Source organism: Pseudomonas sp. F3-2, from assembly GCF_038804275.1.
In the GTDB taxonomy this organism is placed as follows: domain Bacteria; phylum Pseudomonadota; class Gammaproteobacteria; order Pseudomonadales; family Pseudomonadaceae; genus Aquipseudomonas.
In genome coordinates, this window is sequence record NZ_CP152388.1 from 460,537 (window position 1) to 573,515 (window position 112,979).

The 112,979-nt window shown below is 58.1% G+C and carries 108 protein-coding genes, 7 tRNA genes, 3 rRNA genes and 1 pseudogene (1 of these 119 running past the window's edge); 79 read left to right on the forward strand and 40 right to left on the reverse strand.

The window, feature by feature from the left end; all coding sequences use genetic code 11:
• Positions 1–8 precede the first annotated feature (8 nt).
• Complete coding sequence (locus tag AAGQ88_RS02030) at positions 9–170, forward strand: YqaE/Pmp3 family membrane protein (protein WP_081564967.1); 162 nt, start codon at positions 9–11, stop codon at positions 168–170.
• A gap of 92 nt (positions 171–262) precedes the next feature.
• On the opposite strand, the gene AAGQ88_RS02035 is transcribed toward AAGQ88_RS02030, so the two are convergent.
• The 12 genes from AAGQ88_RS02035 to AAGQ88_RS02090 all read right to left on the reverse strand — a co-directional run bounded on the left by AAGQ88_RS02035 (position 263) and on the right by AAGQ88_RS02090 (position 13,211).
• Entirely contained in the window at positions 263–2,089 is a 1,827-nt protein-coding gene (locus AAGQ88_RS02035) for a S9 family peptidase (RefSeq protein ID WP_342654323.1), read from the reverse strand.
• A complete protein-coding gene (gene pqqE / locus AAGQ88_RS02040) occupies positions 2,055–3,242 on the reverse strand; it encodes a pyrroloquinoline quinone biosynthesis protein PqqE (RefSeq protein WP_285426380.1) in 1,188 nt (395 codons plus the stop codon). The genes AAGQ88_RS02035 and pqqE overlap by 35 nt, the downstream gene beginning before the upstream one ends.
• Positions 3,214–3,489, reverse strand: a complete 276-nt coding sequence (gene pqqD, locus AAGQ88_RS02045; protein ID WP_093468613.1) for a pyrroloquinoline quinone biosynthesis peptide chaperone PqqD — start codon at positions 3,487–3,489, stop codon at positions 3,214–3,216. Before pqqD ends, pqqE begins: the two co-directional genes overlap by 29 nt.
• Complete coding sequence (gene pqqC / locus AAGQ88_RS02050; RefSeq protein ID WP_285426379.1) at positions 3,486–4,241, reverse strand: pyrroloquinoline-quinone synthase PqqC; 756 nt, start codon at positions 4,239–4,241, stop codon at positions 3,486–3,488. Before pqqC ends, pqqD begins: the two co-directional genes overlap by 4 nt.
• A 184-nt stretch (positions 4,242–4,425) precedes the next feature.
• Positions 4,426–5,337, reverse strand: a complete 912-nt coding sequence (pqqB, locus tag AAGQ88_RS02055) for a pyrroloquinoline quinone biosynthesis protein PqqB (protein ID WP_285426378.1) — start codon at positions 5,335–5,337, stop codon at positions 4,426–4,428.
• A 94-nt stretch (positions 5,338–5,431) separates the two neighbouring features.
• Entirely contained in the window at positions 5,432–5,503 is a 72-nt protein-coding gene (gene pqqA, locus AAGQ88_RS02060) for a pyrroloquinoline quinone precursor peptide PqqA (RefSeq protein WP_008365141.1), read from the reverse strand.
• Between the two features lie 172 nt (positions 5,504–5,675).
• The gene (pqqF, locus tag AAGQ88_RS02065) at positions 5,676–8,087 is read right to left on the reverse strand and encodes a pyrroloquinoline quinone biosynthesis protein PqqF (protein ID WP_342654324.1); all 2,412 of its coding nucleotides are present in this window, start codon (positions 8,085–8,087) and stop codon (positions 5,676–5,678) included.
• Positions 8,088–8,220: 133 nt separating this feature from the next.
• Positions 8,221–9,021 carry a carbon-nitrogen hydrolase family protein gene (locus AAGQ88_RS02070; protein WP_342654325.1) on the reverse strand — a complete coding sequence of 267 codons (801 nt, stop codon included), beginning with the start codon at positions 9,019–9,021 and terminating at the stop codon, positions 8,221–8,223.
• A gap of 10 nt (positions 9,022–9,031) precedes the next feature.
• Positions 9,032–10,726 (reverse strand): NAD(P)/FAD-dependent oxidoreductase, encoded by a 1,695-nt coding sequence (locus AAGQ88_RS02075; RefSeq protein ID WP_093468628.1) that lies wholly within the window; start codon positions 10,724–10,726, stop codon positions 9,032–9,034.
• A 138-nt stretch (positions 10,727–10,864) separates the two neighbouring features.
• Positions 10,865–11,326 carry an Lrp/AsnC family transcriptional regulator gene (locus AAGQ88_RS02080; protein WP_093468630.1) on the reverse strand — a complete coding sequence of 154 codons (462 nt, stop codon included), beginning with the start codon at positions 11,324–11,326 and terminating at the stop codon, positions 10,865–10,867.
• A gap of 47 nt (positions 11,327–11,373) precedes the next feature.
• Entirely contained in the window at positions 11,374–12,141 is a 768-nt protein-coding gene (locus tag AAGQ88_RS02085; RefSeq protein WP_285426375.1) for a class II aldolase/adducin family protein, read from the reverse strand.
• Between the two features lie 32 nt (positions 12,142–12,173).
• On the reverse strand, positions 12,174–13,211 hold the full coding sequence (locus AAGQ88_RS02090; protein WP_342654326.1) for an ABC transporter substrate-binding protein: 1,038 nt from the start codon (positions 13,209–13,211) through the stop codon (positions 12,174–12,176).
• A gap of 423 nt (positions 13,212–13,634) precedes the next feature.
• On the opposite strand from AAGQ88_RS02090, the gene AAGQ88_RS02095 reads away from it, so the two are divergent.
• Together AAGQ88_RS02095 and ppk2 are read left to right on the forward strand one after the other, a co-directional pair.
• The gene (locus tag AAGQ88_RS02095) at positions 13,635–14,213 is read left to right on the forward strand and encodes a cupin domain-containing protein (RefSeq protein ID WP_342654327.1); all 579 of its coding nucleotides are present in this window, start codon (positions 13,635–13,637) and stop codon (positions 14,211–14,213) included.
• Positions 14,214–14,363: 150 nt separating this feature from the next.
• Entirely contained in the window at positions 14,364–15,275 is a 912-nt protein-coding gene (ppk2, locus tag AAGQ88_RS02100) for a polyphosphate kinase 2 (protein WP_093468642.1), read from the forward strand.
• A gap of 18 nt (positions 15,276–15,293) precedes the next feature.
• Here the strand turns inward: ppk2 and AAGQ88_RS02105 are convergent, their stop codons facing one another.
• The 7 genes and pseudogenes from AAGQ88_RS02105 to rpsU all read right to left on the reverse strand — a co-directional run bounded on the left by AAGQ88_RS02105 (position 15,294) and on the right by rpsU (position 24,883).
• Positions 15,294–16,340: an FUSC family protein gene (locus AAGQ88_RS02105; protein WP_285426372.1), complete on the reverse strand. Its 1,047-nt coding sequence runs from the start codon at positions 16,338–16,340 to the stop codon at positions 15,294–15,296.
• Between the two features lie 34 nt (positions 16,341–16,374).
• Complete coding sequence (locus AAGQ88_RS02110) at positions 16,375–17,070, reverse strand: YniB family protein (protein WP_342654328.1); 696 nt, start codon at positions 17,068–17,070, stop codon at positions 16,375–16,377.
• Positions 17,059–17,135, reverse strand: a tRNA-Ile gene (locus AAGQ88_RS02115). Before AAGQ88_RS02115 ends, AAGQ88_RS02110 begins: the two co-directional genes overlap by 12 nt.
• Before the next feature lie 16 nt (positions 17,136–17,151).
• A pseudogene (locus AAGQ88_RS02120) lies at positions 17,152–20,094 on the reverse strand (EAL domain-containing protein); the annotation flags it as partial.
• 438 nt (positions 20,095–20,532) lie between these two features.
• On the reverse strand, positions 20,533–22,380 hold the full coding sequence (gene rpoD, locus AAGQ88_RS02125) for an RNA polymerase sigma factor RpoD (RefSeq protein WP_342654329.1): 1,848 nt from the start codon (positions 22,378–22,380) through the stop codon (positions 20,533–20,535).
• A gap of 67 nt (positions 22,381–22,447) precedes the next feature.
• Positions 22,448–24,421: a DNA primase gene (gene dnaG, locus AAGQ88_RS02130; protein ID WP_342654330.1), complete on the reverse strand. Its 1,974-nt coding sequence runs from the start codon at positions 24,419–24,421 to the stop codon at positions 22,448–22,450.
• Positions 24,422–24,667: 246 nt separating this feature from the next.
• A complete protein-coding gene (rpsU, locus tag AAGQ88_RS02135) occupies positions 24,668–24,883 on the reverse strand; it encodes a 30S ribosomal protein S21 (protein WP_002551877.1) in 216 nt (71 codons plus the stop codon).
• 196 nt (positions 24,884–25,079) lie between these two features.
• Between rpsU and tsaD the strand changes: the two genes are divergently transcribed.
• The gene (gene tsaD / locus AAGQ88_RS02140; protein WP_342654331.1) at positions 25,080–26,105 is read left to right on the forward strand and encodes a tRNA (adenosine(37)-N6)-threonylcarbamoyltransferase complex transferase subunit TsaD; all 1,026 of its coding nucleotides are present in this window, start codon (positions 25,080–25,082) and stop codon (positions 26,103–26,105) included.
• A 55-nt stretch (positions 26,106–26,160) separates the two neighbouring features.
• On the opposite strand, the gene plsY is transcribed toward tsaD, so the two are convergent.
• Positions 26,161–26,730, reverse strand: coding sequence for a glycerol-3-phosphate 1-O-acyltransferase PlsY (gene plsY / locus AAGQ88_RS02145; protein WP_285426367.1), 570 nt, complete (start codon positions 26,728–26,730; stop codon positions 26,161–26,163).
• Positions 26,731–26,804: 74 nt separating this feature from the next.
• On the opposite strand from plsY, the gene folB reads away from it, so the two are divergent.
• Positions 26,805–27,158, forward strand: coding sequence for a dihydroneopterin aldolase (folB, locus tag AAGQ88_RS02150; protein WP_342654332.1), 354 nt, complete (start codon positions 26,805–26,807; stop codon positions 27,156–27,158).
• Positions 27,149–27,682 carry a 2-amino-4-hydroxy-6-hydroxymethyldihydropteridine diphosphokinase gene (gene folK, locus AAGQ88_RS02155; protein ID WP_342654333.1) on the forward strand — a complete coding sequence of 178 codons (534 nt, stop codon included), beginning with the start codon at positions 27,149–27,151 and terminating at the stop codon, positions 27,680–27,682. Before folB ends, folK begins: the two co-directional genes overlap by 10 nt.
• Positions 27,683–27,772: 90 nt before the next feature.
• On the opposite strand, the gene AAGQ88_RS02160 is transcribed toward folK, so the two are convergent.
• The 11 genes from AAGQ88_RS02160 to AAGQ88_RS02210 all read right to left on the reverse strand — a co-directional run bounded on the left by AAGQ88_RS02160 (position 27,773) and on the right by AAGQ88_RS02210 (position 41,887).
• Positions 27,773–29,002, reverse strand: coding sequence for a multifunctional CCA addition/repair protein (locus AAGQ88_RS02160; RefSeq protein WP_342654334.1), 1,230 nt, complete (start codon positions 29,000–29,002; stop codon positions 27,773–27,775).
• Positions 29,003–29,072: 70 nt separating this feature from the next.
• A complete protein-coding gene (locus tag AAGQ88_RS02165; RefSeq protein WP_093468669.1) occupies positions 29,073–30,635 on the reverse strand; it encodes a SpoVR family protein in 1,563 nt (520 codons plus the stop codon).
• Positions 30,632–31,903: a YeaH/YhbH family protein gene (locus AAGQ88_RS02170; protein WP_093468671.1), complete on the reverse strand. Its 1,272-nt coding sequence runs from the start codon at positions 31,901–31,903 to the stop codon at positions 30,632–30,634. The genes AAGQ88_RS02165 and AAGQ88_RS02170 overlap by 4 nt, the downstream gene beginning before the upstream one ends.
• Before the next feature lie 117 nt (positions 31,904–32,020).
• Entirely contained in the window at positions 32,021–33,943 is a 1,923-nt protein-coding gene (locus AAGQ88_RS02175; RefSeq protein ID WP_342654335.1) for a PrkA family serine protein kinase, read from the reverse strand.
• 288 nt (positions 33,944–34,231) lie between these two features.
• On the reverse strand, positions 34,232–34,552 hold the full coding sequence (gene glpE, locus AAGQ88_RS02180; protein ID WP_342654336.1) for a thiosulfate sulfurtransferase GlpE: 321 nt from the start codon (positions 34,550–34,552) through the stop codon (positions 34,232–34,234).
• Between the two features lie 55 nt (positions 34,553–34,607).
• Positions 34,608–35,489, reverse strand: a complete 882-nt coding sequence (locus AAGQ88_RS02185; protein ID WP_285426363.1) for a symmetrical bis(5'-nucleosyl)-tetraphosphatase — start codon at positions 35,487–35,489, stop codon at positions 34,608–34,610.
• Entirely contained in the window at positions 35,489–35,869 is a 381-nt protein-coding gene (gene apaG / locus AAGQ88_RS02190; protein WP_093468680.1) for a Co2+/Mg2+ efflux protein ApaG, read from the reverse strand. Before apaG ends, AAGQ88_RS02185 begins: the two co-directional genes overlap by 1 nt.
• 118 nt (positions 35,870–35,987) lie before the next feature.
• Positions 35,988–36,794, reverse strand: coding sequence for a 16S rRNA (adenine(1518)-N(6)/adenine(1519)-N(6))-dimethyltransferase RsmA (rsmA, locus tag AAGQ88_RS02195; RefSeq protein ID WP_093468683.1), 807 nt, complete (start codon positions 36,792–36,794; stop codon positions 35,988–35,990).
• Positions 36,791–37,780 carry a 4-hydroxythreonine-4-phosphate dehydrogenase PdxA gene (gene pdxA, locus AAGQ88_RS02200; protein ID WP_342654337.1) on the reverse strand — a complete coding sequence of 330 codons (990 nt, stop codon included), beginning with the start codon at positions 37,778–37,780 and terminating at the stop codon, positions 36,791–36,793. Before pdxA ends, rsmA begins: the two co-directional genes overlap by 4 nt.
• Positions 37,777–39,099, reverse strand: coding sequence for a peptidylprolyl isomerase (locus tag AAGQ88_RS02205; protein WP_342654338.1), 1,323 nt, complete (start codon positions 39,097–39,099; stop codon positions 37,777–37,779). Before AAGQ88_RS02205 ends, pdxA begins: the two co-directional genes overlap by 4 nt.
• Complete coding sequence (locus tag AAGQ88_RS02210) at positions 39,080–41,887, reverse strand: LPS-assembly protein LptD (protein WP_342654339.1); 2,808 nt, start codon at positions 41,885–41,887, stop codon at positions 39,080–39,082. Before AAGQ88_RS02210 ends, AAGQ88_RS02205 begins: the two co-directional genes overlap by 20 nt.
• Positions 41,888–42,016: 129 nt before the next feature.
• Here AAGQ88_RS02210 and AAGQ88_RS02215 point away from each other — a divergent pair, with 129 nt between their 5' ends.
• The 3 genes from AAGQ88_RS02215 to AAGQ88_RS02225 are packed head-to-tail and all read left to right on the forward strand — an operon-like array spanning position 42,017 to position 44,545.
• On the forward strand, positions 42,017–43,045 hold the full coding sequence (locus tag AAGQ88_RS02215) for a phosphotransferase (protein WP_342654340.1): 1,029 nt from the start codon (positions 42,017–42,019) through the stop codon (positions 43,043–43,045).
• Positions 43,046–43,090: 45 nt separating this feature from the next.
• Complete coding sequence (gene murU / locus AAGQ88_RS02220; RefSeq protein ID WP_342654341.1) at positions 43,091–43,774, forward strand: N-acetylmuramate alpha-1-phosphate uridylyltransferase MurU; 684 nt, start codon at positions 43,091–43,093, stop codon at positions 43,772–43,774.
• Positions 43,775–44,545 (forward strand): DnaJ domain-containing protein, encoded by a 771-nt coding sequence (locus AAGQ88_RS02225; protein WP_093468698.1) that lies wholly within the window; start codon positions 43,775–43,777, stop codon positions 44,543–44,545.
• A 14-nt stretch (positions 44,546–44,559) separates the two neighbouring features.
• On the opposite strand, the gene AAGQ88_RS02230 is transcribed toward AAGQ88_RS02225, so the two are convergent.
• Positions 44,560–45,540: an alpha/beta hydrolase family protein gene (locus tag AAGQ88_RS02230; RefSeq protein ID WP_342654342.1), complete on the reverse strand. Its 981-nt coding sequence runs from the start codon at positions 45,538–45,540 to the stop codon at positions 44,560–44,562.
• 193 nt (positions 45,541–45,733) lie between these two features.
• Between AAGQ88_RS02230 and AAGQ88_RS02235 the strand changes: the two genes are divergently transcribed.
• From AAGQ88_RS02235 to AAGQ88_RS02310, 16 genes are all read left to right on the forward strand, one after another.
• The gene (locus tag AAGQ88_RS02235; protein ID WP_342654343.1) at positions 45,734–47,749 is read left to right on the forward strand and encodes a transporter substrate-binding domain-containing protein; all 2,016 of its coding nucleotides are present in this window, start codon (positions 45,734–45,736) and stop codon (positions 47,747–47,749) included.
• Positions 47,746–48,375: a response regulator transcription factor gene (locus tag AAGQ88_RS02240; protein WP_093468707.1), complete on the forward strand. Its 630-nt coding sequence runs from the start codon at positions 47,746–47,748 to the stop codon at positions 48,373–48,375. Before AAGQ88_RS02235 ends, AAGQ88_RS02240 begins: the two co-directional genes overlap by 4 nt.
• A 295-nt stretch (positions 48,376–48,670) precedes the next feature.
• A complete protein-coding gene (locus AAGQ88_RS02245; RefSeq protein WP_285426355.1) occupies positions 48,671–49,795 on the forward strand; it encodes an ABC transporter ATP-binding protein in 1,125 nt (374 codons plus the stop codon).
• Positions 49,796–49,884: 89 nt separating this feature from the next.
• Positions 49,885–50,916 (forward strand): polyamine ABC transporter substrate-binding protein, encoded by a 1,032-nt coding sequence (locus tag AAGQ88_RS02250; protein ID WP_342654344.1) that lies wholly within the window; start codon positions 49,885–49,887, stop codon positions 50,914–50,916.
• Between the two features lie 122 nt (positions 50,917–51,038).
• Complete coding sequence (locus AAGQ88_RS02255) at positions 51,039–52,286, forward strand: ABC transporter permease (RefSeq protein ID WP_285426353.1); 1,248 nt, start codon at positions 51,039–51,041, stop codon at positions 52,284–52,286.
• Between the two features lie 10 nt (positions 52,287–52,296).
• Complete coding sequence (locus AAGQ88_RS02260; protein ID WP_342654345.1) at positions 52,297–53,124, forward strand: ABC transporter permease; 828 nt, start codon at positions 52,297–52,299, stop codon at positions 53,122–53,124.
• 151 nt (positions 53,125–53,275) lie between these two features.
• Complete coding sequence (locus tag AAGQ88_RS02265; protein ID WP_342654346.1) at positions 53,276–54,649, forward strand: sigma 54-interacting transcriptional regulator; 1,374 nt, start codon at positions 53,276–53,278, stop codon at positions 54,647–54,649.
• 183 nt (positions 54,650–54,832) lie between these two features.
• On the forward strand, positions 54,833–55,996 hold the full coding sequence (locus AAGQ88_RS02270; protein WP_342654347.1) for an iron-containing alcohol dehydrogenase: 1,164 nt from the start codon (positions 54,833–54,835) through the stop codon (positions 55,994–55,996).
• A gap of 88 nt (positions 55,997–56,084) precedes the next feature.
• The gene (locus AAGQ88_RS02275) at positions 56,085–57,509 is read left to right on the forward strand and encodes a hypothetical protein (protein WP_342654348.1); all 1,425 of its coding nucleotides are present in this window, start codon (positions 56,085–56,087) and stop codon (positions 57,507–57,509) included.
• A gap of 366 nt (positions 57,510–57,875) precedes the next feature.
• Positions 57,876–58,547, forward strand: coding sequence for a ribulose-phosphate 3-epimerase (gene rpe, locus AAGQ88_RS02280; protein WP_342654349.1), 672 nt, complete (start codon positions 57,876–57,878; stop codon positions 58,545–58,547).
• A complete protein-coding gene (locus AAGQ88_RS02285; protein WP_342654350.1) occupies positions 58,547–59,365 on the forward strand; it encodes a phosphoglycolate phosphatase in 819 nt (272 codons plus the stop codon). The genes rpe and AAGQ88_RS02285 overlap by 1 nt, the downstream gene beginning before the upstream one ends.
• Before the next feature lie 70 nt (positions 59,366–59,435).
• Complete coding sequence (trpE, locus tag AAGQ88_RS02290; RefSeq protein WP_342654351.1) at positions 59,436–60,917, forward strand: anthranilate synthase component I; 1,482 nt, start codon at positions 59,436–59,438, stop codon at positions 60,915–60,917.
• A gap of 429 nt (positions 60,918–61,346) precedes the next feature.
• The gene (locus AAGQ88_RS02295) at positions 61,347–61,946 is read left to right on the forward strand and encodes an aminodeoxychorismate/anthranilate synthase component II (protein ID WP_342654352.1); all 600 of its coding nucleotides are present in this window, start codon (positions 61,347–61,349) and stop codon (positions 61,944–61,946) included.
• Between the two features lie 18 nt (positions 61,947–61,964).
• Positions 61,965–63,014: an anthranilate phosphoribosyltransferase gene (gene trpD, locus AAGQ88_RS02300; RefSeq protein ID WP_285426446.1), complete on the forward strand. Its 1,050-nt coding sequence runs from the start codon at positions 61,965–61,967 to the stop codon at positions 63,012–63,014.
• Positions 63,011–63,847, forward strand: a complete 837-nt coding sequence (trpC, locus tag AAGQ88_RS02305) for an indole-3-glycerol phosphate synthase TrpC (RefSeq protein ID WP_342654353.1) — start codon at positions 63,011–63,013, stop codon at positions 63,845–63,847. The genes trpD and trpC overlap by 4 nt, the downstream gene beginning before the upstream one ends.
• Positions 63,848–63,991: 144 nt before the next feature.
• Complete coding sequence (locus AAGQ88_RS02310) at positions 63,992–64,687, forward strand: lipoate--protein ligase family protein (RefSeq protein ID WP_342654354.1); 696 nt, start codon at positions 63,992–63,994, stop codon at positions 64,685–64,687.
• Between the two features lie 24 nt (positions 64,688–64,711).
• On the opposite strand, the gene crp is transcribed toward AAGQ88_RS02310, so the two are convergent.
• Positions 64,712–65,356: a cAMP-activated global transcriptional regulator CRP gene (crp, locus tag AAGQ88_RS02315; RefSeq protein WP_342655726.1), complete on the reverse strand. Its 645-nt coding sequence runs from the start codon at positions 65,354–65,356 to the stop codon at positions 64,712–64,714.
• Positions 65,357–65,563: 207 nt separating this feature from the next.
• Here crp and AAGQ88_RS02320 point away from each other — a divergent pair, with 207 nt between their 5' ends.
• Positions 65,564–65,986, forward strand: a complete 423-nt coding sequence (locus AAGQ88_RS02320) for an OsmC family protein (RefSeq protein ID WP_342654355.1) — start codon at positions 65,564–65,566, stop codon at positions 65,984–65,986.
• A gap of 238 nt (positions 65,987–66,224) precedes the next feature.
• Positions 66,225–67,019, forward strand: a complete 795-nt coding sequence (gene speD, locus AAGQ88_RS02325) for an adenosylmethionine decarboxylase (protein ID WP_285426342.1) — start codon at positions 66,225–66,227, stop codon at positions 67,017–67,019.
• Between the two features lie 74 nt (positions 67,020–67,093).
• On the opposite strand, the gene coq7 is transcribed toward speD, so the two are convergent.
• The 5 genes from coq7 to hemJ form a co-directional block, all read right to left on the reverse strand.
• Positions 67,094–67,741, reverse strand: coding sequence for a 2-polyprenyl-3-methyl-6-methoxy-1,4-benzoquinone monooxygenase (coq7, locus tag AAGQ88_RS02330; protein WP_285426045.1), 648 nt, complete (start codon positions 67,739–67,741; stop codon positions 67,094–67,096).
• A gap of 124 nt (positions 67,742–67,865) precedes the next feature.
• Complete coding sequence (locus AAGQ88_RS02335) at positions 67,866–68,204, reverse strand: histidine triad nucleotide-binding protein (protein WP_074752196.1); 339 nt, start codon at positions 68,202–68,204, stop codon at positions 67,866–67,868.
• A gap of 85 nt (positions 68,205–68,289) precedes the next feature.
• A complete protein-coding gene (locus AAGQ88_RS02340) occupies positions 68,290–69,075 on the reverse strand; it encodes an SDR family oxidoreductase (RefSeq protein ID WP_342654356.1) in 786 nt (261 codons plus the stop codon).
• A 57-nt stretch (positions 69,076–69,132) separates the two neighbouring features.
• On the reverse strand, positions 69,133–70,050 hold the full coding sequence (locus tag AAGQ88_RS02345; RefSeq protein WP_342654357.1) for a DUF805 domain-containing protein: 918 nt from the start codon (positions 70,048–70,050) through the stop codon (positions 69,133–69,135).
• Positions 70,051–70,096: 46 nt separating this feature from the next.
• A complete protein-coding gene (gene hemJ, locus AAGQ88_RS02350) occupies positions 70,097–70,522 on the reverse strand; it encodes a protoporphyrinogen oxidase HemJ (protein ID WP_093468767.1) in 426 nt (141 codons plus the stop codon).
• Positions 70,523–70,656: 134 nt separating this feature from the next.
• Here hemJ and argC point away from each other — a divergent pair, with 134 nt between their 5' ends.
• Complete coding sequence (gene argC, locus AAGQ88_RS02355; protein ID WP_285426048.1) at positions 70,657–71,691, forward strand: N-acetyl-gamma-glutamyl-phosphate reductase; 1,035 nt, start codon at positions 70,657–70,659, stop codon at positions 71,689–71,691.
• A gap of 178 nt (positions 71,692–71,869) precedes the next feature.
• The gene (erpA, locus tag AAGQ88_RS02360) at positions 71,870–72,220 is read left to right on the forward strand and encodes an iron-sulfur cluster insertion protein ErpA (protein ID WP_093468773.1); all 351 of its coding nucleotides are present in this window, start codon (positions 71,870–71,872) and stop codon (positions 72,218–72,220) included.
• Positions 72,221–72,289: 69 nt separating this feature from the next.
• Here the strand turns inward: erpA and AAGQ88_RS02365 are convergent, their stop codons facing one another.
• Both AAGQ88_RS02365 and AAGQ88_RS02370 read right to left on the reverse strand, forming a co-directional pair.
• Entirely contained in the window at positions 72,290–73,381 is a 1,092-nt protein-coding gene (locus AAGQ88_RS02365; protein WP_285426049.1) for an anhydro-N-acetylmuramic acid kinase, read from the reverse strand.
• Positions 73,382–73,384: 3 nt separating this feature from the next.
• Positions 73,385–74,821: a peptidoglycan DD-metalloendopeptidase family protein gene (locus AAGQ88_RS02370; RefSeq protein ID WP_342654358.1), complete on the reverse strand. Its 1,437-nt coding sequence runs from the start codon at positions 74,819–74,821 to the stop codon at positions 73,385–73,387.
• A gap of 211 nt (positions 74,822–75,032) precedes the next feature.
• Between AAGQ88_RS02370 and tyrS the strand changes: the two genes are divergently transcribed.
• From tyrS to rpsD, 50 genes are all read left to right on the forward strand, one after another.
• Positions 75,033–76,232 (forward strand): tyrosine--tRNA ligase, encoded by a 1,200-nt coding sequence (tyrS, locus tag AAGQ88_RS02375; protein WP_285426051.1) that lies wholly within the window; start codon positions 75,033–75,035, stop codon positions 76,230–76,232.
• A gap of 511 nt (positions 76,233–76,743) precedes the next feature.
• A 16S ribosomal RNA gene (locus AAGQ88_RS02380) occupies positions 76,744–78,280 on the forward strand.
• 64 nt (positions 78,281–78,344) lie between these two features.
• A tRNA-Ile gene (locus AAGQ88_RS02385) sits at positions 78,345–78,421 on the forward strand.
• Between the two features lie 26 nt (positions 78,422–78,447).
• Positions 78,448–78,523, forward strand: a tRNA-Ala gene (locus tag AAGQ88_RS02390).
• 256 nt (positions 78,524–78,779) lie between these two features.
• Positions 78,780–81,672 (forward strand): 23S ribosomal RNA (locus tag AAGQ88_RS02395).
• Positions 81,673–81,829: 157 nt separating this feature from the next.
• Positions 81,830–81,945, forward strand: a 5S ribosomal RNA gene (gene rrf / locus AAGQ88_RS02400).
• Together the 16S, 23S and 5S rRNA genes with 2 tRNA genes alongside form the textbook arrangement of a ribosomal RNA operon.
• Before the next feature lie 207 nt (positions 81,946–82,152).
• Positions 82,153–83,109: a bifunctional biotin--[acetyl-CoA-carboxylase] ligase/biotin operon repressor BirA gene (gene birA, locus AAGQ88_RS02405; protein WP_342654359.1), complete on the forward strand. Its 957-nt coding sequence runs from the start codon at positions 82,153–82,155 to the stop codon at positions 83,107–83,109.
• Between the two features lie 34 nt (positions 83,110–83,143).
• Positions 83,144–83,584, forward strand: a complete 441-nt coding sequence (locus AAGQ88_RS02410; RefSeq protein WP_342654360.1) for a hypothetical protein — start codon at positions 83,144–83,146, stop codon at positions 83,582–83,584.
• 141 nt (positions 83,585–83,725) lie between these two features.
• Positions 83,726–83,810: transfer RNA gene (locus tag AAGQ88_RS02415), tRNA-Tyr, on the forward strand.
• Positions 83,811–83,837: 27 nt separating this feature from the next.
• A tRNA-Gly gene (locus tag AAGQ88_RS02420) sits at positions 83,838–83,911 on the forward strand.
• A 27-nt stretch (positions 83,912–83,938) separates the two neighbouring features.
• Positions 83,939–84,014: transfer RNA gene (locus AAGQ88_RS02425), tRNA-Thr, on the forward strand.
• Positions 84,015–84,199: 185 nt separating this feature from the next.
• A tRNA-Trp gene (locus tag AAGQ88_RS02430) sits at positions 84,200–84,275 on the forward strand.
• Positions 84,276–84,320: 45 nt separating this feature from the next.
• Entirely contained in the window at positions 84,321–84,689 is a 369-nt protein-coding gene (gene secE, locus AAGQ88_RS02435; RefSeq protein ID WP_285424348.1) for a preprotein translocase subunit SecE, read from the forward strand.
• A 9-nt stretch (positions 84,690–84,698) separates the two neighbouring features.
• Positions 84,699–85,232, forward strand: coding sequence for a transcription termination/antitermination protein NusG (nusG, locus tag AAGQ88_RS02440; protein ID WP_002555501.1), 534 nt, complete (start codon positions 84,699–84,701; stop codon positions 85,230–85,232).
• Positions 85,233–85,351: 119 nt separating this feature from the next.
• Positions 85,352–85,783 carry a 50S ribosomal protein L11 gene (gene rplK / locus AAGQ88_RS02445; RefSeq protein ID WP_020290713.1) on the forward strand — a complete coding sequence of 144 codons (432 nt, stop codon included), beginning with the start codon at positions 85,352–85,354 and terminating at the stop codon, positions 85,781–85,783.
• A complete protein-coding gene (rplA, locus tag AAGQ88_RS02450) occupies positions 85,783–86,478 on the forward strand; it encodes a 50S ribosomal protein L1 (protein ID WP_093468853.1) in 696 nt (231 codons plus the stop codon). Before rplK ends, rplA begins: the two co-directional genes overlap by 1 nt.
• Before the next feature lie 195 nt (positions 86,479–86,673).
• Entirely contained in the window at positions 86,674–87,174 is a 501-nt protein-coding gene (rplJ, locus tag AAGQ88_RS02455; RefSeq protein WP_062384462.1) for a 50S ribosomal protein L10, read from the forward strand.
• A gap of 78 nt (positions 87,175–87,252) precedes the next feature.
• On the forward strand, positions 87,253–87,618 hold the full coding sequence (gene rplL / locus AAGQ88_RS02460; RefSeq protein ID WP_093468856.1) for a 50S ribosomal protein L7/L12: 366 nt from the start codon (positions 87,253–87,255) through the stop codon (positions 87,616–87,618).
• Positions 87,619–87,838: 220 nt separating this feature from the next.
• Positions 87,839–91,912, forward strand: coding sequence for a DNA-directed RNA polymerase subunit beta (rpoB, locus tag AAGQ88_RS02465; protein WP_093468859.1), 4,074 nt, complete (start codon positions 87,839–87,841; stop codon positions 91,910–91,912).
• A gap of 63 nt (positions 91,913–91,975) precedes the next feature.
• Entirely contained in the window at positions 91,976–96,175 is a 4,200-nt protein-coding gene (gene rpoC, locus AAGQ88_RS02470) for a DNA-directed RNA polymerase subunit beta' (RefSeq protein ID WP_285424347.1), read from the forward strand.
• A gap of 205 nt (positions 96,176–96,380) precedes the next feature.
• The gene (rpsL, locus tag AAGQ88_RS02475; protein ID WP_003186084.1) at positions 96,381–96,752 is read left to right on the forward strand and encodes a 30S ribosomal protein S12; all 372 of its coding nucleotides are present in this window, start codon (positions 96,381–96,383) and stop codon (positions 96,750–96,752) included.
• Between the two features lie 114 nt (positions 96,753–96,866).
• The gene (rpsG, locus tag AAGQ88_RS02480; protein WP_002555493.1) at positions 96,867–97,337 is read left to right on the forward strand and encodes a 30S ribosomal protein S7; all 471 of its coding nucleotides are present in this window, start codon (positions 96,867–96,869) and stop codon (positions 97,335–97,337) included.
• A 30-nt stretch (positions 97,338–97,367) separates the two neighbouring features.
• Positions 97,368–99,497, forward strand: coding sequence for an elongation factor G (fusA, locus tag AAGQ88_RS02485; RefSeq protein ID WP_093468865.1), 2,130 nt, complete (start codon positions 97,368–97,370; stop codon positions 99,495–99,497).
• A 31-nt stretch (positions 99,498–99,528) separates the two neighbouring features.
• Positions 99,529–100,722 carry an elongation factor Tu gene (tuf, locus tag AAGQ88_RS02490; RefSeq protein WP_093468868.1) on the forward strand — a complete coding sequence of 398 codons (1,194 nt, stop codon included), beginning with the start codon at positions 99,529–99,531 and terminating at the stop codon, positions 100,720–100,722.
• A 138-nt stretch (positions 100,723–100,860) separates the two neighbouring features.
• A complete protein-coding gene (gene rpsJ / locus AAGQ88_RS02495) occupies positions 100,861–101,172 on the forward strand; it encodes a 30S ribosomal protein S10 (RefSeq protein WP_003186070.1) in 312 nt (103 codons plus the stop codon).
• Between the two features lie 81 nt (positions 101,173–101,253).
• A complete protein-coding gene (gene rplC, locus AAGQ88_RS02500; RefSeq protein ID WP_093468871.1) occupies positions 101,254–101,889 on the forward strand; it encodes a 50S ribosomal protein L3 in 636 nt (211 codons plus the stop codon).
• A gap of 12 nt (positions 101,890–101,901) precedes the next feature.
• A complete protein-coding gene (gene rplD / locus AAGQ88_RS02505; RefSeq protein WP_093468874.1) occupies positions 101,902–102,504 on the forward strand; it encodes a 50S ribosomal protein L4 in 603 nt (200 codons plus the stop codon).
• Entirely contained in the window at positions 102,501–102,800 is a 300-nt protein-coding gene (gene rplW, locus AAGQ88_RS02510; protein ID WP_008374165.1) for a 50S ribosomal protein L23, read from the forward strand. Before rplD ends, rplW begins: the two co-directional genes overlap by 4 nt.
• A gap of 14 nt (positions 102,801–102,814) precedes the next feature.
• Positions 102,815–103,639 (forward strand): 50S ribosomal protein L2, encoded by an 825-nt coding sequence (gene rplB, locus AAGQ88_RS02515; RefSeq protein WP_062384485.1) that lies wholly within the window; start codon positions 102,815–102,817, stop codon positions 103,637–103,639.
• Positions 103,640–103,655: 16 nt separating this feature from the next.
• Positions 103,656–103,931 (forward strand): 30S ribosomal protein S19, encoded by a 276-nt coding sequence (gene rpsS / locus AAGQ88_RS02520; RefSeq protein WP_002555486.1) that lies wholly within the window; start codon positions 103,656–103,658, stop codon positions 103,929–103,931.
• Positions 103,932–103,944: 13 nt separating this feature from the next.
• The gene (rplV, locus tag AAGQ88_RS02525) at positions 103,945–104,277 is read left to right on the forward strand and encodes a 50S ribosomal protein L22 (protein WP_003103908.1); all 333 of its coding nucleotides are present in this window, start codon (positions 103,945–103,947) and stop codon (positions 104,275–104,277) included.
• A 13-nt stretch (positions 104,278–104,290) separates the two neighbouring features.
• Positions 104,291–104,977 (forward strand): 30S ribosomal protein S3, encoded by a 687-nt coding sequence (gene rpsC / locus AAGQ88_RS02530; RefSeq protein ID WP_003176422.1) that lies wholly within the window; start codon positions 104,291–104,293, stop codon positions 104,975–104,977.
• A gap of 12 nt (positions 104,978–104,989) precedes the next feature.
• Complete coding sequence (gene rplP, locus AAGQ88_RS02535) at positions 104,990–105,403, forward strand: 50S ribosomal protein L16 (protein WP_003228729.1); 414 nt, start codon at positions 104,990–104,992, stop codon at positions 105,401–105,403.
• Positions 105,403–105,594: a 50S ribosomal protein L29 gene (rpmC, locus tag AAGQ88_RS02540; protein WP_002555481.1), complete on the forward strand. Its 192-nt coding sequence runs from the start codon at positions 105,403–105,405 to the stop codon at positions 105,592–105,594. The genes rplP and rpmC overlap by 1 nt, the downstream gene beginning before the upstream one ends.
• Before the next feature lie 2 nt (positions 105,595–105,596).
• Positions 105,597–105,863, forward strand: a complete 267-nt coding sequence (gene rpsQ / locus AAGQ88_RS02545) for a 30S ribosomal protein S17 (protein ID WP_003194644.1) — start codon at positions 105,597–105,599, stop codon at positions 105,861–105,863.
• A gap of 23 nt (positions 105,864–105,886) precedes the next feature.
• Positions 105,887–106,255 carry a 50S ribosomal protein L14 gene (gene rplN / locus AAGQ88_RS02550; RefSeq protein ID WP_002555479.1) on the forward strand — a complete coding sequence of 123 codons (369 nt, stop codon included), beginning with the start codon at positions 105,887–105,889 and terminating at the stop codon, positions 106,253–106,255.
• A gap of 11 nt (positions 106,256–106,266) precedes the next feature.
• Complete coding sequence (rplX, locus tag AAGQ88_RS02555; protein WP_002555478.1) at positions 106,267–106,581, forward strand: 50S ribosomal protein L24; 315 nt, start codon at positions 106,267–106,269, stop codon at positions 106,579–106,581.
• Positions 106,582–106,601: 20 nt separating this feature from the next.
• Complete coding sequence (gene rplE, locus AAGQ88_RS02560) at positions 106,602–107,141, forward strand: 50S ribosomal protein L5 (RefSeq protein WP_093468877.1); 540 nt, start codon at positions 106,602–106,604, stop codon at positions 107,139–107,141.
• Between the two features lie 13 nt (positions 107,142–107,154).
• Entirely contained in the window at positions 107,155–107,460 is a 306-nt protein-coding gene (gene rpsN / locus AAGQ88_RS02565) for a 30S ribosomal protein S14 (protein ID WP_003186042.1), read from the forward strand.
• Positions 107,461–107,673: 213 nt separating this feature from the next.
• Positions 107,674–108,066 (forward strand): 30S ribosomal protein S8, encoded by a 393-nt coding sequence (rpsH, locus tag AAGQ88_RS02570; RefSeq protein ID WP_020290698.1) that lies wholly within the window; start codon positions 107,674–107,676, stop codon positions 108,064–108,066.
• Positions 108,067–108,079: 13 nt separating this feature from the next.
• Complete coding sequence (gene rplF / locus AAGQ88_RS02575; RefSeq protein WP_093468880.1) at positions 108,080–108,613, forward strand: 50S ribosomal protein L6; 534 nt, start codon at positions 108,080–108,082, stop codon at positions 108,611–108,613.
• Between the two features lie 10 nt (positions 108,614–108,623).
• Positions 108,624–108,974, forward strand: coding sequence for a 50S ribosomal protein L18 (rplR, locus tag AAGQ88_RS02580; protein WP_037017727.1), 351 nt, complete (start codon positions 108,624–108,626; stop codon positions 108,972–108,974).
• 3 nt (positions 108,975–108,977) lie between these two features.
• Positions 108,978–109,478, forward strand: coding sequence for a 30S ribosomal protein S5 (rpsE, locus tag AAGQ88_RS02585; protein ID WP_093468883.1), 501 nt, complete (start codon positions 108,978–108,980; stop codon positions 109,476–109,478).
• A gap of 2 nt (positions 109,479–109,480) precedes the next feature.
• Positions 109,481–109,657, forward strand: a complete 177-nt coding sequence (gene rpmD / locus AAGQ88_RS02590; RefSeq protein WP_093468886.1) for a 50S ribosomal protein L30 — start codon at positions 109,481–109,483, stop codon at positions 109,655–109,657.
• Between the two features lie 3 nt (positions 109,658–109,660).
• Positions 109,661–110,092, forward strand: coding sequence for a 50S ribosomal protein L15 (gene rplO, locus AAGQ88_RS02595; RefSeq protein ID WP_037017733.1), 432 nt, complete (start codon positions 109,661–109,663; stop codon positions 110,090–110,092).
• Positions 110,093–111,424 carry a preprotein translocase subunit SecY gene (secY, locus tag AAGQ88_RS02600; protein WP_062384496.1) on the forward strand — a complete coding sequence of 444 codons (1,332 nt, stop codon included), beginning with the start codon at positions 110,093–110,095 and terminating at the stop codon, positions 111,422–111,424.
• Positions 111,425–111,452: 28 nt separating this feature from the next.
• Positions 111,453–111,569: a 50S ribosomal protein L36 gene (gene rpmJ / locus AAGQ88_RS02605; RefSeq protein WP_002555468.1), complete on the forward strand. Its 117-nt coding sequence runs from the start codon at positions 111,453–111,455 to the stop codon at positions 111,567–111,569.
• A gap of 131 nt (positions 111,570–111,700) precedes the next feature.
• Complete coding sequence (gene rpsM, locus AAGQ88_RS02610; protein ID WP_004883692.1) at positions 111,701–112,057, forward strand: 30S ribosomal protein S13; 357 nt, start codon at positions 111,701–111,703, stop codon at positions 112,055–112,057.
• A 30-nt stretch (positions 112,058–112,087) separates the two neighbouring features.
• Positions 112,088–112,477, forward strand: a complete 390-nt coding sequence (gene rpsK / locus AAGQ88_RS02615) for a 30S ribosomal protein S11 (RefSeq protein ID WP_002555466.1) — start codon at positions 112,088–112,090, stop codon at positions 112,475–112,477.
• Between the two features lie 18 nt (positions 112,478–112,495).
• Positions 112,496–112,979 carry the 5' portion of a 30S ribosomal protein S4 gene (rpsD, locus tag AAGQ88_RS02620; RefSeq protein WP_037017742.1) on the forward strand. Its footprint extends 137 nt past the window's final position, so only the first 484 of its 621 coding nucleotides appear in the window; it begins with the start codon at positions 112,496–112,498; its stop codon lies beyond the right edge, outside the window.

Here is a 112,979-nt window from a genome sequence, read left to right on the forward strand (position 1 = left end):
CTTCACCCATGGACATCATTCGCATCATCATCGCCATCCTGCTGCCACCCCTGGGCGTGTTCCTGCAAGTCGGATTCGCTGGCGCTTTCTGGCTCAACATCCTGCTGACCCTTCTCGGCTACTTCCCAGGCATCATCCACGCGGTATACATCATCGCCAGCCGCAAGTGATCGCGCCCGGTCAGCGCACTTCGCTCTGAATCCCTGTGGGCGCCAGCTGGCTGAGCCGGCTGATGCCGCCCACAGAGACCGCAGTCACGCCCTCAGCTGTCCATTACCTTTCGGTAAAACGCCCATTCGGTCTCCAGTGCGTGAGCCAGATTGCTGGCTTTGCGGAAGCCATGGCGTTCCTCGGGATAGAAATGGCCTTCGGCCGGGATGCCTTTTTCGGTCAAGGCATTGAGCATGTCGCGGGTCTGGGCGGGAACGACGACGGCATCGAGTTCGCCCTGGAAGAAAATCACCGGCACTTTGATCCGGTCGGCATGCAGCAGCGGGGTGCGCTCGCGGTAGCGCGCCATGTCGATGTCCGGGTCGCCGATCAGCCAGTCGAGATAATCCGCCTCGAACTTGTGCGTCGCTTCGGCCAGTGCGAGAGGGTCGCTGACGCCATACAGGCTCGCACCAGCGCGAAAAACATCCTTGAACGCCAGCGCGCACAGCGTCGTATATCCGCCGGCACTGCCGCCTCGAATGAAGGCGTTGGCTGGATCGACGAGCCCCTGATTGCCCAAGTACTCGACCACGGCGCAGGCGTCCTCTACGTCGACGACGCCCCATTCGAGAAACAGCGCCTGACGATAGGCGCGGCCATAGCCCGTGCTGCCTCGATAATTCAGGTCCGCGACGGCGAAGCCCCTTTGCGTCCAGTACTGGATGCGCGGATCGAGCACCGGATAGCACGCCGACGTGGGTCCGCCATGGATGAACACCACCAGCGGCGGCTTTTCTGCGCCATTCATCGCGGGGTAGAAATAGCCATGCGCCTCGCTGTCACCGCTTGGATAGCGCAGCGTTTGCGGACGACTGATGTGCTCGGCGGGCAGCGGAGCAATACCTCCGGCCAGTACCTGCACGCGCTGGTCGGAACGACTGATCGCCACGACAGCCAAAGGGCGGGTCGCTGACGCCGCGATGCAATAAAAGTGTTGATCGTCCATCGCCAGGTTGCGGAACCGGCTGTACTCGCCACTGAAATCCTGTACCGAGCCATCAGCCGAACACAGGCCCAGACGACCAGAGCCGTCCTGGAACCAACTGGCCAGATAGGCCCCATCGGTGAGCGGCAACCAGCTCGAACTGCCCAATTGCCATGGCGCAGATGCATGGTCGGCTGCGGCTGCGGGCAGCGCTTCGAGGCCTTCCAGCGTCTCCACCCACGGTTGCCAGAAACCGCCGCGATCAGTCAGGCAATACAGGCGCCCCTGATCATCGAAGCGCGGTTGTTGCAGCGCTTCCAGCCCGAGTCCGCCTGCCAGGCAGTGCGGCAGACCCCATGACCCGTCCGGCTGACGCTCGGTGCTGAGCAGACGCGTCGAGGTCCACGGTTGGTGCGGGCGCCACCACTCGATCCACACCAGACGATCACCCTCGGGGCTCAATGTCGGCGCTGCATAGAAGTCGGCCCCTTCAGCCAGCACGTGGCGTCTGCCGTCGATAAGGTCGAACGCCACCAGGCGGTGAACGTCGTTGTCTTCCTCGACGGCGAGAATCTGCCCGCGCCCGAAGCGGACATCGCCGTAGCGCTTGTCGTCGTGGGTCAGTGCGAGAGGGACGTTGGTGTCGAAGGGCTGGAGATAAATCTGTTGATCGGCTTCGTTGACGAACACCACGGCTTCGTCGCTCAGGCAGAACGAGCCTCCGCCATATTCATAAACCCTGCTGCGCGCGCTGAAGCCATCCGGCGTCAGGCACGTGGTGACGCCGTCGCTCCAGCGCCAGATGCGCGAAGCGGCGTCCTGCGGGCGGAATTCGTTCCAGAAGAGGCCCGCGGGACCGACGCACAGTTCGGCGAAATCGACGCCTGCCGCCACAGCCTGGGCGGCAGAGAACAAATCAGGATTTTGCGATGAGGCGTGAGTTTCGTTCATTGCGAAAGGCCAGTTGCTCGATGGTCTGGCTAGCATACTCGGCTTCGTCGCGGGCCTGGGTGATCAGGTGATGCTGTGGCGACTTGCTGCACACCGGGTCGGCGTTGCTTGCATCACCGGTCAGCATGAACGCCTGACAGCGACAACCGCCGAAATCCTTTTCTTTTTCGTCGCAAGAGCGGCACGGCTCGGGCATCCACTCGTAACCACGGAAGCGGTTGAAGCCAAACGACTCGTACCAGATGTGTTGCATGCTGTGATCGCGCACATTGGGGAACTGGATCGGCATCTGTCGCGCGCCGTGGCAGGGCAGGGCGGTGCCATCCGGCGTCACGGTCAGAAACAGATTACCCCAGCCGTTCATGCAGGCTTTGGGGCGCTCCTCGTAGTAGTCGGGCGTGACGAAGATCAGCTTGACCGGATGATTCTCCGCCGCGAGCTTCTCGCGGTATTCATTGGTGATGCGTTCGGCGCGGACCAGCTGTTCCTTGGTCGGCAGCAAGCCCACTCGGTTCAAGTGCGCCCAACCGTAGAACTGGCAGGTGGCCAATTCGACGAAGTCCGCCTCCAGCGCCACGCAGAGCTCGATGATCTTGTCGATCTTGTCGATATTGTGCCGGTGGGTGACGAAGTTGAGCACCATCGGATAGCCGTGCTTCTTCACCGCGCGGGCCATTTCCAGCTTCTGGGCAAATGCCTTTTTCGAGCCTGCGAGCATGTTGTTCACTTGCTCGTCGCTGGCCTGAAAACTGATCTGAATGTGGTCCAGACCGGCTTCCTTGAAGTCGACGATCTTCTGTTCGGTCAGGCCGATGCCGGACGTGATCAGGTTGGTGTAGAAGCCCAGGCGCCGGGCCTCTGCGATCAGCTGGGCGAGGTCCTGCCGCACCAGGGGCTCACCGCCGGAAAACCCGATCTGCGCGGCGCCCATCTGCCTGGCTTCGGCCATCACTTTGAACCACTGTTCGGTGGTCAGCTCCTGACCCTGGCGTGCGAAGTCCAGCGGGTTGGAACAATACGGACACTGCAGAGGACAGCGGTAGGTCAGCTCGGCGAGCAGCCACAGCGGCAGCCCGACAGGAGGTGTCGGTGGTATGTGCACCTTGGACTCGGTCACCGGCGCCTCAGGCAAGTTCGATCCAGTGTTCAGCACGAGCGACCTCCATGAATTGCTCGACGTCGGTGCCGAGCTCGGGAACGCCGGGGAATTGCTCATCGAGCACGGCGATGATCGCACCCACGCTGCGCTGACCATCGATCAGGCCGCCAATGGCGCTGGCGCTCTCGTTGAGCTTGATCATGCCTTCGGGGTAAAGCAGTACGTGGCCGTTCTGCGCCGGTTCAAACTGAAAGCGATAGCCACGGCGCCAGCTCGGCACTTGTTCGCGGTTGAAGCTCATAGGGCGATTCCTTTGTGCCAGACGCGTTGGTCGGTCACGCTGTGATAGGGCGGGCGATTCAGCTCATAAGCCATGCTCATGGCGTCCAGCATGCTCCACAAAATGTCGAGTTTGAACTGCAGAATTTCCAGCATGCGCTGCTGGCCTTCCCACGTCGTGTAATGCTGCAAGGTGATCGCGAGCCCGTGTTCGACATCTCGGCGCGCCTGACCCAGGCGCGTGCGGAAATATTCGTAACCGGCCGGATCGATCCATGGGTAATGCTGCGGCCAGCTGTCCAGCCGCGACTGGTGGATCTGCGGAGCGAACAGCTCAGTCAGAGAACTGCTGGCGGCTTCCTGCCAGTTGGCTCGACGGGCGAAGTTCACATACGCATCGACGGCAAATCGTACGCCGGGCAGGACCAATTCCTGCGAGCGAAGTTGATCCGGATCCAGCCCTACCGCCTGGCCCAGTCGCAACCAGGCTTCAATGCCGCCGTCTTCGCCCGGTGCGCCGTCGTGGTCGAGCAGGCGCTGAATCCACTCGCGACGGATCTCGCGGTCCGGACAGTTGGCCAGAATCGCAGCATCCTTGAGCGGGATGTTCACTTGGTAATAAAACCGGTTGGCGACCCAGCCCTGAATCTGCTCGCGCGTCGCGCGGCCTTCATACATCGCCACATGAAACGGATGGTAGATGTGGTAATACGCACCTTTGGCACGCAAGGCCTGTTCGAATTCAGCGGGGGACAGTGGTGTTGGCTCACTCATGTCGGCATGTTCCTTACCCATTTGTCTCGGATTCTGTGGCTTGAAGCGGTGGTCGCGAACGCATTCGCGCTAACCCTGCGGGAGCTTGCTCGCGAATGCTGACTGCCGGGCAACTCGATTTTCACTGAATGCACTGGCTTCCTGAGCAAGCTCGGTCCCGCTGTCACGACGTTCATGGCGCCTGTTACAGCTCGATGCTCATGCCATCGAATGCCACTTCAACATGACGGCGTGCGAGTTCTGCGCGCTCGGGCGAATCCTCGTCGAGAATCGGGTTCGTGTTGTTGATGTGAATGAGCACCTTGCGTTGTTCAGGCAGTTTTTCCAGCACTTCGAGCATGCCGCCGGGGCCATTCTGCGCCAGGTGGCCCATCTCGGTGCCTGTTCGTGTGCCGACGCCGCGACGCTTCATCTCATCGTCGTCCCACATCGTGCCGTCCACCAGCAGGCAGTCGGCGCCGCTCATTTTTTCCATGAGGGCATCATCGACTTTGCCGAGGCCTGGCGCGTAGAACAGCTTTCCGCCGGTCCTGAGGTCTTCCACCATCAAGCCAATGTTATCGCCCGGGTGTGGGTCGAAGCGGTGCGGCGAGTAGGGCGGTGCCGCGCTACGCAGTGGAAACGGCGTAAAGCGAAGATTCGGACAGGCCGGAATCACGAAGCTGCCCTCAAGCTCGATGCGATTCCACACCAGCCCGCCGTTCCAGTGCTTGAGCATGTTGAACAGCGGGAAGCCGGTCGTCAGGTCTTCGTGGACCATGTCCGTGCACCAGACCTGATGCGGGCAGCCTTCACGCAGGCTGAGCAAACCGGTCGTGTGGTCGATCTGGCTGTCCATCAGGATGATTGCGCTGATCCCCGTATCCCGCAGGCCGCGGTTAGGCTGCATGGGCGCGAAGCTCTGCAGTTGAGCGCGGATGTCGGGTGAAGCGTTGCACAAGACCCAGTTCACGCCGTCGTCGGACAAGGCAATGGACGACTGGGTGCGCGCATGAGCCCGCAGGCTGCCGTCGCGAAAACCTGCGCAGTTAACGCAGTTGCAGTTCCATTGTGGGAAACCGCCGCCCGCCGCCGAACCGAGAATCTGGATGTGCATGTGTGCTCCGTACCAATGGCCTCACGAGGCCTGAAAATCCTGAACGCTGTAACAAAAAAGCCCCGGCGAACCGAGGCTTCTCACCGCGCAAAAATCAACGGCTTGCGAAGTACATGGTGACTTCAAAGCCGATACGCAGATCAGTGTAAGCAGGTTTAGTCCACATAAAAGACTCCTTCTGGGTTATGCAACGGTGGGTGAGTACATCTTTAGTACACCTGCGAGAGGAGACGTTCAAATGCTTAGGGAGCTATGTTACTAAAAATCTCGGGACTTCAATGATGAAATATCCGATAAAGATTTTTGCAATCCTGGCAATGATTGACCTGCCAAACGGCTCACTCGCTGGGGCTTGAGCGGTTCGACAGGCAAAGACGAGCGGCCGACCCCGCGCCCAGGCGACGAGCGGCGTCCAGCAGTTCTATGGACTGGAGATGTGCAAGCGAATGTTGCAGCTGTACGAGGTAGTCGTCCCGGTAGCCTGCCATATGTGCCTGCCAGATCAGTTCGCACGCCTGCTGACTGTCCATGGTCGCGGGGTCGAGTTGACCGCGCAGGGCTTTGATCTGAGCGGTCAGGTCAGCATTCTCGATCTGTGTCGGCAGTGTGCGGATGAAGGATTCAATCTGATCGACCAGCTCACCGGCACTGGCGGAAGGTGACTGGACCCCAAACAACAGGCCACCGTTTCCGGCGATTTGTCGGAAACCGCTGAAAACGGCGTAGCCCAATTGCAACTCGACCCGCAGGCGCTGATAAAACGGCGCCTGTATCAGTTGTGCAAGCAGTCGCCAGATCGCTTCGTCGCGCACAGACGAAGAAGACGTTGGATAGAACAAAAGCACAGCGTTTTCAGAAGAGTCCGACGGCTCGGTTTCCCAGCGCTGGTCTGCCTGCCTCCCTGTGACCTCGGGTGCCGAGGCGTCGGGCTGGCCGGGCGTGATCTGTGCAGCGTGCTTGAGTGCGTCCTGCTCGACGGGATCAAGCCCGACGGCCAAGCCTGCCCAGCGAGCATCCGCCCAGACACGCTGTAAATCCTGCGTCTGGGACATTACGCCGCTGTTCAAATAATGATCGGGCAGTGTTCTCAGCAACTGCCGAATCGGCATCGGCGCAGGTTCCTCATTCGGCTGCCCATAACGCGCCAGAGTTTCCTCAGTGGGCTGAGCTAACGCGCGCAATGCCTGTTCGAGGACGGCCGGAATGGGCTCGGCCATTCCGGTCAGTTTCAATTGCCAGAAGTTACCGTAGGACGTGAACGCCAGAGTGATGCCGGCTTCCTGTGCGTCGGCGATCAGGCGCTTCAGGCCTTCGTTCAGCATCCGCGCGAGCTGCGGTTGAGGAGCGCTCAGCATCCAGCGCAGATACACCGCCGCTTCGCCCTCGCCTGGACGGTGTCCAGGCAAATTGTCGCTGAACGTGAACGCGGGAAGTGGGCCAGCCAGCGTGGCGACCTTGGCAATCGGACGCAAGAACGGGTTGGGCTCGGGCAGTCGCCAATCAACGTTAAAGGTGTCGTTTTTCAGCAGTTTCGGCTGTGGCGGTAACTGGGTTTCCGGCGTGAGTTGGGCGATCAGGGCATTAAGGGCGGTGACGGCTTGGCTCGACAGGCCTGGTTCGTCTGGCTTTGCGCAGAAATGCCGGGCCAGAGACAACGCGTTGCTGACCGCGAGGCGACGTTGGGCGAGCAGGGCGTATTCGTCGATGAGCTCAGCAAAGCGCGATTTGAAAAAGGCCAGCCAATCGAAGAGCCTTCTCGAAATCACGTAAGCCGTTTCGCTTGAAGGCACTTGGTCCGCCGCGACCTCGGCGAGTGCAATGTCGATGTCGAGCAAAAGCTGCCCGTCGAACGCGTACACAACCTCTGCAGTGAGTGACTCGATCAAACCCTGATCTCGCAGGCTGGCCACCAGACCACCCGGCTGCGCGTTGTTCATCCAGCTGCAGAGAAACGCAGCGGCCTGCTCATGCCCTCGCGGCAAGCCTTCACACGCAAACATCAGGTGCGCGTCGCGCGAGTCGAAAACGGGGTGCGGAGTTCTTGAGTCCACGAGCGCCGGGGCTCTTGATTGAGCGATCCGACGGCCCTGGGCGAAATATCCGCCATAGCGAGTTGCCAATGCCTGCAACTCATCCAGCGTTTGGGGCCCTGCGAGGCTCAGGGTCATCTGCGCCGCTTGGTAGAACGTCCGGTAGAAGTCCTGCAATGCTTGTTGAAATGTCCTGCGCGGAACGGGAAGGCTGAAACGATTGCCGGCGTGAAACCCGCGTAACGGATGCAGGGCCGATAAAGTCTGCAGCCGCTGTATCTGATCGCGCGACGCTTCATCCCGGGACCAGGCAATGAACTCGGCATGCAACACCTCACGCTCACGCAACTGATCGGCCATGGTCATGCGCGGGTGGGTCAGCATCTCGCACAATCGATCCAGAGCATCGGCAAAAACGGCGGGTGGCAGCTCGAAAAAGAAATCCGTGGTGCGCTCGCGCGTGCTCGCATTGACCTGTCCGCCGTGGCGTTGCACGAACGCCATGAGGTTGTCGCCGGACGGAAATCGTTCGGTGCCGAGGAAGAACAGGTGCTCGAGAAAGTGCGCAAGGCCGGGCCATTGTGACGGAACATCGTGACTGCCGGCCGCCACTCGCAAGGCCGCCGCGCAACGCTTCAGACGCGGCGCCGAGCACAGCACCACGCGCAGACCGTTGGGCAAGGTCAGGGAGCGATGGTTGGATGATTCGGGCGCAGGCATGACGTATTCCGCAGCAGCTCTGGAAATGACTGCTCATGCTAGCGGATAACGACACAAAGAGTGTGAGACGCAGGCGTTTTCAGCACAGTCCGGGTACTACAAGGACGCAGACTGTGGATGATCAACTTTGCCTTCAGCGCTTGACGAGTCCCGCATAGAAGCCGGGTCGGCGGTCCTTGAAATAGGTATTGATGGCCTGGGATTCGCTCATCAGGTTGCGGTCCAGATCGGCGATCACCAGGGCTTCGTCTTGAGCGGCCAGGCCGATCTGCTTGCCGTCCGGCGCGCAGATGCTGCTCAGCCCGCAGTAATGAATGTCGCCCTCGCTGCCGCAGTAATTGGCGTAGACCAGATAACACTGGTTTTCGAAAGCCCGCGCCCGAACGGTGACTTCCGCAACGAAGTCGTAGGGCGCCATGTTAGCGGTCGGCACAAGGATCAGATCGGCACCCGCCAGCGCGAGGCGGCGCGTGTTTTCGGGAAACTCCGCGTCGTAGCAGATCAGGAACCCTAGCTTCCAGCCGTTGAATTCGACCACCGGAAAATGCTCATCGCCTGCACTGAACATCGACTTGTCCAGGTCGCCATACAGATGCGTCTTACGGTAATTGCAGACACGCACGCCTTGGGCGTCGATCAACTGCACTGCGTTGTAGACCTGATCGTCGGCGCTCACTTCCGGATAGCCGTAGAGAATGGCCACACCGGTCTTGCGCGCGATCTCGCCGATGAGCCGTGCCGCCGGCCCATCGCTCGGCTGGGCAAGATTTCGCGCCGCCTGAGCACCGATGTTGTAGCCGCTCAGAAACATTTCCGGACAGACCAGCACCGCTGCCCCTTTGCTCGCGGCCTCGAGGGCCTGCACCTCAAGGCGCCGAAGGTTGGCGTCGATGTCCAGTGGCAGCGGTGGGCATTGATAGAGGGCAACGCGCATGGGCAACTCCTTATTCCGGCAACGCGATCGGGCCGATTTCGTGGAACACATCGCCAGGCCCCGGGTTTTCGGCGTGGGTCTTGCCGCCGAAGTGGGTCATGATGCCCCAGACAGCGTTGAGCGAGGTCTGCACCGCGCCCTCGACCCAGGCCGGTGTCCAGGAAACGTCGTCACCGGCGATGAAAATGCCGCGATGTTCGTCAGGCATGTCCTTTTGCATGAAGTGCGCGTACATCCGCTGGTTGTAGCGATAGTGGCCCGGCAGGGCACCTTTGAAAGCGCCGAGGAAGTGCGGGTCTGCTTCCCACGACACCGTGATCGGATCTCCGATGATCCGCGCGGCAATATCCACTTTCGGATAAATCTTTTTCAGCGCGCCAAGTGCCAGACTCACGCGCTTTTCCACAGGATGCGGCAGCATTTTCAGTGCATCGCTCATCCACGAGTACGACAGACAAATCACGCCCGGTTTGTCGACACCGTTGGAATAGGTGCCGTTTTCGAACAGGTAGGTGCCGCGGGTCAGGCGATCGGTGAGCGTCATGCTCATCACATCGCGGCCCGTTTCCGGATCCTTGTCCTTCCAGAACGGGCGATCGACCATGACGAAGGTTTTGGACGACTGCATATAGCGCGTGCGGTCCAGCGCCATCCACATTTTCTGCGAGAACAGCGACTCTTCGCACTCGATCTGAGTGGTCAGCAGCCAACTCTGGCAGGTGGCCAGAACGGCGTCGTAGTGTCGGGTATCGCCCCAGTTGTCGGTGACCGCGAACTGGCCATCGGGGGCGCGCGCGATACGCTTCACGCCTGTACGCGGTGCGCCGCGATGCAGCGACGACAGGCTGGTACCTTCCGGCCAGTGAACGCAGCGCTCAGGCACGTGACGCCAGATCCCCAGCGGCACCTGCTCTACGCCGCCGACGATCAAATGTTGATGATCGTCGCAGTTGGTCATGACCACGCGGAAGATTTCCAGCATCGAGTTCGGAAAGTCAGAATCCCAGCCGCCGGTGCCAAACCCGACCTGACCAAACACTTCGCGATGGTAGAACGACAGTTTGGCGAACGCCTTGGAGGTGGCGACGAAATCGTAGAACGTGCGGTCGTCCCACAGCGGCACCAGCTTGTTCCACAACGTTTTGAGGCGGGGGACGTCGCGGTCGCGAATGGCTTGCTGGATGTCGGCGAATTGCGCGCCGTCTTCCAGGGCGTCCGCCCACGCGTCAGCCACTTCGTGAAACAGTGCGGGCAAGTCCGACGGCTTTTGTGCGTAATACGTGGTGCCTTCCAGATCGATTACGGTGCTGCCGGATGCACCCGTCAACGGGTTGGGGAAGGGTTTGGACTCAAGGCCAAGCTTGTCGACATAGTGATAAAAAGCCGTGGATGAGACCGGGAAGCGCATGCCGCCCAGTTCGGCAATGATGCCTTCGGCGCCCTCGAACTGCTGCGAGCGCAAGCGGCCACCCATTTTCGACGCCTCGTAGACGACGGGCTTGAGGCCCAGCTTCATCAGCTCATACGCCGCCACGAGACCGGCAATCCCGGCGCCGACGATGGCGACTTCCTTGCCGAGATTTTCTGTTGGAATGCTGCCCAGCCCGGCCGGGTGCTCGATCCAGTCATCGAAGGCAAAGGGGAAGTCGGGGCCGAAAATCGTGATCGGCTTCTTTCCGTCGGCGGGATGGCGATTGTTCTTCATGACTGACCTTGTTCGACTATGGCGCGAAAGGGGAAAGTCTAGATAACAGTTGAGACGTTAATAAGACGCAGAGTGTTGTCGTTGTGTAGAGATTAACGCCGATATGACGAGGTCACGCATCACTTTGCAGTGGGATGATCAGACCGGCTGTCCCCGATCGATCTTGCTGCTGAGAATGATCGATGTCGTGGTCTTCTCCACACCGTCCACGCTGCCGATCAGATCCAGCAATTGATCTAGTTGCTCCGGCGAATCGGTGCGCAGCCATGCCACGTAATCGAATTCGCCACTGACCGCACATAGTTGCTGCACCTGAGCCAGAGCGGTCAACCGTCGCAGCACCTCCTTGCCCGACCGCGGTTGCACGGTGATCCCGACATACGCCTGCAGCCCGCCATCAACCACGCGCTGACTCAGACGCACGCCGTAACCGGTGATGATTTTGCTCTTTTCCAGACGCGCGAGACGAGACGTCACTGTCGTGCGCGCGATCCCTAATTGACGGGCCAGATTGGCGACTGGCTCGCGGGCGTTGATCTGCAGCGCAGCGATCAGTTGGCGGTCGATTTCATCCAGCGCGGGAGGGCGAGTGTCGGGCAAGGGGCGAGTCTCCGTAGGTAAGCGGGCAATCTTACCCGCTTCCCGCCTCAGTTTTTGTAGTCCGGAGCGACGCGATCAAGTAATCGCAGCAATGCCGCCCAGGCAAAGTTGACCGCGTCCGGATCGCTCAACTCGCCCTGCGCGACATCCTGCCCGGGTTCGTTGAATTGCCGTTCGGTGCGCCGACACACTTCATCGGGCGGATAGCGCAAAGCACCGCCCGCTTGTGCGGCGATCTGGATTTCGCACGCCTTCTCCAAGTAATACATGCGCAGAAATGCTTGCTTGACGCTGTCGCCGACTGTGAGCAAGCCGTGATTGCGCAGGATCATGACCGAGCTGTCGCCAAGATCGGCGACAAGGCGCTGCTGCTCGCTGAAATCCAGCGCGATGCCTTCGTAATCGTGGTACCCGACGCGCCCGTAGAACTCCAGCGAGATCTGATTGACCGGCAACAGCCCGCCTTCCTGCGCCGCCACCGCGCACCCCGCCTTGGTGTGCGTATGCAAAACGCATTGCGCATCGTCCCGCGCCCGATGGATAGCGCTGTGGATAACGAACCCGGCCGGGTTGACCGGGAATTCCGAGGCTTGCACCTTGTTGCCGTCCAGGTCGATCTTCACCAGGTTCGACGCGGTGATCTCCTCGAAGAACAGCCCATACGGGTTGATCAGGAAGTGATGTTCGGGGCCTGGAATGCGCAGAGAAATGTGCGTCGATATCAGGTCGGTCATTTTGTAGTGAGCAACCAGTCGATAGCAGGCAGCCAGTTCTTGCCTGAGCTGCCATTCCTGCGGGCTGTACGGGTGGGTCATTGTTCCTCCGAAAGATTATTCAGGCGGCCATTTCAGCGGGCCAGCCAGGCGTTCAGGCGTTCTTCCAGCTCTTCGCCGTGATCGACCCAGAACTCGATATTCAGCGGCATTGCGACGGCCATGTTCTGCGGCGACGTTGGAATCCACGGCGCTTTAACCGGGTCTAGCTTGTCGCTGAGCGCCTTGTTCGTCACGCCATACGCGATGGCCTGGGAGAACGCCTGCTGCGGCGCTTGCCCGTTGGCGTAAGTGATAAATGCGTTGGCCGCGGCCTTGTTTTTCGAGCCTTTGACGATGGTCCAGTAATCCATGCTGTACAGCGAGCCTTTCCAGATAGGCGCGACTTTCAGGCCCTCGCTCGCGGCAACGGCGCCGCGACCGCTGAAGGTCGTCGTCATGACTACGTCGCCCGAGGCAAGCCACTGCATCGGCTGCGATCCGGCTTCCCACCACTGAATGTACGGCTTGAGTTTGTCCAGCTTGGCGAACGCACGATCGACACCTGCCGGCGTGTTCAGCACTTTATAAATGTCCGCAGCCGGAACGCCGTCCGCCAGCAGGGCGTATTCGAGGGTGTACATCGCGCCTTTGCGCAGGCCGCGTTTGCCGGGGTATTTGTCGGTATCCCAGAAATCCGCCCAACTGCCCGGTACGGTTTTGACCTTGTCGGTGGCATAGACCAGCGGCATGCCCCACACCAGCGCAGCCGAACCGCACTCCTGTTGCGAGCCTTCGATCAGTTGCTGGCCGGCCGCAAGCGCGGGCCATTCGAGTTTTTCGAAAAGGCCTTCCGCGCAACCGCGCTCAAGATCCGGGGCCTCGACCTGCACGACGTCCCAGTCGGCATGACCGGTTTCGGCCATTACTTTGATCTTGGCCATTTCCCCGTTGTATTCGGTCTGCACCACGCCGACGCCAGCCTTTTTGGAGAAAGGCTCGAAGATCGTCGAATTCTGGATTTTCTGCGCCGCACCGCCGAAGCCGACGATGACCAGGTTCTGCGCCGCCATGGCTGACAGAGGTGTGAGCATCAACAACGCGCATGCAATCTTCAGGTTCTTACTGTTCATCAACATTTTCCTTTGGCCGTCGGGCTCTTTTTCGAGAGCCAAGGTGGCACGCAGGCACGCCCTTGGCTGCACAGGGGTAAACGGATAGAAACAGGCAATGGGTTGAAATACGGGGAAGCTGGAGCTGGTTGCCATGACGCGTTCTTCGGCGTGCGATGGCGGTGTTCTTTATTGTTGTCGCCTCGGCATGACGTGCGGGCTTGCCCAGAGACTAATCCAGCGCTGGTGAAAAAAGAAGACAGGAATGACTATTTTGTGAAAAAAGTGGACGAAATTTCACTGCTGGTTAAAAACACGTGCCATGCGTTGATTCTTTTTCCAGCCAGCCGCTTACACTTCACGCTGTCACGTGCATCCAGCAGACCGTTACCGAGGTAGATGATGAGTAAAGGAGTCACCCGCGACAGCGCCAGGAAGGCGAGCATGCCCGCGGAAGATGCACCTGCTGGCGAGAGTTTTCTGGGCGAGCGAATTCGCGGGTTGCGCAAGCGTCAGGGCCTGACCCTCGCAGAGCTGGCGCAGCGCAGCCAGTTGTCGGTGGGTTATATCAGCCAGCTCGAGCGGGACCTGTCCCGCCCCTCGGTGGATACGCTGCTGAAAATCGGCCGTTGTCTGGGCGTCAACATACAGTGGTTTTTTTCGACCAAATCCGACGTCAGCGAGGCCGATGCCGGTTATGTCGTGCGCAGGGAAAGCCGGCAGAACATCCACTACGATGACGGCATCCATGATCAATTGCTCACGCCCAGTCCGAGCGGTCAGATCGAGATGGTTCACTCGCGCTTCCCGCCCGGTGCCTACAATCGCACCAGTTACACCCATGAAGGTGAGGAAGTCGGCTATGTCCTGACGGGGACCTTCGAGCTGTGGGTGGGCGAGCGGCATTTCCTGCTCGGTGAGGGCGACAGCTTTCGCTTTGCCAGTCACGAGCCGCATCGCTATGGAAATCCAGGCGAGACCGATGCAGTGGTGCTTTGGGTCATTACGCCGCCGACTTACTGAGGCACGCGCATTAACATGGCGTCCATCGTGTGAGTGCGTAGCTCAAGCTCGTAGGACTTTTCCCTGCTGTCATCGCCCTGTCATTCAGCTGTCACCCCCGGCATGTCTAAATCGGCCCCTGACCCTCTGAATCCACGCCGGGAGCCCGCCATGACTCTGGATTTATCCGAAACCGCCCGCTACATCCACGCCGACATTCTCGACAGTTTCGACGAAGAGCTGGAGATGGAATACGACGACGCTCGTCTGGACGGCCTGCTTTCCGATCTGGGGGAAGAGGTGCCGAAGGGCATCGATCGGCGGGTGTATTTTCGCGAATTGCTGCGGCTGCAGGGCGAACTGGTCAAGCTGCAGGACTGGGTCGTCAGCCAGAAGCTCAAGGTGGTGGTGCTGTTCGAGGGGCGCGATGCGGCCGGAAAGGGTGGTGCCATCAAGCGCATCACGCAACGCCTCAATCCACGCGTCTGCCGTGTCGCTGCGTTGACTGCGCCAAGCGAGCGCGAACGCACGCAATGGTACTTTCAGCGCTATGTGTCGCATCTGCCGGCGGCGGGTGAAATGGTCCTGTTCGATCGCAGCTGGTACAACCGCGCCGGTGTCGAGCGGGTCATGGGTTTTTGCAACAACGAGGAATACGAAGAGTTCTTCCGCACCGTTCCCGAGTTCGAAAAGATGCTGGTGCGCTCGGGCATCATCCTCATCAAGTACTGGTTTTCCATTACGGACGACGAACAATATCGTCGCTTTCTGATGCGCATCCACGACCCGCTGAAACAGTGGAAGCTCTCGCCGATGGACCTGGAGTCACGCCGTCGCTGGGAGGATTACACACGCGCCAAGGAAGAGATGCTCACCCGTTCGCACACCGACGTCGCGCCTTGGTGGATCGTGGAAGCCGATGACAAGAAGCGCGCGCGACTGAACTGCATTCATCACTTGCTGCAACAGATCCCGCGCGGCGATGTGGAGTCGCCGCAAGTGGTCCTGCCGGAGCGTGAATACAACGCCAACTATTTACGCGCACCTGTGCCGCGTGAAATGGTCGTGCCCTCGGTTTATTGAAGCAGCGGCAGGCGAAGGTCAGATCTTCCAGGCCTTCGCGGTTTTCGCCAGCCGTTGCTGCAGGGCTTCGAGGTTGAGCGTGAACTGCCGTGTCATCAATTGATAACCCAGCACATCGGGGGATGCGGTCGGGATGTCAGGACCGACGGCCAGGGTTTCGGTTGGCCGCTCCAGGCGCTCGGTCGCGCCGGTCTGCAGCGCGCGAGCCATACCGATCAACAGACGCCTGATCCTGCGGTGTTCAGCGGACAGGCCTGCACTGCCAATATCGGCCGGACGAAGGTTCGAGAGAATCTCCAGTGTGCTCAGGCACATGCGGAAATGCCCCTGAATGGCGTCCAGCTCCACCATCGATATCTTCACTTCCTTGGAAACCGACGGCATGAGCGAACGCAGTTGCAGCATCGTTGCGTTCAGGCGCGCCGTCAGTTTCACGTGATCGTCGGCCGCAATCGACTGCCCGCTGGCGATCCGGTCGTAGGCCTTGGCGCAGCCGCGCAGTCCGCTCGCCAGGTTGTATCGCCAGGAGTACACCGCGTACAACGGCAGCGCGAAGGAGAAGGCCAGCGCGAGCGCGATGCCGATCAGGATGTCCACCGTGCGCCACAGCCCGTCGGTGATCGGGTTGTCGCCGTGGCCTGCAACGATGAACAGCGTGATCGCCGACAGCAGCGCCGTATACCCACCTTTGCCGATGGCGTGATAGGCGAAGAACCCGCAAATCAGCGACATCAGCACATAGGTGAGCAGCGGCATGCCCAGATAACTTTCCTGCGCCACCACCGCCAGCCCGAGCGCTGCGCCGATCAGCGTGCCGTAAGCCCGCTCGACCGATTTCTTGCCGATATTGCCGTGGTGCTGCAGGCCACCGATCACGATCAACATCGTCACCGAGGCCCACTCGCCGTGAGGCAGGTGAATCCCGGTTGTCAGCAAGATCGACACCAGCAGACCCACCACGATACGGCCCGCGTGAATGTATCGCGCGTGCCGGTAACGGCGGTACGGGTCCAGCAGTGGGCGCAGGAGGCGGCGTAGCCAGGCGGGAAGGGAAGGTGTATTCATGGGGTTACAGACCATCCGCCTCGCGAATATATCCTCAGGTCAGCCCGGAAACTTTGGTCAGATAGGCCGCCAGGTAGGTCGTCGCCAATCCCATCAGGAGCATGCCGGCGGGACGCTCCCACCAGTTCTTCACTTCGCCGGGCGGCATTTGCAGCGTCAGCACTGTAACACTGGCCGGCTCATTGATGACTGTGGTGGCCTGATCCTGCGGGAGCATGGAGCGCAACCACAGCTCGTCCCGGGCTTTTTTTCGGATGGCCGCAATGTCTGCCGACAGCTGTTTCCCACACCTGCGGATGTAGCTGCCAGTCGCCACGATCACCATGATTCCGAAGAACATGAGCGTTTCCACGCTGAACGGCTGATAGACATTCACGCGGGGCGTCGCGTCCCAGAGCAGCTGCAGAAAACGCGTGTTTTCGTAGGCGATCAGGCAAATATCCTGAAGCGCGTAGCCGAGTTTGGAGAGGAAGCTGGCCTTGAGTTGTTCACCAAAATCGTAGATGAACAGCACCAGGAACATCGCCAGTTGAATCACACCCACCAGCATCACCGCCAGCCCCGACCACTTCATGCGTGATGCTTTCTTTATCGCTTCTAAAACCGTCATGTCGTCCCTCTTCCTTTTGAAAATTCGGTATTTCCGCATCCTGCGAGTGATCAGGGTCGATGGCTTCCTCGGCAATAAAAAAGCCGCGCAAAGCGCGGCTTTTGAAGGTGGTGGGCCCACACGGACTCGAACCGTGGACCAAAGGATTATGAGTCCTCTGCTCTAACCAACTGAGCTATAGGCCCTCAGTCAGGCGGCGGATTATAACGACGGTTTCCGTGCTGTGCTATCCGAAAAGTCCGAAACTGTCATACGAAGAAACGTCGCGCAAAATTCCTCGGGGCGCAGTGGCAGGCTGACGATGTAGCCCTGAATCTGTTCACAGCCTTCGTCGGCGAGGAATTGCTGCTGTTCGAGGTTCTCCACGCCCTCGGCGATGACCGTCAGCTGCATGCTGCGGCCCAGCGCGATGATGGCCCGCACGATGGCGGCATCGTGTTGATCGTCAGGTAGCCCGCGAACGAACGACTGGTCGATTTTAAGGATGTCCAGCGGCAGACGTTTGAGGTAACTGAGCGACGAGTAGCCTGTCCCGAAGTCATCGATCGCCAGCTGAACGCCGAGTTTTTTCAGGCGATGCAGCACCGACAGCGCCTCCTCGGTCTGGGTCATGATGAAGTTTTCGGTGATCTCCAATTGCAGGCAGCCTGGCTGCAGGCTGTATTCGGTCAGCAACTGCTCGATGCGGTTGACCAGATTAGGCTGACGCAACTGAGCGCCGGCGAGGTTCACCGACAGCGGACCGAACACGTCGTACAGCTGATTCCACTGATGCATCTGCTGACAGGCTTTCTCCAGCACCCACTCGCCGATCTGCAGGATCATGCCGTTTTCCTCTGCCAGAGGAATGAATCGCTCCGGTGGGACTTCTCCGAATGTCGGGTGGCTCCAGCGGATCAACGCTTCTGCGCCGACCAGCCGCTGCGTAAGAAGGCTGATCTTCGGCTGGTAGGACAAGGTCAGCTCGTCGCGTTCGATGGCGCGGCGCAGCTCGTGCTCCAGCGCGATGCGCTCACTGGCCTGTGCCGTCAGGTCGCGCGTATAGCTCTCGACACGGTTTCGCCCTTTGGCTTTCGAGCGGTACATCGCCGCGTCAGCATTTTTGATCAGCGTGGGGACGTCGGCGCCGTCGCTCGGGAACATTGCCGTGCCGATACTGGTGCTGATGAAAAACTCATGTTCGCCCGCCTGGAAAGGCGCGGAGAAGCTGTTCAGCAGTTTCGTCGCGATGGCCTCGGCGTCGCTGGCGGCTTGCAGGCCTGGCAGCAGGATGATGAATTCGTCGCCACCCAGACGCGCCACGGTGTCGATGTCGCGCAGGTTTTCCTTCAGGCGTTGCGCAATCCCTTTGAGGAGCAAGTCGCCGACCGGGTGTCCGAGGCTGTCGTTGATGTGCTTGAACCGGTCAAGGTCGAGAAACAATACGGCGCCAAGGCTGCTGGCTTCCTTGCAGTGAGTGAGCGCCGCGTGCAGGCGGCTTTCGAACAGCGTACGGTTGGGCAGGCCGGTCAACGGGTCGTGATGCGCCTGATAGTCCAGGCGCGCCTGAGCTTGTTTGAGGCTGGAGATATCGGCGAACACCGCGACGAAGTGCGTGATGAATTTGTCGCGATTGCGCACGGCGCTGATGGTCAGCCAGCTCGGATAGATTTCACCGTTCTTGCGGCGGTTGCTGATCTCGCCCTGCCAATGGCCTTCGGCCGTAAGCTGATACCACATGGCCGCGTAGAACGCGCTGTCATGCAGGCCGGAAGCCAGCAAGCGCGGCGTTTCGCCAATGGCTTCACCCTCGCTGTAACCTGTGATTTCGCTGAAAGCCCGGTTCACTGCGTTGATGCGCTGGCGCGTATCAGTGATCAGAACGCCTTCGGCCGTGCTTTCGAACACAGTGGCCGCCAGTTGCAGTTTTTCCTGCATCTGATGGCGCTCGGTGATGTCCCGCGCGATGGTCAGCATGCAGTCTTCGCCACCAATGGGCAGCGGCCGTGAGGATATTTCGCACAGCCGAATCTGACCGTCCCTGCGCCGGATGTGGCTGGTGAAATCCTTCACGAAGCCATCGCGATTGATCTGTTCCAGCAATTGCTGGCGCTCGTTGAGATCGACCCAGATGCCGAGGTCGAGCGTGGTGCGGTCGAGCGAGAGGGAGCTGTGATACCCGGTGATGCGACTGAAGCCGTCGTTGATTTCCACGAGCAGGCCATCACTCTGTCGGGAGATCAGCAGGCCATCCGGCGAGGAATGGAAGGCCTTGGCAAATTTCTCCTCGGACATCTGCAGCTGTTGCTGCGCCTCCTTGAGCGGCGTGATGTCACGCACCACGAGGACGACGGCAGGCGTGGAATCCAGATCGAACGGTTCGGCGGACAACAGCCCCGTGAAGGTTCGGCCATCGTGACGACGAAAGGGCATCTCCAGGTTGCGAATGCTGCCTTTCTGCAAGCGCTGCAACAGGCTCGGACCGATGTCGGGAATGCCCCAGATATCCAGCTCTGACGGCGTGCGCCCGACGACCTGATCGGGCGACAGCCCCATTTGCTCGACGAATGCCCGGTTGGCTTCAAGGAAGCAACCGTCGGACAGGCGTGCAATGACCAGAATGTCCGGGCACTGCGCGAACACCGATGCGAATTTTCCTTCAGACAGGCGTAACGCTTCTTCGGTCTGTTTGGCTTCGCTGATGTCGATCATCAACCCGCGCATCACCGGCTCGCGGCCGTAAGCGATCATGCTGACGATGTCACGAACCCAGACCACACGGCCCTCGGCGCTCATGACGCGGTAATCGATGCTGTGATCATTCCCTTGAGTGATCGCGCACTCGCAGTAGGCCTGTGCGTAGTCGATGTCATCAGGATGCACGATGCTGCGCCAGAAACCGGGCTTGAGCCACTGATGCAGTGGGTAGCCCAGCAAATTCTCGGCGTGTGGCGAAACGTAGTTGTAGGAATAGTCGTGGGTGTTGGCCTCCCACGCGATGGCTGAAAGACTTTCGATCATGCCGCGGTAGTGATACTCGCTGCTGCGGAGCTCTTGCTCGAGCGCAATGCGTCTGGAAATTTCCGAACTGAGGCGCCGGTTGATGCGCACGACCACGGCCAGCACCGTCGATAACAGCAGTAACCCCGGTAGACCGAACAGGAGGAATTCACGCCAAAGCTCGGCGGGTTCCGAAGGGGAGGGTGGCGTCAATGCAGTTGCGTCTGTCTGCTGCAAGCCCGTGGCGTCCAGGCGCGCACTTTCTTCCACCGCAAAGAGATGGCCAATTGCAGGCTCCCGCAGTGCTCCATCCCTCAAGACATGTTCAAAAGCTGGCGACGTGACTTCTACCGCCCTTCCTGGCGCTTCCCGTGTGTCTTGCCAGGCACCCTGCTCTGCGGAAAGAGCTTGGGCATCAGCTGACGTGGTCCCCACCAAACACACGAAAACAATGGCCGGCATCCAAAACATGGCAGCCTCAGTAATCCCGTTGAGAATGGGACGAGTGTAGCTGCGCCGAACGAAGGTGGCACACTGCCGGAATGTTATTCCTTAAAACGCAAAACCCCCGGCATTGCCGGGGGTTTTGTTATGACGCGAGGCTTACTCGTCCAGGAACGAACGCAGGTGTTCGCTTCGGGTCGGGTGACGCAGCTTGCGCAGCGCTTTTGCTTCGATTTGACGAATACGCTCACGGGTTACATCGAACTGCTTACCGACTTCCTCAAGGGTGTGGTCAGTATTCATGTCGATGCCGAAACGCATGCGCAGGACCTTCGCTTCGCGGGCGGTAAGGCCCGACAATACTTCGCGAGTGGCTTCCTTGAGGCTCTCAACCGTGGCGACATCGATAGGCGACTGCATGGTCGAGTCTTCGATGAAGTCACCCAGATGCGAGTCTTCGTCGTCGCCGATCGGGGTTTCCATGGAGATCGGCTCTTTCGCGATCTTCAATACCTTGCGGATCTTGTCCTCAGGCATTTCCATGCGTTCGCCCAGCTCTTCCGGCGTCGGTTCACGACCCATTTCCTGCAACATCTGGCGGGAAATGCGGTTGAGCTTGTTGATCGTCTCGATCATGTGCACCGGAATACGGATGGTACGGGCCTGGTCGGCGATCGAGCGAGTGATCGCCTGACGGATCCACCAGGTGGCATAAGTCGAGAACTTGTAACCACGACGGTATTCGAACTTGTCTACCGCCTTCATCAGGCCGATGTTGCCTTCCTGGATCAGATCGAGGAACTGCAGACCGCGGTTGGTGTACTTTTTGGCGATCGAGATCACCAGACGCAGGTTCGCCTCAACCATCTCTTTCTTCGCACGACGGGCCTTGGCCTCGCCGATCGACATGCGACGGTTGATGTCCTTGATTTCGAGGACGGTCAGGCCGGTTTCTTCTTCCAGCGCGGTCAGCTTCTGCTGGCAACGCTGAATGTCGGCCTGCAGGCGACCGATGGCTTCGGCATATTTGCTCTTGCCCTTGGCCAGTGCGTCGGTCCAGCTCTGGTCGACTTCATTGCCCGGGAACTGGCGAAGGAAGTCGGCGCGCGGCATGCGTGCATCACGCACACACAGCTGCATGATGGCGCGTTCCTGTGCACGCAGACGCTCCAGGGCGCTGCGGACACGCTCCACCAGACCTTCAAACTGTTTAGGAACCAGTTTGATCGGCATGAACAGGTCGGCAAGCGCCAACAGCTCTTCATTGGCCTGCTTGCTGCCACGGCCATGCTTTTTCAGAGCCTTGAGCGTGATCGTCATCTGATCGGAGACAGCACCGAAGCGCTGCGCTGCAACGACTGGATCAGGACCGCTTTCGGCCTCTTCCTCGTCGTCACCATCAGATTCTTCTTCATCGTCGTCCGCGACGTCGGCGGCCTTGTCGGCTTTCTGATCGAGCGGCGGCGGCACTTCGGCAGGCGGCGCAATGCCGTCGTCCGGGTCGATGTAACCGCTCAGGACGTCAGACAGGCGGCCACCTTCGGTGGTGACGCGAGTGTATTCAGAGAGAATGTGCTCGACCGTGCCAGGGAAGTGCGCGATCGCGCCCATCACTTCACGGATGCCTTCCTCGATACGCTTGGCGATTTCGATTTCGCCTTCACGCGTCAGAAGCTCGACCGTACCCATTTCACGCATGTACATGCGCACCGGGTCGGTTGTGCGACCGATGTCGGTTTCGACTGCCGCCAACGCTGCGGCTGCTTCTTCAGCAGCCGCTTCGTCGGTGTCGGCTTCGGCCAACAGAAGGGCGTCCGCATCCGGAGCACTCTCGAATACGTTGATCCCCATGTCGTTAATCATGCGGATGATGTCTTCCACCTGTTCCGGATCTGAAATATCCTCCGGCAGGTGGTCGTTGACCTCCGCGTAAGTCAGGTAACCCTGCTCACGACCGCGGCTGATCAACTCTTTGAGGCGAGACTGCTGTTGCGCTTTTCCGGACATAACACCCTATCCACTGAAGGTCTTGGCGGGCAAAAAACAAGCCGAGGATTATACCCGAGCTAGGACCTCACGCGCCAGTTGAGGTCGGGGTTTGTGCAGGAACATTGCGATTTAACAGGTTGAGCAGCTGAACTTTTTCTTCAGCACTGAGCCCTGACTGCCGTTCCTTTCTGATCAATTGGTCCAGGTGTCGCTCGCGTTGGCGTGCGGACAAACTAGTTATAGTGTCGAAAAACTGTTGTTCAAGGTTATCGGCCGAGATCAACCATTCCTTTTCCGCCAGTTGTCGTAATAATCGCCCTTGATCGGTGCCATGCCAGCGCGCGATCAATTGCATGGACCGCAGCTTCGGATTTTTCTGTGTCGCATCGATCAGAGCGACCAGAAGCTGCGAGTACACATTCTCTTCGTCGGCAAAATTACTCGCGTTCGCCACCTGGGCCGACAGTTCCGGGTGATGAAGCAGTGTCCGGAGCGCCGTCAGCGTCGGCGGCTCAACGGTTGCGGGCGTGCGCGGGGTGCGGGGCTCGAAATCGGGACGCTTGCCGTTCTTGTCCCACTTCTTGCCTTTGTCCCACGGCTTCTTGTCCCATTTTTTCTGCTGGCCGCCCGGTGCTTTGGGCGTCCATTCCTGCTGTTGTGGCTCGTACGCATCGTGCGGCTGGTAATCGCTGTAATCGGGAACCGAGTCGTAATCGAAACCCGGGTCGTACGCCGGCGGCGCTTCCGCCGGTGCGTTCTGCACCAACTGATTAACGGCCGCAGTGTCCAGGCCTGTAATTTCTTTCAGGCGACGGCGCATCAGTTCGCGCAGATTGGCGCCCGGCACTTTTTCGATCAGCGGCGCGGCCAGTGTCACCATGTGCGCCTTGCCTTCCAGGGAGCGCGGGTCGGCTTCCTTGGTCAGTTGCTCGAAAAAGTAATCGGCCAGTGGTTGCGCGTGCTGGTTGATCCTGGCCTTGAACGCATCGGTGCCTTCTGACCGCACCAGTGTGTCCGGGTCTTCGCCTTCCGGCAGAAACAGAAATCGGGCCCGGCGTCCGTCTTGCAGGCTGGACAACGTTGCTTCCAGCGCGCGCCATGCAGCATTGCGGCCGGCCTGGTCGCCGTCGAAGCAGAACAGCACACTCGGCACGACACGAAACAGGCGCTTCAAATGTTCTTCACTGGTCGCCGTACCCAGCGTTGCCACGGCATTGCGCAGGCCTTGTTGGGCCAGGGCAATGACGTCCATGTAGCCTTCGACGACGATGATCTCGTCCAGATTCCGATTATGTTTGCGGGCTTCGAACAGGCCGTACAGTTCCTGTCCCTTATGAAACACCGGTGTTTCGGGAGAGTTCAGGTATTTTGGCTTGTCGTCGCCGAGCACGCGTCCGCCAAAGGCAATGACGCGACCACGGCTATCGCGAATAGGGAACATCACCCGATCGCGGAAGCGGTCATACCGTTTGCCGGTTTCGGCGTTTTCGATCAGCAGTCCGGCATCGATCATCGCCTTCTGCTGAAGGGTGTCGCTGCTCAGGTGCTTGTAGAGGTTGTCCCAGCCCGGCGGTGCGAAACCCAGGCCGAAATCGCGGGCAATCTCGCCTGACAGGCCGCGGCCTTTCAGGTAGTCCACCGCTGACTTGCGCGTCGGGTGGCTTTTCAGTGCAGCCCGGTAAAACTCGGCTGCGGCTGTGAGTAATGGGTACAGCGGCGAATCGGTAGGTTGTCTGGGCTTTTGCCCTTTGACGCCCTGTTCGCGAGGCACTTCCATGCCTGCGGCTTTCGCCAGATCCTCGACCGCCTGAGGGAAATCCAGGTTGTCGTGGTCCATGATGAAGCCGAGGGCATTGCCGCCCGCGCCGCAGCCAAAGCAGTAGTAGAACTGTTTGTCAGGGCTGACACTGAACGAGGGTGTCTTTTCCTTGTGGAAAGGACAGCAGGCACTGAAATTCTTGCCGGTCTTCTTTAATTGAACGCGCGAGCTGACAACATCGACAATGTCGGTGCGGTTCAGGAGGTCGTCAATAAAACCTTGGGGAATCAGTCCGGCCATGGCGTTCTCATCATCAGGCGCCCCGCCAGAAAGATCGTGGCGAATCCAAAGCGTAACGACGGTTGCGTGGTCAGTGTAGACGGGTCAACGCGGCCTGGTTCAGGCTGGAAGAGTTCGACGGGGTTTGTCTGGGTCGCATCTGCGGCTTCGACAGCCTCTGTCTGTACAGCGTGAGGCTAAAACTGCAACTGCCGGCAGCCCGGCTTTGGGGCCGGGCGAGGCAGAAGCTTGCGACGGACGTCTGTATTAATACAGACGAACGGCGCGGCGCTGTTCGCGCTGAACTTTCTTGGCGTGACGCTTAACAGCAGCAGCTGCTTTACGCTTACGCTCGGAAGTCGGCTTCTCGTAAAATTCGCGGCTACGAACTTCAGCCAGAACACCGGCTTTTTCGCAGGAGCGCTTGAAACGACGCAGAGCTACGTCGAAGGGTTCGTTCTCTTTAACTTTGACGGCTGGCATCCAGAGCTACCTTCATTCATTACCGGGGTCAACGCCTCGTGCAACGCTTGCACTAAGTACGTCGGTTTTTAAGGGTTGCGGATGTTAACCCCTCGCCGCGCGGAATGCAAAGCCTCTGATCGAAAACCACTGGTCGCAGGCATGAGCGGCGACTATTATGCGCGCCTTCGAATTTGGCCTCTACAAGGCGTACCCCATGTTAGTACTGGGATTGGAAACCTCCTGCGATGAAACCGGCGTGGCGCTGTACGACAGCGAGCGCGGGCTTCTCGCCGATGCACTGTTCAGTCAGATCGACCTGCACCGCGTCTATGGTGGCGTGGTGCCGGAGCTTGCTTCTCGCGATCACGTCAAACGCATGCTGCCCTTGATTCGTCAGGTGCTGGCGGAGGCCGACTGCGCCGTGACCGAGATCGATGCCATTGCCTACACGGCAGGCCCGGGGCTCGTCGGCGCGCTGCTGGTCGGGGCTTCCTGTGCCCAGGCGCTGGCGTTTGCCTGGGACATTCCGGCGCTGGGCGTGCACCACATGGAAGGCCATCTGCTGGCGCCGATGCTGGAAGAACAACCGCCCGAGTTTCCGTTCGTCGCTTTGTTGGTTTCCGGCGGGCATACGCAGCTGGTGCGTGTCGACGGGATCGGTCTTTACGAGCTGCTCGGCGAAACCCTGGACGATGCTGCCGGCGAGGCGTTCGACAAGACCGCCAAAATGATGGGGCTCAATTATCCCGGCGGGCCTGAAATCTCCCGGCTGGCTCAAAGCGGCGTCGAAGGTCGCTTCGTTTTTCCACGCCCGATGACCGATCGTCCGGGCCTGGATTTCAGCTTCAGCGGCCTGAAAACCTTCGCGCTCAATACCTGGCAGCAGTGCCAGAGCGCTGGAGACGACGGCGAACAAACCCGTTGCGACATCTCGCTGGCCTTCCAGCAGGCGGTGGTGGAGACTTTGACGATCAAGTGCAAACGCGCGTTGAAACAGACCGGCCTCAAGCGTCTGGTGATCGCCGGTGGCGTGAGTGCCAACAAGGCGCTGCGGCATTCGCTGGAGCAGATGTTGAGCGGTTTGGGCGGCAACGTTTACTACGCACGGCCTGAGTTCTGTACCGATAATGGCGCGATGATCGCGTTCGCAGGTTGCCAGCGTTTGCAGGCCGGGCAGAAGGAAGGCCTGGCGATCAGCGTGCAGGCGCGGTGGCCGATGGAGCAATTGCCGGGGCTGTAATACGGCAATCCTGGTCGACAAAGAGGCTCGCATGAGCCTCTTTTATGTTGGGGATTCAGAAATGCCGTTCGCGCCCGGCAAACAGGTCGCGTAAATTGCCCCGGTGGCGCCAGACGATCAACAGCGTCAGAACGCTCATCGGCACCAGCGCGTGCGGTTCCTGCCAGGCCAGAAGCGGCAAGGTCAGTGGCGTTGCGATGAGCGATGCGAGGGAGCTGGTGCGGGTCAGGTAGAACGTCAGCAGCCACGCGGCGATTGCCAGCAACGCAGCGGGTGGATACAGGCCGAGCAACATCCCGGCGGCAGTGGCAACGCCCTTGCCTCCCCGGAAGCGGAAATAGAGCGGGAACAGGTGGCCCAGCACCGCGCACACGCCGACCCAGGCCTGCAGGCGAGGGTCGAGCCCTGCCCAATTGGCGATCAGCACCGGAATCAGTCCTTTGCAGACGTCGCCGATCAGGGTCAGGATAGCGAGCTTCTTGCCTGCCAGGCGCAGCATGTTGGTCGCGCCGGCGTTGCCCGAGCCGCTGGCACGCGGGTCCGGCTTGCCGGTCATGCGGCTAAGCAGGATGGCAAAGGACAGTGAGCCGAGCAGGTAGGCGAGGATCGCCAATGACCAAAACATGCTAACCATTCCGGGCGGGGATGCCTTGATTCTAACGGCGCATCGCGCCCTTGTCGTGCAACGGAGAGAGAGGCTTGGACAGAGTTTTCATTGAGGGTCTGGAGGTCGATACGGTGATCGGCGCCTACGATTGGGAACGTGGCATTCGCCAGGTCCTGCGTCTGGACCTGAGTTTTGCCTGGGACATTCGGCCTGCTGCGGCGGACGATGACCTGAGCAAAGCGCTCGACTACGCCAGCGTGTCCGCACGCATCCAGGCCTTCGCCGAAGCATCCAGCTTTGAGCTGGTCGAAACGTTTGCCGAACGCCTGGCCGAGGTGTTGATGGGCGAGTTCAATATTCCCTGGTTGCACCTCAAACTGACCAAGCCGGGAGCCGTGCCAGCGGCCAAAGGCGTGGGTGTGGAGATCGAGCGCGGATGTCGCTGACACGGATTTTCCTGGGCCTGGGCAGCAATATCGACCGCGAGAAACATCTGTGCGCAGGGCTTGATGCGCTTGCGGGATTTCTGACCGATATGACCTGCTCGCCAGTGTTCGAAAGCCATCCGGTCGGCATCAAGAGCGGCCCTTTTTTCAATCTTGTGGTGTCGGCGCTGACCGATCTGCCCTTGATCGAGCTGGATCGTCGGCTGAAATTCATCGAAGCCGATAACGGCCGTTATGCCCCGGATCGTAAAGGACTGCCGCTGGACATCGATGTGCTGCTCTATGACGAACACGTTGGCAATTTCGATGGCCTGGTCTTGCCCCGTGCCGAAATTCTGAAGAATGCGTTCGTGCTATGGCCTCTTTCGCTGATCGCCCCTGAACGTCTGCACCCCGGGGTTGGAATCGCGTTTTCTCAACTCTGGCAGGACGCGCAGATTGATCAGAAGCTCTGGCCGGTGGGCTTTGAGTGGCGGGGTCAGCAGCTGACGCCGGATTCCCTTTTGCGGACTGGCGACCTGTAGAAGCAAGCGTGCTCGCGATTGCGGTTTGACTGATACACCGCATCGCGACCCTCGCAAACTCGGATGGCTCCTACAGGAATAGCATTCGCTTCAAGCCTGATACGACGCCTTGTACACCTTCAGCGTATCCAGCCGCTCGCGCTTGAGCGCCTCGCCCAGTTCCTGCCCTTGGTATCCCTTGTCCAACAACGGCTGGACCGCCACCTGCCGTGCGGCTTCGGCAGCGCCGCGCAAATATTCGGCCTGTGGATAACTGCGATCCTCGAACCCTTTGCGACCGCGTGCGTCCATCTCGCAGGCCACGACAAACTCTTCAAAGCGCTGAGGCCGGCGATACACGTCGAAGCTCTGCAACAGATCCAGCAAGGTCGAGGGTTTGAGCTCCATCGCGCGGTGTCCGTGGGTGTGATATTGGCCGACCAGCAAAGCCAGTTCCTGACACTCCTTCGGCACTTTGAAGCGCAGATTCACGGCCTTGATCGACTTCAAGCCTTTCTGTTCATGGGCGATGTGCCGAGGCCATTCTTCCTCCGGCGTCAGGGCTTTGCCCAAGTCATGGAGCAGGCAAGCCCAGCGCACACTGAGCGGCTGGTGATGCAGCGATGCCTGATGCAGCACGCTGAGCACATGCAACCCTGTGTCGACTTCGGGGTGATGAGCTTCCGGCTGAGGCACGCCAAACAGCGCATCGACCTCTGGCATCAGCACTTTCAATGCGCCGCATTCACGCAGCACCTCGATGAACACCTGCGGCTCACGCTCCATCAGCGCCCGGGAAATTTCCTTCCAGCTGCGCTCGGGTGTCAGGGCCTCAAGCTCTCCGGATGCGCCGAGCTGGCGCATCAGTTCAAGGGTTTCCGGCGCTATGGTGAAGCCATCGGGAGCATAGCGGGCAGCAAAACGCGCCACACGAAGCACTCGGAGGGGATCTTCGGCGAACGCCGGCGATACGTGGCGCAACATCCGCGCTTCAAGGTCCCGCTGGCCGTGATAAGGGTCGGTGAGATGACCCTCTTTGTCTTCGGCGATAGCGTTGATGGTGAGGTCGCGGCGGATGAGGTCTTCTTCGAGTGTGACCTCGGGATCGGCATGAAACACAAAGCCGCCATAGCCGCGCGCGGTCTTGCGCTCGGTGCGGGCCAGTGCGTATTCCTCGCCGGTCAGCGGGTGCAAAAATACTGGAAAGTCTGTACCGATCGGGCGATAGCCCTTGATCAGCATCTCATCTGCGGTCGCGCCCACCACTACCCAATCGGTGTCGGCAACCGGTTTACCAAGCAGGCGATCACGAACCGCGCCGCCGACTTTATAGATCTGCATAAAAAACCTCCGTAAGCGCGACAGGATAAACCTTAAGTTGCGCCTGCGGAGGTGGAAAAAGCGTTATCGCCTAAAGGTGTACGACGGCCAGGTCGAGCCTGGGATATTCACCGTCAGCGTGTTCGCTTCTCGGCGGTACGTGGTGGGTCTTCATGATTTGATCGCCCTGCAGCGTTTCCAGATGAATATCAAAGCCCCACAAGCGATGCAGATGCTTGAGCACTTCGTCGGTGGAGTCGCCCAGCGGTTTACGGTCATGTTGCTGATGGCGCAGAGTCAGTGAGCGATCGCCGCGACGGTCGATGCTGTAGATCTGCACGTTGGGTTCGCGGTTGCCCAGGTTGTACTGAGCGGCCAGCGTCTCTCGAATGATTCGGTAGCCGGTTTCGTCGTGAATGGCCGGGACAAGCAGATCATCCTTCTGGTCGTCGTCCAGAATGCTGAACAGTTTCAAATCCCGGATCACCTTGGGCGACAGGTACTGCAGGATGAAGCTCTCATCCTTGAAGCTGCTCATCGCAAACTTCACCGCAGTCAGCCAGTCGGTCCCCGCGAGCTCCGGGAACCAGCGGCGGTCTTCCTCGGTAGGGTGCTCGCACATCCGCCTGATGTCCTGATACATGGCAAACCCGAGGGTGTAGGGGTTTATGCCGCTGTAATAAGGGCTGTCGAATCCTGGCTGAAACACGACGCTGGTGTGGGACTGCAGAAACTCGAGCATGAATCCGTCAGTCACCAGGCCTTCGTCGTACAGATCATTCATCAAGGTGTAGTGCCAGAACGTCGCCCAGCCTTCGTTCATCACTTGAGTCTGACGCTGCGGGTAAAAATACTGGGCGATCTTGCGCACGATTCGCACAACTTCACGCTGCCATGGCTCCAGCAGTGGCGCATGTTTTTCGATGAAGTAAAGAATGTTTTCCTGGGGTTCTGCAGGGAAGCGCGCGTTGTCTTCCTTGTCGTTCTTGCTGGCGCTCTTGGGAATGGTGCGCCACAGATCATTGATCTGCTTTTGCAGGTGCTCTTCGCGGTCTTTTTGTCGGCGACGTTCCTCTTCAGCCGAAATCGGATAGGGGCGTTTATAGCGATCGACGCCGTAGTTCATCAAGGCGTGACAGGAGTCGAGCAGATCCTCCACGGCATCGATACCGTGGCGCTCCTCGCATTGCATGATGTACTGCTTGGCGAACACCAAGTAATCGATGATCGAGCTGGCATCTGTCCAGGTCCGAAACAGGTAGTTGCCCTTGAAGAAGCTGTTATGGCCGTAGCACGCGTGCGCGACGACCAATGCCTGCATGCAGATGGTGTTTTCTTCCATCAGATAAGCAATGCAAGGATCGGAGTTGATGACGATCTCGTACGCCAGACCCATCTGGCCGCGCGAGTAGGATTTCTCTGTGCTCAGGAAGTGTTTGCCGTAGGACCAATGGTGATAGCCCAGCGGCATGCCGACCGACGCATAGGCGTCCATCATTTGCTCGGCGGTGATCACCTCGATCTGGTTGGGATAGGTATCCAGGGCGTAACGTTCGGCGATGCGGCTGATTTCCCGGTCGTACGCCTGGATCAGTTCGAATGTCCACTCGGAACCCGTGGAAAGGGGTTGGCGCTTCTGCTCTCTAGCGGTCATGTCACTAACCTGCGCTGGAAGAGTTCACGGAATACCGGATAGATATCACCGGCAGAGACCAGCTGCTGCTGGGCGAACGTGTCGGCAAACGCTTCGCCGATGCGCTCGTATTCGAACCACAGCGCCTGATGCTCGCGTGGGGTAATTTCGACGTAAGTGTAGTACTGCACGAACGGCATAATCTGCTTGATCAGAATGTCGCGGCAGATGGGCGAGTCGTCGTTCCAGTTGTCTCCGTCAGAAGCCTGAGCGGCGTAGATGTTCCACTCGTTGGTGGGGTAGCGCTCGGCCATGATCTCCTGCATCAACTTCAATGCGCTGGACACGATGGTGCCGCCGGTTTCGCGTGAGTAGAAAAACTCTTCTTCGTCGACCTCGCGGGCGCTGGTGTGATGGCGGATGAACACCACTTCGATCTTGTCGTAATTTCGCTTGAGAAACAGGTACAGCAGGATGAAGAAGCGCTTGGCGATGTCTTTGGTAGCTTGAGTCATCGACCCCGAGACGTCCATCAGGCAAAACATGACCGCCTTGGAACTCGGGTTGGGCTGCTTGACCAGCAGGTTGTATTTGAGGTCGAAGGTGTCCAGATAAGGCACACGCTTGATACGCGCCTGCAAGCGTTGGGCTTCGACTTCCAGTTCTTGAATGTCACCGAAGTTGTCCGGTTCTTCGCGCTTGAGGCGCTCGAGTTCGGCGAGCACTTCCCGAAGCTTGGCGCGGCTGCTGCCTGACAGCGCGATGCGACGGGCATGAGCCGAACGCAAGGTACGAATGATGTTGATACGAGAGGGATTGCCCTCGTTGCTGATGCCGGCACGCACCGTTTTGAACGTGTCGGTCCCGGTCAGGTTGCGTTTGACCAGATTGGGAAGTTCGAGGTCTTCGAACATGAACTCGAGGAATTCTTCCTGGGTGATCTGAAACACGAACTCATCCATGCCTTCGCCGGAATTGCTCGCCTTGCCAGGCCCTTTGCCGCCGCCACCGCCCTGCGGCCGGGCGATATGTTCGCCGGTGGTGAATTCCTTGTTGCCGGGATGGACGACGGTCTGCTTGCCGCCGCGGCCATGATGAAGCACCGGTTCGTCGATATCGCGCCCCGGAATACTGATCTGCTCGCCATGCTCCATATCGGTTATCGAGCGGCGGCTGACTGCTTCTTCGACTGCTTTTTTGATGTGGTCACGGTAACGACGCAGAAAGCGCTGCCGATTTACCGTGCTCTTGTTCTTGCCATTGAGACGTCGGTCGATCACATAGCTCATCTGGAGCCCTCCGGGCAGCTGCAAGTAGAAAACAGCTGCAAGCCGCAAGCTAAACGGGTCGAACTCGAGGGCTGCCCCGTTCAGCTTGCCGCTTGAAGCTTGTAGCTTACCGCTGCGTTACTGGGACTTCCGGACACGCAGATACCACTCGGACAGCAGTCGTACCTGTTTGTCGGTGTAACCGCGCTCGACCATGCGGGTAACAAAGTCGTTGTGTTTCTGTTGGTCCTCTTTACTGGCTTTGGCGTTGAAGCTGATAACCGGCAGCAGGTCCTCGGTGTTGGAGAACATTTTCTTCTCGATCACCACGCGCAGCTTCTCATAGCTGAGCCAGGTCGGATTCTTGCCGTTGTTATTGGCGCGGGCACGCAACACGAAGTTGACGATCTCGTTTCGGAAATCCTTCGGATTACTGATGCCAGCCGGTTTCTCGATCTTCTCCAGCTCCTCGTTGAGGGCAACGCGGTTGAGGATTTCGCCCGTTTCGGGATCCCGGTATTCCTGATCCTGAATCCAGAAATCCGCGTACAGCACATAGCGATCGAAGATGTTCTGACCGTATTCGCTATACGACTCAAGGTAAGCGGTCTGAATCTCTTTGCCGATGAACTCGATGTAACGCGGCGCGAGATATTCCTTGATGAACCGCAGGTAGCGCTCACGGGTTTCAGCCTGGAATTGTTCCTGCTCGATCTGCTGTTCCAGCACATAAAGCAGATGGACCGGGTTCGCGGCGACTTCATGGGGATCGAAGTTGAAGACCTTCGACAGAATCTTGAACGCGAAACGCGTCGACAGGCCATTCATGCCTTCGTCCACACCCGCGCTGTCGCGGTACTCCTGAATCGACTTGGCTTTCGGATCGGTGTCCTTCAGGTTTTCGCCGTCGTAGACCCTCATCTTCGAATAGATATTCGAGTTTTCGGGCTCTTTGAGTCGTGACAACACGGTGAACTGCGCCAGCATTTTCAACGTGTCGGGCGCGCAATGCGCTTTGGCCAGAGAGCTGTTGAACAGCAACTTGTCGTAAATCTTGATCTCGTCGCTGACGCGCAGGCAGTAAGGCACCTTCACGATGTAGATACGGTCGATGAAGGCTTCGTTGTTCTTGTTGTTGCGGAAGCTGTGCCATTCCGATTCGTTGGAGTGGGCCAGCAAAATACCGGTGAAAGGAATCGCGCCCAGGCCTTCGGTACTGTTGTAGTTACCTTCCTGAGTAGCGGTGAGCAGAGGGTGCAAGACTTTGATCGGCGCCTTGAACATCTCCACGAATTCCATCAGGCCCTGGTTGGCCCGGCACAGCGCGCCAGAGTAGCTGTAAGCGTCGGCGTCGTTCTGTGGGTATTCCTCGAGTTTGCGGATGTCGACTTTACCGACCAGTGCAGAGATGTCCTGGTTGTTCTCGTCGCCCGGCTCGGTCTTGGCAACGGCGATCTGATTGAGGATCGATGGATAGAGTTTCACCACTTTGAACTGGCTGATGTCGCCCCCGAAATCGGCCAGACGTTTGGTCGCCCATGGCGACATGATGGTGTTGAGGTATCTGCGCGGGATGCCGTAGTCCTCTTCGAGGATCGTCCCGTCTTCGGTGGGTTTGAACAGGCCCAAGGGCGATTCGAAAACCGGGGAGCCCTTGATGGCGTAGAAAGGTATTTTTTCAACAAGCTGTTTGAGTTTTTCAGCCAGGGACGACTTGCCGCCGCCTACAGGGCCGAGCAGGTAAAGGATCTGTTTCTTCTCTTCCAGGCCTTGGGCAGCGTGGCGGAAGTACGAGACGATTTGCTCGATGCAGTCCTCCATGCCGTGGAAATCCTCGAACGCCGGATAGCGCCGAATGACCTTGTTGGAGAAGATTCTGGACAGCCTGGAGTTGGTCGATGTGTCGAACAACTCAGGCTCGCCGATGGCCATCAGAAGACGTTCTGCGGCTGAGGCGTATGCACTGCGATCGGTTTTGCAGAGCTCCAAGTACTCCTGTAGCGAGAGCTCTTCCTGGCGTGTCGATTCAAAGCGTTGTTGGAAGTGGCTAAAAATACTCATGACGTCACCTCGCTCGATACGTGGAGCCGGCGGCGGATCGTCAGTCGATGCTGGCTGGCAACTGATTACTCAGCGGCCATTTACCCCCCAAACACCATAAAAGTAGCTACCGATGACCCACGCGCCGGTGTACCGGCTCTCCCCTGATTCGGATGGCCTGAGGCTAAGGATAGTTCGGATTCGCACACAGAAAGAAGGAATGCGTGTGAACAGAGGCGGACCGTTCGTCAGATGGGGGCGCGAGCCCGCGTAGGACGCGGGATAGCGCCTGGAAAAAATATTTTTCGATCAGCCTTGCGCGGTTTCAGTCGGAAAAGTGTTTTTCCACAGCTCGAAACCGCCATCCATGCTGTAGACCTCGGAGAAGCCTTGACCTACAAGATAGGCCGCTGCGCTCTGGCTGGAGTTGCCGTGGTAACAGACGACGACCAACGGTTTGTCCAGGTCGGCGGCGCGGATGAAGTCCGCGATCGAGTGGTTGTCCAGATGATGCGAATCAGGGATGTGATTACTGGCGAATGTCTGCGCGTCGCGCACATCGACCAGTACGGCGCCTTGTTCGCGCAGGGCCTGGGCCTGCTCCGGCGGAATGCGTTTGAAGTCGGTCATGGCATGGGCTCCTGGGCCGTCGGGTTCTCAACCGGTTGAGAACGAAAAGGGAATTCTACTGCCGCGCTGGCTGTTCGTCGCCACTGGACGGCGCTCTGGTCGATGGCTTCTCGACATGACCGCTGTCGTCGCATTCGCAGCGAATCAGTGTCCGGGTGTCGACATTGAGCAGGGTCATCGCACCGCCCCATACGCATCCGGTGTCCAACGCGTAAACGCCCGGCTCGTCACATCGCCCTTCAAGCGCGGCCCAATGACCGAAAATGATATTCAGGCCCTTGGTTTTGCGATCCTTGTGGCTGAACCATGGCGCGTAACCCGTCGGCGCACTGTCCAGGCCTTCCTTGCTCTTGAGGTCGAGCTTGCCGTCGCTGGTGCAGAAGCGCATCCGCGTGAAGTAGTTGGTGATGACGCGCAGCCGCGTGACGCCGTGCAGATCTTTGTCCCACTTGGCCGGCTCGTTGCCGTACATGCCGTCGAGAAAGGGTTCGAAGAGATTGTCGTCGCGCAGCGCCTCTTCGACTTCTTCGGCACAGCGCAGCGCTTTTTTCAACGTCCACTGCGGCGGGATGCCCGCGTGGACCAAGGCGATATCCCGTTCGGCGTCGTAGTGCATGAGCTTCTGCTGACGCAGCCAGTCAAGCAGTTCGCTGGCATCCGGGGCCTCGAGGATCTCACGCAGGGTGTCGGCTTTCTTGAGCCGTTCGATGTTGCGTCCGGCAGCCAGCAAGTGCAGGTCATGATTGCCCAGCACGCAGACGATCGACTGACGCATGGCGTAGAGAAAACGCAGGGTTTCCAGCGACTGTGGGCCGCGGTTGACCAGATCGCCCACCAGCCAGAGTTTGTCTTTGGCCGGATCGAACTTCACTTGCTCAAGCAGGCATTTCAGAGGATCCAGGCAACCCTGCAAGTCGCCAACAGCGTACACCGCCATCAGTGAAGGGCCCCCGGCACCGCCAGCCGGAACGGGGCGATGATGGCATCGAAGCGTTTACCGTCTTCGGCCAGCATCTGGTAGCTGCCCTGCATGTTGCCCACTTGCGTGGTCATGACGGTTCCGCTGCTGTAGGTATGGCTCTGTCCGGCCTGAATCAGCGGCTGTTGACCGACCACGCCCTCGCCGCGAACTTCTTCGACATGGCCGTCACCGTCGGTGATGACCCAGTGACGCGACAGCAACTTGGCCGCGATCTCGCCGCTATTGTGCACGGTAACGGTGTAGGCGAAAGCGAAGCGGTTTTGCTCAGGCTGCGATTGTTCGGCAAGGAAGCGGGTGACGACGCTGACGTCGACCTGATAACGGGGATCAGACATGCAAGAGGCCTTAAAAGCGAAAGCGGAAAAAGCCGGAAGGAGCCCGGTAGACAATCAGTCTAGGACATGTGACGGGTAAAAAACCAATTGGTGCTCCGCCCGTACATGCCCTGCGCGATCAGCCGACGACAGGCTTGTCGGTCAGTTTGTCGGCCAGACGCACGAACGCCGCGAGATCCAGCTGCTCGGGACGCAAGCTGCCATCGACGCCCGCTTCGGCGATTTCTTCACTGGTGAGCAGCGCCTTCAAGGTATTGCGCAAGGTTTTGCGGCGCTGGTTGAACGCTTCGCGAACCAGGCGTTCGAGTACGCGATGATCCTTGGCCGGGTGTGGCAGGGACTCATGGGGGACCAGACGCACGATCGCCGAGTCGACCTTCGGCGGCGGATTGAACGCCCCGGGCCCGACGTTGAACAGGTGCTCAACGCGGCAATGGTACTGAACCATGATCGACAGGCGACCCCAGTCACCGCCGCCAGGGCCTGCGGCCAGACGCTCGACCACTTCCTTCTGCAGCATGAAATGCATGTCGCGGATCAGGTGAGCATTCTGCAGCAGGTGAAAAATCAGCGGAGTGGAGATGTTGTAAGGCAGGTTGCCCACCACCCGCAGACTGTTCGGCGCAGCATTGAGGCTGGTGAAGTCGAACTTCAGTGCGTCGCCCTGATGAAGGTTGAAATTCGGCTTGGCACTGAACTGCTGCATGAGAATCGGCACCAGGTCTTTGTCCAGCTCAACGACGTCCAGCTGTGCACCGCTGCTCAGCAGGCCTTCGGTCAAGGCGCCCTGGCCAGGGCCGATTTCCAGCATGCGGTCCTCTGCCTTGGCGCGAATGGAGCGCAGGATCTTGTCGATCACGCCGGCGTCGTGCAGGAAGTTCTGGCCGAAGCGCTTGCGCGCCTTGTGTTGGTATTGCTCAGTCATTTACGGGTCTCGGCCATCTGATAGGCGGTTTCCAGTGCGACCTTGAGGCTGCCGGTGTCGATCTTGCCGGTGCCTGCCAGATCCAGCGCAGTGCCGTGATCCACAGAGGTGCGGATGATCGGCAGGCCGAGTGTGACATTGACAGCGGCGCCGAAGCCTTTGTACTTCAGCACGGGCAGACCCTGGTCGTGGTACATCGCCAGCACTGCATCGCAGTGCTCCAGATATTTGGGGGTGAAAAGAGTGTCGGCGGGCAGCGGGCCACGCAAGTCCATGCCTTCGCTGCGCAGACGCTCCAGAGTAGGTTCGATGATGTCGATTTCTTCGCGGCCAAGATGACCGCTTTCGCCCGCGTGGGGATTGAGTCCGCAGACCAGAATACGCGGGCGGGCAATGCCAAACTTGTTGACCAGATCGGCATGCAGAATGCGGGTGACGCGCTCCAGACGTTCCTCGGTGATGGCGTCCGCGATGTCGCGCAAGGGCAGGTGAGTGGTCACCAGTGCCACGCGCAGATCGCCGGTGGCGAGCATCATCACGACTTGTTCGGTCTGGGTAAGCTCGGCGAGAAACTCGGTGTGGCCCGAAAACGCGATGCCGCTTTCGTTGATCACGCCTTTGTGAACTGGCGCCGTGATCATGCCTGCGAAGTGCCCGGCCATGCAGCCATTGCCCGCGCGCGTCAGCGTTTCGAGGACGAAGCTGCCGTTGGCTTTGTTCAATTGCCCGGTAATGACGGGAGCCTGCAGCGGGGTGTCCCACACATAGAGGCTGCCCGCAGGCGCGGCGGTGTCAGGCCAGGTGTCTGGCGTCACAGGAATCAGGCTGACAGCCACACCCAGTTGCGCGGCCCGCTCATTGAGCAGGTCGCAACTGGTGATGGCAATCAGGGGGTGAGGCTGGGACTGCGCGGCGAGCAGCAGGCAAAGGTCAGGACCGATGCCGGCAGGCTCGCCGGGTGTCAGGGCGAAACGCTTGGGTTTCACTTGGCGGCCTGGTCGGCGCCAGGAAGCTTGATTTCAACGTAGGCTTCGTCGCGAATCTGACGCAGCCAGGTTTGCAGCTCTTCATCGTACTTACGGTTGCGCAACACCGTCATCGCCTGTTGCTCACGCGCCTGGTTGGTGCTGTCGGTGGAACGACGGCCCAGGACTTCCAGTACGTGCCAGCCAAACTGAGTCTGGAACGGCTTGGACACCACGCCCTGCGCGGTCTCGTTCATCACGTCACGGAACTCAGGCACCAGCGAGCGCGGGTCGACCCAGTTCATGTCGCCACCGTTGAGCGCAGAGCCCGGATCTTCAGAGAAGCTCTTCGCCAGTTCGCCGAAGTCTTCGCCGTTCTGGATGCGATCGTAGATGCGCTGTGCCAGCAACTTGGTTTCCGCCTCGCTGCGGATTTCGCTTGGCTTGATCAGGATGTGACGCACGTGGACTTCATCGCGCATCTGAGTCTGATTTTCACCGCCGCGTTTTTCCAGCAACTTGAGGATGATGAAGCCGCCCGGCGTGCGCGCAGGAGGTGTCACTTCGCCCGGGCGCATCGAAGACAGCATGTCGCCGAAGGGTGGAGGCAGCTGTGCCGCCTTGCGCCAGCCCATATCTCCGCCGTCCAGCGCGCTTTCGCTTGCCGAGGTGGAAATGGCGAGTTGCTCGAAGTTCGCACCTTGCTGCAGCTTGCCGTACACGTCCTTGGCCTTGACGGCTGCGGCCTGGATTTGATCCGAAGTCGCGCTGTCAGGTGTAGGAATCAGGATGTTCGCCAAGTGGAATTCTTCGGAAAACTGCGCTTTGCCAAGGTCCGACGCGAGGAAGTTCTTCACTTCCTGCTCCGAAACCTGGATGCGCTCGGCAACCCGGCGCTGACGCACCCGGCTGATGATCATTTCCCGGCGAATCTGCTCACGTGCGCTGTTGTACGACAGACCGTCGTGCGCCAGCGCTGCCTTGAACTGCTCGACGCTCATGTTGTTACGCTGGGCAATGGTGCCCACCGCCTGGTTGAGCTCTTCATCGGTAATGCGAATGCCGGAGCGTTCACCGATCTGAAGCTGCAGGTTTTCAAGGATCAGACGATCCAGTACCTGAGACTCGAGCGCGCTGGCAGGCGGAACGCCCTGGCCGCGCTTGGCGATGGTTTGCTGTACTTCACGGGTGCGCTGGTCGAGCTGGCTTTGCATGACCACGTCGTTGTCGACGATAGCAACTACCTTGTCGATGGAGCGCACTTCAGCGTGCGCTACGGAACCGATGAGTAACGCGCCCAGCATCAGCGGGCGCAGACAATCAGAAAGCTTGCTCTTCACGTTCACGATAACCTTGGATGCCTTTGTCGAGGAAGCCTTCAACTTTTTGGCCAACTACGCCGCCAAGTCCCTTCAACACGATTTGTAGGAAAATGCCGCGGTCGCCTTTTTCGTTCTGCGGTATCTCTTGGGTGGACTCGTCATAGTCGACCCAGTACCGGTTGATCAGACGCAGCTTCCAGCAGCAGTTGTCATATTCAAAACCACCAAAGGCTTCGAGGGTACGGTTGCGGTTGTAGTCATACTGCCAGCGACCGATTGCGCTCCACTGCGGCACGACAGGCCAGATGACCGAGAAGTCGTGCTGCTCGATCTTGTAGTAGTCCTTGATGTAGCCAGGAGTACCCGGTGTGCCGTAATCGCCGCCGCCCACTTGCCAGCGACCGGTGCTCTGGTCGTAACGGACCAGGTCGTTGCGGTAGCGATAGCCGGCGTTGATGATCTTGCCGGGGTTGTCTTCAGGCTGGTAGTGAACCATCGCGCTGCCGGAACGAGTGCTGTGGCTGTCCGGATCCCAGTTGAAATCCGACGTTGCACGCCAGTCGCGGTTGAAGCGGTATTCGTATTCCAGCGCGTACGGAGACACATCGGCCTGCGCGTCGTTGCGATCCTGGTAGGCGATGCCCGGCATCTGGACCTTGCGATCCTTGAAGTACAGGGCCTGGCCCACGCTGATGCGCTGACGCTCGAAACCGTTGTCTTCGATCCAGCGGTTGGTCAGACCCAGCGAGAGTTTGTTCTCGTCGCCGATACGGTCCGAGCCCCTGAAGCGGTTGTCGCGGAACAGAGAGCTGTAGTTGAAGGTGGTCTCGGCAGTGTCGAATACCGGGATGTCCTTCTGATCCTTGTAAGGCACATACAGATAGAACAGACGCGGTTCGAGGGTCTGACGGTAGTCTTTGCCGAACCACTGGGTATTGCGGTCGAAGTACAGGCCGCTGTCGACGCTGAAAATCGGCACGCTGCGATTGACGTTGCTGTCGTAGCTCTCGCCCAGAACGGAGGCGTTGTTACGGTTGGTCAGCAGGTCCTGTTTGCCCTGGCCGTCCAGGTCCAGATCATACTGGGTGTAGACGTATTTCAGCTTGGGCGTCAGGAAGCCGTACGAGGACGTCAGCGGCAGGCTGATGGACGGCGCCAGGTTCAGGCGGTCGCCATTGGCGCGCGCCAGACCTGCAACGTTGTTATCCAGACGAGGCTCGATGTTGCCGTCTTCATCGCTGAAGTTGCCGTCGTGCAGATCACGATCGAAACGGACCAGCTCGGTGCTGTAGTCGAACTTCAGACCTTCCGGACGGAACGGCAGGGTGCCGTCGAGTTTCAGCTGCGGCAGCCGGCCGTAAGGCGTGATGCGCGAAACGCTGGTCAGCTGGTACTGCTGGACGTTCAGACGACCGGTGTAGCTATCGCCACGATAGGTCAGCATGCCCTGCTGGTTCAGGTAATCGTTGGTGTTAACGCCTTCCTGTCCGCTTTTCAGGTCCTTGAAGTAGTAAGGGTCGCTAACCTTGGTGTAATCGACGGTCGCCAGCAGACGATCATCCAGACCGCTGCGGTTCTGCCAGTTGATCATCCAGCGGGTGTCCTTGTAATCGGTCTCCTGCTTGCGATCATCGTTGTCGTCGTTCAGGTACGCAGCACCGAACTGACCTTCGCTGCTTTTGGTCAGGTAGCGGAACTCACCTTCGAGCAACAGACCCCGTTTGGCCATGTACGTCGGGTACAACGTGGCGTCGTAGTTCGGCGCCAGGTTGAAGTAGTAAGGCGTGAGCAACGAGAAGCCAGTGTCGCTGCTGGCACCGATGGTCGGTGGCAGGAAACCGGACTGACGACGGTCGTCGATCGGGAAATAGATGTACGGCGTATAGAGGATCGGGATGTCCTTCACACGCAGCGTGGCGTTGGTCGCCGTACCGAAGCCGGTGGCCGGGTTCAGGGTGATGTTGTTGCCCTTCACCGTCCAGGCGTTGCTGTTCGGTTCGCACGTGGTGTACGTACCGTCCTTGAGGCGGATGATCGCGTTTTCTGCACGGCGGGCGTACAGCGCGTTACCACGCACGTTGGATTTGTGGAGCACGTATTCGGCGTTGTCGACTTTCGCCTCGCCGGTGTCCAGCTGCACTTCGGCATGGTCACCCACGATCAGGGCGCCGTTGTCGCGCAGACGGACATCGCCGTTCAGCTCGCCACGGTTTTCTGCCTGATGCAGGCTGGCCTCGTCGGCCTGAACCTGCATGCTGCCCTGGCGCATGACGACGTCACCGGCCAGGGTCGCGATCTGTTCGTCCTGCTGATAACGCGAAGCCTTGGCGCCGATGAAGGTCGGCGCGTCGCTTTTCGGCGTCTTGTCGTCCATGCCCGGGCGAATCGGCTCGATGTAGGCACCGGAGCAGTAAGGACCTGTCTCTGCCAGTTGGGCAGCGGTCAGCTTCTCGCGGGGAACCCAGTCGAGATGGCTGAAGTCTTCGCTACGCGATTTCAGGCCACGGCCCTTGGCCTCGGTGACCAGCATCGTTTTGGGCACGACTTCACCGCTTGCGGTGGTGATCGTCGATTCGGTCGCCGTGCTGCTGTTGGACGACACGCTGTTGGCGTCGTGCACAGGGCGCGGAGGCAACTGGGCTGCAGTGGTTTTCGGAGAGCAATCCCAGGAACCTGTTGCCGACACCGAACAGTCATACTGTTCAGCTGCAACCACGTACTGGGTGGCCAGAGGTTGCATCGCCAGCAAACTGCCGGTTACGAGCAACGGAAATTTTTTACGAAACGCGGGGGATTTCAATGCCATCTTATTAGTCCGGGCTTCCTGCGCGCCATCTGCCCGCGGGGGGGCCGCACGCCTCTCGATGGGCTGAAAAAGATGTCGGATAATAAAGCATGACCCGCTTGACGGCTAGCGCCGTCGGAGACCCTTGCAATGCCAGATCAAGATGTACGCCTGCAACACCTGAAAGTTTGGCTCGATGAGCAGCTGCCGAAGTTGTTCGCGGCTCAAGGCTGGGGCGCGATACCCCCGGCCACGTTGACTGCGGCCAGCAGTGACGCCAGTTTTCGCCGTTATTTTCGTTGGGAGGGAGAGGGCCGCACTTTTATCGTGATGGACGCGCCGCCCCCTCAGGAAAACTGCAAACCCTTCGTCGATATCGCCCATTTGTTGAGCGAGTCGGGAATTAATGTTCCGAAAATTTATGCCGAAGACCTCAATCAAGGCTTTCTTCTGCTGAACGATCTGGGTCGCAAAACCTATCTCGACGTCATCGACGAGCAAAATGCCGATCAGCTTTTCGCCGATGCGATCGAGGCGTTGCTGGCGTACCAGCAATTGCCAATGGACGCGCCGCTGCCCAGCTATGATGTGGCGCTGCTGCGGCGCGAGCTTGAGCTGTTCCCGGAGTGGTACGTGAAGCGCCATCTGGGCATCGAGTTCGACCAGGCGCAGCAGGCGAGCTGGCAGCGGGTCAGCGATCTGCTGATCGAGAGCGCGCTGGCGCAGCCGAAAGTACTGGTGCATCGCGACTATATGCCGCGCAACCTGATGCTCAGCGAGCCAAACCCCGGCGTGCTGGATTTTCAGGATGCGGTGTACGGCCCGATCACTTACGACATCACCTGTCTGTTCAAGGATGCGTTCCTGAGCTGGCCGGAGGCGCGGGTGGCAGGCTGGCTGAAGCAGTATTGGGAAAAGGCGTCGGCGCTGGGCATTGCGGTGCAGGAGGATTTCAATGAATTTTGTCGCGCCAGCGATCTGATGGGCGTGCAGCGCCACCTCAAGGTCATCGGGATTTTCGCGCGCATCTGTCATCGCGATGGCAAGCCGCGATATGTCGCCGATGTACCGCGCTTCTTCTCTTATATAGAAGCGGTTCTGGCGCGCCGCCCCGAACTGATCGAATTGAGCAACTTGCTGACGAGTCTGAGTCAGCCAAAACAAGACGCCACATCATGAAGGTAGCGCCGTGACAAAGGTCAGGACTGTTTGGAAGAGGGACGCATGAAAGCGATGATTCTGGCGGCAGGCAAGGGCGAACGCCTGCGCCCGCTGACGTTGCACACGCCCAAGCCACTGGTGCGAGCCGGCGGCGTCCCGCTGATCGAGTATCACCTGCGTGCTCTGAAGATGGCCGGCTTTCGCGAGGTGGTCATCAACCACGCCTGGCTGGGGCAGCAGATCGAGGATCATCTCGGCGACGGCCAGCGCCTGGGGCTGAACATCCAGTATTCGTCTGAAGGTGAACCTCTTGAAACCGGGGGCGGGATATTCCGCGCGCTGCCATTGCTGGGCGACGACCCTTTTCTGGTGGTTAACGGCGACATCTGGACGGACTGCGATTTCACCGCGTTGAATGCTTCACTCAACGGCGCGCCGATCAACGGGCTGGCGCATCTGGTGCTGGTGGACAACCCGCTGCACCACCCCGACGGCGACTTCGCGCTGGTGGGCGGCGAGGTGCGTGACGACGCCACGCTGCCGCGTCTGACCTACAGCGGCATCGCGGTGTTGCATCCTCGGCTGTTCGCAGGCTGCGCGCACGGGGCCTTCAAACTGGCGCCGCTGCTGCGCGAGGCCATGGCGAACGGGCAGGTGACCGGTGAGCACTTCACCGGTCGCTGGGTGGATGTCGGCACTCACGAACGGCTGGCGGAAGTCGAACAGATCCTCGCGGTGAAACCCTAGATGCTCTGGCCATTCACAGTGATCGGCGGCGGCGCCGGGTACGCGATTGCAAGCATTCCCGGCGCGATGCTGGGGGCGCTGCTGGGGCAGGCGCTGGATCGACGCCTGCATTTTCAGAGCTGGGCCGAATTACGGGAGCGTGTCAGCGGCCGCGCCGTGCCGCGTGACGATGAGCTGATTTTCATTCTGCTGGGGCGCCTGGCCAAGAGTGACGGGCGGGTCGTCGATGGGCACATCCAACAGGCCCGCGTGGAAATGCGTCGGCTGGACCTGAGCGAACCGGCCAAGCGCCGCGCGATCCAGGCGTTCAATCGCGGCAAGGACGGTCGTGACAACCTGCGCGTTCACCTGACGCGGCTCAAGACCCAGCCTCATGCCGCCGAAGGGCTGCTGCGCGCTTGCTGGCGTATGGCTTGGGCCGATGGCAAGGCTTCGCGCGCTGAGCGTGAACTGATTGTGCAGTGGGGCAAATGGCTCGGCTGGACGGCCGAGAAGGTTCAGGCGTTGTCGTCCACCGAAGACGAGCAGAGAGAACGCGCACCCGCCAGCAGCGGCGGCGAGTACCAGGAAGCGTTGCGCCTCTTGGGCGTGAAGGCTGACGCTGAACCGGCGCAGATCAAACGTGCCTACCGCCGACTGTTAAGCCGGCACCATCCTGACAAAGTGGCGGGTACCGGCGCCAGCCAGATGCAAGTGCGCGACGCCACGGAAAGGACCCGCGAACTGCACAATGCCTATGCAGTGATCAAAGACCGGCGCGGGTTCCGCTAAGGTGCCGACGTTGCCTACTGGCCATCAAGCCAGCCGCGCACCCGTCGGAACAGCTGATCCTGCTCCATCGCCGAGTTGCCCGGAATTGCATTGAGCGTCACTTGGGTGAACCGTGCGTTCTTCACGCGCTTGCTGGCATCCAAACGATCCTGCGCTTGTTGCCGCGGGATCGGACGATCTTTGTTGACGAAGTCCGCCGTGGCGACTTTCAGCGTCGGCAGCACGTCCAGCAATGCGGGTGTGTCTTTGCCAGTGTCCACTGCAGTGACCATGACCAGGCGCTGCACGGCCGGCGAAGGACGTTCGCTCATGTAGCGCGCGGCCCAGTAGGCGCCTGTGCCGTGACCCAACAGGACGATGGAGCGGGACTTGTTCTGCTGGGCGAACGCCACTGCGCTGTCGATACGCGCGAATATCTTCTCAGCGTTTACCTTGGCCGCCTCTGCCTGCGCGGCGGCCTGTTCGGCGGCGGCCGCTGCGTCGGCTTCAGCAGCGGCGGCGGGGTCTGGCGCCTTCGTTGCGTCCTTGGCTTTGTCTTTGTCGGCGGCGGCATCACCGGCGGGCGGTGCGTCAGGGCTGCGTGCGAAAACACCGTCGTTGAACGCGTCCGGCATGCTCAGACTGAGGCTCGACCATCCAGTGTCTGGCAGCTTGCGGCGCAAAGGTCCTACTGCATTCGGCCAGTCGGCCGACTCATCGGCGCCGGGCACGATCACCACTGCACCTTTGGGGTCCTCGGTGTTGGCCGGTTTCCAGAGCGCCAGAAACGACTCGTCACCCGCCTGCAACTGTTGCTGTTCGGCCTGCGGCACGCGACGCTCGAGCGCCAGCGTGTCTTCCTGACTGCGCGAGGGCAGGGCCGCACGCTCGACAGGCGTCTCTGCCGGTTTGGCGTCTTTGTCCGGGGCCGGGTCAGCCGCCATCGCAAAAGGCGAGCAAGGTAGTATCAGCGTCAGACAAAGCGCGGGAAACATTGCGCGAATGGTGTAGGACATCGAATATTCCAAAGGCCGGAAACAATTCCGGCAGACTAATGGGTTGACGGCTGTTTGTCAGGCCGCCATACGGCCTCGTCTTCGAGCGCCACGCTCACAGCATGACCGGCAAGGGATTCAGTGAAATGGGGACAACAGTTTGAGCATCCACAGGTCGCGCCTCTTGGTTATCGGCTGTGGCAGGGTGCTCTTGATGGCATTGATGCTGATCGCCGCGCCTGCCTGGGTTCAAGCCGATGGCGCCGCTGCGCCGGTCGATCCGCTGACCGGTGCCCAGCGCGACTGGCTGGTCAAGCGCGGGCAACTGCGCGTCGGACTGGTGTTGCAAGCGCCGTATGCCCAGCTCGATCGCCGTGCGCAGCAGTTGTCCGGCGCGAACGTGGATCTGGTCAATCTGATGGCCAGGACGCTGCAGGTCGATCTGTTGTGGCGCAATTACGCCGATCAGGCCGAGCTCGAAAAAGCCTTCGCCGAGGGTCAGGTCGACTTCGCGCCCGGGCTGACGCAGACCCCGACGGGTTTGCGCATGTGGTTCTACTCCGATCCCTACATGCGCGTGCCGCAGTTGGTGGTGGGTGAGCGTGACGGCTCGGGCGTGGTGGATCTCGAGAAGCTCGACAGCCAGGTGCGGATTGCCGTGCGCATGCCCAGCGTGACCGCCGATTATCTGCGCGCCAACTACAGCCATCTCAATCTGCAGGGCGTGCCGCTGGAGCGGCAGGCGTTGCAATTACTCCTCACCCAGCAGGCACGCTACGCAGTCATCGATGAGGCGCAGTTGGGTCGACTGTCGCGCGAGGCCGAGTTCGCCGGGCTGGCAGTGGTCGGCGATATCGGCTTCCCGCAGCTGTTGCGCGTGGCCTCCCGGCGCAACACGCCGGAGCTCGCCGACATCATCAGCCAGGCGCTGAACGCCATTGCGCCCAAGGACCTTGAGCAATTGCATGCCCAATGGCTGCAGCCCAAATACCCGAGAGTGAGCGAGTCACCGGGGCTGTGGCAGAACATCGCGCTGCTGTTCCTGGTGCTGTTTCTGGCCTGCGCAGCGATCATTTTCTGGCAGCGCCGTCAGCAACAGGTGCTTGAAGGCGACCTTCTCGCTGCTCGCGAAGACATCACCCGGCGCCGCGCAGGTGAGGAAGCCCTGAGGCTGGCGCAGTTTTCGATCGACCAGAGTACGGTCGGCATTCTCTGGGTCAATTGGGACAGCCATGTGCGGTACGCGAATCAGGCCGCTGAAAACATGCTCGGTTACGCGCCGGGCGGTGTGGTCGACAGACCCCTGATCGATTTCGAGCCTGGTCTGAATATGGATCGCTGGCTCAACCTGTGGAAGAACGCCCGATCCAGCGAAGAAGGGCCGCAGAACTTCGAAAGCAATTGCCTGCGTGCCGACGGTAGCGTGTTGCCCGCCGATGTCTCTCTGAGTTTTTTGCGCTTTCGTGAAGCCGAGTATCTGGTGGTGTTCATCACCGACGTCACCGAGCGGCGCCGTTCGTTGGCCGCGCTGCAAGAGAGTGAGGCCCGGTTGCAGGTCTTGGCCGAGCAACTGCGGGAATTGTCGGCTCACCTTGAGACCGTGCGTGAAGAGGAAAAGGCGCGCATTGCCAGGGAAGTCCACGACGAGCTGGGTCAGATGCTGACGGTGCTCAAGCTGGAAACGTCCATGTGCGAACTGGCCTACGCCGATCTCGATCCTGGCCTGCGCGATCGGTTGAACAGCATGAAGCGCCTGATCGCCCAATTGTTTCAGCTGGTCCGAGACGTCGCGACTGCGCTGCGCCCGCCGATTCTCGACGCGGGCATCGCCTCGGCCATTGAATGGCAGGCCAGACGCTTCGAGGCCCGCACCCAGATTCCCTGTCTAGTGGAGGTGCCGGACAATCTACCGGTGCTGCCGGATTCGACGGCGATCGGGCTGTTTCGCATCCTTCAGGAGTCGCTCACCAACGTCATGCGCCATGCCCAGGCGCACACCGTCGAGCTGACGCTGAGCCTGAGCGACGGCGTGCTGTGCATGACGGTCGCTGACGACGGCAAAGGCTTCGATCAGACCGCCGAGCGGCCGGCCTCGTTTGGCCTGGTGGGAATGCGGGAGCGGGTTTTGATCATGGGCGGACGGTTGCATCTGGACAGCACGCTGGGAGAAGGCACAACCTTGCGTATCCAGATTCCGCTCGAACAGGTTCCGCAGGAGCAAGTGCAGTGATCCGCGTATTGGTCGCCGAAGACCACACCATCGTCCGCGAGGGCATCAAGCAACTGATCGGTCTGGCCAAAGACCTGCAAGTGGCAGGCGAGGCCAGTAATGGCGAACAGCTGCTGGAAGCCTTGCGCCACATCGAGTGCGAAGTCGTGCTGCTCGATATCTCCATGCCGGGCGTGAACGGGCTGGAAGCCATTCCACGCATCCGCGCGATGAACAATCCGCCCGCGATCCTCGTGCTGTCGATGCACGATGAAGCCCAGATGGCGGCGCGTGCATTGAAAGTCGGGGCCGCGGGTTATGCCACCAAAGACAGCGACCCTGCATTGCTGCTGACGGCCATTCGCCGGGTGGCCGCGGGCGGTCGCTATATCGACCCCGATCTTGCCGACCGCATGGTGTTCGAAGTCGGGCTCACCGACAGCCGACCGCTGCACTCGCTGTTGTCCGAGCGCGAATTCTCGGTGTTCGAGCGACTGGCGCAAGGCGCCAACGTCAATGACATCGCTCAACAACTGGCGTTGAGCAGCAAGACCATCAGCACGCACAAAGCGCGGTTGATGCAAAAGCTCAACATCACCTCCCTTGCTGAACTGGTGAAGTATGCGATGGAGCACAAGCTGGTATGACTTTCGGCCATGCCTAAAACCGACCCTTTTGCAGATCCTGCTAAATAGCCATCGCGAGCAAGCTCACTCCTACAGTTGACCGCGATCCCTTGTAGGAGTGAGCTTGCTCGCGAATGCGTCGGCACAGGCGATAAATTCCTTCGAAACCGCATACCTATCCCCGCCATCCGTGTAGGGCAATCCCTACCCCAAACCTTCCATCGCACCTAGGCTAATCTCTCCTACGCCCCGATTTGCGCGGCCTGCAGCCTCATCTAGGCTTGTTGCCACGGTTGATTAAACAAAGGTGTGGGTAATGAGCAACGTCGATTCAAGCGCTGGGGCAAATGATGTTCTGGTCAGCTTTCGTGGTGTGCAAAAGAGCTACGACGGCGAAGCCCTGATCGTCAAAGACCTCAACCTGGACATTCGCAAGGGCGAGTTCCTCACTTTGCTCGGCCCGTCGGGCTCCGGCAAAACCACCAGCCTGATGATGCTCGCCGGTTTCGAGACGCCGACTGCCGGCGAGATCCTGCTGGGCGGTCGTTCGATCAACAACGTGCCGCCGCACAAGCGCGACATCGGCATGGTGTTTCAGAACTACGCCTTGTTTCCGCACATGACCGTGGCCGAAAACCTCGCGTTTCCGCTGTCGGTGCGGGGCATGAGCAAGACGGACGTTGCCGAGAAGGTCAAACGCGCCCTGGACATGGTTCAACTCGGCACCTTTGCGCATCGTTACCCGGCGCAGTTGTCCGGTGGCCAGCAGCAGCGCGTGGCACTGGCGCGGGCGCTGGTGTTCGAGCCGCAACTGGTGCTGATGGACGAACCTCTTGGCGCGCTGGATAAGCAACTGCGCGAACACATGCAGATGGAAATCAAGCACCTGCATCAGCGTCTGGGCGTGACGGTGGTCTACGTGACCCACGATCAGGGCGAAGCGCTGACCATGTCCGACCGTGTTGCCGTCTTCCATCAAGGCGAAATCCAGCAGATCGCGCCACCTCGCGCGCTGTATGAAGAACCGAAAAACACTTTCGTCGCCAACTTCATCGGTGAAAACAACCGCATCAACGGCACATTGCTCAGCCAGACGGGCGATCGCTGCGTGGTCGGCCTGGCGCGTGGCGAAAAGGTCGAAGCGCTTGCCGTCAACGTGGGCGCAACCGGCAGCGCCGTCACCCTGTCGATTCGCCCGGAGCGCGTGAACCTCAACGGCCGCAGTGAGAGTTGCGTCAACCGCTTCTCGGGCCGTGTGGCCGAGTTCATTTACCTGGGCGATCACGTGCGCGTGCGCCTGGAAGTGGCCGGCAAAACCGATTTCTTCGTCAAACAGCCCATCGCCGAGCTCGATCCGGCGTTAAGCGTTGGCGACGTTGTGCCCATTGGATGGCAGGTCGAGCACGCTCGCGCGCTGGACCCTTTGCAGGATGCGCATTGATTCATCGCAGCAGGCGTAACCCGATGCACCCAGAGGCGAACCCATCGCCCCCATTGCTTAACCAACATTGTTCGTGGAGAGAAAAACAAATGCTCAAGACATTGAAGCTCACCGCTTTATCGGTCGGCATGATGTGTGCGGCGCAAGCCATGGCGGCCGATCTGACGGTCATTTCCTTCGGCGGTGCGAACAAGGCTGCTCAGGAAAAGGCCTTCTACGCACCGTGGGAGAAGGCAGGCAACGGCAAGATCATTGCCGGCGAATACAACGGTGAGATGGCCAAGGTCAAGGCCATGGTCGACACCAAGAGCGTGACCTATGACCTGGTGGAGGTCGAATCCCCTGAACTGGCTCGCGGTTGCGACGAGGACATGTTCGAAGAGATCGACCCGGCCATTCTGGGCAAAAAAGAAGACTACGTGCCGGGCGCGATCCAGACCTGCGGCGTGGGCTTCTTCGTGTGGTCGACCGTGCTGGCCTACAACGCCGACAAGCTGAAAACCGCACCGACCAGCTGGGTCGATTTCTGGGACACCAAGAAATTCCCAGGCAAGCGTGGCCTGCGCAAGGGCGCCAAGTACACCCTGGAATTCGCGCTGATGGCTGACGGCGTTGCGCCAAAAGACGTCTACAAAGTGCTGGCCAGCAAAGACGGTCAGGACCGCGCGTTCAAGAAACTCGATGAGCTCAAGCCGAACATCCAGTGGTGGGAAGCCGGTGCCCAGCCACCGCAATTCCTGCAGTCGGGTGACGTTGTGATGAGCTCGGCCTACAACGGCCGTATCGCTGCGGTGCAGAAAGAAAGCAACCTGAAAATCGTCTGGACCGGCGGCGTCTACGACTTCGACTCCTGGGCCATTCCGAAGGGCGCGAAAAACATCGAAGAAGCCAAGAAGTTCCTGGCGTACACCCTCAAGCCTGAACAGCAGAAGACGTACTCCGAGAACATCGCTTACGGTCCGGCCAACTCCAAGGCAGTCAGCCTGCTGACCGCCGACAACCAGAAAAACATGCCGACCACCCCTGAGAACATCAAGGATCAGGTGCAATTGAGCGTGAGCTTCTGGACCGACAATGGCGAAAACCTGGAGCAGCGATTCAACTCCTGGGCTGCCAAGTAATAGAACAAGCCGTAGCCGTCCGGACGGGCGGCTACGGACGGTCAGCGTTTGAGTGATGTTTGTTGTACGTCAGATACGGTCGCCCTTGTGTCGACCATCGTTGAAAGATTTCGGAGTTCGCTATGGCCACCGCCGTGCCCCTGACTGAAGGCGCCAGCCCGACCTTGAAGCAACGCCTGGCCCGTGCCGAGCGCGTCAACCGTTGGAAGGCTCAGGCGTTGATCGCGCCATTGGCGATTTTCCTGCTGCTGGTGTTTCTGGTGCCGATTGCGGCGCTGCTCTACAAAAGCGTGAGCAACCCTGAAGTGGTCGGCGGCATGCCGCTCACGGTTGTCGAAGTCGAAAAGTGGGATGGCAAGGGCCTGCCATCGGAAGCGGTGTACAAGGCTGCCAGCCAGGACCTGGCCGATGCCCGCAAGAATCAGACATTGGGTGACCTGTCCAAGCGCCTGAACCAGGAGCTGGCCGGTTATCGCAGTCTGCTGGCGAAAACCGCCCGCGCGCTGCCCTTCAAGGAAGAACCTGTTTCCTACAAAGAGGCGCTGGAAGCCATCGATGAACGTTGGGGCGACCCCGCGTACTGGCAGGCCGTGCGTCGCAATACCTCGAGCTTCACCCCCTATTACTTGCTGGCCGCTGTCGACCATCGCATCGATGACCTCGGTGAAGTGGCGCCCGCGACCCCGGATCAGGCCATCTACATCGACGTCTTCGCCCGCACCTTCTGGATGGGCCTGGTCATCACCGTGATCTGCCTGTTCCTCGCGTATCCACTGGCCTATCTGCTCGCCAACCTGCCTGCACGCCAGAGCAACCTGCTGATGATTCTTGTGCTGTTGCCGTTCTGGACGTCGATTCTGGTCCGTGTCGCGGCCTGGATCGTCTTGTTGCAATCCAGCGGCCTGATCAACGGCGCGCTCATGGCGATGGGCATCATCGACAAGCCGCTCGAACTGGTGTTCAACCGGGTCGGTGTCTACATCTCGATGGTGCACATCATGCTGCCGTTCATGATCCTGCCGATCTACAGCGTCATGAAGGGCATTTCGCCCACGTACATGCGGGCCGCGATTTCGCTCGGTTGCAACCCGTTTGCAAGCTTCTGGCGCGTGTACTTCCCGCAGACCTACGCCGGTGTGGGGGCGGGATGCCTGCTGGTGTTCATTCTGTCGATTGGCTACTACATCACGCCGGCGCTGCTGGGCAGCCCGAACGATCAGATGGTCAGCTACTTCGTCGCGTTCTACACCAACACCAGCATCAACTGGGGCATGGCGACTGCGCTGGGCGGCTTGCTGCTGCTGGCAACCGTGGTGCTGTACCTGATCTATAGCTGGCTGGTCGGCGCCAGCCGCCTGCGTCTGAGCTGAGGAGACTGATATGTTGAGCCCTTATTCCTCGCCCATCGAGCGGGTCTGGTTTTACACGCTGCGCATCCTGTGCGGGCTGATTCTGCTGTTTCTGGTCCTGCCAGTGCTGGTAATCGTGCCGCTTTCGTTCAACTCCGGCAGCTTTCTGGTCTACCCGCTGCAGGGGTTCTCGCTGCACTGGTATCAGGATTTCTTCGGCTCGGCGGAATGGATGCGCTCGCTGAAAAACAGCCTGATCGTCGCACCGGCCGCCACGCTGCTGGCCATGGGTTTCGGCACCTTGGCGGCGATTGGCCTGACACGCAGCAACTTCCCCGGCAAATCGCTGGTCATGGCGCTGGTGATCTCGCCGATGGTGGTCCCGGTGGTGATCGTGGGTGTCGCAAGCTACCTGTTCTTCGCGCCGCTGGGCCTGGGCAACAGCTACACCTCGCTGATTCTGGTGCATGCGGTATTGGGTGTCCCGTTCGTCATCATTACGGTGTCGGCCACGCTGCAAGGTTTCAACTACAACCTGGTGCGCGCTGCCGCCAGTCTCGGCGCATCGCCCGTGACGGCGTTCCGTCGCGTGACGCTGCCGTTGATCGCCCCTGGCGTTGTTTCAGGCGCACTGTTTGCCTTCGCGACGTCGTTCGATGAGGTCGTGGTGACGCTGTTTCTGGCCGGGCCCGAGCAGGCAACGCTGCCGCGGCAGATGTTCAGCGGCATTCGCGAAAACCTCAGCCCGACTATCGCAGCGGCCGCCACCTTGCTGATCGGCTTCTCCGTCATATTGCTGCTGGTGCTGGAGTGGCTGCGCGGACGCAGCGAGAAATTGCGCACAGCGGTGGTGGAATAACGGCGTCCGCCGTATCGCGATGATCGTGCCCACGCTCTGCGTGGGCATGAAGGTCACGAGATGGATTCCCACGCGGAGCGTGGGAACAATCAACAACTCCCGCCACACCGTTTAAACTTCACCGCTCCCACACACATATGGAGCCCTGTCGGTGAACGTCAACGACGCCAGTTTCGAAGAACTGCTCAACGCTTTGCACGACGGCGTTTACATCACCGACGGCGACGGCAAGACGCTCAAGGTCAATCACGCATATGAGCGCCTGACCGGGCTGAGCGGCGCCGCTCTGATCGGACGGCCCATGCAGGAGTTGGTCAAGGAGGGCGTGATTTCGCAGTCCGCGTCATTGCGCGTTTTGCAGGAAGGGCGCCCGGTGTCGGTGATGCAGAGCCTGAGCCAAGGTAAAAAACTCTTGGTCAGCGCCACGCCGATTCTCGACAACGACCACCGGATTTCCTACGTCGTCAGCACCGTCCGCGACATGACCGAGCTGCTGCGCATGAAGCATGAGCGCGACGAACTTCAGCAGCTCAAGCAACTGCGCAACAGCACCGCCAAGCTGCATGCCGGTCAGCGCCACAATCTCTTGCACTCACCGCTCATGGCGGATCAGGAAGTCTCCGGCCGGGTTTTTGCGCTGGCGCGTCAGGTGGCCAGCAGCGACGTGAAAGTCCTGCTGCAAGGTGAAACCGGTGTCGGTAAAACCCTCGTCGCCCAGTTCATTCACAACACCAGCGCGCGGTCGAGCGAGCCTTTTCTGGCGCTGAACTGCGGCGCGTTGCCGGAGAACCTGATCGAAGCCGAACTGTTCGGCTACGCGCCGGGCGCATTTACCGGCGCGGGGCCGAAAGGCAAGCGGGGTCTTCTGGAGCTGGCACATCACGGCACCTTGTTTCTCGACGAAATCGGAGACTTGCCGCTGCCGGTTCAGGTCAAGCTGCTCAAGGTCATTGAAGAAAACCGTTTCATTCCGGTCGGCGGCCTCGAGCTCAAGGAAGTGGACGTGCGCATCATCAGCGCCACCCATCACGACCTCAAGCAGTTGGTGGCGCAAGGGCGCTTTCGTGCGGATCTGTACTACCGGCTGAACGTCGTGCCCATTCAGATTCCGGCGTTGCGCGAGCGCAGCGAGGAGATTGCTCCGCTGCTGCATTACTACCTCGAGACGTTCAACGGCCGCTATCAACGGCAGGTGCAGTTCAGCCTCGAAGCGCTGGACCTGATGTGCGAGTACACCTGGCCGGGCAACATCCGCGAACTGATCAATATCGTCGAGCGCCTTGTGGTGACCAGCCAGAGCCCTGTCATCGAGGCGCTGGATTTGCCCGAAGAGATCCTCAATCTCGACCCGCAAAACACCGACGATAGCCGTCTGCCGCTGCGCAAAGTGCTGGAAAATGCCGAGCGTTCTGCCATTCGTGCCGCTCTGCAGTTGCACAAGACCACCCGATTGGCGGCCAAGGCGCTGGGTGTCAGCCAGGCGACCGTGGTGCAGAAGATGAAGCGCTGGGAGCGTTCTGATTAGAATTTCAATCAAGCCCGCCCGAACCGATCAGAAAACTGATCGCAACCGACCCCCAAATCTCCCTTCGAACGGCGTGTGATTCGCGCCAAGCCTTCTACCACGGGGCTTTGCGCCGATTGGCACAGCTTTCGCTATCTCCTCCCGCACGTCTTCCAATAAAACAACGCACACAGGACGAGCCCGATGAGCATTTCTGCCTCCGCTATCAGCGCATTCAAAATCGCCAACAAACTGATCACCGGCCCTGCCGCGATCGAGCAACTCGCCGCCGAGCTGACTCGCCTCAATGTCAATAATCCACTGATCGTGACCGATGCCATTCTGGTCAAGTCCGGCACTGTCGACCTCGCACTCGCGCAGTTGGGCGGCCGTCGTCATGGCATTTTCGACCAGGTCAAACCCGAGCCGGAAATCTCCATCGTCGAAGACTGCACCCGCGCGTATCGAGACGGTGCTCACGACGGCCTGATCGGCCTTGGGGGCGGCAGCGCCATCGACATCGCCAAAGGAGTGGCCGCTTTCGCCGGTCATGAAGGTCCGTTGACCGAGCTGTTTGGCGTCGACCTGGTCAAGCGCAAAGGCCCGCCGCTCATTGCCATTCCGACAACAGCGGGCACCGGTTCGGAAGTCACGAACGTGGCGATCTTCTCGGACAAACAGGCGCAGTTGAAAAAAGGCATCGTCAGCGATTATCTGTTGCCCGACGTCGCGCTGGTCAGCCCGGTGATGACCCTGACGTGCCCGCGCAGCGTCACAGCCGCCAGCGGTGTCGATGCGCTGGTGCATGCCATCGAGTCCTATCTGTCGGTGAATGCGTCGCCGATTACTGACGCGATCGCGCTGGGCGCTATCAAGCTGATCGCCAAGGCGTTGCCCAAGGCCTACGCCAATCCCGCCAGTCTTCAGGCGCGCGAAGACATGGCAACCGCGAGTCTGATGGCGGGCATGGCGTTCGGTAATGCGGGCGTCGGCGCGGTGCATGCGTTGGCGTATCCGCTGGGCGGGCGTTTCAATATTGCCCACGGCGTCAGCAACGCGTTGCTGCTGCCTTACGTCATGGAGTGGAACAAGATGGCTTGCGTGGAGCGATTCCGCGATATCGCTGAGGCCATGGGCGTGCGCGTCGCCCATCTGAGCGATAAAGGGGCAGCGGATCAGGCCGTCAAAGCCATGGCCGACCTGTGCGCCGCAGTGGACATTCCGTCCGGCATGCGCAGCTTCAATGTGCCCGAAGACGCGATTCCTGCAATGGCCGAAGAGGCCAGCAAGATCGACCGTCTGATGCGCAATAACCCGCGCAAGCTCACCGCTGGCGATATCGAAAAAATCTACCGCGCCGCCTACTGATCGACGCGAACCGCGATGCCCGAGCTGCGAATGTTCTGGCGTCGCCGCTGCAAGACCCACAAATAAGACCAATAAGACAGGTGCACATATGTCCAACACTCCCCAGGCGCGGAGCGAAAGCCCGTACATCCCGCTCGGCCCTTTCAAGGTGCGGTTGCCGTTCATTCACTACAAATTCGAGATGCCGGATTACCTCCAGGGCCTGCTGATGTGCGCCGTGGATCTGGCGGCCATCCCGCTGATGACCGAGCTGCTGGGCATGCCGTTCGAGGTCGCGCTGGCGGTGGTCATGCTCAACGGGCTGCTTTATCTCACACACCATTTACTCGGCGATCCGACGGTGCCGGGATGGATCACGCCAGCCGTGCCTTTGCTGATGGCGTACTGCGCGCAGTTCCCGATGGGCCCGGAGCGTGTCCATGCGCTGATCGCGTTTCAGTTGATGCTGGGCGTTTTTTCGATTGCGCTCGGTGCGACGGGTATGGCGAAGAAGGTGGTTGAATACGTGCCGTCCGCGATCAAGTCCGGGATCATCGTGGGTGCCGGCCTGAGCGCGGTGATCGCGGTGTTTCAGGTGGGCGGCAAATTTAATGTCCTGCCCTGGACCATCTCGATCGCGGTGGGCATCGCCTTCTATCTGATCTTCTCTCAGCACTTCAACGACCTCAAACAGCGCAACCGCTTCTGGTGGAATTTCGCCAAGCTCGGGATTCTGCCGATCATCCTGCTGGCCGTGGTGATCGCGCCGCTCTTTGGCGAAGCGCCCTGGCCGACGATTCAGTGGGGCATCAGCAAGCCAGACTTCGCCGGACTGTGGCATGACTACACCGTGTTCGGTCTGGGCATGCCGCCGCTGTCGATGTTCATTTCCGCGCTGCCAACCATGCTGGCGGTTTACATCATCGTTTTTGGTGACGTGCTGAGTGCCAAATCGCTGCTCGATGAGGCAGAAACCGTTCGCACCGATGAGGTGGTGGATTACAACCCGGATCGCGCGCACCTGATTTTCGGCGCTCGAAACGCCTTCATGAGCATCTTCGGGCCGGATGTCGCCATGTGTGGCCCGAAATGGGCAGCGATGCTGGTTGTCGTCATCGAGCGTTTCAAAGGCGGCCCCAAGGCCATGCAATCGATCATCGGTGGCGTGGGGTCTTTCCGTTGGGGCACCAATACCGGTCTGCTGTTGCTGCCGGTGGTGACGCTGGTCCAGCCGATCCTGGGCGTCGCATTGTCGCTGACCCTGTTGATTCAGGGTTATGTGAGCGTGCGCCTGGGCATTCTCGAAGCCCGCAGCCAGCGCGACCTGGGCATTGCCGGGGTAATCGGCGCGGTGCTGGCGATCAAAGGGGCGAGCTGGGCGTTCGGCATTGGCGTCGTGCTCTGCCTGCTGATCTACGGCAAGAACTTCTTCAAAGGCGAGGTGGACGGGACGTTCAGCAAAGACCTCAAAGGGGCTGAGCCTGAACCCGCCACCACGCCTGTGCGCATGATGGAAGAAGCGCTGGTCGACTGATTCCATAAAGTGCCGGCGTCGGGCATGCAGCAATGGCTCGACGCTGATCCACTGTAGGCGTGAGCCAACTGTCTTTAAAGCCCCTCCTGTCAATGGCGTAATCCCCGACGCCTTCCCGGCTGAAGCCGGTCCTACGGAAAACATGCAGCGTCTGTAGGATCGGCTTCAGCCGGGAAGACGCCAGTGCATGCTGCAGAGATGCAGTGGTTGGCACTCAGCGTTCGTGAGCGAGCTCACCCCCACAGTTTCTATGTACCGGGCCGGATTGCTTGCACCTGACACCGCATTCATCCGCCACGCGACGCACGTTTCAAACTCTTGGAGTACAATGCGCGCCACCGTGATTTCGCTCATAAAAGGTGCGTCATGCAGCCCTTCGCAATTGCTCCGTCGATTCTGTCCGCCGATTTCGCCCGTCTGGGTGAGGAAGTCGACAATGTCCTGGCCGCCGGTGCCGACATCGTCCACTTCGATGTCATGGACAACCACTACGTCCCCAACCTGACCATCGGCCCGATGGTGTGTGCAGCGCTGCGCAAGTACGGCATCACCGCGCCCATCGACGTGCACCTGATGGTCAGCCCGGTTGACCGTATCATCGGCGACTTCGTCGACGCGGGCGCCACCTACATCACCTTTCACCCGGAAGCGACCCAGCACATCGACCGCTCCTTGCAACTGATCCGCGAAGGCGGCTGCAAGTCCGGCCTGGTGTTCAACCCGGCGACTCCGCTGAACCTGCTCGAATACGTCATGGACAAGGTCGACATGATCCTGCTCATGAGCGTCAACCCGGGTTTCGGCGGTCAGAAATTCATTCCCGGTACGCTCAACAAGCTGCGCGAAGCCCGCGCGCTCATCGATGCCTCCGGTCGTGACATCCGCCTTGAGATCGACGGCGGCGTCAACGTCAACAACATCCGTGAAATCGCCGCTGCCGGCGCCGATACGTTTGTTGCCGGCTCCGCCATCTTCAATGCGCCCGACTACCGGGAAGTCATTGAGAAAATGCGTGCAGAACTGGCGCTGGCTCGTTGATGAGCGGCTTCGAGCAGCTGTTCCCGGGTCGTCTGCCCAAGCTGATCATGTTCGATCTGGACGGCACACTCGTCGACTCGGTGCCGGATCTGGCCGCAGCCGTGGACAAGACTCTGATTCAGCTCGGGCATGCTCCGGCGGGCATCGAGCGCGTTCGCAACTGGATCGGTAACGGCGTGCGCGTGCTGGTACGACGCGCGCTGGCCAACGACATGGACCACTCAGGCGTCGACGAGGCATCCACTGACGCGGCACTGGCCATCTTTATGGAAGCCTACGGCGAGAACCATGCGTTGACCAAGGTTTACCCCGGCGTGCGCGAGACCCTCAAGTGGTTGCAGAAAAAGGGCGTCGAAATGGCCCTGATCACCAACAAGCCCGAGCGCTTCGTGGCGCCGCTGCTCGATGACATGAAGCTGGGGCGTTTTTTCCGCTGGATCGTTGGCGGCGATACGCTGCCACAGCAGAAGCCCGATCCCGCCGCGTTGTTCTTCGTCATGAAAATGGCCGGTGTTCCGGGCTCGCAATCGCTGTTTGTCGGTGACTCGCGTAACGATGTCCAGGCGGCGAAAGCGGCCGGTGTAGCCTGTGTTGCAATGAGCTATGGCTACAACCACGGTCGCCCGATTGCCGAGGAATCACCGGCGCTGGTGATCGACGATTTGCGCAAACTGATTCCCGGTTGCTTAGATCTTGGGGCTGAGATAACGTTGCCCGACGTTCAACCCCCCTCCTTTAGAGAATCCATCGTGGTGGTCACTCGCAAACTCTGGATGAAAGTCATCAAGGCCCTGGCCCGCTGGCGTTGGCGCGCCTGACTGGAATCTGGCCGGACCCTCCGGCGCGTTTGCACACCTGACCGTTTTACCCTCAGACCACGAGGCTGACATGACCCGCGAAGAATTCCTGCGTTTGGCCGCTGACGGCTACAACCGCATTCCGCTTGCCCACGAAACCCTGGCCGACTTCGACACGCCGCTGTCGATCTACCTCAAACTCGCCGACGAGCCGAACTCCTATCTGCTGGAGTCGGTGCAGGGCGGCGAGAAGTGGGGCCGTTACTCGATCATCGGGCTGCCATGCCGCACCGTGATGCGCGCATACGATCACAGGATCAGCGTCACCCACGATGGCGTCGAAATCGAAACGCTCGAAACCGAAAACCCGCTGGCGTTCGTCGAAACCTTCAAAGCCCGTTACAACGTCCCGACCATTCCCGGCCTGCCTCGTTTTAATGGCGGTCTGGTGGGTTACTTCGGCTACGACTGCGTACGCTATGTCGAGCCGCGCCTGGGCAAATGTCCGAACCCGGACCCACTCGGTGTCCCGGATATCCTGCTGATGGTGTCCGATGCGGTCGTGGTGTTCGACAACCTGGCCGGCAAGATGCACGCCATCGTGCTGATCGATCCGGCGCAGCCGCAGGCGTATGAGAGCGGTCTGGCGCGGCTTGAGCAACTGATGGAAAAACTCCGTCAGCCCATCACCCCGCGGCGCGGCCTGGACCTGACCCGTCCGCAAGCGGCAGATCCGGTATTCCGGTCGAGCTTCACTCAAGCGGATTACGAAAAAGCCGTCGACACCATCAAGGAGTACATCCTGGCGGGCGACTGCATGCAGGTCGTGCCCTCCCAGCGCATGTCCATCGATTTCAAGGCTGCACCGATCGACCTCTACCGCGCGCTGCGTTGCTTCAACCCGACGCCGTACATGTACTTCTTCAACTTCGGCGACTTCCACGTTGTCGGCAGTTCGCCGGAAGTGCTGGTGCGCGTCGAAGACAACCTGATCACCGTGCGTCCGATCGCCGGTACGCGTCCCCGCGGCGCGACCGAGGAAGCCGACCACGCGCTGGAAGTCGACCTGTTGTCCGACGATAAAGAGATCGCCGAACACCTGATGCTGATCGACCTGGGCCGCAACGACACCGGGCGCGTCTCGGAAGTCGGCTCGGTGAAACTCACCGAGAAGATGGTCATCGAGCGTTATTCCAACGTCATGCACATCGTCTCCAACGTGACCGGCCAGCTGAAAAGCGGGCTGACGGCGATGGACGCGCTGCGCGCCATTCTGCCGGCGGGCACGCTGTCCGGCGCGCCGAAGATTCGCGCGATGGAAATCATCGACGAGCTGGAACCGGTCAAACGCGGCGTGTACGGCGGCGCGGTGGGGTACTTCGCCTGGAACGGCAACATGGACACGGCGATTGCCATCCGTACTGCCGTGATAAAGAACGGCGAACTGCACGTGCAGGCCGGTGGCGGTATTGTCGCTGATTCGGTGCCGGCGCTTGAGTGGGAAGAAACCCTGAACAAACGCCGCGCGATGTTCCGCGCCGTGGCGTTGGCAGAACAAACGCCCGAGGCGTGATGTTCTGATCGGTGAAAGCGGGCCGTGTGCCCGCTTTTCATGTGCGGTTTCTGCGCCTGCCCAATATCCCGGATCTGATTCTTGAACAGTACGTCCAAATCCAGCCAAATAGCGCTCGGCCCGCGCCACCGGGGCACGGTGATATTGCGCCCTATGCGTCGGTACGCTACTGTGCGGCAACGTATGAACGAGACCTTTCCTGTGTCGATTGTCAGCAAACTCTTGATGCGCGTTATCAAGGCTCACGCCCGTTGGCGTTGGCGCGCCTGACTATTCCCCTGCCGGCCATGCCGGACCTGTATTGATATGCCTTCTGAATCCTCGGTCAGCACCGCCTCGCCGGACCACGTCCCGCGACACACCGTGCACAACCGTGGACCGAAAATCGAAGGCCACGTTAGAAGTCAGTAATTCAAAAGGTTAAGCACCATGCTGCTGATGATCGATAACTACGACTCCTTCACTTATAACGTCGTGCAGTACCTCGGTGAACTGGGTGCCGACGTTAAAGTGATCCGCAACGACGAGTTGACCGTTGCCGAAATCGAAGCCCTCAACCCAGAGCGCATCGTCGTCTCGCCGGGCCCTTGCACGCCGAATGAAGCGGGCGTGTCCCTTGATGTCATCAAACATTTCGCCGGCAAACTGCCTGTCCTGGGCGTCTGCCTGGGGCATCAGTCCATCGGCCAGGCGTTTGGCGGCGACGTGGTGCGGGCCCGTCAGGTAATGCACGGCAAGACCAGCGATCTGGTCCACGAAGACAAAGGCGTGTTCGAGGGCCTTAAACATCCATTGACCGTGACGCGTTACCACTCGCTGGTGGTCAAGCGCGAGACGCTGCCCGACTGCCTGGAAGTGACGGCCTGGACTCAGCTGGAAGACGGCTCGGTCGACGAAATCATGGGCTTGCGCCACAAAACGTTGAACGTCGAGGGGGTGCAGTTCCACCCCGAGTCGATCCTCTCCGAGCAGGGTCATGAGCTGTTCGCCAACTTCCTCAAGCAGACCGGCGGCACTCGTCAGGGTTAAGGACACTTCGAAATGGCTATGGATATAAAAACGGCGCTGGGCCGTGTCGTTAACCACCTGGACCTGAGCACCGATGAAATGCGCGACGTCATGCGCGAAATCATGACCGGGCAGTGCACGCAGGCGCAGATCGGGGCGTTTCTGATGGGCATGCGCATGAAGAGCGAAAGCATCGATGAAATCGTCGGTGCGGTTTCGGTCATGCGCGAGCTGGCGGACAAGGTCCAGCTCGGCACACTGGATGGCGTGGTCGACATCGTCGGCACCGGCGGCGACGGGGCGAACATCTTCAACGTCTCGACAGCCGCGTCGTTCGTCATCGCGGCGGCGGGTTGCACCGTTGCCAAGCACGGCAACCGGGCGGTATCGGGCAAGAGCGGCAGTGCCGATCTGCTCGAAGCGGCCGGTGTCTACCTCAACCTGACGCCGGTACAGGTCGCGCGCTGCATCGACAGCGTAGGCATTGGTTTCATGTTCGCGCAGACGCATCACGGCGCGATGAAGCATGCCGCCGGCCCGCGCAAAGAGCTGGGCCTGCGCACACTGTTCAACATGCTCGGCCCGATGACCAACCCCGCAGGCGTGAAGCATCAGGTGATCGGCGTGTTCAGCCAGGCGCTGTGTCGGCCTCTGGCCGAAGTCATGCTGCGGCTGGGCAGCAAACATGTGCTGGTCGTGCACTCTCAGGATGGTCTGGACGAGTTCAGCCTTGCCGCGCCGACGTTCGTCGCGGAACTGAAGAACGGTGAAGTGACCGAATATTCTGTACAACCCGAAGATCTGGGCATGAAAAGCCAGAGTTTGTTCGGGTTGGTGGTCGACAGCCCGGCGCAGTCGCTGGAACTGATCCGCGACGCATTGGGGCGTCGCAAGACCGAGCACGGGCAGAAAGCCGCCGAAATGATAGTGCTCAATGCAGGCGCCGCGCTCTATGCTGCAGATCATGCCTCTTCGTTGAAAGAAGGCGTGGCACTTGCACATGACGCACTGCACACGGGCCTTGCCCGCGAAAAGCTGGAAGAGTTGGGTGCTTTTACCGCGGTATTCAAGCAGGAGAACGAAGGATGAGCGTGCCGACGGTGTTGGAAAAGATTCTCGCCCGCAAGGCCGAAGAAGTGGCTGCACGACGCGCCAGCGTCAGTCTTTCCGAGCTGGAGACGCTGGTCGCCACAGCCGATGCGCCGCGTGGGTTCGCCGCGGCGTTGATCGAGCAGGCCAAGCGAAAGCAACCGGCCGTGATTGCCGAGATCAAAAAAGCTTCGCCGAGCAAAGGCGTGATCCGGGAAAACTTCCAGCCGGCCGAAATCGCCAGAAGTTATGAAGCCGGCGGCGCAACCTGCCTTTCGGTGCTGACCGATATCGACTTCTTTCAGGGCGCCGATGCCTATCTGAAAGAAGCGCGCGGTGCCTGCAAGCTGCCGGTGATCCGCAAGGATTTCATGATCGATCCTTACCAGATCGTCGAAGCTCGAGCTTTGGGCGCCGACTGCATCCTGCTGATCGTGTCGGCGCTGGATGACGTGAAGATGGCCGAATTGGCAGCGGTCGCCAAAGCCAACAACCTCGACGTCCTGGTCGAAGTTCACGATGGCGATGAGCTGGAGCGTGCGCTGAAAACCCTGGACACGCCGCTTGTCGGCATCAACAACCGCAACCTGCACACCTTTGAGGTCAGCCTGGAAACCACGCTCGATCTGTTGCCGCGTATTCCGCGCGATCGCCTGGTGGTCACCGAAAGCGGGATCCTCAACCGCGCCGATGTCGAGCTGATGGAGATCAACGAGGTGTATTCGTTCCTGGTCGGCGAGGCATTCATGCGCGCTGAAAAACCGGGTGTGGAGTTGCAGCGCCTGTTTTTCCCTGAAAAAGGCACTGCGATCAAATCCAGCTCCCTGGATTGAACACGATCCATACCGCTCTATCTGCAGGAAAAATCGTACTGGCACCCGCCTGAGCTTCAGGTGCTGACGAGGTTGACGGCAATGGCCTCGTCGAATGCCCGCCCGCTCCTACAGAGGCATTGGCACATTCAGGTTGGAGGCAACATGACCGCTCAGGTGATCGACATCGGCGTAGAAGAGGGGCTCAAGGCCGAGCAGGACTTGCTGGCTTCGGTCTGCGCGGGAGATGCCGATTACGGGTTGTTGTTCTGGCGGCCGTCCGATCACGCCTTGGTGATGCCGCGCCGCCTCAGTCGATCAGGCGGTTTCACGGAAGCCAGCGAAACCCTGTCTGATATCGGCTGGCCCATTTTGCTGCGCGAAAGCGGCGGCGAACCGGTTCCGCAGTCTCCGGCCACGGTAAACGTGGCGCTCGTCTACGTTCAGCCCAAATCCGACCTGGATCGCGACCGCATTGAAAAAGCTTACATGCGCTTGTGTCAGCCGATGCTCGATGTGTTGACGGAACTGGGCGGCGAGGCGTCTCTCGGCGAGGTAGATGGTGCGTTCTGCGACGGTCGATTCAACGTTAACCTCAGCGGTCGCAAAATGGTCGGTACGGCTCAGCGCTGGCGCCAGAGCCAGGGCGGTCAGCGGCCCGTGGTTTTGGCTCATGGTGCAATGCTGCTCGACAACGAGCGGCTGGAGATGGTGAATGCCGTCAACCGCTTCAACCAGATGTGTGATCTGGAGCAGCGATGCCGAGCGGACAGTCATATAGCGTTGCACGAGCTGTTCGCCGCGCCGGATTTCGTCTCCCGTTTAAGCGACCGGTACGCACGCATGTTCGCTCAGCTCTGAAACTTGCCTCTGCAGCTCGCGAATTCAACGCGTGCCAAACACCACCATCGTCTTGCCGCGCACATGCACCAGATTCTGTTCTTCCAGTGACTTGAGCACCCGCCCGACCATTTCCCGCGAGCACCCGACGATCCGGCCGATTTCCTGGCGGGTGATTTTGATCTGCATGCCGTCGGGGTGGGTCATCGCGTCCGGTTGCTTGCACAGGTCCAGCAGGCTGCGCGCAACGCGACCGGTCACGTCCAGAAACGCCAGGTCGCCCACTTTGCGCGTGGTATTGCGCAAACGCTCCGCCATTTGTCCGCCTATGGCGTACATCAATTCGGGATCGTGCTGACTCAGCTCGCGGAATTTGGCGTAGCTGATCTCGGCCACTTCGCATTCCGTTTTGGCGCGCACCCATGCGCTTCGCTGTGAGCCGCTCGGCGCTTGCTGGAAAAGTCCCAGTTCGCCGAAGAAATCGCCGCTGTTGAGGTAGGCAACGATCATCTCCCGGCCTTCGTTATCCTCGATCAGGATCGTCACCGAACCCTTGATAATCAGGTACAGCGACTCCGACTGCTCTCCGGCACAGATGATGTTGCTTTTGGCTGGGCATCGCCTCCGTTGTGCGTAGGGGAGAAGCTTGTCGGCGATTTTCAACTTGTTCGGAGGGGTCATGGCGACCATGGCTGTATCCCGTAAAAAACTGCGCCCGGAGGCATTCTTATAGGTATCGGCAGTATTTCCGATTTGACACAGTTCCACAGCGGCAAATTGCCATTTTTTCCGAAATTTCCTACGTTTCTGTCGCGGATCGGCATTTCCGGTCGACGCTGCGACATCGCGGCCCTGTGCTAAGCTGGCCGCCTTTTTTCTAGCATGGGAGTCCTGGCGATGAAAGCGCGTATTCAATGGGCGGGTGAGGCCATGTTTCTTGGCGAATCCGGCAGCGGTCACGTGGTTGTCATGGATGGTCCGCCGGAAAGCGGCGGTCGCAATCTGGGCGTGCGCCCTATGGAGATGGTGCTGATCGGTCTGGGTGGCTGCAGCAACTTCGACGTGGTCAGCATCCTGAAGAAAGCACGCCAGCCGATCGAAAGCTGCGAAGCGTTCCTTGAAGCCGAGCGCGCGACCGAGGATCCGAAAGTGTTCACGAAGATCCACCTGCATTTCGTCGTCAAGGGCCGCGGTCTGAGAGAGACTCAGGTCAAGCGGGCCATCGAACTGTCGGCCGAGAAATACTGTTCCGCGTCGATCATGCTCGGCAACGCAGGCGTGGAAATTACCCACGATTACGAAATCATCGAGCTGGGCTGATCAACGCCCAATTTTCATAAAAGCGGCGCAGGCTATGGCATGCGACTTCTGACGTCTGCATAATGCGCCCCTTTTTCAGGGCGCGACTGCCGGGACCTTCCTGGCTCGCCTCCGACCAGACAACCAAAATCGCCAACGCGAAGAGGTGTTAACCGTCCTACGCAGCTGAGCCGGGCTCAGTTGACGGGCATGCTTGATCACGCGGCCTGGGCCGCACCCATATAGAGAGTTTTTAACGGTGAAAAGCAAACTCAAGCTCCACGGGTTCAATAACCTGACTAAGACCTTGAGCTTCAACATCTATGACATCTGCTATGCGGAAACCCCGCAGGATCAGCAGGCCTACGTCGAGTACATCAACAGCGTGTACGACGCTGAGCGCCTGACGCGGATTCTCACTGATGTTGTCGATATCATTGGCGCGAACATCCTGAACATCGCCCGTCAGGACTACGACCCACAAGGCGCCAGTGTCACGATCTTGATCTCCGAGCAACCGGTTACGCCAACCGACAGCCAGATCGAAGAATCCCCAGGTCCGTTGCCGGAGACTATCCTTGCGCACCTGGACAAGAGCCACATCACGGTTCACACCTATCCCGAGATTCACCCGGTCGACGGCATTGCGACGTTCCGTGTGGACATCGACGTTTCGACCTGCGGCGTGATTTCTCCGCTCAAAGCGCTGAACTACCTGATTCACAAGTTCGAGTCCGACATCGTCACCGTCGACTATCGCGTGCGCGGCTTCACCCGTGACGTAGAAGGCAAGAAGCACTTCATCGATCACGAGATCAACTCGATCCAGAACTACCTCTCCGAAGACACCCGCGACAGCTACCAGATGACTGACGTGAACGTGTATCAGGAAAACCTGTTCCACACCAAGATGCTGCTCAAGCAGTTCGAACTGGATAACTACCTGTTCGGCGATGCGACCAGCAACCTTTCGCCGGAGCAGCGCGAACAGGTCACTGGCCGCGTGAAGCACGAAATGCTGGAAATCTTCTACGGCCGCAACATGCCGGTCTGAAGACTAACCGCATAAACAAAAAAGGCGCCGATCGAGGCGCCTTTTTTGTGTCCAACAACATCAATCCCGGATCATCAGATCCGATACGTACTCTTGGTCATGACCTTGGCCAGCAGGCTCATGCCAAATTTGACCGGTGCCGGAAAGCGGAAGCCGCCCGCCTGAATGGCACCCTCGGCATGTTGCTCTTCGTCGGCACGCATCTGCTCAAGAATCGCCCGGGATTTTTCATCCTCAATTGGCAGTTGTTCCAGATGCTCGTTCAAATGCTTGCACACCTGATCTTCGGTCGCTGCGACGAAGCCAAGACTCACACGGTCGCTGATCAGGCCGGCGACTGCACCGATCCCGAACGACATACCGTAGAAAACAGGGTTGAGCACGCTGGTATGGCTGCCCAGCTGATGAATGCGTTGCTCGCACCACACCAGATGGTCGATTTCTTCTTCAGCCGCATGCTCCATCGCCTTGCGCACGTGGGGCAACTTCGCCGTCAGCGCCTGACCCTGATACAGCGCCTGGGCGCACACTTCGCCGGTATGGTTGATGCGCATCAGGCCGGCAACGTGTCGGGTGTCGGTCTCGCTCATCTTGGTGTCGGGCTGGACGATGGCAGGCGAGGGGCGATGGGAATGCGCGCTGGCAGGCAGCAGCGTCTTCATCGCGGCATCGGCCTGAAGTAGAAAACGATCGATAGGGGAGTAGTGACGTTCGGTAGCCATGGGCACCTCCGGATGAATCCACGGCGGCCAGTCTACCTCAATCGATGTGGCGAGGCTTGTTCTGCGTCAGCCCGCCGAGGTGCATGCCAGACACTCGGCGGGCGTAACTCATTGATATCGCGACTCAGCCCGGCGGCCAGGTCATCTGGCGCTTGCCCAGCACATGCATGTGAATGTGATAGACGGTCTGGCCACCTTTCTCGTTGGTATTCATCACCACGCGAAAACCGTCCTCGCAGCCTTGCTCTTTCGCCAGACGCTGCGCGGTAAAGAGGATGTGGCCCAACAGGCCTTTATCTTCTTCGGTGACGTCGTTGAGGGTGCGGATCGGCTTTTTCGGGATAACCAGAAAATGCACCGGCGCCTGAGGGGCGATATCGTGAAACGCCAGCACCTGATCATCTTCGTAGATGATCTTGGCCGGTATCTCCCGGTTGATGATCTTGGTGAACAGAGTTTCCACAGCCTTGTTTCTCCGTTTCTGGGGGAATGAACCGAGTGTACTGAGCGAGTCGCGCTGCGCCCAGTCGTTTGTAGCGCTTGGTTGATCAGGCTGAGGTGCGTGACTTGAGCAGCGATCCCCAGATTTTCCGCGTCATCCAACGGCCGGTGAGGCGAGGCAAGCGGGTTATGAACCGGTTGCGCCAGCCTGGAATGATCACTGCGCGGTTCCTGTCGAGTGCGCGAACGGTACACAGCGCGATCTCTTCCGCCGTCATGGTCTTGTCGTCGGTGAATTTATCAGCGCTCAGCTGCGCGGTGCGGAAAAACGACGTTCGGGTCGGCCCCGGGCACAAGACTGAAATCTTCACGCCGGTCTTTTTCAGCTCTTCGCGCAGGCCTTCGGAAAAATGCAGGACGTAGGCCTTACTGGCAGCATAGGTGCTCATCCACGGGCCGGGTTGAAAGCCCATGATCGACGCGACATTGAGAATCTGCCCGCCACCCTGAACGGCCATCAGATTGCCAACGGTGTGGCACAGGCGCGTCAATGCCAGCACGTTGAGGTCCAGCAGGTCCTGCTCCTGCGCCCATTCTTGCGCCAGAAACGGGCCGCTGTTGCCAATTCCCGCGCAGTTCACCAACAGGTCGATCTGCCGCTCGCCTTCTTCGAGCTCCAGCAGAAATCCCGACAGGCGCAGTGGCTCCCCCAGATCGCAGGCACGGAACAGGACCTCGACGCCGAAGCGCTGAGTGAACTCGATAGCGATGCTTTCCAGCATGTCCCGGTGGCGAGCGACCAGAATGAGGTTGCGGCCTCGGCGGGCCAACGCTTCGGCCAGGGCCAGGCCAATGCCGCTGGATGCACCTGTGACCAGGGCGTAACGGGTCATGCGATTCTCCAGTCAGGATGTCGCGAGTGTTGAGACAGCTTCCTTGCTGCCAGTAGGTTATTGGTCGTCTTCGTTGTCCGAAGAGTCACCAATATCTGCAGGATCAACGGGTACCTCAGGTTGCGCTGCGTCATCGTCGTCATAAGGCAGAGACTGCTCGTAATCGCCAGTGGTTGCCTCTACTTCGTCCTGAATGCTCTGGAAACCGTCTCTGACCCCGCCGATGAACACCAGAGCAAGGACCAGCAGCCACAGCGTCGCAAGAATCTTGACCCCTCGGTTGTTGGGAGGCGGCGGCGGACCATACGCGTTCGGGCCGGCATTGCCGGGAATAGCGATCAGCAAGAGGGGAAAGAACGTGCCGATGATGGGCACCAGATAGAGCAACAGCAGCCACGCCGACCAGCCGGCATCATGCAGGCGTTGCGCGCCAATCTGGATGCACACCACGATCACCGCCACGAGGGCGATGGTGCCAAGCAGGCCGCCGGCAATCAGCGACACACTCAGTATCGCGAAGCAGACGCCGCTGATGACCATGGCCACCAGAACCAGCACCATGCTCCACGCCAGATAGCGCAAGCGGCCGATCCGGCCTTGTACGCTGAACACTTTGAGCGCGCCGACATCCGGCCAGTCCTGGGTAGCCGATGCTCGAGGTGGCGCGTAGGGCGAAACGGCGGGTTCGAAGGCCGGTGTCTGCGGCGTGGCCTGCTCGACCTCATCAAGACTCAAGGTCAAGGGTTCTTCGGGCTCGATCCGGCCTTCCACGCCCGCATCGTTCAGCGCTTTCAGATAACGCTGCGCATCGTCCTGAGTAAGGCCGCGCTTGACCGTCACCGGCCGGGTCGCGAACAGGCGGTCTATGCCAGACACGTCGCTCTTGAACAACTGGGCTAGATTAAGACGCGCGGTTTCCAGCTCTACACCGGGCCGCAGCTGCCCCTCGAAAACGATCTTGAAGTGTTCGGCCATACGCGGCTTCCTTGTCTTGAGTGAAATGCGACTCGAAGGGCTGCAATCAGAACGGCTTGACGACCACCAGAATGACGATAGCCAGAAGAATCAATACAGGGATTTCGTTGAACCAGCGATAGAAAACATGGCTGCGGCCGTTTTCTCCGCGGGCAAAGCGTTTGACCTGTGCGCCACAGACATGGTGATAGCCGATCAGCAGGACCACCAGCGTGAGTTTGGCGTGCATCCAGCCTTGCTGGAGAAATCCGGGGGTGAGCGTGATGAGCCAGATGCCGAACACCAGCGTTGCAATCATCGCCGGGCCCATGATGCCCCGGTAGAGCTTGCGCTCCATGGTGCAGAAGCGCTCGCGGCTGACGCTGTCCTCGCTCATCGCGTGATAGACGAACAGTCGCGGAAGGTAGAACAAGCCTGCGAACCAGCAGACGATCGAAACAATATGCAGCGCTTTTATCCAGAGGTAGAGCATTTTTGGTTTTTTCCAGGATCACGGTGGCGCAAATAGTAGTGGCTTGAACGCCCGTACGTCACGTTCACGGTTGTCCCGCAGGCGACGGGCCCATATTATCAGCGGCTTTCCAGTGGTTTCGTTGAGGGCAGATTATGGTCAAGGTCGGTATCGTCGGCGGCACGGGTTACACCGGCGTCGAGTTGCTGCGTCTGTTGGCGCAACATCCAGAAGCAGAAGTGGTAGCGATCACTTCGCGCTCCGAGGCGGGCCTTCCAGTCGCCGACATGTACCCGAACCTGCGCGGCCACTATGACGGCCTGGCGTTCAGCGTTCCGGACGTCAAGGTCCTCGGCGCCTGTGATGTGGTGTTCTTCGCCACGCCCCACGGGGTGGCCCACGCCTTGGCAGGCGAACTGCTGGCGGCCGGCACCAAGGTGATCGATCTGTCCGCCGACTTCCGTCTGCAGGATCCTGTGGAGTGGGCCAAGTGGTACAACCAGCCGCACGGCGCACCGGAGCTGCTGGACGAGGCCGTTTACGGGCTGCCAGAAGTCAACCGCGAAAAAATCAAGGGCGCTCGCCTGATCGCCGTTCCTGGATGCTACCCGACCGCGACGCAGTTGGGTTTCCTGCCATTGCTCGAAGCAGGGCTTGCCGATCCGACCCGCCTGATCGCCGACTGCAAATCCGGCGTCAGTGGCGCAGGCCGCGGCGCCAGCGTGGGTTCGTTGTACTCGGAAACCAGCGAGAGCTTCAAGGCTTACGCGGTAAAAGGTCACCGCCATCTTCCCGAGATCAGTCAGGGACTGCGCCGTGCCGCGGGCGGAGACATCGGCCTGACGTTTGTCCCGCATTTGACGCCGATGATTCGCGGCATCCATGCCACCTTGTATTCGACCGTTGTGGACAAGTCGGTCGACCTGCAGGCGTTGTTCGAAAAGCGCTACGCGAACGAGCCTTTCGTCGACGTCATGCCAGCCGGAAGTCACCCGGAGACCCGCAGCGTGCGCGGCGCCAACGTCTGCCGCATCGCAGTGCATCGTCCACAGGACGGCGATCTGGTCGTGGTGCTCTCGGTCATCGACAACCTGGTCAAAGGCGCGTCGGGTCAGGCTGTGCAGAACATGAACATCATGTTTGAACTGGACGAGCGCATGGGCCTGTCGCACGCCGGAATGCTGCCTTAAGGCAGCCGCCAGCGGCGAGCTTCAGGCTGCAAGTTGGAAGGCGCACATGATGCTTTTAGCTTGCAGCTTATCGCTTGAAGCTACTCGCTGCCGTCAGAATAGTTGACCAATTTTCTAGGACAAGCGGATAATGCGCGCATTACGCATTATGACGGCTTAGCGCCGGGAGACTTTGAGCATGAGCGTTGAAACCTTCACTCCAGTGGCTTTGGAATTCACTCACGGTGCTGCGCACAAAGTGAAGACCCTCGTCGACGAAGAGGGTAATGACCGCCTGAAGTTGCGTGTATTCGTGACCGGCGGGGGCTGTTCCGGCTTTCAATATGGCTTCACATTCGATGAAGATGTGGCCGACGACGACACCATTGTCGAGCGCGAGGGCGTCAGCCTGGTCGTCGATCCGATGAGCTTCCAGTATCTGGCAGGCGCTGAAGTGGACTATCAGGAAGGTCTCGAAGGTTCTCGCTTCGTGATCAAGAACCCGAACGCCGCCACCACCTGTGGTTGCGGATCGTCGTTCTCCATCTGAGTCATACGCTGCAAACGAAAACGCCGCGCTTATGCGCGGCGTTTTGTATTTCGGGGTGCAGCGTATCGGCTACGCAGGATAGATCGCACCGAGTACACGCAGTCCCGCAGCGCCGGTGACGCTTGGGCGGTTGGCCGGCACGCTTTCCAGCGCACAATGCGCAAGCCAGGCAAAGGCCATCGCCTCGACCCAGTCAGGGTCGACACCGAATTCCGCAGTGCTGGAGACCTTCGTGTCTGGCAGCAGTGCAGCCAGTCTTTTCATCAGCGCCTTGTTGTGCGCACCGCCGCCACACACCAGCAGTTCTTTGGTCTGTGCCTGAGCCGATTGGAGAGACTCGGTGATGCTCAGCGCCGTCACCTCCAGCAATGTCGCCTGCACATCCTCAGGTTTCAGCGTTGGCAGCTGAAACATGTGATGGTGAACCCAACCCAGGTTGAATACCTCGCGTCCGGTACTCTTCGGGCCTTTGGTCTGGAAGAACTGGTCACTGAGCATGGACTTCAGCAAGTCGGCGTTAACCGTCCCGCTCTCGCCCCAAGCCCCATCCTTGTCATAGCTCAGGCCGCGCTGGGCTTGAATCCAGGCGTCGAGCAGCACGTTGCCCGGCCCCGAGTCGAAGCCTGAAACCGGCTTGTCGATCTCGATCAGGCTGAGGTTGCTGAATCCGCCGACGTTCAGGACGGCGCGATAGTCCTTGTTGTCATCGAACAGTGCTTCATGAAAAGCGGGGACCAGGGGAGCACCCTGACCGCCTGCGGCGATGTCGCGCTTGCGGAAGTCACTGACGACAGTAATCCCGGTCAGCTCTGCCAGCAGGGCAGGGTTGCCGATCTGCACGGTAAAACCACGCGCCGGCTCGTGGCGAATGGTCTGACCGTGGCTGCCGATGGCGCGGATCTCGCCGGCAAGTACGTTCTGCTGGTCCAGCAGGGCATGAACGCCCTGGGCTGCCAGGCGAACCCATTTCTGCTCCGCAATACCTGCGCGCGCCAGTTCATCCGGACCGCTGGCACAAAGGCCCAGAAGCTCGGCGCGCAGATCATCCGGCATAGGAATGTAATAGGTGCCGAGCAGACGTGGTCGGTCATCCTGTTCAACGAGGGCGAAGTCGAGTCCATCAAGACTGCTTCCGGACATTACACCTACATATAAAGTCATGGGTCAGCGCTTACTCGAGGCCAGCATGGTGGCCTTTTCCTGGTCCATGCGCGCCATCAGAGGTTGGCTTTCTTGCATGAACCGCTGTTTTTCGGACTTGGCGATCGGGTCGGCCATCGGCAGCTTCTGCCCCAACGGGTCAACGTGAACGCCATTTACCTGGAACTCATAATGTACATGCGGACCTGTCGACAGGCCGGTCGTTCCAATATAGCCGATGACTTGACCTTGCTTGACGTTCGACCCGTTTTGAATGCCTTTGGCGAAGCCCTGCATATGGCCGTACAGCGTGCGATAGGTTTCGCCGTGCTGAATGATGACCGTGTTGCCGTAGCCGCCACGACGCCCGGCCAGAATGACCTTGCCGTCACCGGTCGCCTTGATCGGCGTGCCACGCGGCGCGGCATAGTCGATGCCTTTGTGCGCGCGGATCTTGTTCAGGATCGGGTGCTTGCGTCCCATGGAAAACATCGAGCTGATGCGCGCGAACTCGACAGGCGTGCGAATGAACGCCTTGCGCATGCTGTTGCCATCGGCCGTGTAGTAATTGGTGTTGCCTTGCTTGTTGGTGTAGCGAACAGCGGTGTAGGTTTTGCCGCGGTTGGTGAAGCGCGCCGAGAGAATGTTGCCAGTGCCGACCGTCTTGCCGTTGACGACCTTCTGCTCGTAAATGACGTCGAATTCGTCACCCTTGCGAATGTCCTGAGCGAAATCCACGTCGTAGCCAAAGATATTGGCCATGTCCATGGTCATGCTGTGGCTCAGGCCTGCGCGCTGTGCCGATTGCGACAATGAGTTGCTGATGATCCCGTGAACGTAGGCCGTGCGGACGTTCGGTTTGCTGACGTCACGCGTGAAGGTGTAGCCCTTGTCGGTGCGCGAGAGACTGATGCTCTCCAGATCGTTGAGCTTGCTGTGCAATTGCTTGAGGTTGCCCTCAGGCGAAAGCTCGAACTGCAGAACCTGACCGTTCTTGAGCTGGCTGAACTGCCTGGCTTGCTTGTCGCTGGCGATGACTTCATGAACGGTGGCCGGTGGAAGGCCCACCTTCTCGAACAGCGTCGAGAGGGTATCGCCCTTGGAAACCACGACTTCTCTGTGATTCGGGCTTTTGGCTGCCGCGACCGCTTCAGGCTTTGCAGTCGGGGTCTGTGTCTCGGCGTTGGCGGTGTTATCGGGCTCGTCAGCGCTGTTGTCGATTTGCGCAAACGGAGAATTTGCAGGTGGCTCTGTGGCTTGAGTCTGATCCTGAGCGTCTTGTTCTTGCTTGAACTGATCAGATGGCGTGTCCAGCTCGAGGGACAGGTTGGTCTTTTTGGCTTCGACATCGCTGGATGGAAAAACCAGAAGCGCCAGGCTCAGCAAGGCTGCGATACCGCTGGCAGCTAGCAGGTGGCTCTTCGGATAAAGCGGCGGCGCTTTAGGCGGAGTGTCGTTCATAAGTAATTTTGACTTTGAAAAAAGGTGAAATGGAAAAGATGAATGACATGATGAAGATGAAATAACTGTATAAAATATAACCAAATCTCGCCTGAGGCAAGCTTGCGATCGGATCGTTCCGCGATTCGTCGAGCACCTGTTGCCGGAACTTGTATTTGGGCGGTGATCTTGTATGGTTGTTTCCCTTTGAAATAAGGCTTACGGGGCGGTTATGAAGTCGGTTGAAGAGCAGCTAGCGCTGATCAAGCGTGGCGCAGATGAACTCCTTGTCGAGTCCGAGCTGATCGCGAAGCTCAAGCGTGGTCAGCCACTGCGCATCAAGGCCGGTTTTGACCCTACGGCTCCTGATCTGCACTTGGGTCACACGGTGCTTATTAATAAGCTGCGCCAATTCCAGGATCTGGGTCACCAGGTGATCTTCCTGATTGGCGACTTCACCGGCATGATCGGTGACCCTAGCGGCAAGAGCGCCACGCGCCCGCCGCTGACTCGCGAGCAGGTTCTTGATTACGCCGAAACGTACAAGGCGCAGGTCTTCAAGATTCTCGATCCCGCTAAAACAGAAGTGGCCTTCAACTCCACCTGGATGGATCAGCTGAGTCCGGCCGACTTCATACGCCTGTCCTCCCAATACACCGTCGCTCGGATGCTCGAGCGCGATGACTTCGACAAGCGATACAAATCCAACCAGTCCATTGCAATCCATGAGTTCCTGTATCCATTGGTGCAGGGCTACGACTCGGTGGCGTTGCGAGCTGATGTCGAGCTTGGCGGTACTGACCAGAAATTCAACCTGCTGATGGGGCGCGAGCTTCAGCGTGCATACGGGCAAGAAGCTCAGTGCGTGTTGACCATGCCGTTGCTGGAAGGTCTGGATGGCGTGAAGAAGATGTCCAAGTCGCTGGGTAACTACGTTGGTATCCAGGAAGCGCCCGGCATCATGTATAGCAAGCTGGTTTCCATTCCGGATGCATTGATGTGGCGCTACTTCGAGCTGCTGAGCTTCCGGTCCATGGAAGAGATCGACGGTTTCAAGGCCGACTGCGAGAAGGGTGCAAATCCGCGCGACATCAAGATCAAGCTGGCCGAGGAAATCGTTGCTCGTTTCCATGGTGAGGAAGCCGCAGCTTCGGCGCATCGCTCCGCCGGGAATCGCATGAAAGACGGCGAACTGCCTGACGACTTGCCGGAGATCGCCTTGTCGGCAGCCGAAGACATGCCGATTGCCGCTGTCCTTAATAAGGCAGGCTTGGTCAAGAACTCCGCAGTCGCTCGTGATCTGCTGACTTCCGGTGGCGTACGTATAGATGGTGAAGTCGTGGATCGCGGTTTCATCTTCAAGATCGGCGCGACCCATGTTTGTCAGGCCGGGAAGAAGGCTTTCGGGCGCGTTACGCTGAATCGGGAATAAAGTTTGAATTAGTGCTTGACGCCCCTCTCAATGTCTCTATAATTCGCCCCACTTCCGGCGCAGACGAAACGAAAAACTCCTTGAGATTCAACGAGTTAGACGAAGTAAGCGGCGCGGAGGGGCTTCGATTCAGGTCACTGAATCGGCAGCGGTGAAAAAAGGTGGTTGACAGCAGATTGTAACGCTGTAGAATTCGCCTCCCGCTGACGTGAGACGCCAAGTCGAACGAAGCGCAAGTGGTTGAAGTTGCAAAGGAAACTTTGAAAACTTCTGAAAATAACCGCTTGACAGATGATGAGGACGCTGTAGAATGCGCGCCTCGGTTGAGACGAAAGGCTCTTGACCAACCGCTCTTTAACAACTGAATCAAGCAATTCGTGTGGGTGCTTGTGCAGTAAGACTGAAGTCGCAAGATTATCAGCAACGCAAGTTACTCCACGAGAAATCATGGTTTAACCAACGATTGCTGAGCCAAGTTTATAGGGTTTTCTCAAAACCCGATTGCAGTATTGAACTGAAGAGTTTGATCATGGCTCAGATTGAACGCTGGCGGCAGGCCTAACACATGCAAGTCGAGCGGATGAAGGGAGCTTGCTCCCTGATTCAGCGGCGGACGGGTGAGTAATGCCTAGGAATCTGCCTGGTAGTGGGGGACAACGTCTCGAAAGGGACGCTAATACCGCATACGTCCTACGGGAGAAAGTGGGGGATCTTCGGACCTCACGCTATCAGATGAGCCTAGGTCGGATTAGCTAGTTGGTGAGGTAATGGCTCACCAAGGCGACGATCCGTAACTGGTCTGAGAGGATGATCAGTCACACTGGAACTGAGACACGGTCCAGACTCCTACGGGAGGCAGCAGTGGGGAATATTGGACAATGGGCGAAAGCCTGATCCAGCCATGCCGCGTGTGTGAAGAAGGTCTTCGGATTGTAAAGCACTTTAAGTTGGGAGGAAGGGTTGCTGATTAATACTCTGCAATTTTGACGTTACCGACAGAATAAGCACCGGCTAACTCTGTGCCAGCAGCCGCGGTAATACAGAGGGTGCAAGCGTTAATCGGAATTACTGGGCGTAAAGCGCGCGTAGGTGGTTTGTTAAGTTGAATGTGAAATCCCCGGGCTCAACCTGGGAACTGCATCCAAAACTGGCAAGCTAGAGTAGGGCAGAGGGTGGTGGAATTTCCTGTGTAGCGGTGAAATGCGTAGATATAGGAAGGAACACCAGTGGCGAAGGCGACCACCTGGGCTCATACTGACACTGAGGTGCGAAAGCGTGGGGAGCAAACAGGATTAGATACCCTGGTAGTCCACGCCGTAAACGATGTCAACTAGCCGTTGGAATCCTTGAGATTTTAGTGGCGCAGCTAACGCATTAAGTTGACCGCCTGGGGAGTACGGCCGCAAGGTTAAAACTCAAATGAATTGACGGGGGCCCGCACAAGCGGTGGAGCATGTGGTTTAATTCGAAGCAACGCGAAGAACCTTACCAGGCCTTGACATCCAGTGAACTTACCAGAGATGGTTTGGTGCCTTCGGGAACACTGAGACAGGTGCTGCATGGCTGTCGTCAGCTCGTGTCGTGAGATGTTGGGTTAAGTCCCGTAACGAGCGCAACCCTTGTCCTTAGTTACCAGCACGTTATGGTGGGCACTCTAAGGAGACTGCCGGTGACAAACCGGAGGAAGGTGGGGATGACGTCAAGTCATCATGGCCCTTACGGCCTGGGCTACACACGTGCTACAATGGTCGGTACAGAGGGTTGCCAAGCCGCGAGGTGGAGCTAATCCCACAAAACCGATCGTAGTCCGGATCGCAGTCTGCAACTCGACTGCGTGAAGTCGGAATCGCTAGTAATCGCGAATCAGAATGTCGCGGTGAATACGTTCCCGGGCCTTGTACACACCGCCCGTCACACCATGGGAGTGGGTTGCACCAGAAGTAGCTAGTCTAACCCTCGGGAGGACGGTTACCACGGTGTGATTCATGACTGGGGTGAAGTCGTAACAAGGTAGCCGTAGGGGAACCTGCGGCTGGATCACCTCCTTAATCGAAGACTCAGCTTCTTCGCAAGTTCCCACACGAATTGCTTGATTCATTGAAGAAGACGATTGGGTCTGTAGCTCAGTTGGTTAGAGCGCACCCCTGATAAGGGTGAGGTCGGCAGTTCGAATCTGCCCAGACCCACCAATTACCGGTGCACCCTGTAGCGATACGGGGCCATAGCTCAGCTGGGAGAGCGCCTGCCTTGCACGCAGGAGGTCAGCGGTTCGATCCCGCTTGGCTCCACCATTACCGGTGTTCGGTGGTACCGCGGTACAGACAGTTGTCCTGTGTAGAGCTTAGAAATGAGCATTTGCCTCGCAAGAAGGCGGAATGTTGATTTCTGATCTTTGTCAGAATCGTTCTTTAAAAATTCGGGTATGTGATAGAAAGATAGACTGTGATCCACTTTCACTGGTGGTGATCAGGCTAAGGTAAAGTTTGTGAATGCAAACTTTCGGCGAATGTCGTCTTCACAGTATAACCAGATTGCTTGGGGTTATATGGTCAAGTGAAGAAGCGCATACGGTGGATGCCTTGGCAGTCAGAGGCGATGAAAGACGTGGTAGCCTGCGAAAAGCTTCGGGGAGTCGGCAAACAGACTGTGATCCGGAGATGTCTGAATGGGGGAACCCACCTAGGATAACCTAGGTACCTTGCACTGAATACATAGGTGCATGGAGCGAACCAGGGGAACTGAAACATCTAAGTACCCTGAGGAAAAGAAATCAACCGAGATTCCCTTAGTAGTGGCGAGCGAACGGGGACCAGCCCTTAAGTTGATTTGAGATTAGCGGAACGCTCTGGAAAGTGCGGCCATAGTGGGTGATAGCCCTGTACGCGAAAATCTCTTGTCAATGAAATCGAGTAGGACGGGGCACGAGAAACCTTGTCTGAACATGGGGGGACCATCCTCCAAGGCTAAATACTACTGACTGACCGATAGTGAACCAGTACCGTGAGGGAAAGGCGAAAAGAACCGCGGAGAGCGGAGTGAAATAGATCCTGAAACCGTATGCGTACAAGCAGTGGGAGCCCACTTTGTTGGGTGACTGCGTACCTTTTGTATAATGGGTCAGCGACTTATTTTCAGTGGCGAGCTTAACCGAATAGGGGAGGCGTAGCGAAAGCGAGTCTTAATAGGGCGTCTAGTCGCTGGGAATAGACCCGAAACCGGGCGATCTATCCATGGGCAGGTTGAAGGTTAGGTAACACTGACTGGAGGACCGAACCGACTACCGTTGAAAAGTTAGCGGATGACCTGTGGATCGGAGTGAAAGGCTAATCAAGCTCGGAGATAGCTGGTTCTCCTCGAAAGCTATTTAGGTAGCGCCTCATGTATCACTGTAGGGGGTAGAGCACTGTTTCGGCTAGGGGGTCATCCCGACTTACCAAACCGATGCAAACTCCGAATACCTACAAGTGCCGAGCATGGGAGACACACGGCGGGTGCTAACGTCCGTCGTGAAAAGGGAAACAACCCAGACCGTCAGCTAAGGTCCCAAAGTCATGGTTAAGTGGGAAACGATGTGGGAAGGCTTAGACAGCTAGGAGGTTGGCTTAGAAGCAGCCACCCTTTAAAGAAAGCGTAATAGCTCACTAGTCGAGTCGGCCTGCGCGGAAGATGTAACGGGGCTCAAACCATGCACCGAAGCTACGGGTATCACCTTCGGGTGATGCGGTAGAGGAGCGTTCTGTAAGCCTGTGAAGGTGAGTTGAGAAGCTTGCTGGAGGTATCAGAAGTGCGAATGCTGACATGAGTAACGACAATGGGTGTGAAAAACACCCACGCCGAAAGACCAAGGTTTCCTGCGCAACGTTAATCGACGCAGGGTTAGTCGGTCCCTAAGGCGAGGCTGAAAAGCGTAGTCGATGGAAAACAGGTTAATATTCCTGTACTTCTGGTTATTGCGATGGAGGGACGGAGAAGGCTAGGCCAGCCTGGCGTTGGTTGTCCAGGTTTAAGGTGGTAGGCTGAAATCTTAGGTAAATCCGGGGTTTCAAGGCCGAGAGCTGATGACGAGTGTTCTTTAGAACACGAAGTGGTTGATGCCATGCTTCCAAGAAAAGCTTCTAAGCTTCAGGTAACCAGGAACCGTACCCCAAACCGACACAGGTGGTTGGGTAGAGAATACCAAGGCGCTTGAGAGAACTCGGGTGAAGGAACTAGGCAAAATGGCACCGTAACTTCGGGAGAAGGTGCGCCGGTGAGGGTGAAGGACTTGCTCCGTAAGCTCATGCCGGTCGAAGATACCAGGCCGCTGCGACTGTTTATTAAAAACACAGCACTCTGCAAACACGAAAGTGGACGTATAGGGTGTGACGCCTGCCCGGTGCCGGAAGGTTAATTGATGGGGTTAGCTAACGCGAAGCTCTTGATCGAAGCCCCGGTAAACGGCGGCCGTAACTATAACGGTCCTAAGGTAGCGAAATTCCTTGTCGGGTAAGTTCCGACCTGCACGAATGGCGTAACGATGGCGGCGCTGTCTCCACCCGAGACTCAGTGAAATTGAAATCGCTGTGAAGATGCAGTGTATCCGCGGCTAGACGGAAAGACCCCGTGAACCTTTACTATAGCTTTGCACTGGACTTTGAATTTGCTTGTGTAGGATAGGTGGGAGGCTTTGAAGCGTGAACGCCAGTTTGCGTGGAGCCATCCTTGAAATACCACCCTGGCAACTTTGAGGTTCTAACTCAGGTCCGTCATCCGGATCGAGGACAGTGTATGGTGGGTAGTTTGACTGGGGCGGTCTCCTCCTAAAGAGTAACGGAGGAGTACGAAGGTGCGCTCAGACCGGTCGGAAATCGGTCGTAGAGTATAAAGGCAAAAGCGCGCTTGACTGCGAGACAGACACGTCGAGCAGGTACGAAAGTAGGTCTTAGTGATCCGGTGGTTCTGTATGGAAGGGCCATCGCTCAACGGATAAAAGGTACTCCGGGGATAACAGGCTGATACCGCCCAAGAGTTCATATCGACGGCGGTGTTTGGCACCTCGATGTCGGCTCATCACATCCTGGGGCTGAAGCCGGTCCCAAGGGTATGGCTGTTCGCCATTTAAAGTGGTACGCGAGCTGGGTTTAGAACGTCGTGAGACAGTTCGGTCCCTATCTGCCGTGGACGTTTGAGATTTGAGAGGGGCTGCTCCTAGTACGAGAGGACCGGAGTGGACGAACCTCTGGTGTTCCGGTTGTCACGCCAGTGGCATTGCCGGGTAGCTATGTTCGGAAAAGATAACCGCTGAAAGCATCTAAGCGGGAAACTTGCCTCAAGATGAGATCTCACTGGAACCTTGAGTTCCCTGAAGGGCCGTCGAAGACTACGACGTTGATAGGTTGGGTGTGTAAGCGCTGTGAGGCGTTGAGCTAACCAATACTAATTGCCCGTGAGGCTTGACCATATAACACCCAAGCAATCTGCGACTCGGACGAGCACAGATTGCGGTGACTGTGAAGACGACACGCACCGAAAGTTTGCAACACACAAGCACGAAACACCTGATCACATACCTGATTGGCTGAAGCGCGGCCCTTGGCCACGGTTCGGTACCCGAATTTCTTGACGACCATAGAGCGTTGGAACCACCTGATCCCATCCCGAACTCAGAAGTGAAACGATGCATCGCCGATGGTAGTGTGGGGTTTCCCCATGTGAGAGTAGGTCATCGTCAAGATTAAATTCCAGAACCCCATTTGCGAAAGCAGATGGGGTTTTGTTTTTGCGCGTAAAAAAATCGCAGGATCGGCTGGGTTTCTGAAACCGCTCCAGTGGCAATGTAAGCCCGTACGCTGGCAATTGACGCGCGCTAGCGAGGGCGATTTTCTAGGCGCTAGGAGCGGCTATCGCTATTATGCGTGCCTTATTGTCAGGTGAGACTTCGATGCGAACGTTGCTCAAGCTTCTTGGAGATGGTGCTTTTCATTCTGGCGAAGACCTGGGTCGCGTACTTGGCGTGAGCCGCAGTGCTGTCTGGAAAAAGCTTCAGCAGGTGGAAGCGGAGCTCGGGATAGAGGTTCATAAAGTTCGCGGGCGGGGTTATCGTCTTGCCGGGCCTCTACATCTGCTCGATGCGGACGAAATCGCTAATGCTGATCGTGGCGCACTATGGCCTGTGCGTATCTATGACGTTATTGACTCTACAAATGCCGAAGCGATGAGGCTTATTGAAGCTGGCACGCAACTGCCCTTGTTGGTTCTCGCCGAGCAGCAAACGGCCGGCAGGGGGCGGCGAGGGCGGAAGTGGGTCAGTCCTTTCGCCGAGAATCTTTATTACAGCCTCGCGGTGCGTATTGAAGGTGGTATGCGCCAGCTTGAGGGCATGAGCTTGCTTGTGGGTCTGGCGTTGGTAGAAACCCTCCGAGAGCTCGGTGTCGCAAAAGCTGGGTTGAAGTGGCCTAACGATATTCTCGTGGGGGATCGTAAGCTTGCCGGCGTTCTGCTTGAGCTCACGGGCGACCCTGCGGATGTATGTCATGTGATCATCGGCGTCGGTGTGAACGTCAACATGCGCAGCGCCAATGAGGTTGATCAGGCCTGGACGTCTATGGCGATTGAGTTGGGTAGGATGCTAGACCGTAACCAGGTTGCGTCTAGGCTGAGTCACAACCTCGGGCTCTATATCGCTCGACATCGCGAAGAAGGCTTCGATGCATTTAGGGATGACTGGGAGCGCAATCATCTCTGGCAGGGGAGAGGGGTGTCACTGATCGCGGGTGATCGCGTGATTGAGGGCACTGTTCTGGGCATTAAGGGTGATGGGTCACTGCGTTTATGTGTGGATGGTGAAGAGCGCAGCTTTAATGGTGGTGAGTTGAGCCTAAGGCTGCTTGCGAAGTGAGAAGGCGCCTGAAAGGCCGCTGGTTGGGGGTGCTATGCGTTGGGTGTTTTTGCTGTTGTTGATGTTGAATGCCTTCTACTACATCTGGCATCAACAGGACGCTCCTTTAAGGCCGAAGGAGGTCGCGCCTCTGGCGTCGTTCAAGGGCTCACGACAGGATATCCGATTGCTCAGTGAGTCAGCAGGTTCTTCCAGTCAGACGGAGCCATCCAGGGCAGCATTGAGTCAGTGCCTTTATCTGGGTGGAGATGTTTCGCAGGCCGACGCCAGAATTGTCGAGCAGCGACTCACGAGCCTCGACATTCAGACGCAGTTTGGACAGCACAGAGATGAGGGTGGAGCTATTTACTGGTTGCGCATAGAGCCGGAAAGTCGTCGGCTGGTTGATGAGCCATTGCTGGGGACCTTGGCGCAGGACTTCCCGAAATTAAAAAGTAAAATAATGTCTTGCGAGGGCATTGCAACCATCGATTAGTTTGCATAGAATGGCGCCCGCTTCGCAGTGCAGAGCAATCTGAAACTGCTGCGATGCAAGCGTCAACGTATGTAACCTCAAGTTTTTATTGAGAAAAAGGTTGACAGAAGGGTGGCATGATATAGAATGCTGCCTCGCTTAGGAGGGGTTCCCGAGCGGCCAAAGGGATCAGACTGTAAATCTGACGTCTACGACTTCGAAGGTTCGAATCCTTCCCCCTCCACCATATTTTCGAGCGTAAGCAGCATGCTCGGCGGGTATAGTTTAGTGGTAGAACCTCAGCCTTCCAAGCTGATGATGCGGGTTCGATTCCCGCTACCCGCTCCAAGTTTTGCTGGTTGTGCAATGTGTTTCGCTCTTGTAGCTCAGTTGGTAGAGCACACCCTTGGTAAGGGTGAGGTCAGCGGTTCAAATCCGCTCAAGAGCTCCATTACTAAGGCAGATATGAAAGTATCTGCCTTTGTTTTAGGTGTTGCGATTCGCCAGGCTTGCTGCTTTGCTGATGGTTTTCGTAGCTACCTGGCAGTGCTTTGGCGCGGTTGATTCTGGTCTCGCCGATTAGCTGTTGAAATCTCCCCGTCGGGTCCGCATAATGGTCGGCCTGATTATGCTTTTAGGTCAGTAGCTCAATTGGCAGAGCGACGGTCTCCAAAACCGTAGGTTGGGGGTTCGATTCCCTCCTGACCTGCCAGATTCGCTAAACGTGTCTGGCTTTCTTTTCACAGGATTTTAGTAGATGAATCCAAAGGCTGAAGCCTCAGACTCCCGTTTTGATCTTGTGAAGTGGCTCGTAGTGGTCCTTCTGGTCGTTGTGGGTGTGGTCGGAAATCAATACTATTCGGCGCAGCCAATCCTGTATCGCGTGTTGGCCCTGCTCGTGATTGCCGCTGTTGCAGCTTATGTAGCTCTTCAGACTGGCAAGGGTAAGGCTTTCTTCGTGTTGGCCAAGGAAGCTCGCGTCGAGATTCGTAAAGTCGTATGGCCTACTCGTCAAGAAACCACGCAGACTACTCTCATCGTGGTAGCTGTCGTTCTGGTTATGGCGCTGCTGTTGTGGGGATTAGATTCCCTGCTCGGCTGGCTTGTTTCCTTGATTGTTGGCTAAGGGTGTCCCGTGGCTAAGCGTTGGTACGTAGTGCATGCCTACTCGGGTTACGAGAAGCATGTTATGCGCTCTCTGATCGAGCGTGTAAAGCTGGCAGGCATGGAAGATGGTTTTGGCGAAATTCTGGTCCCTACCGAAGAAGTGGTAGAGATGCGCAACGGCCAGAAGCGCAAGAGCGAGCGTAAATTCTTCCCTGGTTATGTGCTGGTTCAGATGGACATGAACGAGGGGACTTGGCACCTGGTCAAGGATACGCCTCGTGTCATGGGCTTTATTGGTGGTACTGCAGACAAACCTGCTCCGATCACTGACAAAGAAGCCGAGGCCATTCTGCGCCGTGTTGCTGATGGCAGCGACAAGCCAAAGCCGAAGACTCTGTTCGAACCGGGAGAAGTGGTTCGTGTTACCGATGGCCCGTTTGCCGATTTCAACGGAACCGTCGAAGAAGTTAACTACGAAAAGAGCCGGATCCAAGTGGCTGTGCTTATTTTCGGACGCTCTACTCCGGTAGAGCTCGAGTTCAGTCAGGTCGAAAAGGCATAACTGAGCTAGGAATCCCATACCCCGCAGCCTTGGGCTGTGGGGTTTTGTCGTCACTGGGATAAACGCGCAAGTAACCGGGGAGCCTTTCGAGGCGTTTGAACCCGTAATTGGAGTGCCTCATGGCCAAGAAGATTACCGCTTACATCAAGCTTCAAGTGAAAGCTGCTCAGGCTAACCCAAGCCCGCCTGTCGGTCCTGCTCTGGGTCAGCACGGCGTTAACATCATGGAATTCTGCAAGGCTTTCAACGCCCGTACTCAGGGTCTTGAGCCAGGTCTGCCGACTCCTGTGATCATCACTGTTTACAGCGACCGCAGCTTCACTTTTGAAACCAAAAGTACCCCTGCGTCGGTTCTGCTGAAAAAAGCAGCTGGCCTGACCAGCGGCTCGGCTCGCCCGAACACCGTTAAAGTTGGCACCGTTACCCGTGCACAGCTGGAAGATATCGCCAAGGCTAAAAATGCCGATCTGACTGCTGCTGACATGGAAGCGGCCGTGCGTACAATCGCCGGCTCCGCTCGTAGCATGGGCCTTAACGTGGAGGGTGTGTAATGGCTAAGCTGACCAAACGCCAAAAGGCAATCGCTGCAAAGATCGAGCCTGGCAAATCTTACAGCTTCAACGACGCAGCTGCTCTGCTGACCGAGCTGTCGACCGTCAAGTTCAGCGAGTCTGTCGACGTCGCTGTTAACCTCGGTGTAGACCCGCGTAAATCTGACCAGGTCGTTCGTAGTGCTACTGTGCTGCCACACGGTACTGGCAAGACTGTCCGCGTAGCTGTCTTCACCCAGGGTCCAGCCGCTGAGGCTGCTCTGGCTGCTGGCGCTGATCGCGTTGGTATGGACGACCTGGCTGCCGAAATGAAAGGCGGCGACCTGAACTATGACGTCGTTATTGCTTCTCCGGATGCAATGCGTGTTGTAGGTCAACTGGGTCAGATCCTCGGTCCTCGCGGTCTGATGCCTAACCCGAAAGTTGGTACCGTTACTCCAGACGTAGCTTCTGCTGTCAAGAACGCTAAAGCTGGTCAGGTCCGCTATCGCACCGACAAAAACGGCATCATCCACACCTCCGTTGGCAAAGTTGGCTTTGAAGCCGACAAGCTGAAGGAAAACGTTGAGGCGCTGATCGCTGATTTGAAGCGTATCAAGCCAGCTTCCTCGAAAGGTATTTACGTCAAGCGCGTTACTCTGAGCACCACCATGGGCCCAGGCCTGGTCATCGACCAAGGTTCTCTGAACGCGTAAGACGCGCGATGCAGTCTGCTGCATCGTTGCAAAAATTGGGGTCCCTGCCTGGCGGGGGCTATCCAAGACCGTAGGCGACGAAAGTCTTAAACCACAAGCCTACGCAGATGGTGCTCCCGGTTCCTTACCGAATCAGACACCAAAACGACATCCGGCTCCGGCCAGATGAAACGGTAACAAGCAGGAGTTAAACCCGTGGCAATTAAACTCGAAGACAAGAAGGCCATCGTCGCTGAAGTCAACGAGGCTGCCAAAGTCGCTCTGTCTGCTGTTGTGGCTGATGCCCGCGGCGTGACAGTAGGCGCGATGACCGGACTCCGTAAAGAGGCTCGTGAAGCTGGCGTTTACGTACGCGTAGTACGTAACACCCTGCTCAAGCGCGCTGTTGCTGACACTGAATACAGTGTTCTCAACGATGCGTTCACCGGCCCTACCTTGATCGCTTTCTCCAACGAACATCCTGGCGCTGCTGCCCGTTTGTTCAAAGAGTTCGCGAAAGGTCAGGACAAGTTCGAGATCAAGGCAGCTGCGTTCGAGGGCAAGTTCCTCGCAGCTAATCAGATCGACGTACTGGCAACCTTGCCGACCCGTGACGAAGCAATCTCCCAGCTGATGAGCGTGATCCAAGGCGCTACCAGCAAATTGGCTCGTACTCTGGCGGCAGTTCGCGAACAGAAAGAAGCTGCTGCAGCCTAAGGCCGCACACCTCTTTTCGCGTATTTTTGTTTATTTCGAAGGCCGCATAGGCCCTCACACAATTCAGGAATTAGAGTCATGTCTATCTCTCAAGACGATATCCTCAACGCCGTAGCTGAAATGTCCGTTCTGCAGGTTGTTGAGCTGATCAAAGCTTTCGAAGAAAAATTCGGTGTTAGCGCTGCTGCTGCATCGGCTGGTCCAGCTGCCGCTGCCGCCGTTGTTGAAGAGCAAACCGAGTTCAACGTCATGCTGACTGAAGCTGGCGACAAGAAAGTGAACGTGATTAAAGCAGTTCGTGAACTGACCGGTCTGGGCCTGAAAGAAGCCAAGGCAGTCGTTGACGGCGCTCCAGCAATGGTTCTGGAAGCAGTAGCAAAAGACGCTGCTGACAAAGCCAAAGCTGCTCTGGAAGAAGCAGGCGCTAAAGTCGAGCTGAAGTAAGCATCGACCTTGCGTCTCCAGCCCAAGCGTTGAGCGAAAGGCTGATGGCTGGTGGCTTCTGCCACCGGCCTTTTTCCGTTATTGGCAGCCGATCAGGTCGGTGCCGTTAACGTGCTTCAACCACCTCGACCGGTGGCGCAAACCATGGGGTTTGCAAGATTTTCTGGCCGCTCCCGTCGGGGGAGGCCAAACAAGCAGGTGACCAAGCTGGGGAACGCTGATGGCTTACTCATATACTGAGAAAAAACGTATCCGCAAGGACTTTAGCAAGTTGCCGGACGTCATGGATGTGCCTTACCTCCTGGCCATCCAGCTGGATTCGTATCGTGAATTCTTGCAAGCGGGAGCGACTAAAGATCAGTTCCGCGACGTGGGCCTGCATGCGGCCTTCAAATCCGTTTTCCCGATCATCAGCTACTCCGGCAATGCTGCTCTGGAGTACGTCGGTTATCGTCTGGGCGAACCGGCGTTTGATGTCAAGGAATGCGTGCTGCGCGGTGTGACGTACGCCGTACCTTTGCGGGTAAAAGTGCGCCTGATCATTTTCGACAAAGAGTCGTCGAACAAAGCGATCAAGGACATCAAAGAGCAAGAAGTCTACATGGGTGAAATCCCCCTGATGACTGAAAACGGTACCTTCGTAATCAACGGTACCGAGCGTGTTATCGTTTCCCAGCTGCACCGTTCCCCAGGCGTGTTCTTCGATCACGACCGTGGCAAGACGCACAGTTCTGGCAAGCTGCTGTATTCCGCTCGCATCATTCCTTACCGTGGTTCGTGGCTGGACTTCGAGTTCGATCCAAAGGACTGTGTATTCGTCCGTATCGACCGTCGCCGCAAGCTCCCTGCATCGGTTCTGCTCCGTGCGCTGGGCTACACTACTGAAGAAGTGCTGGACGCTTTCTACACCACCAACGTTTTCCACGTTCAGGGCGAATCTCTGAGCCTGGAACTGGTGCCTCAGCGTCTGCGTGGCGAAATTGCCGTTCTGGACATCCAGGACGACAAGGGCAAAGTGATCGTCGAGCAAGGTCGTCGTATCACCGCTCGCCACATCAACCAGCTTGAAAAAGCCGGCATCAAGGCGCTGGAAGTCCCGCTGGATTACGTCATTGGCCGTACCACCGCCAAGGCGATCGTGCACCCGGCGACTGGCGAAATCATTGCCGAATGCAACACTGAGCTGAACACCGAGATCCTGGCGAAGATTGCCAAGGCTCAGGTCGTTCGCATCGAAACGTTGTACACCAATGACATCGACTGCGGCCCGTTCATCTCCGACACCTTGAAGATCGATTCGACCGGCAACCAGTTGGAAGCTCTGGTCGAAATCTATCGCATGATGCGTCCTGGCGAGCCGCCTACCAAGGATGCAGCAGAGACCCTGTTCAATAACCTGTTCTTCAGCCCAGAGCGTTACGATCTGTCTGCTGTAGGCCGGATGAAGTTCAACCGTCGTATCGGTCGTACCGAAATCGAAGGTTCAGGCGTGCTGTGCAAGGAAGATATCGTCGCGGTCCTCAAGACCCTGGTCGATATCCGTAACGGCAAAGGCATCGTCGATGACATCGACCACTTGGGTAACCGTCGCGTCCGCTGCGTCGGCGAAATGGCCGAGAACCAGTTCCGGGTAGGTCTGGTGCGTGTTGAGCGCGCGGTCAAAGAGCGTCTGTCGATGGCAGAAAGCGAAGGCCTGATGCCTCAGGACCTGATCAACGCCAAGCCGGTTGCCGCTGCTGTCAAAGAATTCTTCGGTTCCAGTCAGCTATCGCAGTTCATGGACCAGAACAACCCGCTGTCCGAGATTACGCACAAGCGTCGTGTTTCTGCACTCGGCCCGGGCGGTCTGACGCGTGAGCGCGCAGGCTTTGAAGTTCGTGACGTACACCCGACGCACTACGGTCGTGTTTGCCCGATCGAAACGCCGGAAGGTCCGAACATCGGTCTGATCAACTCGCTCGCTGCCTACGCTCGCACCAACCAGTACGGCTTCCTGGAAAGCCCGTACCGCGTTGTGAAAGAAGGCCTGGTCACCGACGAGATCGTGTTCCTGTCCGCTATTGAAGAAGCCGATCACGTGATCGCGCAGGCTTCGGCTGCCATGAACGACAAAGGACAGCTGATCGATGAGCTGGTTGCCGTTCGTCACCTGAACGAATTCACCGTCAAGGCGCCGGAAGACGTCACCCTGATGGACGTTTCGCCGAAGCAGGTTGTATCGGTCGCTGCGTCGCTGATTCCGTTCCTCGAGCACGACGACGCCAACCGTGCGTTGATGGGTTCCAACATGCAGCGTCAGGCTGTACCGACTCTGCGCGCCGACAAGCCGCTGGTGGGTACCGGCATGGAGCGCAACGTTGCCCGTGATTCCGGTGTCTGCGTTGTTGCCCGTCGTGGCGGCGTGATCGACTCGGTCGACGCCAGCCGTATCGTCGTTCGTGTTGCTGATGACGAAGTTGAGCCGGGCGAAGCCGGTGTCGACATCTACAACCTGACCAAGTACACCCGCTCGAACCAGAACACCTGCATCAACCAGCGTCCGCTGGTGAGCAAGGGTGATCGCGTTCAGCGCAGCGACATCATGGCCGACGGTCCGTCCACCGATATGGGTGAACTGGCTCTGGGTCAGAACATGCGCATCGCGTTCATGGCATGGAACGGCTTCAACTTCGAAGACTCCATCTGCCTCTCCGAGCGTGTTGTTCAGGAAGACCGTTTCACCACGATCCACATTCAGGAACTGACCTGTGTGGCCCGTGATACCAAGCTTGGCCCAGAGGAAATTACCGCTGACATCCCGAACGTGGGTGAAGCAGCGCTGAACAAGCTGGACGAAGCCGGTATCGTTTACGTGGGTGCTGAAGTCGGCGCCGGCGACATTCTGGTAGGTAAGGTCACTCCGAAAGGCGAGACTCAGCTGACTCCGGAAGAGAAGCTGCTGCGCGCAATCTTCGGTGAAAAGGCCAGCGACGTTAAAGACACATCCTTGCGCGTACCGACCGGTACCAAGGGAACTGTCATCGACGTTCAGGTATTTACTCGTGATGGCGTTGAGCGTGATGCACGTGCTCTTTCGATCGAGAAGAGCCAGCTGGACGAGATCCGCAAGGATCTGAACGAAGAGTTCCGTATCGTCGAAGGTGCAACGTTCGAGCGTCTGCGTTCCGCTTTGGTGGGTCGTACTGTTGAAGGTGGTGCTGGCCTGAAAAAAGGTCAGGAAATCACCGACGAAGTACTCGACGGCCTCGAGCATGGCCAGTGGTTCAAACTGCGCATGGTCGAAGACGCGCTGAACGAGCAACTCGAGAAAGCTCAGGCTTACATCGTTGATCGTCGCCGTCTGCTGGACGACAAGTTCGAAGACAAGAAGCGCAAACTGCAGCAAGGCGATGACCTGGCTCCAGGCGTCTTGAAAATCGTCAAGGTCTACCTCGCCATTCGTCGCCGCATCCAGCCGGGCGACAAAATGGCCGGTCGCCACGGTAACAAGGGTGTGGTCTCCGTGATCATGCCGGTTGAAGACATGCCACATGATGCCAACGGCACCCCTGTGGATATCGTCCTCAACCCGTTGGGTGTACCTTCGCGTATGAACGTTGGTCAGATTCTCGAAACCCACCTGGGCCTCGCGGCCAAGGGTCTGGGCGAGAAGATCAACCGCATGCTCGAAGAGCAGCGTAAAGTCGTTGAGCTGCGCAAGTTCCTGAACGAGATCTACAACGAGATCGGCGGCCGTCAGGAAAGCCTGGACGACCTGTCTGATCAGGAAATCCTGGATCTGGCTAAGAACCTGCGCGGCGGCGTTCCGATGGCGACCCCGGTATTCGACGGTGCCAAGGAAGTTGAAATCAAGGCGATGCTGCGCCTGGCGGACATGCCGGACAGTGGCCAGATGCAGCTGTTCGACGGTCGTACTGGTAACAAATTCGAGCGTCCGGTAACTGTTGGCTACATGTACATGCTGAAGCTGAACCACTTGGTGGACGACAAGATGCACGCGCGTTCCACTGGTTCTTACAGCCTGGTTACCCAGCAGCCGCTGGGTGGTAAGGCGCAGTTCGGTGGTCAGCGTTTCGGGGAGATGGAAGTCTGGGCGCTGGAAGCATATGGCGCGGCGTACACTCTGCAAGAAATGCTCACAGTGAAGTCGGACGATGTGAACGGCCGGACCAAGATGTACAAAAACATCGTGGACGGCGATCACCGTATGGAGCCGGGCATGCCCGAGTCTTTCAACGTGTTGATCAAAGAAATCCGTTCGCTCGGTATCGATATCGATCTGGAAACCGAATAACACGTGACGCGAATCGAGGGTGGGTCGGTATGACCGCCCTCTGCTCCGCCAGGAGGAAAGGCCTTGAAAGACCTACTGAATTTGCTGAAAAACCAGGGTCAAGTCGAAGAGTTCGACGCCATCCGTATCGGATTGGCATCGCCTGAGATGATCCGTTCGTGGTCGTTCGGTGAAGTTAAAAAGCCGGAAACCATCAACTACCGTACGTTCAAACCTGAGCGTGACGGCCTGTTCTGCGCCAAGATCTTTGGCCCGGTCAAGGATTACGAGTGCCTGTGTGGTAAGTACAAGCGCTTGAAACATCGTGGCGTGATCTGTGAGAAGTGCGGCGTTGAAGTCGCGCTCGCCAAGGTCCGTCGTGAGCGCATGGCTCACATCGAGCTGGCTTCGCCGGTTGCTCACATCTGGTTCCTCAAATCGCTGCCGTCCCGTATCGGCCTGCTGATGGACATGACGCTGCGTGATATCGAACGCGTTCTCTACTTCGAGAGCTATGTCGTTATCGATCCAGGCATGACCACGCTCGAGAAAGGTCAGCTGCTCAACGATGAGCAGTATTTCGAAGCGCTTGAAGAGTTCGGTGATGACTTCGACGCCCGCATGGGTGCCGAGGCCGTCCGCGAGCTGCTTCACGCTATCGATCTGGAACACGAGATTGGCCGTCTGCGTGAAGAAATTCCGCAAACCAACTCCGAAACCAAGATCAAGAAGCTGTCCAAGCGTCTGAAGTTGATGGAAGCCTTCCAGGGTTCCGGCAACCTGCCTGAGTGGATGGTGTTGACCGTTCTGCCGGTTCTGCCGCCAGATCTGCGTCCACTGGTACCACTGGACGGCGGCCGCTTTGCGACTTCCGATCTCAACGATCTGTATCGTCGAGTGATCAACCGTAACAACCGTTTGAAGCGCCTGCTGGATCTGTCTGCTCCAGACATCATCGTGCGCAACGAAAAACGCATGCTGCAGGAAGCTGTGGATGCGCTGCTCGATAACGGTCGCCGCGGTCGTGCGATTACCGGTTCCAACAAGCGTCCTCTGAAATCCCTGGCTGACATGATCAAGGGTAAACAAGGTCGTTTCCGTCAGAACTTGCTCGGTAAGCGCGTTGACTACTCGGGTCGTTCGGTTATTACCGTAGGTCCGACCCTGCGTCTGCATCAGTGCGGTCTGCCTAAGAAAATGGCTCTCGAGCTGTTCAAGCCGTTTATTTTCGGCAAGCTGGAAATGCGCGGTCTGGCGACCACCATCAAAGCTGCCAAGAAGATGGTCGAGCGCGAGCTGCCTGAGGTCTGGGACGTTCTCGCCGAAGTGATTCGCGAACACCCAGTGCTGCTCAACCGTGCTCCGACCCTTCACCGTCTGGGTATCCAGGCGTTTGAACCGGTTCTCATCGAAGGTAAGGCAATCCAGCTGCACCCGTTGGTCTGTGCGGCATACAACGCCGACTTCGACGGTGACCAGATGGCTGTTCACGTGCCTCTGACGCTGGAAGCCCAGCTCGAAGCGCGCGCACTGATGATGTCGACCAACAACATCCTGTCGCCAGCCAACGGTGAGCCAATCATCGTTCCTTCGCAGGACGTTGTACTGGGTCTGTACTACATGACTCGTGAAGCGATCAACGCCAAAGGCGAAGGTCGTGTGTTCGCGGATCTGCAGGAAGTTGACCGTGTGTTCCGTGCCGGCGAAGCCGCTCTGCACGCCAAGGTCAAAGTGCGGATCAATGAAACCGTCAACGATCGTGATGGCGGCAGCGTGAGCGGTACCCGTATCGTCGACACCACTGTCGGCCGTGCGCTGCTGTATCAAGTTGTGCCGAAAGGTCTGTCGTACGACGTCGTCAACCAGCCGATGAAGAAAAAGGCGATCTCCAAACTGATCAACCAGTGCTACCGCGTGGTTGGTCTGAAAGAGACCGTGATCTTCGCTGACCAGTTGATGTACACCGGTTTTGCCTACTCGACGATTTCGGGTGTTTCCATCGGCGTTAACGACTTCGTTATCCCTGATGAAAAAGCTCGCATCATCGACGCCGCTACCGATGAAGTGAAAGAGATCGAAAGTCAGTACGCCTCCGGCCTGGTAACCCAGGGCGAGAAGTACAACAAGGTGATCGACCTCTGGTCCAAGGCCAACGATGAAGTCTCCAAGGCGATGATGTCCAACCTCTCGAAAGAGAAGGTTGTGGACCGTCACGGCGAGACCGTTGACCAGGAATCCTTCAACTCGATGTACATGATGGCTGACTCGGGTGCGCGGGGTTCCGCTGCTCAGATCCGTCAGCTGGCTGGTATGCGTGGTCTGATGGCCAAGCCGGACGGCTCCATCATCGAGACGCCGATTACTGCGAACTTCCGTGAAGGTCTGAGCGTACTTCAGTACTTCATCTCGACTCACGGTGCTCGTAAAGGTCTGGCGGATACCGCGTTGAAAACCGCGAACTCCGGTTACCTGACCCGTCGTCTGGTGGACGTGGCGCAGGATCTGGTCGTTACCGAAGTCGATTGCGGTACCGAGCAGGGTCTGGTCATGACGCCGCACATTGAAGGTGGTGACGTAGTCGAGCCTCTGGGTGAGCGTGTACTGGGTCGTGTCATTGCTCGCGACGTGTTCAAGCCTGGCACTGAGGACGTCATCGTCCCGGCCGGCACTCTGGTCGACGAGAAGTGGGTCGAGTTCATCGAGCTGAACAGCATCGACGAAGTGATCGTGCGCTCGCCAATCAGCTGCGAAACCCGTTACGGCATTTGCGCCAAGTGCTACGGCCGTGATCTGGCTCGCGGTCACCAGGTGAACATCGGTGAAGCTGTCGGCGTTATCGCTGCACAGTCGATCGGTGAGCCGGGTACCCAGCTGACCATGCGTACGTTCCACATCGGTGGTGCGGCAAGCCGTACTTCCGCTGCTGACAGCGTTCAGGTGAAGAACGGCGGTATCGTCCGTCTGCACAACCTGAAGCACGTTGAGCGTCTCGACGGCAATCTGGTCGCGGTCTCGCGTTCCGGCGAGCTGGCGATCGCTGACGAGTTCGGTCGTGAGCGTGAGCGTTATAAGCTGCCTTATGGTGCAGTGATCTCGGTGAAGGAAGGCGACAAGGTCGACGCTGGCTCTATCGTGGCCAAGTGGGACCCGCACACTCACCCGATCGTTACCGAAATGAAAGGTACCGTGACCTACGTGGGCATGGAAGAAGGTATTACGATCAAGCGCCAGACCGACGAACTGACCGGTCTGACCAACATCGAAGTACTGGATGCTAAAGATCGTCCGGCAGCTGGCAAGGACATTCGTCCTGCGGTCAAGATGGTCGGCGCCGATGGCAAGGATCTGCTGCTGCCAGGCACTGACGTGCCGGCTCAGTACTTCCTGCCGGCAAACGCTCTGGTAGGTGTAGCGGACGGTGCTCAAGTGGGCGTGGGTGATGTCATTGCCCGTATCCCGCAAGAAACGTCCAAGACCCGTGACATCACGGGTGGTCTGCCGCGCGTTGCCGACCTGTTCGAAGCGCGTCGTCCGAAGGAAGCGTCCATCCTGGCGGAAGTCAGCGGTACGATCGCATTCGGTAAGGAAACAAAAGGCAAGCGTCGTCTGGTGATTACGCCGAATGACGGTAGCGATCCGTACGAAGAGCTGATCCCGAAATGGCGTCATCTGAACGTCTTCGAAGGTGAGCAAGTAAACCGCGGCGAAGTTATCTCCGACGGTCCTAGCGATCCACACGACATTCTGCGTCTGTTGGGTGTCAGCGCGCTGGCGAAATACATCGTCAACGAGATTCAGGACGTTTACCGCCTGCAGGGCGTAAAGATCAACGACAAGCACATCGAAACGATCCTTCGTCAGATGCTGCGTAAAGTCGAGATCACCGAGTCTGGCGATTCGAGCTTCATCAAGGGTGACCAGATGGAGTTGACGCATGTACTGGTCGAAAACGAGCGTCTGACACAGGACGAGAAGTTCATCGCGAAGTTTACGCGCGTGCTGCTGGGTATCACCAAGGCATCGCTGTCGACCGAATCGTTCATCTCGGCGGCCTCCTTCCAGGAGACCACCCGTGTTCTGACGGAAGCAGCAGTGACTGGCAAGCGCGACTACCTGCGTGGTCTGAAGGAAAACGTGGTCGTGGGTCGTCTGATTCCGGCCGGTACCGGTCTGGCTTATCACAGCGAGCGCAAGCGTCGCCGTGATGCTGACAAACCGCTGCGTGTGAGCGCGAGCGAAGTCGAAGCCGCACTGACAGAAGCGTTGAACTCAAGCAGTAATTAAGAGCAGGGCCCTGATTTCGATACCCACCCTTTGCTGACAGGCTTTTTTGCTGTGAGGGGGTGGGTGCGGAGGTCGGGGCTTTGCCTTGACTGGGGGCAGGATCCTCTTTAGACTCTTGTACCCCTAAATCTGGCGGGACTTATGTCCGGCCATTTTGCTTTTCTTGTAAGACAATAGCGTCGCAAGACAACAGTGGAGCTAGTAGATGGCAACTATCAACCAGCTGGTACGTCAGCCGCGTAAGCGTATCGTCGAGAAATCCGACGTGCCTGCGCTGCAGAACTGCCCGCAACGTCGTGGTGTGTGCACTCGTGTGTACACGACTACGCCGAAAAAACCTAACTCGGCACTGCGTAAAGTATGCCGTGTGCGTCTGACCAACGGTTTCGAGGTTTCCTCGTACATCGGTGGTGAAGGCCACAACCTGCAAGAGCACAGCGTCGTCCTGATCCGTGGCGGTCGTGTAAAAGACTTGCCAGGTGTTCGTTACCACACCGTTCGCGGCTCCTTGGATACTTCCGGCGTTAAAGGCCGTAACCAGGGTCGTTCGAAATACGGTACCAAGCGTCCTAAATAAGGTCGCTTGACGTAAACAGCAGTTTCTATTTTTCTGAGTCGATAAGAGTAAGGTCGGACGAATCCTCTGGATTCTGTTTCCGAGCTAACCTGAAGACCGTTTGAGGGCTTATCCATGCCAAGAAGACGCGTAGCAGCCAAGCGCGAAGTGCTTGACGATCCAAAATACGGAAGCCAAATCCTGGCCAAGTTCATGAACCACGTGATGGAAAGCGGCAAGAAAGCCGTTGCCGAGCGTATCGTTTATGGCGCGCTGGAAAAGGTTAAAGAACGCAAGAACAGCGATCCCCTGGAAATCTTCGAGAAAGCTCTCGACGCCATCGCTCCGCTGGTCGAAGTAAAGTCGCGCCGTGTTGGCGGTGCTACTTACCAGGTTCCGGTCGAAGTTCGTCCGTCCCGTCGTAATGCTCTGGCAATGCGTTGGCTGGTAGACTTCGCGCGCAAGCGCGGTGAGAAGTCTATGGCTCTGCGTTTGGCTGGCGAACTGCTGGACGCCGCTGAAGGCAAAGGTGCTGCGGTCAAGAAGCGTGAAGACGTGCACCGTATGGCTGAGGCCAACAAGGCTTTCTCGCACTACCGCTTCTAATCTCAGCGTCACTATTTTTGCGAGGGCTTTATGGCTCGTACTACTCCGATTAACCGCTACCGTAACATCGGTATCGTTGCTCACGTGGATGCTGGTAAAACCACCACCACCGAGCGCGTCCTTTTTTACACTGGCGTAAACCACAAAATGGGCGAGGTGCATGATGGCGCCGCGACCATGGACTGGATGGTTCAGGAGCAGGAGCGTGGTATTACCATTACTTCTGCTGCGACCACTGCTTTCTGGCAGGGCTCTGTCAAACAGCATAAAGACCGTTATCGCTTCAACATCATCGATACACCGGGCCACGTTGACTTCACCATCGAAGTAGAGCGCTCGCTGCGCGTACTCGACGGCGCCGTCGTTGTGTTCTGTGGTACCTCGGGTGTTGAGCCTCAGTCGGAAACCGTATGGCGCCAAGCCAACAAATACGGTGTTCCACGTCTTGTTTACGTCAACAAGATGGACCGTGCTGGTGCGAACTTCCTGCGCGTCGTAGGTCAGATCAAACAGCGTCTGGGTCACACTCCAGTGCCTATTCAGCTGGCTATCGGCTCGGAAGACAACTTCCAGGGCCAGATCGACCTGATGACCATGGAAGCGGTTTACTGGGACGACGCTGACAAGGGCATGACCCCTCGTCGCGAAGCAATCCCTGCCGAGCTGCAAGAGCTGGCTGCCGAGTGGCGCAGCAACATGGTCGAGGCTGCTGCCGAAGCCAACGAAGAGCTGATGAACAAGTACCTGGAAGGTGAAGAGCTGTCGATCGAAGAGATCAAGGCTGCTCTGCGTCAGCGTACTATCGCCGGCGAAATCGTTCTGGCTGTCTGCGGTTCCTCGTTCAAGAACAAGGGTGTTCCCCTGGTTCTCGACGCCGTTGTTGATTACCTGCCAGCTCCGGTCGAAATTCCTGCGATCAAGGGTATCAACCCTGATGACAAGGAACTCGACAAGGACGATCCGGCTGTTCGTCATGACGAGCGTCATGCCGACGACAACGAGCCGTTCTCGGCTCTGGCGTTCAAGATCGCGACCGACCCGTTCGTGGGTTCGATCACGTTCGTTCGCGTTTACTCGGGTGCTCTGAATTCCGGTGACTCGGTTCTGAACTCGGTGAAAGGCAAGAAAGAGCGTGTGGGCCGTATGGTTCAGATGCATGCCAACACCCGTGAAGAAATCAAGGAAGTACTGGCGGGTGACATCGCTGCCCTGATCGGCATGAAAGATGTAACCACCGGTGAAACCCTGTGTGCCCTGGATAAGCCAATTATCCTTGAGCGTATGGACTTCCCTGAGCCGGTTATTTCGGTTGCTGTTGAGCCGAAGACCAAAGATGACCAGGAAAAAATGGGTATCGCTCTGAGCAAGCTGGCTCAGGAAGACCCGTCTTTCCGCGTCAAGACTGATGAAGAGACTGGTCAGACGATCATCTCTGGCATGGGCGAATTGCACCTGGACATCCTGGTTGACCGGATGCGCCGTGAGTTCAACGTCGAAGCCAACATCGGTAAACCGCAGGTTTCTTACCGTGAGAAGATCACCAAGAACTGCGAGATCGAAGGCAAGTTCGTTCGTCAGTCCGGCGGTCGTGGTCAGTTCGGCCATTGCTGGATCCGTTTTGCTCCTGCTGATGAAGGTCAGGAAGGTCTGCAATTCGTGAACGAAGTGGTTGGTGGTGTTGTTCCTAAGGAATACATCCCTGCCATTCAGAAAGGCATTGAAGAGCAGATGAAGAACGGTGTTGTTGCCGGCTATCCGCTCATCGGCCTGAAGGCTACCGTCTTTGACGGTTCTTACCACGACGTCGACTCCAACGAGATGGCGTTCAAGGTGGCTGCCTCCATGGCGACCAAGCAACTGGCCCAGAAGGGCGGTGGTGTGGTGCTTGAGCCGATCATGAAGGTAGAAGTTGTAACACCTGAGGACTACATGGGTGACGTGATGGGTGACCTGAACCGTCGTCGCGGCATGATCCAGGGTATGGAAGATACGGTTTCCGGCAAGGTTATCCGCGCCGAGGTTCCGTTGGGTGAGATGTTCGGTTATGCAACCGACGTTCGTTCCATGTCTCAGGGTCGCGCCAGCTACTCTATGGAATTCTCCAAATACTCCGAAGCTCCGTCGAACATCGTCGAAGCTCTCGTTAAAAAACAAGGCTGATTCAGCCCCTTTAGGCTAGGAGTTCACTGTCGTGGCTAAAGAAAAATTTGAACGTAACAAACCGCACGTCAACGTTGGCACCATTGGTCACGTTGACCACGGTAAAACCACTCTGACCGCTGCTCTGACTCGCGTCTGCTCCGAAGTTTTCGGTTCGGCTAAAGTCGACTTCGACAAAATCGACAGCGCGCCAGAAGAAAAGGCTCGTGGTATCACCATCAACACCGCTCACGTTGAGTACGATTCGTCCGTACGTCACTACGCGCACGTTGACTGCCCAGGCCACGCCGACTACGTCAAAAACATGATCACCGGTGCTGCCCAGATGGACGGCGCGATCCTGGTTTGCTCGGCCGCTGATGGTCCGATGCCACAAACCCGTGAGCACATCCTGCTGTCCCGTCAGGTTGGCGTTCCGTACATCGTTGTCTTCCTGAACAAGGCTGACATGGTTGACGACGCTGAGCTGCTGGAACTGGTCGAGATGGAAGTTCGTGACCTGCTGAGCACCTACGAGTTCCCAGGCGACGACACCCCGATCATCATCGGTTCTGCTCTGATGGCTCTGAACGGCCAAGACGACAACGAAATGGGTACCTCGGCCGTTAAGAAACTGGTTGAGACTCTGGACAGCTACATCCCAGAACCAGTTCGTGCTATCGACAAGCCGTTCCTGATGCCAATCGAAGACGTGTTCTCGATCTCCGGTCGCGGTACCGTTGTTACCGGTCGTGTTGAGCGTGGCATCATCAAGATCCAGGAAGAAGTTGAGATCGTGGGTCTGCGTGACACCACTAAAACTACTTGCACTGGCGTTGAGATGTTCCGCAAGCTGCTGGACGAAGGCCGTGCTGGCGAGAACTGCGGCGTTCTGCTGCGTGGTACCAAGCGTGACGACGTTGAGCGTGGTCAGGTTCTGGTTAAGCCAGGTACCGTTAAGCCTCACACTCAGTTCGAAGCTGAAATCTACGTTCTGAGCAAGGAAGAAGGCGGTCGTCACACTCCGTTCTTCAAAGGCTACCGTCCACAGTTCTACTTCCGTACTACCGACGTAACTGGTAGCTGCGAACTGCCGGAAGGCACCGAAATGGTTATGCCAGGTGACAACGTTAAAGTTTCCGTCACTCTGATCAAGCCAATCGCAATGGAAGACGGTCTGCGTTTCGCTATCCGTGAAGGCGGTCGTACCGTCGGCGCTGGCGTCGTAGCCAAAATCATCGCCTAAGCGTTGATTTAAGAAAAAGCCCCCGCTTGCGGGGGCTTTTTTATTGGGTTGACACTCTGTTAGCTCGTCTATAGAATTGCGCCTCCTTTTAACGGGCGTATTGCGCTCGGTGGGAAGTAGCCTGGAGTCTGAAATCCAATGCAAAATCAGCAAATCCGTATCAGGTTGAAGGCTTTCGACCATCGCCTGATCGACCAATCCACCCAGGAAATCGTGGAAACCGCGAAACGTACTGGTGCTCAAGTGCGTGGTCCAATTCCACTGCCTACCCGTAAAGAGCGGTTCACCGTTCTGGTTTCTCCGCACGTCAACAAAGACGCGCGCGACCAGTACGAGATCCGCACTCATAAGCGCGTTCTGGACATCGTCCAGCCAACGGATAAAACCGTTGATGCACTTATGAAGCTTGATCTTGCGGCAGGTGTGGAAGTGCAGATCAGCCTCGGCTAAGACTTGGGTCTTGGTCGTGTAACGCTCTGAAATGGGCGGCCATAGCGGGTGAAAGCCCCGTACACTCATGAGGTTTACAACATGACTATTGGTGTAGTCGGTCGAAAAGCGGGCATGACCCGTATTTTCACCGAAGAAGGTGTCTCCATTCCGGTCACGGTCATTGAGATCGAGCCGAATCGCGTCACCCAGTTCAAAACCGAAGAAAGCGATGGCTATCGTGCAGTGCAAGTCACTGTCGGTGAGCGTCGTGCTTCGCGCGTGACTGCAGCTCAAGCAGGTCACTTCGCTAAAGCGAACGTTGCCGCTGGTCGTACTGTTCTGGAATTCCGTCTTGAAGAAGGCGAGTACCAGGCCGGCGATCTGATCAATGCAGAAATCTTCGCAGCTGGCCAGCTGGTAGATGTTACCGGTCAGTCGAAAGGTAAAGGCTTCGCCGGTACCATCAAGCGTTGGAATTTCCGCGGTCAGGACAACACCCACGGTAACTCCGTATCCCACCGCGTCCCAGGCTCTATCGGCCAGTGCCAGACTCCTGGTCGTGTATTCAAGGGCAAAAAAATGTCCGGTCATATGGGCGCTGAGCGCGTGACCGTGCAGTCCCTGGAAGTAGTGCGCGTGGACGCTGAACGCAATCTGTTGTTGGTCAAGGGTGCTGTTCCTGGCGCTACTGGCGGCAACGTGGTTGTACGTCCAGCAGCCAAGGCTCGCGGTTAAGGGGAAGCTGACATGCAATTAAATGTAAATGACGCTCAAGCGATCGAAGTTTCCGAACTGACATTTGGCGGCGAGTTCAACGAGACGCTGGTTCACCAAGCAGTCGTGGCCTACATGGCTGGCGGCCGTCAAGGTAGCAAGCAGCAAAAGACCCGTTCCGACGTTTCCGGTGGCGGCAAGCGCCCATGGCGTCAGAAGGGTACTGGCCGTGCTCGTGCCGGTACTATCCGTAGCCCAATCTGGCGTGGCGGCGGTACCACTTTCGCAGCACGTCCTCAGGACCACTCTCAGAAGCTCAACAAGAAGATGTACCGCGCAGCACTGCGCTCCATTCTCGCTGAGCTGGTTCGTACTGATCGTCTGGTCGTGGTTCAGGATTTCGCCGTTGAATCGCCGAAAACCAAAGACCTGCTGGGCAAACTGAACAACATGAGCCTGACCGACGTTCTGATCGTGTCGGACGCTGTTGATCAGAACCTGTACCTGGCTGCTCGTAACCTGCCGCACGTTGATGTGCGTGACGTACAAGGTTCCGATCCAGTTAGTCTGATCGCATACGACAAAGTGTTGATCACTGTGTCGGCCGTGAAGAAATTCGAGGAGCTGCTGGGATGAACCAGGAACGCGTATTTAAAGTTCTGCTTGGCCCGCACGTTTCCGAGAAGGCTACGGTTCTGGCAGACAAAAAAGGTCAGTTCGTTTTCAAGGTTGCTACTGATGCAACCAAGCTGGAAATCAAGAAGGCCGTCGAAAGCCTGTTCAGCGTGAAAGTAGAGCGCGTGACTACCCTGAATGTTCTGGGTAAAACCAAGCGCACTGCTCGCGGTCTGGGCAAGCGTAATGACTGGAAGAAGGCAGTTATCTCCCTTCAGCCAGGCCAAGATCTCGATTTCAGCAGCAGTGCTGAGTAAGGAAGGGGTGCATCATGGCAATCGTTAAATGCAAACCGACTTCCCCTGGCCGCCGTTTTGTGGTCAAGGTGGTCAACCAGGAGCTGCACAAAGGCGCTCCTCACGCACCGCTGCTCGAGAAAAAATCGAAGTCTGGTGGTCGTAACAACAATGGCCGTATCACTACTCGTCACGTTGGTGGTGGTCATAAGCAGCATTATCGTCTGGTCGACTTCCGTCGCAACGACAAAGATGGCATCGCTGCCACTGTCGAGCGCATTGAATACGATCCAAACCGTACTGCTCACATCGCACTGCTGCTGTACGCAGACGGCGAACGTCGTTACATCATCGCGCCGAAGGGCGTGAGTGCTGGCGACCAGCTGATCGCAGGCGCACTGGCTCCAATCAAGCCAGGTAATGCTCTGCAGCTGCGCAACATCCCAGTGGGTTCTACCGTTCACGGTATCGAGCTGAAGCCTGGTAAAGGTGCACAGATCGCTCGTTCCGCTGGTGCTTCGGCTCAGTTGATCGCTCGTGAAGGTGTCTACGTGACCCTGCGTCTTCGCTCCGGTGAAATGCGTAAAGTCCTGTCCGAATGCCGTGCAACTCTGGGTGAAGTTTCCAACTCCGAGCACAGCCTGCGTTCGCTGGGTAAAGCTGGTGCCAAGCGCTGGCGTGGCGTTCGCCCAACCGTTCGTGGTGTTGCCATGAACCCGGTTGACCACCCACATGGTGGTGGTGAAGGTCGTACCTCTGGTGGTCGTCATCCGGTATCGCCGTGGGGCTTCCCGACTAAGGGCGCGAAGACTCGTGGTAATAAGCGTACCGACAAAATGATCGTCCGTCGTCGCAAGTAAATAGAGGGATACGACAGTGCCACGTTCTCTGAAAAAAGGTCCTTTTATTGATCTTCACCTACTGAAGAAGATCGAAGTGGCGGCGGAAAAGAACGATCGCAAACCAGTTAAAACCTGGTCGCGTCGTTCGATGATCCTGCCACAAATGGTCGGTCTGACCATTGCTGTGCATAACGGTCGTCAGCATGTTCCTGTTCTCGTGAACGAAGACATGGTCGGCCACAAACTGGGCGAGTTTGCCGGTACCCGCACTTATCGTGGGCACGTGGCAGACAAGAAAGCCAAGCGTTAAGGGGTAAGGAACGATGGAAGTAGCCGCTAAGTTGTCGGGCGCTCGAATCTCCGCCCAGAAAGCCCGCTTGGTCGCCGACCAGATCCGCGGGAAGAAGGTGGGCGAAGCGCTCAACCTGTTGGCTTTCAGCAGTAAGAAAGCCGCCGAGATCATGAAAAAAGTGCTGGAGTCGGCCGTAGCCAACGCCGAGCATAACGAAGGCGCAGACGTTGATGACCTGAAGGTCTCCACCGTTTTCGTCAACGAAGGGCGTTCGCTGAAGCGCATCATGCCACGTGCCAAAGGCCGTGCTGATCGCATCGTCAAGCGGTCTTGCCATATCACTGTCAAGGTTGCTGACAAGTAACGGAGTCGAAGAGATGGGTCAGAAAGTACATCCCATTGGCATTCGCCTGGGAATCGTCAAGGAGCACACCTCCGTCTGGTACGCAGACGGTCGGACTTATGCGGACTACTTGTTCGCTGATCTGAAGGTGCGTGAGTATCTCCAAGACAAACTAAAAAGCGCGTCCGTAAGCCGTATCGATATCCATCGTCCGGCTCAGACTGCACGTATCACCATCCACACCGCTCGTCCCGGCATCGTGATCGGCAAGAAAGGTGAAGATGTTGAGAAACTGCGTCAGGACCTGACCAAGCAAATGGGTGTGCCTGTGCACATCAATATCGAAGAGATCCGCAAGCCGGAACTCGACGGTATGCTGGTTGCGCAGAGCGTAGCTCAGCAGCTGGAGCGTCGCGTAATGTTCCGTCGCGCTATGAAGCGCGCAGTACAGAACGCCATGCGCATTGGTGCCAAAGGCATCAAAATCCAAGTGAGCGGTCGTCTCGGCGGTGCTGAAATCGCACGTACTGAATGGTATCGCGAAGGTCGTGTGCCACTGCACACCCTGCGTGCCGACATCGACTATGCCAACTACGAAGCTCACACCACTTACGGTGTGATCGGTGTAAAGGTTTGGATCTTCAAAGGCGAAGTAATTGGTGGTCGCCAGGAAGAGCTGAAACCGCAAGCACCAGCGCCTCGTAAAAAAGCTGCTAAGTAAGGGGTACGCCAAATGTTGCAACCAAAGCGTACGAAGTTCCGCAAGCAGATGACCGGCCACAACCGTGGTCTGGCACTGCGCGGTAGCAAAGTCAGCTTCGGCGAGTTCGCGCTGAAGTCTGTAGCTCGTGGTCGTCTCACCGCTCGTCAGATCGAGTCAGCGCGTCGTGCTCTGACCCGTCACGTAAAACGTGGTGGCAAGATCTGGATCCGTGTATTCCCGGACAAGCCTATCTCCAAAAAGCCCCTCGAAGTTCGTATGGGTAAAGGTAAGGGTAACGTCGAATACTGGGTTGCCCAGATTCAGCCAGGCAAAGTCCTGTATGAAATCGAGGGTGTTTCCGAAGAGTTGGCGCGTGAGGCTTTCGCCCTGGCTGCTGCAAAGCTGCCGCTCGCCACCTCCTTTGTTAAGCGGACGGTGATGTGATGAAAGCGAATGAACTTCGTGAAAAATCAGCACAGCAACTGAACGAGCAACTGCTCGGCTTGCTGCGCGACCAGTTCAATCTGCGCATGCAGAAGGCAACTGGCCAGTTGGGGCAGTCTCACCTGCTCTCGCAAGTTAAGCGTGACATCGCTCGCGTGAAGACTGTGCTCAACCAGCAGGCAGGTAAGTAATCATGGCTGAAGCCGAAAAAACCGTCCGTACGCTGACTGGCCGTGTTGTCAGCGACAAGATGGACAAGACCATCACCGTTCTGATTGAGCGTCGCGTCAAGCACCCGATCTACGGTAAATACGTTAAGCGTTCGACTAAGCTGCACGCGCACGACGAAACCAACCAATGCCACATCGGCGACAAGGTCACTATTCGTGAAACTCGTCCGATGGCCAAGACCAAATCTTGGGCGCTGGTTGATGTTCTCGAACGCGCTGTGGAAGTCTAAGGGCTAGGGGTCGGAGAAATTATATGATTCAGACTCAATCCATGCTCGATGTGGCCGATAACAGCGGCGCTCGCCGCGTTATGTGCATCAAGGTGCTTGGTGGCTCTCATCGTCGTTACGCTGGTATCGGTGACATCATCAAAGTGACCGTAAAGGAAGCAATTCCGCGCGGTAAGGTGAAGAAAGGTCAAGTGATGACTGCTGTTGTAGTCCGCACTCGCCACGGTGTTCGTCGTGCAGACGGCTCCATCATCCGCTTTGACGGCAACGCTGCTGTTCTGTTGAACAACAAGCAAGAGCCGATCGGCACCCGTATCTTTGGGCCAGTGACCCGTGAACTTCGTACTGAGAAGTTCATGAAGATCGTCTCGCTCGCCCCAGAAGTGCTGTAAGGAGATCCGACATGCAAAAGATTCGTCGTGACGACGAGATCATCGTGATCGCCGGCAAAGACAAAGGTAAGCGCGGTAAGGTGCTCAAGGTTCTCGCTGACGACCGTCTGGTCGTTGGTGGGATCAACCTGGTGAAGCGTCATACCAAGCCTAACCCGATGTCGGGCGTACAGGGCGGTATCGTCGAGAAAGAAGCGCCACTGCACGCTTCCAACGTCGCCATTTTCAACGGCGCAACCAACAAGGCTGACCGCGTTGGTTTCAAAGTTGAAGACGGCAAAAAAATTCGTGTCTTCAAGTCGACCCAAAAAGCGGTTGATGCTTGAACACTGCTAGGTAGAAGACCATGGCACGACTGAAAGAGATTTACTGGAAGGAAATCGCACCCAAGCTTAAGGAAGAACTTAAGCTTGAGAACGTGATGGAAGTTCCACGCGTTACCAAGATCACCCTGAACATGGGTCTGGGCGAAGCGATCGGCGACAAGAAAGTCATCGAGCACGCTGTTGCTGACCTGGAAAAGATCACCGGCCAGAAAGTCGTTGTGACTTACGCTCGGAAATCTATCGCTGGCTTTAAAGTCCGTGAAGGTTGGCCGATCGGCGTCAAAGTGACTCTGCGCCGTGAGCGTATGTACGAGTTCCTGGATCGTCTGCTGTCGATCTCCCTGCCTCGGGTTCGCGACTTCCGCGGCCTGAATGCCAAGTCCTTCGATGGTCGTGGCAACTACAGCATGGGCGTGAAAGAGCAGATCATTTTCCCGGAAATCGACTACGACAAGATCGATGCCCTGCGCGGTCTGGACATTACCCTGACCACCACTGCTCGTACGGACGAAGAAGGTCGCGCACTGCTGCGTGCTTTCAAGTTCCCGTTCCGCAACTGATTGGAGTAGGACCATGGCCAAGAAGAGCATGAAAAACCGTGAGCTGAAGCGTCAGCTCACCGTTGCCAAGTACGCTACCAAGCGTGCTGCGCTGAAAGCGATCATCGTGGATCTGAACGCAAGTCCAGAAGCACGTTGGGAAGCGACCGTCGCACTTCAGAAGCAACCACGTGACGCAAGCGCCTCGCGCATGCGTAACCGTTGCCGTCTGACCGGTCGTCCGCACGGCGTTTACCGCAAGTTCGGCCTCGGCCGTAACATGCTGCGTCAAGCAGCAATGCGTGGCGACGTACCAGGTCTGGTTAAAGCCAGCTGGTAAGCCGTACTTCTCGCAACGCGCCGCTCGGATTCGTCGAAACCGACCGGCGTGATGCCTGAATTCGAATCAAGCCCCTTTTGGGGCTTGATTCGTTTCTGGGGTGCGTCTAGAATTGCCGGCTCGCCAGAGCCCGTGTCTTCACGTGCCCGGAATTTTTAGGCGATAGGTTGTAGCCGCAAGGCTCATTTTTTTTGTATCAGGAGCGTCTAGCCCATGAGTATGCAGGACCCGTTAGCGGACATGCTAACTCGTATCCGTAATGCCCAGATGGCTGAAAAGCCCGTCGTAAGCATGCCATCTTCCACGTTGAAGGTAGCTGTAGCCAAAGTTCTCAAGGACGAAGGTTACATTGCGGGTTATCAGATCAGCAGCGAAACCAAACCGTTGCTGTCCATCGAGCTGAAATACTTCGAAGGCCGTCCAGTCATCGAAGAAGTCAAGCGCGTTAGCCGTCCAGGCCTGCGTCAGTACAAGTCCGTTGATGATCTGCCAAAAGTTCGTGGCGGTCTCGGCGTGTCTATCGTCTCCACCAACAAAGGTGTGATGACGGATCGTGCTGCGCGCGCTGCCGGTGTCGGCGGCGAAGTGCTTTGCACTGTGTTCTAAGGGGGGGGTAAGCATGTCACGCGTAGCTAAGAACCCCGTTAAGTTGCCAGCAGGCGTCGAAGTCAAGCTCGTCGGCCAGCAGCTTTCGGTGAAGGGTGCCAAGGGCACTCTCGACCTGAACGTTCACTCGTCCGTTGAAATTGTTGAAGAGTCCGGTGAGCTGCGTTTTGCTGCTCGCAACGGCGATCAGCAGACTCGCGCAATGGCCGGTACCACTCGTGCGTTGGTAAACAACATGGTCCAGGGCGTAAGCCAAGGCTTCGAGCGCAAGCTCCAGCTGGTCGGTGTTGGTTACAAAGCGCAAGCAAAAGGCAAGGTGCTGAACCTGGCTCTTGGCTTCTCGCACCCAGTGGATTACGAACTGCCGGAAGGCATCACCGCTGAGACTCCCAACCAAACCGATATCCTGATCCGTGGTATCGACAAGCAGTTGGTTGGTCAAGTGGCCGCTGAGATCCGCGACTTCCGCCGTCCAGAGCCGTACAAAGGCAAAGGCGTGCGTTACGCGGACGAAGTCGTCCGTCGTAAAGAAGCCAAGAAGAAGTAGGGCATAGCAAATGACCGTCAAAAAAGTTACCCGACTGCGTCGCGCTCGCAAAGCACGCCTGAAAATGCACGAACTCGAAGTCGTGCGTCTCTGCGTGTACCGCTCTTCGCAGCACATTTATGCCCAGGTCATTTCGGCCGACGGCAGCAAAGTCCTGGCAAACGCCTCGACTTTGGACAAAGAACTGCGTGATGGGGCCACTGGCAACATCGACGCGGCCACTAAAGTTGGCCAGCTGATCGCTGAGCGTGCGAAAGCCGCCGGTGTATCGCAAGTGGCTTTTGATCGTTCCGGCTTCAAGTACCACGGTCGCGTCAAGGCGCTGGCTGATGCTGCTCGTGAAGGCGGGCTGGAGTTCTAAGTTATGGCAAATAACGACCAAAAACGCGACGAAGGCTACATCGAGAAGCTGGTTCAGGTTAATCGCGTAGCAAAAACCGTAAAAGGCGGCCGTATCTTCACTTTCACCGCGTTGACCGTGGTAGGTGATGGTAAGGGCCGTGTTGGCTTCGGCCGTGGCAAGTCGCGTGAAGTGCCTGCTGCGATCCAGAAGGCAATGGAAGCTGCTCGCCGCAATATGATCCAGGTTGATCTGAACGGCACCACTCTGCAGTACGCCATGAAGTCCGCTCACGGTGCTTCCAAGGTTTACATGCAGCCTGCTTCTGAAGGTACTGGCATCATCGCCGGCGGCGCAATGCGTGCTGTCCTGGAAGTTGCCGGCGTTCAGAACGTTCTGGCCAAGTGCTACGGTTCGACCAACCCTGTCAACGTTGTTCACGCAACGTTCAAGGGTCTGAAGGCCATGCAGTCTCCTGAGTCCATTGCTGCCAAGCGCGGCTTGAACGTTGAGGAGATCATCTGATCATGGCTACCGTTAAAGTCACTTTGATCAAAAGCATGACCGGCCGCATCCCTAACCACAAACTGTGCGTTAAGGGTCTGGGTCTGCGTCGCATCGGTCACACTGTAGAAGTCGCTGACACCCCGGAAAACCGTGGGATGATCAACAAGGCTTACTACATGCTGCGAGTCGAGGGTTAATCGATGAAACTCAATGATCTGAGTCCTGCGCCGGGTTCCCGTCGCGAGAAGCATCGTCCGGGCCGTGGTATCGGTAGTGGTTTGGGTAAGACCGGTGGCCGTGGCCACAAAGGTCAGACCTCCCGCTCCGGTGGCACCATTGCTCCGGGCTTCGAAGGCGGTCAACAGCCGTTGCATCGTCGTCTGCCAAAGTTCGGCTTCGTCTCTTTGAAGGCTATGGATCGTGCAGAAGTCCGCACCTCCGAGCTGGCTAAAGTTGAAGGCGTTGTAACTGTGCAGTCCCTGAAGGATGCCAACGTGATCAACCAAAACGTACAGCGTGTGAAAATCATGCTGTCCGGTGAGGTTACTCGCGCGGTCACCCTCAAAGGTATCGCAGCCACCAAAGGTGCGCGTGCGGCTATCGAAGCAGCTGGCGGCAAGTTCGAGGAATAAATGGCTAAGCAAGGTGCTCTCTCAGCGCTCAGCAAAAGCGGCGGGTTGTCCGAGCTCTGGGCTCGACTGCGATTTCTGTTCCTGGCGATTATCGTCTACCGGATCGGTGCGCATATCCCAGTTCCAGGTATCAACCCTGACCGGCTGGCGGACCTGTTTCGACAGAATGAGGGGACCATTCTTAGCTTGTTCAACATGTTTTCCGGTGGTGCGCTGGAGCGCATGAGCATCTTTGCATTGGGGATCATGCCGTACATTTCGGCATCGATCATCATGCAGCTCATGACCGCTGTCAGCCCGCAGCTGGAGCAGTTGAAGAAGGAAGGTGAGGCTGGTCGTCGCAAGATCAGCCAATACACCCGCTATGGCACCGTCGTCCTGGCCCTGGTTCAAGCTATTGGCATGTCCATTGGCTTGGCCGGTCAGGGCGTTGCTTTCTCTGCTGATATCGGCTTCCACTTCGTTGCAGTCACCACCTTCGTGGCCGGTGCGCTGTTCATGATGTGGCTGGGCGAGCAGATTACAGAGCGCGGTGTTGGTAACGGTATCTCGATGTTGATTTTTTCGGGTATCGTCGCCGGTCTTCCGAGAGCGATCGGGCAGTCTTTCGAGTCTGCGCGTCAGGGTGATATCAACATTTTCGCTTTGGTCGCCATCGGTTTGCTGGCAGTAGCGATTATCGGTTTCGTGGTGTTCATTGAGCGTGGTCAGCGTCGTATCGCTGTTCACTACGCCAAGCGTCAGCAGGGCCGCAAGGTCTTCGCTGCGCAGACCAGCCACTTGCCGTTGAAAGTGAACATGGCCGGTGTCATTCCGGCTATTTTCGCAAGCAGCATTCTGCTGTTTCCGGCTTCGTTGGGTGCCTGGTTCGGTCAGTCTGAAGGTATGGGCTGGTTGCAGGACATCTCGCAGTCGATCGCTCCTGGTCAGCCGTTGAATATTCTGCTGTTTAGTGCAGGGATTATTTTCTTCTGCTTCTTCTATACGGCGTTGATGTTCAATCCGAAAGACGTAGCGGAAAACCTGAAGAAGTCCGGTGCCTTTATTCCGGGTATCCGTCCTGGTGAGCAGTCTGCGCGTTATATTGATGGCGTGCTGACCCGTCTGACCATGTTCGGTGCTCTCTATATGATGGCCGTGTGTCTGCTGCCCCAGTTCCTGGTGGTTGCCGCAAACGTGCCGTTCTACCTTGGCGGGACCTCGTTGCTGATCGTGGTCGTGGTTGTTATGGACTTCATGTCCCAAGTGCAATCTCACCTCGTTTCGCACCAGTATGAATCCCTGATGAAGAAAGCCAACCTGAAGGGCTACGGCAGCGGCATGCTGCGCTGAAGCACCCATAAGGTTCGAGGAGTTGGTGATGAAAGTTCGTGCATCGGTGAAAAAGCTGTGCCGTAACTGCAAGATTATTCGCCGCGAAGGTGTTGTTCGAGTAATTTGCAGCGCGGAACCACGTCACAAGCAGCGCCAAGGCTGAGTGTGATCTGTGCTAAAAGCCCAGCAGCTAGTGCGCTGCTGGGTTGATTATTTGTTATTACAGCGATATTATCTCGCGCCCTATTTCTTGGCTTCCGGGGCGTAGGTAGCTGTCAATTGGAGTCCCACTGAATGGCCCGTATTGCAGGCGTTAACATTCCAGATAACAAGCATACTGTTATCTCGCTGACCTACATCTATGGTGTTGGTCGCACGACTGCACAGAAAATCTGTGCTACCACCGGGGTTAACCCGGCGGCGAAGATCAAAGATCTGAGCGACGAGCAGATTGAACAGCTGCGTGGCGAAGTCGCGAAGTTCACCACTGAAGGTGACCTGCGTCGCGAAATCAACATGAAAATCAAGCGCTTGATGGACCTCGGTTGCTATCGCGGTCTGCGTCATCGTCGCGGTCTTCCAGTACGCGGTCAGCGTACCAAGACCAACGCGCGTACCCGTAAAGGTCCGCGTAAGCCGATCCGCAAGTAATCGCCCCAGCGAATCGACAGGAATTAAATCATGGCAAAACCTGCTGCTCGTCCTCGTAAAAAAGTTAAAAAGACAGTGGTTGATGGCATCGCCCACATCCATGCTTCTTTTAACAACACCATCGTGACCATTACCGACCGTCAAGGTAACGCTCTTTCCTGGGCTACCTCCGGTGGTTCGGGTTTCCGCGGTTCCCGCAAGTCCACCCCGTTCGCTGCTCAAGTAGCTGCTGAGCGTGCTGGTCAAGCTGCGCTGGAATACGGCCTGAAAAACCTCGACGTCAATGTCAAAGGTCCAGGTCCAGGTCGTGAATCCGCTGTCCGTGCTTTGAACGGCTGTGGCTACAAGATCGCCAGCATCACCGACGTGACGCCAATCCCGCACAACGGGTGCCGTCCGCCGAAGAAGCGCCGCGTGTAATCCAGGAGATTGTAAAGAATGGCTCGTTACATTGGTCCAAAATGCAAACTCGCTCGTCGCGAAGGCACCGATCTCTTCCTGAAGAGCGGCGTGCGCGCTATCGAATCGAAGTGCAACATCGAAGCAGCACCAGGCATCCACGGTCAACGCCGCGGCCGCCAATCCGACTACGGCACCCAACTGCGTGAAAAGCAGAAAGTCCGTCGTATCTATGGCGTTCTCGAGCGTCAGTTCAGCGGTTACTACAAAGAAGCTGCCGGCAAGAAAGGCGCAACTGGCGAGAACCTGCTGCAACTGCTCGAATGCCGTCTGGACAACGTCGTATACCGTATGGGTTTCGGTTCTACTCGTGCCGAATCTCGTCAGCTGGTATCGCACAAGTCGGTTAGCGTAAACGGCAAAACCGTTAACGTTCCGTCCTACCAGGTTCGTGCTGGTGACGTGGTCGCTATTCGCGAAAAAGCGAAAAACCAACTGCGTATCGTCCAGGCTCTCGATCTGT

What these genes read in the sequence shown, in the direction of transcription:
- AAGQ88_RS02210 (WP_342654339.1), bottom strand. Translation starts at nt 41,887, where the DNA reads ATGGCATTGAAATCCCCCGCGTTTCGTAAAAAATTTCCGTTGCTCGTA.
- erpA (WP_093468773.1), top strand. Translation starts at nt 71,870, where the DNA reads ATGAGCGTTGAAACCTTCACTCCAGTGGCTTTGGAATTCACTCACGGT.
- AAGQ88_RS02090 (WP_342654326.1), bottom strand. Translation starts at nt 13,211, where the DNA reads ATGAACAGTAAGAACCTGAAGATTGCATGCGCGTTGTTGATGCTCACA.
- rpe (WP_342654349.1), top strand. Translation starts at nt 57,876, where the DNA reads ATGCAGCCCTTCGCAATTGCTCCGTCGATTCTGTCCGCCGATTTCGCC.
- AAGQ88_RS02285 (WP_342654350.1), top strand. Translation starts at nt 58,547, where the DNA reads ATGAGCGGCTTCGAGCAGCTGTTCCCGGGTCGTCTGCCCAAGCTGATC.
- rplX (WP_002555478.1), top strand. Translation starts at nt 106,267, where the DNA reads ATGCAAAAGATTCGTCGTGACGACGAGATCATCGTGATCGCCGGCAAA.
- AAGQ88_RS02340 (WP_342654356.1), bottom strand. Translation starts at nt 69,075, where the DNA reads ATGACCCGTTACGCCCTGGTCACAGGTGCATCCAGCGGCATTGGCCTG.
- rplW (WP_008374165.1), top strand. Translation starts at nt 102,501, where the DNA reads ATGAACCAGGAACGCGTATTTAAAGTTCTGCTTGGCCCGCACGTTTCC.
- rpsH (WP_020290698.1), top strand. Translation starts at nt 107,674, where the DNA reads ATGAGTATGCAGGACCCGTTAGCGGACATGCTAACTCGTATCCGTAAT.
- AAGQ88_RS02070 (WP_342654325.1), bottom strand. Translation starts at nt 9,021, where the DNA reads ATGCGCGTTGCCCTCTATCAATGCCCACCGCTGCCACTGGACATCGAC.
- rpsN (WP_003186042.1), top strand. Translation starts at nt 107,155, where the DNA reads ATGGCCAAGAAGAGCATGAAAAACCGTGAGCTGAAGCGTCAGCTCACC.
- AAGQ88_RS02245 (WP_285426355.1), top strand. Translation starts at nt 48,671, where the DNA reads ATGAGCAACGTCGATTCAAGCGCTGGGGCAAATGATGTTCTGGTCAGC.
- coq7 (WP_285426045.1), bottom strand. Translation starts at nt 67,741, where the DNA reads ATGGCTACCGAACGTCACTACTCCCCTATCGATCGTTTTCTACTTCAG.
- rplF (WP_093468880.1), top strand. Translation starts at nt 108,080, where the DNA reads ATGTCACGCGTAGCTAAGAACCCCGTTAAGTTGCCAGCAGGCGTCGAA.
- AAGQ88_RS02035 (WP_342654323.1), bottom strand. Translation starts at nt 2,089, where the DNA reads ATGAACGAAACTCACGCCTCATCGCAAAATCCTGATTTGTTCTCTGCC.
- secE (WP_285424348.1), top strand. Translation starts at nt 84,321, where the DNA reads ATGAATCCAAAGGCTGAAGCCTCAGACTCCCGTTTTGATCTTGTGAAG.
- rplR (WP_037017727.1), top strand. Translation starts at nt 108,624, where the DNA reads ATGACCGTCAAAAAAGTTACCCGACTGCGTCGCGCTCGCAAAGCACGC.
- rplA (WP_093468853.1), top strand. Translation starts at nt 85,783, where the DNA reads ATGGCTAAGCTGACCAAACGCCAAAAGGCAATCGCTGCAAAGATCGAG.
- AAGQ88_RS02410 (WP_342654360.1), top strand. Translation starts at nt 83,144, where the DNA reads ATGCGTTGGGTGTTTTTGCTGTTGTTGATGTTGAATGCCTTCTACTAC.
- plsY (WP_285426367.1), bottom strand. Translation starts at nt 26,730, where the DNA reads ATGTTTTGGTCATTGGCGATCCTCGCCTACCTGCTCGGCTCACTGTCC.
- rpsU (WP_002551877.1), bottom strand. Translation starts at nt 24,883, where the DNA reads ATGCCAGCCGTCAAAGTTAAAGAGAACGAACCCTTCGACGTAGCTCTG.
- rpsJ (WP_003186070.1), top strand. Translation starts at nt 100,861, where the DNA reads ATGCAAAATCAGCAAATCCGTATCAGGTTGAAGGCTTTCGACCATCGC.
- AAGQ88_RS02250 (WP_342654344.1), top strand. Translation starts at nt 49,885, where the DNA reads ATGCTCAAGACATTGAAGCTCACCGCTTTATCGGTCGGCATGATGTGT.
- birA (WP_342654359.1), top strand. Translation starts at nt 82,153, where the DNA reads ATGCGAACGTTGCTCAAGCTTCTTGGAGATGGTGCTTTTCATTCTGGC.
- rplP (WP_003228729.1), top strand. Translation starts at nt 104,990, where the DNA reads ATGTTGCAACCAAAGCGTACGAAGTTCCGCAAGCAGATGACCGGCCAC.
- crp (WP_342655726.1), bottom strand. Translation starts at nt 65,356, where the DNA reads ATGGTCGCCATGACCCCTCCGAACAAGTTGAAAATCGCCGACAAGCTT.
- rpmD (WP_093468886.1), top strand. Translation starts at nt 109,481, where the DNA reads ATGGCTACCGTTAAAGTCACTTTGATCAAAAGCATGACCGGCCGCATC.
- fusA (WP_093468865.1), top strand. Translation starts at nt 97,368, where the DNA reads ATGGCTCGTACTACTCCGATTAACCGCTACCGTAACATCGGTATCGTT.
- rpoD (WP_342654329.1), bottom strand. Translation starts at nt 22,380, where the DNA reads ATGTCCGGAAAAGCGCAACAGCAGTCTCGCCTCAAAGAGTTGATCAGC.
- argC (WP_285426048.1), top strand. Translation starts at nt 70,657, where the DNA reads ATGGTCAAGGTCGGTATCGTCGGCGGCACGGGTTACACCGGCGTCGAG.
- dnaG (WP_342654330.1), bottom strand. Translation starts at nt 24,421, where the DNA reads ATGGCCGGACTGATTCCCCAAGGTTTTATTGACGACCTCCTGAACCGC.
- AAGQ88_RS02105 (WP_285426372.1), bottom strand. Translation starts at nt 16,340, where the DNA reads ATGAATACACCTTCCCTTCCCGCCTGGCTACGCCGCCTCCTGCGCCCA.
- rpmC (WP_002555481.1), top strand. Translation starts at nt 105,403, where the DNA reads ATGAAAGCGAATGAACTTCGTGAAAAATCAGCACAGCAACTGAACGAG.
- rpmJ (WP_002555468.1), top strand. Translation starts at nt 111,453, where the DNA reads ATGAAAGTTCGTGCATCGGTGAAAAAGCTGTGCCGTAACTGCAAGATT.
- AAGQ88_RS02175 (WP_342654335.1), bottom strand. Translation starts at nt 33,943, where the DNA reads ATGAGTATTTTTAGCCACTTCCAACAACGCTTTGAATCGACACGCCAG.
- trpD (WP_285426446.1), top strand. Translation starts at nt 61,965, where the DNA reads ATGGATATAAAAACGGCGCTGGGCCGTGTCGTTAACCACCTGGACCTG.
- rpsM (WP_004883692.1), top strand. Translation starts at nt 111,701, where the DNA reads ATGGCCCGTATTGCAGGCGTTAACATTCCAGATAACAAGCATACTGTT.
- secY (WP_062384496.1), top strand. Translation starts at nt 110,093, where the DNA reads ATGGCTAAGCAAGGTGCTCTCTCAGCGCTCAGCAAAAGCGGCGGGTTG.
- rpoB (WP_093468859.1), top strand. Translation starts at nt 87,839, where the DNA reads ATGGCTTACTCATATACTGAGAAAAAACGTATCCGCAAGGACTTTAGC.
- AAGQ88_RS02320 (WP_342654355.1), top strand. Translation starts at nt 65,564, where the DNA reads ATGAAAGCGCGTATTCAATGGGCGGGTGAGGCCATGTTTCTTGGCGAA.
- rplE (WP_093468877.1), top strand. Translation starts at nt 106,602, where the DNA reads ATGGCACGACTGAAAGAGATTTACTGGAAGGAAATCGCACCCAAGCTT.
- apaG (WP_093468680.1), bottom strand. Translation starts at nt 35,869, where the DNA reads ATGTCTGATCCCCGTTATCAGGTCGACGTCAGCGTCGTCACCCGCTTC.
- AAGQ88_RS02260 (WP_342654345.1), top strand. Translation starts at nt 52,297, where the DNA reads ATGTTGAGCCCTTATTCCTCGCCCATCGAGCGGGTCTGGTTTTACACG.
- AAGQ88_RS02215 (WP_342654340.1), top strand. Translation starts at nt 42,017, where the DNA reads ATGCCAGATCAAGATGTACGCCTGCAACACCTGAAAGTTTGGCTCGAT.
- AAGQ88_RS02365 (WP_285426049.1), bottom strand. Translation starts at nt 73,381, where the DNA reads ATGACTTTATATGTAGGTGTAATGTCCGGAAGCAGTCTTGATGGACTC.
- rplK (WP_020290713.1), top strand. Translation starts at nt 85,352, where the DNA reads ATGGCCAAGAAGATTACCGCTTACATCAAGCTTCAAGTGAAAGCTGCT.
- rplV (WP_003103908.1), top strand. Translation starts at nt 103,945, where the DNA reads ATGGAAGTAGCCGCTAAGTTGTCGGGCGCTCGAATCTCCGCCCAGAAA.
- AAGQ88_RS02295 (WP_342654352.1), top strand. Translation starts at nt 61,347, where the DNA reads ATGCTGCTGATGATCGATAACTACGACTCCTTCACTTATAACGTCGTG.
- rpsK (WP_002555466.1), top strand. Translation starts at nt 112,088, where the DNA reads ATGGCAAAACCTGCTGCTCGTCCTCGTAAAAAAGTTAAAAAGACAGTG.
- glpE (WP_342654336.1), bottom strand. Translation starts at nt 34,552, where the DNA reads ATGACCGACTTCAAACGCATTCCGCCGGAGCAGGCCCAGGCCCTGCGC.
- rpsC (WP_003176422.1), top strand. Translation starts at nt 104,291, where the DNA reads ATGGGTCAGAAAGTACATCCCATTGGCATTCGCCTGGGAATCGTCAAG.
- AAGQ88_RS02160 (WP_342654334.1), bottom strand. Translation starts at nt 29,002, where the DNA reads ATGCAGATCTATAAAGTCGGCGGCGCGGTTCGTGATCGCCTGCTTGGT.
- pqqC (WP_285426379.1), bottom strand. Translation starts at nt 4,241, where the DNA reads ATGAGTGAGCCAACACCACTGTCCCCCGCTGAATTCGAACAGGCCTTG.
- rsmA (WP_093468683.1), bottom strand. Translation starts at nt 36,794, where the DNA reads ATGACTGAGCAATACCAACACAAGGCGCGCAAGCGCTTCGGCCAGAAC.
- AAGQ88_RS02170 (WP_093468671.1), bottom strand. Translation starts at nt 31,903, where the DNA reads ATGAGCTATGTGATCGACCGACGTCTCAATGGCAAGAACAAGAGCACG.
- AAGQ88_RS02370 (WP_342654358.1), bottom strand. Translation starts at nt 74,821, where the DNA reads ATGAACGACACTCCGCCTAAAGCGCCGCCGCTTTATCCGAAGAGCCAC.
- AAGQ88_RS02085 (WP_285426375.1), bottom strand. Translation starts at nt 12,141, where the DNA reads ATGACCCACCCGTACAGCCCGCAGGAATGGCAGCTCAGGCAAGAACTG.
- AAGQ88_RS02235 (WP_342654343.1), top strand. Translation starts at nt 45,734, where the DNA reads ATGGCATTGATGCTGATCGCCGCGCCTGCCTGGGTTCAAGCCGATGGC.
- pqqD (WP_093468613.1), bottom strand. Translation starts at nt 3,489, where the DNA reads ATGAGCTTCAACCGCGAACAAGTGCCGAGCTGGCGCCGTGGCTATCGC.
- murU (WP_342654341.1), top strand. Translation starts at nt 43,091, where the DNA reads ATGAAAGCGATGATTCTGGCGGCAGGCAAGGGCGAACGCCTGCGCCCG.
- hemJ (WP_093468767.1), bottom strand. Translation starts at nt 70,522, where the DNA reads ATGCTCTACCTCTGGATAAAAGCGCTGCATATTGTTTCGATCGTCTGC.
- AAGQ88_RS02345 (WP_342654357.1), bottom strand. Translation starts at nt 70,050, where the DNA reads ATGGCCGAACACTTCAAGATCGTTTTCGAGGGGCAGCTGCGGCCCGGT.
- AAGQ88_RS02310 (WP_342654354.1), top strand. Translation starts at nt 63,992, where the DNA reads ATGACCGCTCAGGTGATCGACATCGGCGTAGAAGAGGGGCTCAAGGCC.
- AAGQ88_RS02075 (WP_093468628.1), bottom strand. Translation starts at nt 10,726, where the DNA reads ATGAAGAACAATCGCCATCCCGCCGACGGAAAGAAGCCGATCACGATT.
- pqqB (WP_285426378.1), bottom strand. Translation starts at nt 5,337, where the DNA reads ATGCACATCCAGATTCTCGGTTCGGCGGCGGGCGGCGGTTTCCCACAA.
- tyrS (WP_285426051.1), top strand. Translation starts at nt 75,033, where the DNA reads ATGAAGTCGGTTGAAGAGCAGCTAGCGCTGATCAAGCGTGGCGCAGAT.
- ppk2 (WP_093468642.1), top strand. Translation starts at nt 14,364, where the DNA reads ATGACTCTGGATTTATCCGAAACCGCCCGCTACATCCACGCCGACATT.
- rplD (WP_093468874.1), top strand. Translation starts at nt 101,902, where the DNA reads ATGCAATTAAATGTAAATGACGCTCAAGCGATCGAAGTTTCCGAACTG.
- rpsE (WP_093468883.1), top strand. Translation starts at nt 108,978, where the DNA reads ATGGCAAATAACGACCAAAAACGCGACGAAGGCTACATCGAGAAGCTG.
- AAGQ88_RS02095 (WP_342654327.1), top strand. Translation starts at nt 13,635, where the DNA reads ATGCCCGCGGAAGATGCACCTGCTGGCGAGAGTTTTCTGGGCGAGCGA.
- AAGQ88_RS02225 (WP_093468698.1), top strand. Translation starts at nt 43,775, where the DNA reads ATGCTCTGGCCATTCACAGTGATCGGCGGCGGCGCCGGGTACGCGATT.
- rpsL (WP_003186084.1), top strand. Translation starts at nt 96,381, where the DNA reads ATGGCAACTATCAACCAGCTGGTACGTCAGCCGCGTAAGCGTATCGTC.
- rplN (WP_002555479.1), top strand. Translation starts at nt 105,887, where the DNA reads ATGATTCAGACTCAATCCATGCTCGATGTGGCCGATAACAGCGGCGCT.
- AAGQ88_RS02030 (WP_081564967.1), top strand. Translation starts at nt 9, where the DNA reads ATGGACATCATTCGCATCATCATCGCCATCCTGCTGCCACCCCTGGGC.
- trpC (WP_342654353.1), top strand. Translation starts at nt 63,011, where the DNA reads ATGAGCGTGCCGACGGTGTTGGAAAAGATTCTCGCCCGCAAGGCCGAA.
- tsaD (WP_342654331.1), top strand. Translation starts at nt 25,080, where the DNA reads ATGTTAGTACTGGGATTGGAAACCTCCTGCGATGAAACCGGCGTGGCG.
- AAGQ88_RS02165 (WP_093468669.1), bottom strand. Translation starts at nt 30,635, where the DNA reads ATGACCGCTAGAGAGCAGAAGCGCCAACCCCTTTCCACGGGTTCCGAG.
- AAGQ88_RS02270 (WP_342654347.1), top strand. Translation starts at nt 54,833, where the DNA reads ATGAGCATTTCTGCCTCCGCTATCAGCGCATTCAAAATCGCCAACAAA.
- rpsQ (WP_003194644.1), top strand. Translation starts at nt 105,597, where the DNA reads ATGGCTGAAGCCGAAAAAACCGTCCGTACGCTGACTGGCCGTGTTGTC.
- rplL (WP_093468856.1), top strand. Translation starts at nt 87,253, where the DNA reads ATGTCTATCTCTCAAGACGATATCCTCAACGCCGTAGCTGAAATGTCC.
- rpsG (WP_002555493.1), top strand. Translation starts at nt 96,867, where the DNA reads ATGCCAAGAAGACGCGTAGCAGCCAAGCGCGAAGTGCTTGACGATCCA.
- AAGQ88_RS02185 (WP_285426363.1), bottom strand. Translation starts at nt 35,489, where the DNA reads ATGGCGGTGTACGCTGTTGGCGACTTGCAGGGTTGCCTGGATCCTCTG.
- AAGQ88_RS02255 (WP_285426353.1), top strand. Translation starts at nt 51,039, where the DNA reads ATGGCCACCGCCGTGCCCCTGACTGAAGGCGCCAGCCCGACCTTGAAG.
- AAGQ88_RS02230 (WP_342654342.1), bottom strand. Translation starts at nt 45,540, where the DNA reads ATGTCCTACACCATTCGCGCAATGTTTCCCGCGCTTTGTCTGACGCTG.
- rplC (WP_093468871.1), top strand. Translation starts at nt 101,254, where the DNA reads ATGACTATTGGTGTAGTCGGTCGAAAAGCGGGCATGACCCGTATTTTC.
- AAGQ88_RS02275 (WP_342654348.1), top strand. Translation starts at nt 56,085, where the DNA reads ATGTCCAACACTCCCCAGGCGCGGAGCGAAAGCCCGTACATCCCGCTC.
- rplB (WP_062384485.1), top strand. Translation starts at nt 102,815, where the DNA reads ATGGCAATCGTTAAATGCAAACCGACTTCCCCTGGCCGCCGTTTTGTG.
- pqqF (WP_342654324.1), bottom strand. Translation starts at nt 8,087, where the DNA reads ATGCCTGCGCCCGAATCATCCAACCATCGCTCCCTGACCTTGCCCAAC.
- folK (WP_342654333.1), top strand. Translation starts at nt 27,149, where the DNA reads ATGTCGCTGACACGGATTTTCCTGGGCCTGGGCAGCAATATCGACCGC.
- trpE (WP_342654351.1), top strand. Translation starts at nt 59,436, where the DNA reads ATGACCCGCGAAGAATTCCTGCGTTTGGCCGCTGACGGCTACAACCGC.
- rplO (WP_037017733.1), top strand. Translation starts at nt 109,661, where the DNA reads ATGAAACTCAATGATCTGAGTCCTGCGCCGGGTTCCCGTCGCGAGAAG.